Consider the following 115,343-nt stretch of genomic DNA (forward strand, 5'->3'; position numbering starts at 1 on the left):
AGGTTACCCACGTGTTACTCACCCGTCCGCCGCTAACTTCATAAGAGCAAGCTCTTAATCCATTCGCTCGACTTGCATGTATTAGGCACGCCGCCAGCGTTCATCCTGAGCCAGGATCAAACTCTCCAATAAAGTTAGTTTGTCTAGCATCTAAAATAAAAATTGACGTTTCACGTTGTTTGTTTCGTTTAGTTTTCAAAGTTCAACATCGCGTTTCAGCGACTTTTATAATATAACACAGTATATTGTTTTCGTCAACAAGTTTTTTCGATAACTTGTATCTCTCATTTGCTGACTCTGCCTATTATATAGACTTTCCCATCTCTGTGCAAGTATTATTCTAAAAAAAATAAGAGAGGGAAAATCCCCACTCTTATTCTTCAGAAGCCTCTTCGCTTCCATCTTCTTCTTCATCTTTTTGCGCTTTTGCTACTGTTGCTACTTCTTGTTCATTTTCCAAACGGATTAATCGTACACCTTGCGTATTACGACCCATTTGAGAAATTTGATCAACTGGCATACGTATAATAATACCCGCAGCTGTAATTAGCATAATATCTTCTTCGCCAGTTACAGACTTAACTGCTACTAATTTACCGTTTTTATCTGTGATATTACATGTTTTTAAACCTTTACCACCGCGACTTTGTAGACGATATTCATCAACCGGTGTACGTTTTCCGTAACCATTTTTGGTTACAATTAAAACGTTCATATCCTCTTCAACAATTTCCATACCTACAACTTGGTCTTCATCACCTAGTGTAATAGCTTTTACACCTGCCGCATTACGTCCCATAGAACGAACATCTTGCTCATTGAAACGGATTAACATACCATTACTTGTTCCAACAATAATATCCTTATCACCAGATGTTAAGCGTACAGAGATTACTTCGTCCTCTTCACGAAGGGAAATTGCAATTAAACCATTCGTACGTATATTGGCAAATGATGAAAGAGGCGTTCTCTTAGAAATACCTTGTTTTGTTGTGAAGAATAAGAATTGATCATCACCAAATTCACGGATTGGAATAATAGCGTTGACCCACTCACCTTTATCTACTTCTAACAAATTAACAATTGGTATACCTTTTGCCGTACGGCTATACTCTGGAATTTCATATCCTTTTGTACGGTATACTTTACCTTTGTTTGTGAAGAATAGAATATGATCATGTGTAGACGTTGTCAATAAATGCTCAACAAAGTCATCATCATTCGTACCCATTCCTTGTACACCACGTCCTCCACGGTTCTGTGTTTTGTACGTAGAAGCTGGTAACCTTTTGATATAACCATTATGAGTAAGTGTGATAGCGATATTTTGCTCTGGGATTAAATCCTCATCTTCAATTGATTCCATACCACCAATTGTAATTTCCGTTCTTCTTTTATCATTAAAGCGTTCTTTTACTTCTGTTAATTCTTCACGAATAATTTCAAGAACCTTTTCTTCATCTGCTAAGATGGCCTTTAATTCAGCAATTAACTTCATTAAGTCTTGATATTCTTGTTCAATTTTTTCACGTTCTAGTCCTGTTAAGCGTTGCAGACGCATATCTAAAATTGCTTGCGCTTGTTTTTCACTTAAACCGAAACGTTCCATCAATCCTTGTTTTGCAATATCAGCAGTCTTTGAACTACGAATTAAAGTAATTACTTCATCAAGGTGATCTAATGCAATTCGTAACCCCTCTAAAATATGAGCCCGAGCTTCCGCCTTCTCTAATTCATAAGCAGTACGTCTACGAATAACTACCTGTTGATGCTCTAAATAATAATATAAAGTTTGTTTTAAGTTTAATACTTGTGGCTCCCCATTCACGAGCGATAACATATTAATACCGAAGCTTGTTTGAAGCGCTGTATGTTTATATAAATTATTTAATAGTACGTTTGCATTTGCATCACGGCGTACTTCCATGACAATACGCATACCATTTCGATCTGACTCATCGCGTAAATCTGTAATACCTTCGATTTTTTTATCGCGAACTAACTCTGCAATTTTTTCAATTAATCGAGCTTTATTCACTTGATAAGGCAGCTCGGTTACAATAATTGCTTGTTTTCCATTTGCCTTTTCTTCAATTTCAACTTTAGCACGAAGTATAATAGAACCGCGACCTGTTTCATACGCTCTTCGAATTCCACTTCTCCCTAAGATTAGACCCGCCGTTGGGAAATCTGGTCCCGGAATAAATTCCATTAATTCCGCAATAGTAATGTCAGGATTATGACTCAATGCTAGCACGCCATCAATTACTTCTCCAAGTTGATGAGGCGGAATATTTGTTGCCATACCAACCGCGATACCTGTCGTACCGTTTACTAATAAGTTAGGAAAGCGCGCTGGTAATACAATTGGTTCTCTCTCAGAACCATCGTAATTGTCTTGGTAATCTATCGTGTTTTTCGTAATATCACGCAACAGCTCCATAGAAATCTTAGACATTCTTGCTTCTGTATAACGCATTGCTGCTGCTGAATCTCCATCAACAGAACCGAAGTTACCATGCCCATCAACAAGCATATAACGTTGACTAAAATCTTGTGCCATACGTACCATTGTTTCGTAAACGGCTGAATCACCATGCGGGTGATACTTACCAATTACTTCACCAACGATACGCGCTGATTTTTTATAAGCTTTATCAGCAGTAATCCCTAAATCATTCATTGCGTATAAAACCCTGCGATGCACAGGTTTTAACCCATCACGAACATCTGGTAGTGCACGAGATACGATAACACTCATTGCGTAATCTAAAAATGAGGTACGCATTTCATGACTAATATTAATTTCTCGAATTCGTGCTTGTTCTTGATTGTCTGACATCAACGAGCACCTCCTCTTACATTTCCGTTACATATACATTGATTTATATGTAGAAGACAGGAATGCTTAGATTCCTGTCATTACTTACTTAAATATCAAGGTTTTTCACGTATTTTGCATTTTCTTGGATAAAGTTACGACGTGGCTCTACTTTATCACCCATTAAAATTTCAAACGTTTCATCTGCTTCAATTGCATCTTGCAGAGAAACTTGAAGTAATGAACGTACTTCTGGATCCATTGTCGTTTCCCATAATTGAGTCGGATTCATTTCCCCAAGACCTTTGTAACGCTGAATACCAGGTTTTGGGTGAGCTGGTAACTCTGCTAATATCTTTTCAAGCTCTTTATCGTTATAAGCATATTGAATCTTTTTCCCTTGTTGCACTTTAAACAATGGTGGTTGTGCAATATATATATAACCATGTTCAATGATTTGACGCATATAACGATAGAAGAACGTTAATAATAGAGTACGAATATGCGCGCCATCAACATCGGCATCGGTCATAATAATAACTTTATGATAGCGAGCTTTTTCAATATCAAAATCCCCACCGATATTTGTACCAATCGCTGTGATAATCGTACGTACTTCATCATTAGATAAAATCTTATCTAATCGTGCCTTTTCAACATTAATAATTTTACCCTTAAGCGGTAAAATCGCTTGAAAGTGGCGATCGCGTCCTTGTTTTGCAGAACCTCCTGCAGAATCTCCCTCTACGATGTAAATTTCACTAATCGAAGGATCTTTAGAAGAACAGTCTGCAAGCTTCCCTGGCAAACTAGATACTTCCAGCGCACTCTTTCGGCGTGTTAATTCACGTGCCTTCTTCGCTGCTACACGTGCACGTGCTGCCATTGTTCCTTTATCCACAATCTTACGCGCAACATTTGGATTCTCAAGTAAAAACTTTTCGAACGCTTCTGAGAAAACAGATTCTGTAATCGTTCTCGCTTCACTATTTCCAAGTTTTGTTTTCGTTTGTCCCTCAAACTGTGGATTCGGATGTTTGATGGAAACAATCGCTGTTAGTCCTTCACGTACATCTTCACCTGTTAGGTTACTATCAGCATCTTTTAAGATGTTATTTTTTCGTCCATAATCATTTATTACACGCGTTAGGGCAGTCTTGAAACCAACCTCATGTGTACCGCCTTCATACGTATGAATATTATTCGTAAATGAATAAATATTGTTTGTATAACCTTCGTTATATTGAAGAGAAACTTCAACTTGAATTCCATCTTTCGAACCCTCTACATATACAGGTTCTTCATGAATCGGTTGCTTCGAGCGGTTTAAATGCTCAACATAAGATTTAATTCCACCTTCATAATGGAACTCTTTCTTCTGCTTATTTTCGCGTTTATCTTCAATTATCAATTTAATATTACGATTTAAAAATGCTAGTTCACGCATACGTGTTGCTAATGTATCAAAATCGTATTCTGTAGTTTCTTTAAAAATTTCTGGATCTGGCTTGAAACGAGTTATTGTTCCTGTATGATCTGTTTCACCAATTACCTTTAAATCTGCAGCTGGGATACCTCGTTCATACTTTTGATAATGAATTTTACCTTCACGATGTACAAATACTTCTAACTCTGTTGATAGAGCATTTACAACAGATGCACCCACACCATGTAAACCACCGGAAACTTTATAACCGCCACCGCCAAATTTACCACCTGCGTGGAGTACAGTCATAATAACCTCTACAGCAGGACGTCCCATTTTTTCTTGTATACCAACTGGAATACCACGACCATTATCAGTCACACGAATACTATTATCTTCTTCGATGCTAACATTAATTTCATCACAGTATCCTGCTAATGCTTCATCAATACTATTATCTACAATTTCCCATACAAGGTGATGAAGACCCTTCCCACTTGTAGATCCAATATACATACCCGGGCGTTTTCGAACTGCTTCCAGTCCCTCAAGCACCTGTATTTGACTTTCATCATATGAATTTTCCTGCATTTGCTTTTGTTCCATTGACACAAAGATCACCTACTTTTCCATTTAAACAGAAATTATGTTCTGTCTATTTCACAATCTACCGTGCCGTTCGTTACATGAATTGTTTTCGCTTGCTTTAATGTTTCGTGTTCAATTCCGTCGACACTTGTCGTTGTCACAAATGTTTGCACTTTTCCTTGAATTGTGTTTAAAAGATGTGATTGACGATAATCATCTAACTCTGATAACACATCATCTAATAAGAGGATTGGATATTCTTTAACCTCTGAATAAATCAATTCAATTTCAGCTAACTTTAGGGAAAGTGCGGTTGTTCGTTGTTGCCCTTGTGAACCAAAGACTTGAACATTTTTATCATTAACGAAGAATTGTAAATCGTCACGATGAGGACCAATTAAAGTTGTACCACGGAAAATTTCACGTTGTTTCACAGATTGAAAACTTTCATAGTATACTTCTTTTATTTTCGACAAATCCATTGATTCTGATACATCTACGCTCGGTTTATAGACTATTTCTAGTTCCTCTAATCCCCTACTAATGCCACGATGGATTGGAGCAGCCCATTCTTGTAATAAATGCAGAAACTCAAAACGTTTTTGCAAAATTTTTGTACCATGTTCAATGAGTTGCAGTGTAAATACATCCAACATCATTTCCTCATTTTTACTATTCCCTTGCATTTTTTTAAGCAAGTGATTTCGCTGCGTGAGCACTTTTTGATATTGACTTAACTCATACAAATAGACAGGAGCTATTTGTCCAAGTTCCATATCTAAAAAGCGTCTTCGTACTTGAGGGCTTCCTTTTACAAGATTTAAATCTTCTGGGGCAAACATAACAACATTCATTTCACCAATATATTGGCTTAACCTTTGTTGTTCTAGCTGATTTAATTTTGCCTTTTTCCCTTTTTTAGAAATATTTAATTCTAAAGACAAGGAACTGTTTCGCTTTTGTAAGCTACCTTTTATTTTACCATAATCCTCATCCCACCGGATAAGTTCACGATCGTTTGAAGTTCGATGAGACTTGGCCATCGCTAATACATAAATAGCTTCCATCAAATTCGTTTTCCCTTGAGCATTTTCACCAATAATTACATTCACTTTATCCTCAAAGGAGAGATCCAGATATTCATAATTGCGATAATTTTTTAATTGTAATTCTTTAATATACAAAGGGCTCCCCCTTTATGCTTGAACTTGAAATGTTCCGTTTCCCGGAATTTCAACAATATCATTTGCATACAACTTTCGGCCTCTTCTATTTTCAAGCTCTTGATTGACATACACTTCGTATTCTTGTAAGAACCATTTAACAGCACCGCCTGTATCAATTACATCAGCTAACTTTAAAAATTGTCCCAGTGTAATATACTCAGTTGAAATCTTAATACGTTTCATAAAATCGCTCACTTTCTGAAAGTGTTCATTCTTTCATTGTACTAAATAAACCCGCATTAGGAAAGTAATACCCCGAAAATCAAATAAGGGCCACTAGCATATTCAAACTAGTAACCCTCACTCTCGCTTAGTAAGTACGAACTGGTAAAATTAATTGGATGATAGAATCATCATTTACTGTACGAATTAAGAATGGTCTCATCGCTCCAGTAAAACTAATTTTAATTTCTGTACTATCTAACGCTTTTAATGCATCCATCATATATTTTGCACTAAAGGAGATTTTTAATTCTTCCCCTTCTATTTTTTCACATTGAACTTCCTCTACTACTTTTCCGATTTCTGGTGAATTTGAAGAAAGTTCCAGCATTTGTTGTTCTAACGTCGATAATTTCACAACATTATTGCGACCATCTCTTGCTAGTAAAGAAGCACGATCAATTGCTTGTAAAAACTCTTTTGTATTTACAAATATGTCGGTTTTACTTTCTGCCGGAATTAAACGTGTTGTATCCGGGTAATTCCCTTCTAACAACCTTGAGAAGAATAATAAATGTTTAGTTCGGAATAATACTTGATACTCCGTAATGACAATATCCACCATTTCTTCAGACTCATCTAGAATTTTGCTCAATTCATTTAAACTCTTACCAGGGATAACAACATTCGCTTGAAATTCATCAGAAATTGTATGACCTTCAATCTTCGCTTTACGAAGTGCTAACCTGTGACTATCTGTTGCAATACAAGTCAGTTCACTGTTATACACTTTCCAGTTTACACCTGTCAAGATCGGACGAGTTTCAGAACTTGAAACCGCAAATACAGTTTGACGAATCATATGTTTTAGTAAATCTGTCGGGATTTTAAATACATGATGTTCTTCAATTTGTGGTAATAATGGATATTCAGCAGCATCTAAACCATTTAGATTAAACTCTGATTTTCCAGATTTTATTTTTGTCATAAAATGATTTTCCACAGAGATTTCTACTGTGTCTTTTGGTAATTTTTTTACGATCTCACTAAAATATTTTGCTTGTAAAACAATGCTCCCCGATTGTGCAATTTCAACAATTTCTTTTCCATTTTCTTCAACTGGAATAAAAGATTCAATCGAAATATCAGCATCGCTTCCTGTCAATGTAACACCTTCTTCAGTTACTACAACTTTAATTCCTGTAAGTATGGGAATAGTTGTACGAGAGGAAACGGCCTTCATTACATCTTGTACACTTCTTACAAGATAGTCTTTTTGAATTGTAAAACGCATAGCGAAACCCTCCGGCAAGTATAAGATTTTATTTATTTAATAAATATAAAAAAATAGTAGTAATAGTAATAGGGCTTGTGGATATGTGGATAACTCCATTTAGAGACGGAAAAACAGTCTATCTACATGTGGATAGACTGTGTGTAAAACAAGGGAAGTTATTCACACTATTCAGCTACTACTTTAAAATATGATTGATTTCCTCAACTTGTTTTTGTAGTTGTGTATCAGTTTTTAATAGTTTTGAAATTTTTTCGTGCGCATGGATGACTGTTGTGTGGTCACGTCCACCAAATTCTTCACCAATTTTAGGTAAAGATGAATCTGTTAACTCACGTGATAGATACATTGCAATTTGGCGAGGAAATGCGACTGATTTTGTGCGTTTTTTTGCTTTAAAGTCTTCTAGTTTAACTTGAAAAACATCTCCAACGGCTTTTTGAATATCATAAATAGAAATAATCTTTGGTTTAGAATTTGGAATAATATCTTTAAGTGCTTCGGCAGCTAAATCCGCATTAATATCTTTATTAATTAAAGATGAATAAGCAACAACTCGAATAAGTGCACCTTCTAGTTCACGAATGTTCGAGTCGATTTGATTTGCGATATAGAGCATGACTTCATTTGGGATGTCAAGGCCTTCCGCTTTCGCTTTTTTTCGTAAAATCGCAATTCTCGTCTCTAAATCTGGCGGTGTAATATCTGTAATAAGTCCCCACTCAAAACGGGAGCGAAGGCGATCTTCTAATGTCGGGATCTCTTTTGGCGGTCGATCGCTTGAGATTACAATTTGCTTGCTTTCTTCATGTAGCGCATTAAATGTATGGAAGAACTCTTCTTGTGTTTGTTCTTTTCCAGCAAGAAATTGAATATCATCTATAAGCAAGACATCGACATTACGGTATTTATTACGGAAATCGACAGCTTTATTATCACGAATAGAGTTAATAAATTCATTTGTAAATTTTTCTGATGATAAATAAACAACCTTAGCATTCGGATTATGTTCAATGACATAATGACCAATTGCATGCATTAGGTGTGTTTTTCCAAGCCCAACTCCCCCATAAATAAATAGCGGGTTATATGCTTTTGCTGGTGCTTCAGCAACTGCTAATGAAGCTGCATGAGCAAAACGGTTCCCAGAGCCAATAACAAATGTATCAAACGTGTATTTTGGATTTAACATGCTCTGTGGTAAGTGATTAGACTCATCATTTATTCTTTTCTTTTTAGCAGGAGGATAGTCAATCTCCTCTTCAGTTTGACTTTGGGGAATAATAAAGCGAATTTCTAGTTTTGCTCCTGTTAAATCATAAAGTGTTTCTGAAATTAGTTCTGAATAATGAGATTCTAGCCAGTCACGAGCAAATTCATTCGGAGCTGTAATCGTTAATATATCTTTTTTCAAAGCATGTGCTTTGGTTGATTTCAACCATGTCTCATAACTTGGTTTACTGACCTTTTTTTCGAGTTCTTTCAAAGCACTATTCCATAAATCAGAGATATTTTCCAAAGGTGTCCCTCCTTTACAAAGATGGTAAAAGAATAAGGTTGTGCAACAATTGTACAACCTCAAAATAACGAAATGTATATTTATACGAAACGTATTTTAAAACCTAAAAACGTCGTTTGTATACGAGATAGAGTTTTCGACAAAAAACACACATGTGGACAACTGTTTACCCACATGTGACTATAACTGTCCACATGTTATGCACAATTTGTGGATAAACTAAACTTGTGGAAAACTTGTTCAAGGTGAAAACACAACTATAATATCAAAAAAAGATAGCGATAGCAATGAATTTCAGAAAGTTATCCACAAAATCAATACCTTGTGGAATAAATTTGTCCACAATACGATATACTGTGTAAAAATGAAAAAATAATTTGTGGATACAAAAAATGAAAAAATATATTATCCACAAAGAAATAAAACAGCTGTGAAATAAATTGTGAATAGGTTCAAAATGAATATTTGATGAAAATTTAGAGAACCATTGACATTTTCCTAGTTGATTAACTATAATTTATAAGACTGTCTTTAACAGATATTCCTCAGGGAGGTGTCATATAATGAAAAGAACTTACCAACCAAATAAACGTAAGCGCAGCAAAGTACATGGTTTCCGCAGCCGTATGAGCACAGCGAACGGACGTAAAGTGCTAGCAGCTCGTCGTCGTAAAGGAAGAAAAGTATTATCTGCGTAGACCACTGATCGTTCAGTGGTCTTTTTTTCTAGTAATAATGAATTTCCGCTGATGAAATACAGGAGTGTCAATTGATATGAAGAAAAAAAATCGTATAAAGAAAAATGATGAATTTCAGGCTGTTTTTCAAAATGGAAAATCAAATGCAAATCGTCAGTTTGTGGTCTATCAGCTTGAAAAAGCGGAGCAATCATACTTTCGCATTGGTCTTTCCGTTAGCAAAAAGTTAGGAAATGCAGTAGTACGTAATCGAATTAAGCGTATGATTCGCCAATCGATTGCAGAATTAAAAGATGAGATAGATTCTGGAAAAGATTTTGTTATAATAGCAAGGAAGCCTTGTGCAGATATGACATACGAACAATTGAAGAAAAGCTTAATTCATGCTTTTAAGCGTTCTGGTATTAAAATAACAAACAAGTAGCGTAGGAAAAGGAAAATGAATTACACTATATACATACCGAAACAAGGAGGAGCAGGCTGTGAAAAAAAAGATAGGCTTACTAGTCATGGTTATTGCTTTAATGGCAATTGCTACTGGCTGTAATGAAACGAATCAGCCGATTACACCGAAAAGTACAGGGATCTGGAATGAATATTTCGTATACCCGCTTTCTCAGTTAATCACGTATTTTGCAAACTTATTTGGTAGTAATTATGGTTTAGCGATTGTTGTCACAACTCTTATCATTCGTTTTGCATTGTTACCATTAATGATTAAGCAGACGAAGAGTACGAAGGCAATGCAAGCATTGCAACCAGAAATGGCGAAGTTAAAAGAGAAATATAGTTCTAAAGACCAAGCGACGCAGCAAAAGTTACAACAAGAAATGATGCAGTTGTATAAAACACACGGTGTAAATCCATTAGCGGGTTGTTTACCAATTTTTATTCAAATGCCAATTTTATTCGCATTTTACCATGCAATTATGAGGACGGCAGAGATTAAGCAACATAGCTTCTTATGGTTTGATTTAGGACATGCGGATCCGTACTATATCCTTCCAATTGTTGCGGCAATCACAACATTTATTCAGCAAAAACTTGCAATGGCAGGTACTGCTGGACAAAATCCACAAATGGCAATGATGATTTGGCTTATGCCAATCATGATTTTAGTCTTTGCAATTAACTTCCCAGCAGCATTATCACTATATTGGGTAGTTGGTAACATCTTTGGTATCGCTCAAATGTATATGATCAAAGGGCCTGAAATTAAGGCTAGTAAGGCAGGAGGATCAAGCAAGTGAGTATAATTACTGCTAAAGGACAAACAGTCGAGCTGGCAGTACAAGATGCTTTAAGACAATTAAAAGTTTCAAGGGATCAAGTAGACGTGAATGTGATTGATGAGGGAAAGAGAGGATTTCTAGGTTTTATAGGGAATCGTCCAGCTATCGTGGAAGTTGTAATGAAGAAAGATCCCATTCAAGAAGCTGAGCAATACTTACAAAGTGTTGTTCAGGAAATGGGTGTGGATGTGATGATTACGAAAAATGTAAAGGGTCGAGAAATTGAGTTTACACTTTTTGGGAAAGATGTAGGGGTATTGATCGGAAAAAGAGGACATACATTAAATTCTTTACAATATTTAACAAAACTTGTTGCGAATCGCAGTACAAAGCAATATATTGGTATCACAATTGATGCTGAAAACTATCGTAGTAAGAGAAAAGATACGTTAGAATCGCTTTCTTATCGATTAGCAAAGCAGGTCACGGTAACTAAAAAAAATGTTGTGTTAGAACCAATGCCTTCTTTTGAGAGAAAAATTATTCATCAAGCATTGTCCAATCATCCAAATGTAATTACAACTTCCGAAGGGAAAGAACCACATCGACATGTTGTAATATCTTCCAAATAACCGGTTACTCATTCGAGTACCGGTTTTTTTCTTGTTAATTTATGAAAAACAGATTGTGGATAACTAAAAACGCTAAACTTATCCACTGTGAATAAGTTTAGCGTTTTTTACATGAGGACATAATAAAATGAGTTATTATTCTTTTGTAGATAGGTTCGTTATGGTATCCTAATAGTTTAGTGAAAGAAAAAATCATGTTGAAATAGAGAGAAATAAGCAAGTGAGGTGAAAGGACATGGATTTTGATACAATTGCTGCAATTTCCACGGCACTTGGAGAAGGGGCAATTGCCATTGTTCGAGTAAGTGGAGAGGATGCGATTGAAAAGGTCAATCGTATTTTTAAAGGGAAAGATTTAACGGCAGTTTCTTCTCATACGATTCACTACGGTCATATTGTTGATTTAGATACAGATCAAGTTATCGAAGAGGTAATGGTATCGATTATGCGAGCGCCAAGGACATTTACGCGTGAAAATATTGTAGAGATCAATTGTCACGGTGGTCTTGTTTCTGTAAATAAAGTATTACAACTTATTTTGGCTCAAGGAGTGCGTTTGGCAGAACCGGGTGAATTTACAAAGCGTGCATTTTTAAATGGGCGTATTGACTTATCGCAAGCAGAAGCTGTAATGGATTTGATTCGTGCGAAAACAGATCGAGCGATGAACGTAGCAATGAATCAAATGGAAGGGCGATTATCTAAATTAATAGGTCGCCTTCGTCAGGAAATTTTAGAAACATTAGCTCATGTAGAAGTAAATATAGATTATCCAGAATACGATGATGTCGAAGAAATGACGCACAATATTTTAATTGAAAAAGCCACACATGTTCGCGGTGAAATTAAAAAAATATTGGAGACATCTAAGCAAGGGAAAATTTTACGAGAAGGAATTGCAACAGCAATTATCGGAAGACCGAACGTTGGGAAATCCTCGTTATTAAATAGTCTCGTGCAAGAGAAAAAGGCGATTGTGACAGATATAGCAGGAACAACGCGCGATGTAATTGAAGAGTATGTCAATGTGCGTGGTGTGCCACTTAAACTTATTGATACGGCGGGAATCCGTGAAACTGAAGATATTGTTGAACGAATCGGTGTAGAACGATCAAAAGAAATGATGGGACAGGCTGATTTAGTTCTAATTGTAGTAAACTATAGTGAAGCATTAACAAATGAAGATGAAGACTTATTCCGTGCAGTGCGAGGAAAAGACTTTATTGTCATTGTAAATAAAACGGATTTACCAAAGCAAATTGATATGAAACGTGTTACAGAATTAGCAGGTAAAAATCGTATGATCACAACGTCGCTAATTGAAGAAAAAGGTGTGGATGAGCTAGAAAAAGCGATAGCAGATCTATTCTTTGAAGGAACAATTGAGTCAGCAGATATGACGTATGTTTCTAATGCGAGACATATCGGTTTATTAACACAAGCGGAAAAGACAATTGGGGATGCTATTGAGGCAATAGAGAACGGTGTGCCAATTGATATGGTTCAAATCGATCTAACAAGAACGTGGGAAATCCTTGGTGAAATTACTGGTGATACTGTTCATGAAAGCTTAATCGACCAATTATTTTCTCAATTTTGTTTAGGAAAATAACATATAGCTGTTTTAGAAGGATAGATAATTTTAGGAGGAATAATAATGGGATACAATGCCGGTTCTTACGATGTCATAGTAATCGGTGCAGGTCATGCAGGATGTGAAGCTGGGCTTGCAGCAGCACGAATGGGCTCAAAAACATTAATGTTAACAATTAATTTAGATATGGTTGCTTTTATGCCATGTAACCCTTCTGTTGGTGGACCAGCGAAAGGGATTGTTGTACGTGAGATTGATGCATTAGGCGGTGAGATGGGACGAAACATTGATAAAACTCACATCCAAATGCGTATGTTAAACACGGGAAAAGGTCCAGCTGTACGCGCTCTTCGTGCACAAGCGGATAAATTTTCATATCAACACGAATTAAAGAAAACAATTGAAGAAACGCCAAATTTAACATTACGTCAAGGAATGGTAGAGCGTCTAATTGTTGAGGATGATGTATGTAAAGGTGTAATTACACAATCAGGTGCTGAATATACAGCGGAAACAGTTGTAATTACAACGGGTACATTCCTACGTGGTGAGATTATCATGGGCGATTTAAAATACTCAAGTGGTCCAAATAATCAGCAACCATCTATCACATTATCTGAGCATCTAGAGGAACTTGGCTTTGATCTTGTCAGATTTAAAACAGGTACGCCTCCTCGTGTGAATAGCAATACAATTGATTATAGTAAAACGGAAATTCAACCGGGTGATGAAAAACCACGTGCATTTTCTTTTGAAACTACAAAATTTATTATGGATCAAATTCCATGTTGGTTAACATATACAAGTGAAGAGACACATCGTTTAATTGATCGAAACTTGCATCGTTCAGCTATGTATTCTGGTATGATTAAAGGAACAGGTCCACGTTACTGTCCTTCAATTGAAGATAAAGTGGTGCGATTTAACGATAAACCGCGTCATCAAATTTTCTTAGAGCCGGAAGGTCGTAATACACAGGAAGTATATGTACAAGGTTTGTCAACAAGTTTACCGGAAGATGTCCAGCGTGAAATGCTTAAAACGATTCCTGGTTTAGAGAATGTTGAGATGATGCGTACAGGTTATGCGATCGAATATGATGCAATTGTACCAACTCAGTTGTGGCCGACACTGGAGACGAAAAAAATTAAAAATTTATATACAGCAGGTCAAATTAACGGTACGTCTGGTTACGAAGAAGCAGCAGGACAAGGAATTATGGCCGGAATTAACGCAGCATGTCGCTCTCTAGGGAAGAAAGAGGTTATTTTAGGTCGTTCAGATGCTTATATTGGTGTTTTAATTGATGATCTTGTGACAAAAGGGACAAACGAACCATATCGTCTTTTAACATCCCGTGCTGAATACCGTCTATTATTGCGTCATGATAATGCCGATCTTCGTTTAACAGAAATTGGCCAAGAAATTGGCTTAATTCCAGAAGAGCGTTACGGGCGTTTTACTGTGAAAAAGGAACAGATTGAACAAGAAAAATTACGTTTAGAAAGCATTATTATTAAACCACGTCCTGAAGTGCAAGAATTAATTCGCAGTGTTGGTGGAAGTGAATTAAAGGATGGAATACGTGCAAGTGACTTACTACGTCGTCCGGAAATGACGTATGAACATATTCGTATTCTTGCGCCAAGTGAAGTGGAAATACACGATGAAATTGCAGAGCAGGTAGAAATTCAAATTAAGTATGAAGGATATATTGAAAAATCCTTACAACAAGTAGAACGTATGAAGAAAATGGAAAGCAAAAAGATTCCTGTTGATATTGATTATGATGCGATTTCTGGAATCGCTTCTGAAGCAAGACAAAAATTAAAAGATGTTCGTCCTCTTTCTATGGGGCAAGCATCCCGTATTTCCGGAGTAAATCCAGCTGATATTTCCATTTTACTTGTGTATATTGAACAAGGAAAAATTGCGCGAGTATCGAACCAATAAATAATAAGGAGATATGGCAAGATGAACATAGAACAATTTCAATCTATGCTAGGAGAAAGAGGAATTAACCTTTCTCCTAGGCAATTAGAGCAATTTGAAATCTACTTTGAAACATTAGTAGAATGGAATGAGAAAATGAATTTAACAGCTATTACAGAGAAAGAAGAAGTGTATTTAAAACACTTTTTTGACTCGATTACAGCTGCTTTTTATAATGATTTTTCAAAGCCATTTTCTATTTGTGATGTCGGTGCAGGAGCAGGATTTCCAAGTATTCCATTGAAAATTTGTTTCCCGCATTTAAAAGTAACGATTGTAGATTCATTGCAAAAACGTATCAATTTTTTAAATCATTTAGCCCAAAAATTAGAGCTAAGTGATGTTGCGTTTTGTCATGATCGTGCTGAAACATTTGGGAAAAAAGAAGGTGTACGTGAATCATTTGATATCGTGATGGCGCGTGCGGTAGCACGTCTTTCTGTATTGAGTGAGTTATGTTTACCTCTTGTAAAAGTAGGTGGGACATTTATCGCTATGAAAGGTGCAGCTGCCAATGAAGAGATTGAAAATGGTAAGTATGCTTTAGAAATACTTGGCGGTGAACTAAAAGAGATTTCTACTTTCCAATTACCATTTGAAGAAAGTGAACGTAATATTTTAGCAATCGTGAAAAAGCGCAAAACACCAAAGAAATATCCGCGTAAGCCAGGGACACCCAATAAATTACCTATTGAAAAATAAATCTTATTAGACGTAAGATTAAATTATATAAATGAAAACGTAAATGTTTCATAGGAAACATTTCTGTGTAGGACATTCAATAGGCCCAAAGGTGGTGGAATATGTATGAAAAATACGTTTTCTCGTTTATTTGGCTTTGGAGATAAAGAGAGCGAATTCGAATTACAAAACGAAAGCCATGAAGAAATAGATAAAAAGATACATGAAGAAATACAAGAAATTCCGATAGCAAATATCATTCCCAATCGCTATCAACCACGTACAGTTTTTGATGCCGCGCGTATTGACGAACTTGCGTTAACCATTCGTACACATGGACTCATTCAACCAATTGTTATCAGGAAATATGAAGAAGATAAGTATGAAATTATTGCCGGGGAAAGACGTTTTCGTGCTGCAACGAAATTAGGGTGGGAAAAAGTTCCAGCTATTATTAAAAACTTAAATGATACGGAAACAGCTTCTGTTGCTCTCATTGAGAACTTGCAACGTGAGGAATTAACAGCAATTGAAGAGGCTGTTGCTTATCAAAAGCTAATTGAGTTACATAATTTAACACAAGAGGCATTAGCGCAGAGGCTCGGAAAAGGACAATCAACAATCGCAAATAAGTTGCGATTATTAAAGTTGCCTGAAGAAATTAAACGAGCATTGCTAGAAAAGAGTATTACAGAACGTCATGCCCGTGCCCTTATTCCTTTAAAAAATGAAGAATTACAGTTGAAAGTTTTACAAGAAATTGTAGAAAAACAATTGAATGTAAAACAGACTGAGGAACGCATTGCTAAGCTATTGGAAGAAGTAAAACCAAAGCGAAAGGCAAAACAGAAAGCGGTAAGTCGTGATATGCGAATTGCAATGAATACAATTAGACAATCGCTACAAATGGTTACAAATAGTGGACTGAAAGTAAACTCTGAAGAAGAAGAATTTGATGAGTACTATCAGATCACAATTAAGATTCCTAAAAAAAAATAATTTATATTTGAAAGAGATCTCATCCTTTGGAGAGATCTCTTTTCCTATATTTTTCTTCTTAAATGAAGAAGGAGTTTTGGAATAAATTTTGAAGTTTAATAAGGATGCAAAAGAAAAATTTTCATTTCATGTTACAATAAACATAATTATTTTCAGAATAAGACAGAAAGGTTGAAAGTAGGTGACATCATGGGAAAAATCATTGCTATTGCTAATCAAAAAGGCGGTGTAGGGAAAACAACAACGTCTGTTAACCTAGGAGCTGGATTGGCACAGGTAGGAAAAAAAGTATTGCTTATTGACATTGATGCTCAGGGGAACGCAACGACAGGTGTAGGAATTGAAAAGTCGGAATTAGATCAATGTATTTATAATGTTCTTGTGGAAGATGCTGATGTTCAAGGGGTTATACAAAAAACCGCAACTGAAAATTTAGATGTTCTACCTGCTACAATTCAATTGGCAGGTGCTGAAATTGAACTGGTACCGACCATTTCCCGGGAAGTTCGTTTACAAAGGGCTTTGCAGCCAATCCGTAATGAATATGATTATATTATTATTGATTGTCCCCCATCTTTAGGCTTATTAACAATTAATGCACTAACGGCAGCAGATTCTGTTATTATTCCAGTTCAGTGTGAATACTACGCATTGGAAGGATTGAGTCAATTACTGAATACAGTTCGACTTGTACAAAAGCATTTAAATAAAAATTTAGCAATTCAAGGTGTACTATTAACGATGCTAGATGCACGTACAAATTTAGGTATTCAAGTTATAGATGAAGTGAAGAAATATTTTCGAGATAAAGTATATCGTTCTATTATTCCGCGCAATGTTCGTTTGAGTGAAGCACCAAGTCATGGAAAACCAATTATGCAGTATGATGCTAAATCAAGAGGTGCAGAAGTGTATATAGATTTAGCAGAGGAAGTGATTGCTGGTGGCTAAAGGATTAGGAAGAGGGATTAATGCTTTTTTTCCAGATTTAGATGTGAGAGAGGAAGAAAAAATTCAGGAAATTGTACTAACTGAATTAAGGCCAAACCCCTACCAACCGCGTAAAAACTTTCAAAAAGAAGCTATTCAAGAACTGGCAGCATCTATTAAAGAACATGGTATTTTACAGCCTTTAATCGTAAGGAAAAGTATTAAAGGATATGAAATCGTTGCTGGTGAACGTAGATACCGTGCTGCAAAAGAAGCATGCCTTGAAAAGGTGCCAGCTGTCGTTCGAGAATTAAATGAACAGCAAATGATGGAGTTTGCTTTGTTAGAAAATCTACAACGTGAAGATTTAAATCCAATGGAAGAAGCTTTGGCATATCAAATGCTAATGGATGAGTTGAATGTAACTCAAGAGCAATTAGCAAAGCGCCTTGGAAAAAGTAGGCCATATATTGCTAATTATGTTCGGTTGCTTACACTTCCTTTATTTGTTCAAGAAATGATTGCGAATGGAAGTCTATCCATGGCACATGGACGGACATTACTTACAATAAAAGATGAAGAACAGCTAAAGTCTTTATTAAAGCGTATTGAAAAAGAAGGATTGAATGTTAGACAGCTAGAGCAAATTGTTCAACAGATTCATCAACGCGTTTCACGTGAAACAAAGACAGTGAAGCGAGAGCGGAATATATTTTTCGAAGAGCGCGAAACATTGTTAAGAGAAAAGTTTGGAACAGGTGTAAAAATTAAAGAAACAAAGAAAGAAAAAGGGAAAATTGAAATAGAATTTTTCGATAAGGAAGATTTAAATCGCATTTTAGAATTATTATCTGGGGAAAACTGAAAAGCAAACCATCTTTTTATTTATAGATGGTTTGCTTTTTTTAATACGGATAATTTCTGATCTGTTTCCTTTATACTTTGGGCAATAACGTCCGCCATTTTCATAACGAGGCTTAATCTTGTATTTTGCAAGACAAAAAATTCCATGAAACCATTTAAATTTACGATACCATGTATGTGTAGCTCGCCAATTGCAGGTAACTTTTTGTTCATTGCTGCACCAGGTTTACTAGGTCCTTCACCAACAGTTATGGAACCGATACTTTGTGATTTTCCAAGACAAGCATCAATGGCAATAATAAAAGAATCAGGAATTAAAGTTTGTATATTCTGAATTTCATCTTCGAGATTTAACGCATGGATTGGTTCATCAAGTGTGCCGAATACGTGGAAATTTTGAATGTTCATTTGTTCTAGTTTAGATCCGACTAGTGGGCCAAGGGCGTCACCGGTTGAACGATCTGTTCCTATGCAAATTAGGCTGAGGGGGGTATTTTGACTAATAGGTATATGTGAGAGAAGAAAATCACTAATTGTTGTACAAGCCTCTAAATCGTGATGCATAATATTTTGTGATTCTTTTTCAAAAAAAGGTAAGCGGAAATTCCCTATATTCATGAATCATCCATCCTTCTGATAAATTTTATGATTCACTGTAAAGTTTTATTGAAAAAAATGTAATATGGAAAATTATAAGTTCTTTATTTTTGCAAGCCGTTTATAAAACAGGAAATAATAGTACTAGTATATATATATTCATTACATTTTATACCTGAATCAAAGTGAACAAATGCAAATACAGCAATAAATTTTTTTTCAGAAATGGAGAAAACTTCTGATACAATAAAGAATGAATGAAAAAGAAATTTTTATCGGAGAGGTAGAAGTATATGGATGTATTAACACAAGGATTCGAAGCTACCAAGAGATATTTATTAGATTCAGATCGTTGGGCTTATGTCGGAATGGCAACATTAAAAATATTGATAATTTTAGTACTTGGTGCAGTAGTAGTACGTATTGCTAGAGCAATTGTAAGAAATGCATTCCGTATGGGAAGTCGTTCACCAATTCAAATCTCAGAGCGTCGTACAGTTACAGTAGCGAAATTGCTTGAAAACATTGTGGCATACGTTGTTATGTTCATAATGTTAATAGCGATTTTAGGCGTATTTAACATTAATGCATCAGGTTTACTAGCTGGGGCTGGGGTAATCGGTTTAGCAGTCGGTTTTGGTGCTCAAAGCTTAGTAAAAGATGTTATTACAGGATTGTTTATTTTATTAGAAGATCAGTTTTCGGTAGGTGACCATGTTCGTATCGGTCAATTTGAAGGTGTAGTTTTAGAAATTGGATTACGTACAACAAAGATAAAAAGCTGGACAGGGGAAATTCATATTTTGCCAAATGGTGGTATTACGCAAGTAACGAACTTTTCCATTAGTAATAGTGTAGCTTTTGTTGATATATCAATTTCCTATGAAGGTGATATAGCACGAGCAGAACAGGTAATTGAAGATTTATTAGAGGAATTACCTGAAAGATATGAAGAAATGGTAGCAAAACCAGAATTATTAGGAATTCAAACACTTGCTGCATCTGAAGTTGTACTACGTGTTGTCTCTGAAGTAGAACCAATGAAACATATGGCTATTGCTAGAGCCCTTCGTAAAGAGATTAAAAATCGTCTTGATTTACATGGCATTGAAATTCCATATCCACGTATGGTCTTATATAATCGTGAAGAAATGGTTAGTGAGAAAGCAAATTAGTTGTGAGAGGGGTTTAGAGAGTGGAGCAAAAGCAATATAACTTGTACGATGTTGTGGAAATGAAGAAGGCCCATCCATGTGGTGCAAATCGTTGGAAAATTATTCGTATGGGAATGGATATCCGCGTTAAGTGCGAGGGATGTGGCCATTCGGTAATGATTCCTCGAAGAGAGTTTGATCGCAAGGTGAAAAAAATTCTTGTAAAGCATGAAGAATAGAGAAGAAGTAACAGCTGCTCCAGGCAGCTGTTACTTTTTTGAACTTTTAGGGAACTTGTCATTTTATTCGTTACTATCTATAATGATGGAAGATTGAGACATAGGAGTGAAAAATATGGGATTAACGGCTGGGATTGTTGGTTTACCTAACGTAGGGAAATCAACATTATTTAATGCAATTACACAAGCGGGAGCAGAATCTGCAAACTATCCATTCTGTACAATTGATCCGAACGTAGGGATTGTAGAAGTACCAGATGAACGCTTAAATAAATTAACGGAACTAGTAGAACCGAAAAAAACTGTTCCAACTGTATTTGAATTTACTGATATCGCAGGTATCGTAAAAGGTGCAAGTAAAGGTGAAGGATTAGGAAACAAATTCTTATCTCATATTCGCCAAGTAGACGCAATTTGCCAAGTTGTTCGTTGTTTTGAGGATGAAAATATTACACACGTTTCAGGAAAAGTAGATCCAATTGATGATATTGAAACAATCAATTTAGAGCTAATTTTAGCAGATTTAGAATCTGTTGATAAACGTATTGAACGTGTAGCGAAATTAGCAAGACAAAAGGATAAAGAAGCAGTATATGAGCACGAAATTTTAGTTCGCTTAAAAGAAGCATTTGAAGCGGGAAAACCAGCTCGTACTGTTGAGTTTACAGAAGAACAAATGAAAATTGTTAAAGGTCTTCATTTGCTTACGACGAAAGAGATGCTTTATGTAGCAAACGTAAGTGAAGATGATATCATGGATCCATCTGAAAATGAATATGTGCAGATGGTAAAAGAATTTGCGGCAAATGAAAATTCACAAGTAATTGTTGTTTGTGCAAAAATTGAATCAGAAATTGCTGAGTTAGATGAGGAAGAGAAAAAAGTATTCCTTGAAGAGTTAGGCATTGAAGAATCAGGTTTAGATCAGCTGATTCGTGCTGCATACGATTTATTAGGCTTAGCTACTTATTTCACAGCTGGTGTACAAGAAGTACGTGCATGGACGTTTAAGAAAGGTATGAAGGCACCACAATGTGCTGGTGTTATTCATACAGACTTTGAACGTGGATTTATTCGTGCTGAAACAGTTTCATATGATGATTTAATGGAGAACGGTTCTATGACAGCAGCTAAAGAAGCTGGAAAAGTACGTTTAGAAGGAAAAGAGTATATCGTAAAAGATGGAGATGTTATGCACTTCCGCTTTAACGTGTAATTTTATATTTCCTAGGAAAAATAGGGATATAAACTTGGCAAATATATCATATGTTTGCCAAGTTTTTTATTTATTGGTTAGTTGATTCATCTAACTTACTATGATATAATCTAAACTCGTGAGTAATTACTATATAATTAATTGCTCCTTGCCCATTATGGGCCGTTTAGACCAAAAGGAGGTGAAAGTGTAATGAAAAAGTACGAAATCATGTACATCATCCGTCCAAACATGGAGGAAGAAGCTCAAAAAGCTTTAGTTGAGCGCTTCGCAGGCGTTTTAACTAACAATGGTGCAGAAATCATTAACACAAAAGAGTGGGGTAAGCGTCGTTTAGCTTACGAAATCAACGACTTACGTGACGGTTTCTACATGATCTTAAACGTAAATTCTGATGCAGAAGCTGTTAAAGAATTCGATCGTTTAGCTAAGATCAACGAAGATATCCTTCGTCACATCGTTGTTAAAGAAGAAGAAAAATAATTAAGATATATAGGGAGAGTGGTTCGATTGATGAATCGTGTTATCCTCGTTGGTCGTTTAACTAAGGACCCTGACTTACGTTACACGCCCAATGGTGTTGCGGTAGCTACTTTCACGTTAGCTGTAAATCGCGCATTTGCAAATCAACAAGGTGAGCGTGAAGCTGACTTTATTAATTGTGTAATATGGCGTAAACAAGCAGAAAACGTGGCGAATTATTTGAAAAAAGGTAGCTTAGCAGGCGTAGATGGACGTCTTCAAACTCGTAATTATGAGGGACAAGATGGTAAACGTGTATATGTAACAGAGGTTCTTGCGGAGAGCGTACAATTTTTAGAGCCGCGTAATGGCGGTGGGGAGCAACGTGGTTCATTCAATCAGCAACCATCAGGAGCTGGTTACGGTAACCAAGGCTCTAACCCATTTGGTCAATCAGGTAATTCAGGTAACTCAGGTAACTCAGGTAACTCAGGATTTACGAAGAATGACGATCCATTTTCAAATGTAGGTCAACCGATTGATATTTCGGACGACGATTTACCATTCTAATGGTATAGATCGGTTATTTTTAACAAAGAATGGAGGGAAATAGACATGGCAGGACGCAAAGGTGGACGTGCGAAACGTCGTAAGGTGTGTTTCTTCACATCTAACGGCATCACTCGCATTGACTATAAAGATGTTGATTTATTAAAACGTTTCGTTTCTGAGCGTGGTAAAATTTTACCTCGTCGTGTAACAGGAACAAGCGCAAAATACCAACGCAAACTTACAGTTGCAATTAAACGTGCTCGTCAAATGGCACTTTTACCATATGTTGGTGAATAATAGCGTATGAAATGCACAGTAGAGTCCGACTCTACTGTGCATTTTGCTATGCTTTTCTTTTTAGAAATAGGAGGTAAAAGATGAAACGTACAAGGCTTATTACAGAAGGGGCAGTTTTGTTAGCTGTATATGCAGTTTTACTTTTAACGTTCTTGTATGTACCTGTTATAAGTATGGTTGCAATATTTGCACTTCCATTGCCTTTTCTATTGTTTATGGTAAGGTATCCGTTTTCTAGTACATGTATGCTGTTTGGAGCATCGATTCTTGTTACTATCATTATTAGTTCGCCACTTAGTCTTGTGAATACATTCATGTCAGGCATAATAGGCATCTCTTTAGGATATATGTATAAGAAGAAAAAAGGACCAGCAGAAATATTATTGGTAGGAACGCTTGTATATTTGCTTAATTTTGTACTAGTTTATGTAGCGAGTATACAATTTTTTAACATAGATTTTCTTAAGGAAATGCAAGATATGTTCAAACAAGGAATGGAACAAAGTGAAAAAATAATGAAGGCGGCAGGTGCGCCAATTAACCAAGAGCAAAAAGATTTATTAGGGCAATTTAGTGATATGCTTCGAATTCTTCTGCCAAGTTTGCTTGTAATGGTTTCTTTAATATATTCTTGGATTACAGTATTAATAGCGGGGAATGTTTTAAAGAGATTAAAGTATGCGATAGAGCCATGGCCTAAGTTTAGGGATATGCGATTGCCAAAAAGCATTGTCTGGTATTATGTAGTATTTATTTTACTTTCAACATTTATGAAGGTGGAATCAGATTCATATGTGTATATGGCATTTTCTAATCTATATGCCATCTTTTCATTGCTGCTCCTATTCCAAGGTTTTTCATTTATAGCCTTCTTTGCGCATGTAAAAGGTTATGCAAAAGCGATCCCTATTCTCAGTTTTATCGTATGTATGATTATTCCAATGTTGTTTCCACTAGTAACAATCTTAGGTATAATTGATTTAGGCTTTTCGTTACGTTCTAAAATACAACCAAAATAAGCAAAGACGAGAGAAGGGTATATGAGCTTATTATATGACGTAAGCTTTTAATGGAAGTTTAACTTTGGGGCGTTTAATCTGTTCAACTGACCATTGATGGAAATTGAATGATTTCCTATTTGTGTTAGTTTTACTTTATAGGAGTTGGGTACATGCCTGAATTTTATAAGAGACAGCGGTTTTTATATCCTGTTTATGTATTAGCTTTTTTTATGCTTGTGCTTATTACCATTCTCGGTTATTTGCACTGGATAATGGGAATGGCCGCTTTTTTTATTTTTTGTATTGTTCTCTTTTTTGTAATTCGATTTGAGCTAGCCTTTCAGAGGAATTTTGAAAAGTATACAACGGATATGATTACAAGAGTAAAGAAAGTAAGTAATGAAGCGTTTAATCAAATGCCAATTGGTATTTTGTTATACAATAAGGATTATGGAATTGATTGGGCAAATCCTTATTTGTCCTCTTGTTTGGGGCAACACTCTTTAGCAGGATGGCATTTGTATGATGTATCAGAAACATTACTCCTCTTTATTAAAGGAGAAACTGCGGATGATATTGTATCTTTAAATAATCGTAAGTTTCGTGTGTTTGTAAGGAAAGAAGAAAAGTTAATTTATTTCTTCGATGTAACAGAGCAAACAGAAATTGAAAAAATGTATGAGGATCAGCGTACAGTTCTCGCGATTATTTATTTGGACAACTATGATGAAGTTACACAAGGTTTGGATGACCAATTGCGTACGAACATCACGAGTCTTGTGACATCACGTCTAAATGAGTGGGCTATCAAATACGGTGCATATTTAAAACGAGCTTCTTCAGAGAGATTCTTTGTTGTGTTAAATGAAAGTATTCTGGCACAAATGGAGAAAGGAAAGTTTGATATTTTAGATCAAGTGCGTGAAGAAACATCAAAACGAAATATTCCACTTACATTAAGTATTGGTGTAGGATCAGGCGACTTATCTTTATCAGAGCTTGGTGCGATGGCACAATCGGGTTTAGATCTTGCTTTAGGGCGAGGTGGAGATCAAGTTGCGATTAAACAAGCGACAGGTAAAGTGAAATTTTATGGTGGCAAGACAAATCCAGTGGAAAAACGCACGCGTGTACGTGCACGGGTTATCTCTCATGCATTGAAAGATTTAGTATTAGAGAGCAGTAATGTTATTATAATGGGTCATAGAGCTCCTGATATGGATGCGATTGGGGCGGCCATTGGAATTTTAAAAGTAGCACAGTTGAATGAGCGTGAAGGGTACATTGTACTAGACGAGAATGACTCTGATAAAGGTATTAAACGTTTAATGGATAAGGTAAAGCAAAATGAGGATTTATGGTCTCGTTTTATTACACCACAGCAGGCTATGGAATTTGCAACAGACGATTCATTGCTTGTCGTTGTTGATACACACAAACCATCAATGGTGATGGAGGAAAAGCTTTTGCATAAGATTGAAAATGTAGTTGTGATTGACCATCATCGCCGTGGTGAGGAATTTATTGAGGATCCTCTTCTTGTGTACATGGAGCCATATGCGTCTTCGACAGCTGAACTTGTAACGGAACTTCTTGAATATCAGCCGAAACGTTTGAAAATGACAATGTTAGAAGCTACAGCATTACTTGCAGGGATTATAGTGGATACGAAAAGCTTTACATTCCGGACAGGTGCCCGCACATTTGATGCAGCTTCTTATCTACGCTCGCATGGAGCGGATACAGTACTTGTACAAGAATTGTTAAAAGAAGATATGGAGCAGTATTTACGAGTTGCAAAAACAATTCAAAATGCTTACATTTATAAAAATGGAATTGCAATTGCGAAAGTAGACGGCGATGAATATTATGATCAAGTATTAATCGCACAATCAGCTGATACGTTGCTGACAATGACAGGAGTAATCGCTTCTTTTGTCATTGCAAAACGTGGGGAAAGCTTCATTGGAATTAGTGGGCGTTCTTTAGGCGAAGTAAACGTGCAACTAATTATGGAAAATCTAGGTGGTGGCGGACATTTAACGAATGCAGCTACACAAATGAAAAATGTAACAGTAGATGAAGCTCAAGATAAACTTCAATTTGTTATTGATGACTATTTACAGGGAGGCACACAATCATGAAGGTAATTTTTCTAAAAGACGTAAAAGGTAAAGGGAAAAAAGGAGAAATAAAGAACGTACCAGATGGTTATGCAAATAACTTCTTACTAAAACAAGGATTAGCTGCGGAAGCAACAAATAGCAGCATGAAAACGTTAGAAGCACAAAAACGTAAAGAAGAAAAAGATGCAGCGGCTGAACTTGAGAATGCGAAAGAGTTAAAAGAAACTCTAGAGAAATTAACTGTAGAATTAAAAGCAAAGTCTGGTGAAGGTGGCCGTTTATTTGGTTCTATTACAAGTAAACAAATTGTAGATGCGATGCAAAAAGCACATAATATTAAGCTTGATAAACGTAAGTTTGAAATGGACGATGCAATTCGTGCATTAGGATATACAAACGTAACTGTGAAATTACATCCACAAGTAACAGCGACAGTAAAAGTTCATGTTAGTGAACAATAAAAATAAGTTAGGCAAGGAGGATTGCGCATGAGTGACGTATTTGCTGATCGTACCCCTCCGCATAATATAGAGGCTGAGCAAGCGGTTTTAGGTGCGATATTTCTTGATCAAGATGCATTAACTTCAGCTTCAGAACTGCTAATGCCGGAATCTTTCTATCGAACAGCACACCAAAAGATTTTTGAAGTTATGCTTAAACTATCTGATAAAGGAGAACCTATTGATTTAGTTACCGCAACAGCAGCGCTTGCTGATCAAGGGTTGTTAGAAGAAGTTGGTGGTGTTTCTTATTTAGCTGAATTAGCGGAGGCTGTTCCGACAGCGGCCAACGTAGAATATTATGCACGCATTATTGCTGAAAAATCACTGTTACGCCGTTTGATTCGAACGGCAACTCATATTGTTTCAGATGGATATGAGAGAGAAGATGATGTGGAAGGTCTTTTAAATGAGGCGGAGAAAAAAATATTAGAAGTATCACATCAGACAAATGCAAAGGCATTCCAAAATATTAAGGATGTTCTTGTAGATGCTTATGATAAAATTGAACTTTTGCATAATCAAAAAGGTGAAGTTACAGGAATACCAACTGGATTTACTGAATTAGATAAGATGACAGCGGGATTTCAACGTAACGATTTAATCATTGTGGCAGCTCGTCCTTCAGTGGGAAAAACGGCATTTTCACTGAATATCGCGCAGAATGTGGCAACTAAAACGGATGAAAATGTGGCAATTTTTAGTTTAGAGATGGGTGCTGATCAGCTTGTTATGCGTATGCTTTGTGCAGAAGGAAATATTGATGCACAAAGGCTTCGTACTGGCTCGTTAACTTCAGATGATTGGGCAAAGCTGACAATGGCAATGGGAAGTCTTTCGAATGCTGGAATATATATTGATGATACGCCAGGAATTCGAGTTAGTGAAATTCGTGCGAAATGCCGCAGATTAAAGCAAGAACAGGGACTTGGAATGATTTTAATCGATTACTTACAGCTTATTCAAGGTAGTGGGAAATCTGGTGAAAACCGTCAGCAGGAAGTATCTGAAATTTCCCGTACATTAAAAGGAATTGCGCGTGAGCTACAAGTTCCTGTTATTGCCTTATCTCAGCTCTCTCGTGGTGTTGAATCTCGTCAAGATAAACGTCCGATGATGTCTGATATTCGTGAATCAGGAAGTATTGAGCAGGATGCCGATATTGTGGCATTCTTGTATCGTGAAGATTACTATGATCGCGAAACGGAAAATAAAAACACGATTGAAATTATTATTGCCAAGCAACGTAATGGTCCAGTAGGTTCTGTAGAGCTCGCATTCGTGAAGGAATTTAACAAATTCGTAAACTTAGAGCGACGCTTTGACGATGGACATGCGCCACCGGCATAGTAGAAGTATAAAAAAGAAACACATTTCTTATAATAAGATGTGTTTCTTTTTTTTATGAATAAAAAATAGGGCTTTCATCGTGTGAATAAAGAATTCTTACGAACGAAATTGATAAAAGATAAAAAAATGTTCGTTTTTAAATTGACTTCTCTTTTCATTTTGGTACAATTATATTGTTTGAAAAGTTCGTTTGAAAATTGCGGAGGTGCTTGAATAATGTCTTCAGTAGTAGTTGTAGGAACACAGTGGGGCGATGAAGGAAAAGGTAAAATTACTGATTTCCTTTCTGAACATGCGGAAGTAGTTGCAAGATATCAAGGTGGAAACAACGCAGGACATACAATTGTTTTCGGCGGTGTTAAGTATAAACTACACTTAATTCCATCTGGTATTTTCTATAAAGAAAAAATTTGTGTTATCGGAAACGGTATGGTAGTAGATCCAAAAGCATTACTTGTAGAATTAAAATACTTACACGATCGTGGTGTAAGCACTGATAATTTACGTATTAGTAACCGCGCGCACGTTATTTTACCTTATCACCTAAAACAAGATGAGTTAGAAGAAGAGCGTAAAGGTGATAACAAAATCGGTACAACGAAAAAAGGTATCGGTCCAGCATACATGGATAAAGCTGCTCGCGTTGGTATTCGTATGGCTGATCTTTTAGATCGTGAAGCATTTAAAGAAAAGCTTGAACGTAATTTAGCAGAAAAAAATCGTCTATTTGAAAAAATGTATGATGCAGAAGGCTTTAATGCAGATGAAATCTTTGAAGAGTACTTTGAGTATGGACAACAAATCGCACAATACGTATGCGATACATCCGTTGTATTAAATGATGCATTAGATGAAGGACGTCGCGTACTATTTGAAGGTGCACAAGGCGTAATGCTTGATATTGACCAAGGTACGTACCCATTCGTTACATCTTCTAATCCAGTTGCTGGTGGTGTAACAATCGGTTCTGGAGTTGGTCCTTCTAAAATCAATCGTGTAGTAGGTGTATGTAAAGCCTATACAAGCCGTGTTGGTGACGGTCCATTCCCTACTGAACTGCATGATGAAATTGGTCATCAAATTCGTGAAGTTGGTCGTGAATATGGTACAACAACAGGTCGTCCACGTCGCGTAGGTTGGTTTGACAGCGTTGTTGTAAGACATGCACGCCGTGTGAGTGGTTTAACAGATTTATCTTTAAACTCTATCGACGTATTAACAGGTATTCCAACTGTGAAAATCTGTATTGCATATAAGTATAATGGAGAAGTTCTGGATGAAGTTCCAGCAAACTTAAACATTTTAGCAAAATGTGAGCCTGTATATGAAGAGCTTCCAGGTTGGACAGAAGATATTACTGGTGTAAAATCATTAGAGGAGCTTCCTGAGAATGCAAGACATTATGTAGAGCGTGTGTCTCAATTAACAGGTATCCAACTATCTATGTTCTCTGTTGGTCCAGATCGTAATCAAACAAACATCGTTCGTAACGTATACGGTGTTTAATTGATATAAAATTGGTTTATTTAAGAAAAAACTCATGTTTACATGAGTTTTTTCTTATCTTGTATAAAAAAATATAAAAAAGGTATTGCAAAAACAAAAGTTATTATGTTATGATAACCCTTGTCGTCACGAAAATATGACGTTGGTGAGTATGAGCCATTAGCTCAGTTGGTAGAGCATCTGACTTTTAATCAGAGGGTCGAAGGTTCGAGTCCTTCATGGCTCACCATTTTATTTTTCGTGGCCCGTTGGTCAAGTGGTTAAGACACCGCCCTTTCACGGCGGTAACACGGGTTCGAATCCCGTACGGGTCATATCTTTTATATATGTTTTGTGGTCCCGTGGTGTAGTGGTTAACATGCCTGCCTGTCACGCAGGAGATCGCCGGTTCGACCCCGGTCGGGACCGCCACTTTTGTTTATACCACCATTAGTGGTTTTATATATATATGTTTTGGCTCGGTAGCTCAGTCGGTAGAGCAGAGGACTGAAAATCCTCGTGTCGGCGGTTCGATTCCGTCCCGAGCCACTCTCAGGATATTAAGTGGGCCCACTTAATATCCTTTTTATATTCTTCAATTTTACAAATGAGAGTAGTTATTTTACAATAGAATGAGGAGCCTCTAGCAGTTGAAGCTAGGGGTTTTTCTGTAGATTGTATAGTGTTCCACTTTTATGTGGATCATACGTGATTCTATGAGAATAGAGGAGAAAATACTCAAACAAAGGCTACGAATGTTTGATTATACGCTATACAGATAGCTGTGCATGTTTGAGGATGATTGACCATATTTTTATTAGGAGGAAACAAACAATGATGGGAAAGAAAATCTTAGTCGTTGATGATGAGAAACCGATTGCAGATATTTTAAAATTTAACTTAGAAAAAGAGGGCTTTGAAATTGTGATGGCGCACGATGGTGACGAAGCTATTGAAAAGGCAAATGAGGAACAACCAGATATGGTTTTATTGGATATTATGTTACCAGGGAAAGATGGGTTAGAGGTTTGTCGTGAAATACGAAAAAGCTCTGAAATGCCAATTATTATGCTAACTGCAAAAGATTCTGAAATCGATAAAGTATTGGGATTAGAGCTTGGAGCAGATGATTATGTAACAAAACCATTTAGTACGCGTGAATTATTAGCACGTGTAAAAGCAAACTTGCGTCGTCATCAACAAGTTGGCTCAGCTGAAAAAGAAGAAAATACAGAAATGGTTATTGGACCAATTGTGATTAATCCAAATGCGTACAGTGTAACGAAAAGAGAAGAAAGCATTGAACTTACACATCGTGAATTTGAATTGCTTCATTATTTGGCGAAGCATTTAGGACAAGTTATGACGCGTGAGCATTTATTACAAACGGTTTGGGGCTACGATTATTTTGGAGATGTACGTACAGTAGATGTAACAGTACGCCGTTTACGTGAAAAAATTGAAGATAACCCAAGTCACCCAACTTTAATTGTAACAAGACGTGGGGTAGGGTATTACTTGCGTGATCCAGAGCAGGAATAGTATATGAAGAAAGTTGGTTTTTTTCAATCGATTCATTTAAAGTTTGTGCTCATCTATATGCTATTAATTTTGATAGCAATGCAGGTTATTGGTGTATATTTTGTTCGTGAACTGGAGAAAAGTCTCGTACAAAGTTTTAAGGATTCATTAACACAACAAACGAATTTACTGTCTTATAATTTGAAGCAAGAGTTTGCAAAAGAGCGTGAAAAAACAGATCCCCCTTTAGAAAATGCGATTAAAACATCAATTACTGACTTTGCATCAGACCGGAAAAAGGATATTCAAGAAGTACGTGTGATTGATCCAAACAGGCGTCTATTAGCAATATCTAATTCATCTAAGCAAGGTATGGTAGGGAAAACAATAACAGACATAACAGTGCAAAGGGCTATTGTACAAAAAAAGGCTGAAGGAAAGATTGAGAAAGATGGAAAAACCGGTCACCGTGTTCAAGTTATGGCTACCCCAATTGAAGGAGAGAAGGGGAAAATAATTGGTGTCATTCACATCGTTGCTTCGATGGAAGATGTTTATAAGCAGATGAAGGATATCAATCAAATTTTTGCAACGGGGACAGTGATTGCTTTATTAGTAACAGCAGTTCTAGGGATTTTATTAGCTCAAACAATTACAAGACCAATTTCAGATATGCGAAGGCAAGCAATTGAAATGGCGAAGGGAAATTACTCCCGTAAGGTAAAAGTACACAGTCATGATGAAATCGGTCAATTAGCACTAGCGTTTAATAATTTATCAAAAAAATTACAACAAGCACGTTCTTCGACTGAAAGTGAAAGACGTAAGCTTTCGTCTGTTTTATCTCATATGACAGATGGTGTAATTGCTACTGATCGAAAAGGGGACATTATTTTATTAAATGATCCGGCAGAAAAGATGTTAAACGTTTCACGTGAAACGGCATTAAATCAGTCTGTTTTAGAAGTGCTAGGCATTCAAGAGGAATTTACACTCGATCATCTATATGAAGAACCAGATTCTGTTTTATTAGATTTCAGTACGCGAAATGAACCGTATATCTTGAGAGCTAGTTTTTCTGTTATTCAAAAGGAAACAGGTAAAGCAAATGGTTTAATCGCTGTGTTGTATGATGTAACAGAACAAGAGCGAATTGACCGTGAGCGCCGTGAGTTTGTGGCAAATGTATCACATGAACTACGGACGCCGTTAACAACGATGCGTAGTTATTTAGAGGCACTTAGTGATGGTGCATGGCAAGATCCGAATATTGCACCGCAATTTTTAACAGTTACACAAGAAGAAACGGAAAGAATGATTCGACTTGTGAATGCCTTGTTACAATTATCTAAATTAGATAGTACAGAACATCGTTTAATGAAAGAATGGGTAGATTTTACGGATTTCTTTAACAATGTTATCGATCGTTTTGAAATGTCGAAGGAACAAAATGTAATTTTCAAGCGTTCATTCTCTAAGAAATCTCGATTCATTGATATGGATGCTGATAAAATTACACAGGTTTTATACAATATCATTTCAAATGCGTTAAAGTACTCTCCTGAAGGTGGAACAGTAACATATCGCCTGCGCGATCGAGAGGATATGTTAGAAATTAGTGTGAGTGACCAGGGAATGGGTATTCCAAAAGAAAATGTAGAGAAGATTTTCGAACGTTTTTATCGTGTAGATAAGGCGCGTTCAAGACAGATGGGTGGAACAGGCTTAGGTTTAGCCATTGCTAAGGAAATGATTGAGGCGCATGGTGGATCTATTTGGGCAAAAAGTGAGGAAGGAAAAGGGACAACCATTTATTTCACCCTTCCAATGGCGAAGGAAGAAGAGGACGATTGGGAATGAATATGGAAAACTTTAAAACCATTGTCCTTATTAACTTAGTTGTCATTAGTCTGTTTCTTACTTTTAATTTATGGACTTATGTACCTGATTCTAATTCATTGCAGAGCACAAAATTTGTTCCAGATAACGCAACAGCACCGAAACAAGATGTTTCAAATGTAATTGTCCCATCTTCTATGATTGTTCATAAGGATAACAATCATTTTGTAAGTGAAAAGAAAAGTAATATTAATTTATTATATACTTTTATTCAAAAAGGGGAATTGCACGATTTTAAGGATATTACAAGCTCTATATCTAAAGGTGATTTCCTCTCTTATGTGCACGGGGAAGGCAAGATTGAAATTGTCTTTCCGACAGAGGTTCCGTTTGATGCGATTAGGAGCGTATTAACAATTAAAGATAAGAAATTGGATATGTTGAGTTTTGATCGTATTGTTGTTGATCCTTCTAAAAGTCGTGATCAAAATATTGATGTGAATTTCGTTTCTTATAGTACTCGTAAAGTGTATAAAATGACATTAACAGGTGTGAATCTAAGGGACATTATAAATGCACAAAATCAATTTTTAGCTTTAGCAAGACCGTATTTTGCGTATGAAATAAATGATACGAAAAATATATTTTTACCAGATGGTTCAACAGAAATGCAGAATTTAATATATTTTGCGCGAGTCATGGAAGTGGAATCATTTAAAAATGCACTATTTAGTGATCCGCGTTATGTGCAACCTTTTTCTAACGAAATAGAGGATACATATACAGATGGCATTCGTCTTATGCGAATAAACAAACAGAATCGAATGTTAGAGTATACAAATTCATCTGTATCTGGTGGTGCACCTATGAATGGTACCTCTCTTATGCAGCGGAGTTTTGAATTTGTTAATAGTCATAGTGGATTAACTGATGCTTATCGATTTGACTATATAAATTCTAAAGGGACTAAAGGGACAACCAAATTCCGTTTGTATGAAGAAGATTTGCCAGTATTTAACCGAGAAGGAATGACCGAATTAAGGCAAGTATGGGGATCAGAAGAATTAATTAGTTATAGACGCCCATTATTTAAATGGTTGTCAATTGATAAAGATGGAGAAACAACGCTTCCAACTGGTCGGACGGTTATCCAATCCCTAGAAAAAAATTCGAAGATAGCTAAAAATTTGATTCAAAACATTGGAATAGGTTATAAATTAGTACCGGAAGTTGAGCAAAACGGACAAATTACAAATATAAAGTTAAAGCCAATTTGGTACGTAATTTATGGTGAAGATCATCACGCATATGAGTGGAGTGAAGAGAAGGAGGGAGAGCTAATTGGATTGGAATCGGATTAAAACAATATTTATTGTTACCTTTTTTATTTTAGACCTCTTTCTCGTTTTTCAATTCATTCAAAAACAAGATAGTAACCAATTAGAGCTCATGGCAGAAACAAAGGTGGATCAGCAGTTAAAAGATGATAAAATTACCATTGGTGATTTACCAAAAGAACCAAAGAAAGATTCCTTTATTACAGCGAAAAATAAGGAATTTAAAGAAGAAGATATACGTTCTTTAAAAAATCAAACAGTTACTTTACGAGATTTAAACACAATTGAAAGTAAATTAAAGGAACCATTGTTAAATGCAAAAACACTTTCTAAAGATAAATATAGTGAGTTCTTGAAAAACTATGTGCTAGATGGTCAGAAATATGAGTTTGGTAAAGCAGAAGCAACGAAAATCTATTTCTTTCAAAAGTATAAAGATAAACCTATCTTTTATAATGATCATGGGATGATTGTTGTGGATGTAAATGAGAAAGGTGAATTTATTTCGTATACACAAACAATGTTAACCGATTTAAAAGAGATGGGTGAGAATGAAAAAGCAAAAGAGCAAGAGATTATTACCGCTCAAACAGCTTTAGAAAATTTATACTTTAAGACTGAAATAAAAATAAAACAAAATACACATTTTAAAGAAGCACAGATTGGATATGCAACTCTTGTAGCATCTTCTGCTTCTAATATACAAGTGCTTGCTCCGACATGGAATTTAAAAACAGATCGAAAAGTAGATTATTTTGTGAATGCCATTGAGGGACAAGTTATTAAGTTAGGGAAAGAAAAGGAAAATGAAAAAGAAAAAATAATGGAGTGAGCAGAAATGAGTTTGCATTTTAGTGTACTTGCAAGCGGCAGTACAGGAAATGCGCTATATGTAGGGACCGAGAAACAAAAATTGCTCATTGATGCAGGCTTGAGTGGAAAAGCGACAGAAGCCCTATTTCAGCAAGCTGAATTGGATATCCAAGATATATCAGGTATTCTTGTCACACATGAGCATAGTGATCATATTAAAGGTCTCGGCGTTTTAGCACGTAAATATCAGTTACCTGTGTATGCAAATGAAAAAACGTGGAGCGCTATGGAACATTTAATTGGTAACATCCCAACTGATCAAAAATTTGTTTTCTCAATTGGCGATGTGAAAACATTTGGAGATATTGAAGTGGAATCATTTGGCGTTTCTCATGATGCGGCAGAGCCAATGTTTTATGCATTTCATCATAATGGTAGAAAATTGGCCCTTATTACAGATACAGGTTATGTAAGTGATCGTATGAAAGGTATCATTAAAGGAGCAAACGCATTTGTGTTTGAAAGTAATCACGATGTTGAAATGCTTCGTATGGGACGTTATCCATGGAGTATAAAACGACGCATTTTAAGCGATGTGGGTCATGTTTCTAATGAAGATGCAGCACTTGCAATGGCTGATGTTATTACAGATGAGACGAAACACATTTATTTAGCGCATTTGAGCTTAGATAATAATATGAAAGAACTAGCACATATGTCTGTTGCACAGGTGCTAGAGGAAAAAGGTTTTGCAGTTGGGGAAGCGTTTGAGGTACATGATACGGATCCAAAGGCACCAACGAAAATTCAATACGTATAATTCTTGATTTTAGTAAACAATAAAGGGGAATATAGTTGTTTTCGGGAGGATTGGTGAACAAGTATGTCCTTTATTGATGAAGAGAAATTTCGTATGAAACGAACAGGTAAAAAGAAGCACAAAGGTATCGTTATTTCTAGCATAGCAGGAACAATCGTAGGGGCTTCATTGTTTGCATTTGGAGCTCCTTTATTTTCTCAATCTGAAACTGGCCCCTTGCAGCAAGCTGAGGCAAGTGAAGAGAATATGGTAGTAAAGCAATCACAAACAGCGAATCATTCTGGTTTTGTAGATGCTGTTGATCGTGCATCGGAAGCCGTTGTTGGTGTAATAAACATCCAACGTGATAATTTTTCAGAAGCAGATTCAGAAGCTGGAACAGGATCAGGCGTCATTTATAAGAAAACAAATGGTCATGCTTATATCGTAACAAACCATCATGTTGTTTCAGGAGCGAATCGTATTGAGGTGAGCTTAAGTGATGGAAAAAAGGTTCCTGGTAAAATATTAGGTAGCGATGTAGTTACAGATTTAGCTGTTCTAGAAATAGATGCAAAGCCAGTTAAGAAAGTAATTGAAATTGGTGATTCTAATACAGTGCGTCGAGGCGAAGCAGTCATTGCAATTGGGAACCCACTTGGATTACAATTTTCAGGAACTGTTACACAAGGAATTATTTCTGCAAATGAGAGAATTGTTCCTGTAGACTTAGATCAAGATGGGCATTATGATTGGCAAGTAGAAGTACTGCAAACAGATGCAGCTATTAACCCAGGGAATAGTGGCGGTGCACTTGTAAATGTAGCAGGACAACTTGTTGGAATTAATTCGATGAAAATTGCAGCGAAAGAAGTAGAAGGAATTGGGCTTGCCATCCCTGTTTCGAGAGCAGTTCCTGTTATGAATGAACTTGAAAAGTATGGGAAAGTAAAACGTCCTTATGTTGGAATTGAACTGAGATCTCTAAATGAAATTCCGAATTATTACTGGTCTAAAACGCTGCATTTGCCAGGAAATATAACAGATGGTGTCTGCGTTTTAGATGTGAAAAGCCCATCGCCTGGTGCAGATGCAGGACTTAGGGAACATGATGTAATTATAGCTGTTGATGGAAAATCAATACATGATATTATTGGATTCCGAACGGTATTATATAATAAAAAAATTGACGATAAAATGACTCTGACATTTTATCGTGGTACAAAACGAGCAACAACAACGGTGAAATTAGGCAGTCAAAATTATTAAGAAAACAGGAGGACAGCCCTCCTGTTTTCTATTGTGAAAAAGTGAGGTGAAAGATATGAAGTTACCTTGTTGTTTAGAACATGTAGAATTAGCGTTGGATATCATTGTGGATGAGTGTGAAGTAGCGCCAGTTATCAACAGTGTGGATAACTCAGAAAAAGAACAAAAAACATGTGAATTTTGTCAAAACAAGGCGACATATGTTGTATCGAACACAGATTCTCACACAATATGTGGATGATGATTGTGGATATGTGGATAAGTTTTGTGGATAACGTGTTTGTAAGGTGGGGAATAGGTGTGAATATCTCGATTATTTCAATCGGAAAATTAAAAGAAAAATATTTAAAACAAGGTATTGCAGAATACTTAAAACGATTATCTGCGTATGCAAAAGTAGAAGTTATTGAATTGCCGGATGAAAAAGCACCGGAAAATTTAAGTGAGGCAGAAATGCTAATTGTAAAAGAAAAAGAAGGAATACGAATACTAGATAAAATTTCAGATGATACACATGTTATTGCATTAGCAATCGAAGGAAAACAAAAGTCATCAGAAGAATTTGCAGCGAATCTTGATCGTCTTGCTACATACGGAAAAAGTAAAGTGGCATTTATCATTGGGGGATCACTCGGGCTTAGCTCGGAAGTGATGAAGCGCTCTAACGAATCACTTTCATTCTCGAAAATGACATTGCCGCATCAGCTGATGAGATTGGTACTTTTAGAACAAGTGTATCGGGCTTTTCGGATTAATCGTGGTGAACCGTATCACAAGTAAAAAGGAGCCAGCTGTAGATGTGGTGTAACGATTAGGATAATTCGATATATGGCAGAATACTTTTTATTAAAATTTCTACAATATGATAGTTATCCATTAGATCATTACTATTAAGAAGACCATCGGAGAAAAATCCCCTGATGGTCTTTTTAACGCTTCATAATAATTGGACGAATTACGGTTTAGATTGTAGTGAGATAAGTAAAATACAATCATATGCTTCCAAACAGAGAAAATGGTAAAATTAGTTTCCTTGAATAAGTATGTTTCTATTTATAAAAAATTATGCTGTAATATTGATAGAACAATATTTCATTTTGTTCTAAGTAGTTAAAGAAGTGGGGAATTGAGGTTGAAAAAGTTTAAGAAGTTTTATTTAGAGATTACTAGTGTATGTAATCTTGCATGTAGCTTTTGTCCGCCAACAGAACGACAGAAGCAATTTCTTTCTGTGGAGGATTTTTCTAAGAGATTAGACCAAATTAAACCTCACACGGACTACATTTATTTACATGTAAAAGGTGAGCCGTTGCTCCATCCTAAAATAGATCAATTGTTAGACTTAAGTCATGAAAAAGGGTTTAAGGTTAATATTACAACCAACGGAACGTTAATTAATAAAAAGAGGCATAAATTATTAAATAAACCTGCACTAAGACAGATGAATTTTTCACTTCATAGTTTTGATGGTCATCCAGGATCTGAAGATAAAGAAGGGTATGTAAGAAGCATACTTTCCTTTATTAAAGAAGCAACGAGTCAATCGGAATTAATTGTTTCGCTGAGACTATGGAATCTTACGCAAGACAATAAGACAAATCTTGAAATACAGCGAAACAGAAATTTATTAGAAATTATTGAGAAAGAATTTGATTTACCATATAAAATTGAAGAGAAGATTACACCGGGAAGTGGCGTGAAGATTGCGGATCGCATCTTTATTAACCAAGATTACGAATTTCAGTGGCCGGCATTGCATGAAGAAGAGGACGATGGGAAAGGCTTCTGTCATGGTCTTCGAAATCAAGCAGGTATTTTAGCAAACGGGACTGTTATCCCTTGTTGTTTAGATGGTGAGGGAATTATCAACCTTGGGAATATTAATGATGCTTCATTTTCTGATATTATCGAAAGGGATAGAGCCCAAAATCTTGTAGATGGATTTTCACGAAGAGTGGCAGTAGAGGAACTATGTAGAAAATGTGGATATCGTAAGAGGTTTGGAAAATAGAGAGATAATAAAAAAATGAGCAAGTACGAAATAAAGTACCTTGCTCATTTTTTATATAATAATCAATACTTATTACATTTAAAGAGTAAATAAAGCTTAATATACTTTATCACCATTAAAGATTGAGTTTTTCACGACAACATAATCTACAGTACGAATTGCATCTAATTTCGTTCCACCAGCATAAGAAATAGAGGACTGAAGATCTTGTTCCATTTCGATCAATGTATCTTCTAAAGATCCTTTGTGCTCGACAAACATCTTTTTGCCTTCTACGTTTTTCTTTTCACCTTTTTGGAATTCTGAAGCTGAACCAAAGTATTCTTTGTAGAGTTTCCCATCTTTTTCAATTGTTTCCCCTGGAGATTCTTCATGTCCGGCAAACAATGAACCAATCATAACCATAGTTGCGCCAAATTTAATGGATTTAGCTACATCACCGTGAGTACGAATACCGCCGTCAGCAATAATTGGTTTACTTGCAGCTTTTGCACACCAACGAAGTGCAGCTAATTGCCAGCCGCCAGTTCCAAAGCCTGTTTTAATTTTTGTGATACATACTTTACCAGGTCCGATACCTACTTTTGTTGCATCAGCACCAGCATTTTCTAACTCTCTTACTGCTTCTGGAGTTCCTACATTTCCTGCGATAACAAAGCTCTCAGGTAAATGTGTTTTAATGTGTTGAATCATTTTTATCACCGCATTGGAATGCCCATGTGCGATATCTATCGTAATATATTCAGGAGAAAGCTGTTCAGCAGCTAATTGTTGTACAAATTCATATTCTTCTTCTTTCACACCAACACTAATAGATGCGATTAAGCCACGAGAGTGCATATCTTTAATGAAAGAGATACGCTTTTCTGGCTCAAAACGATGCATTATATAGAAATATTTATTTTCCGCTAAATATACAGCAATTTTTTCATCTATAATTGTTTGCATATTTGCAGGTACGACAGGTAATTTAAATGTATGTTTTCCTAAAGTTACACTTGTATCACATTCAGAACGGCTATTTACTATACATTTTGCCGGAATTAATTGAATATCTTCATAGTCGAATACTTTTTCCATGAATTACACCCCTAAATACGAATATTTTATTTTCAATTTAAAAAAATGTTCGTCCAAAAGATAATGTACATCATTTTTTTCGTTAAGTCAAAGCTTTTAGTTGATATTTAGAAAATATAGGGATGGAATTCAAAGGAATAATGAGTAATACCGAATTAAATAGTTTGTATATATCTATATTGTTCGGTTTTTTTTGAAAAGTATATTGTAAAAATTTAATCGATAATAGTGAAATAATATTTCGGAATATCATAGTAAAATAACAGAGAAGCAGGGTGCTAAAATACCCTGCTTCTTTGTTATTTATTGTCTTCAAGAAATTGATACTTCTTTTTCAATTCTTTTAAATCATTTACCAATTGCTCTCCAATTGTAGGAGCAAGATCTTCGTATATAGGAGATAATGCTTTCTCCCACTCTTTTTTTTGTGAAGCGGTCAATTCGTGAATTTGAATCGGTGAACTTTGTTTAATAAGCTCAAGTTGTTCTTCATTCATTCGGATGGACTGACGATTGTTCCATTCAGTCGTTTCTTTCATTGCTTCAAGTAATATTTGCTTCGTTTTTTCCGTTTGTTGATTCCATGTTTTTTGATCCATCATTACAGCATAGCCTAAATACCCATGATTACTAATTGTCAAATAGTTTTGAACGTTATAAAATTTTTTAGAGTATATATTTGAAATAGTATTTTCTTCACCATCAACTTTCCCTGTTTCAATTAATTTATATGTGGAATTAAATGAATCTTGATGTGCATGAACTTTTAATAAATCAAATTGAGATTGAATAACATCACTTTGCATAATGCGAAAGGATTGTCCTTTTATATCTGCAGGTGTATAAATAGGCCCCTTATTTGAAGTGATTTGCTTAAAGCCATTTGACCAATGGACAAGCCCTTTAATGTTGTCTTTTTGTAAGGACTGAAGTAATTGTTCTCCAATTTTTCCGTTCAAGCCTTCTTGAATAGCTTCATAATTTGGAAAAGCAAATGGAAGGTCTAATACACCCCATTCGTGAGATAGCATTCCGAGCTTTGAGGTAGAGGGAGCAATAAAATGAACTTGCCCAGCTTTTAAAGCACGGATTTCTTCTATATCAGAATAGAGGCTCCCGTTTGGAAAAATTTCTATTTTTATAGTTCCGTTTGATTTCTCATTAACAAGCTCAGCAAATTTACTAGCAGCAAGCCCTTTAGGTGTATTTTCTGCTACAACATGACTAAATTTGAAAACAATTTGTTTTTTCAAGCCTGCTTGGTCATCGTCATAAGCAAGCTCACCTTGAGAAAAAAGACTTTGAAAACCTATAAATAAAGCACTAGTAATTAAAACAATAAAAAGGAGTATAAAAGCAACTATTTTTTTCATTTTAAACCTCCTCTTGGGTTGTTAATGTAAGCATACCGAGAAGATTTTTATTCGTAAAGATGCTTTTAGGGGAAAGGGGAACAAACAGTGAAACAATTGCCCATCCGCTGGAAAATTACGATTTTATCCTATGCGGTAGTTATTTTTTCATTACTGATAGGTGGAATTGTTATCATTGCAAATATTCAACAAAAAGAAGAAAAAGAAGTAAGAATTAGATCTATGAATACAGCTCGGACGGTAGCAGAACTGTCAGATGTAAAGAAATCACTTCAAGAAAAAACGGGATGGTTTACATTGAATCCTGTTATTGAAAATATTCGGGTGATTAATGAAACAGACTATATTGTAGTAATGAATATGGAGCGAATTCGATATTCTCACCCTGTGAAAGAAATGATTGGAAGGCCGTCAAAAGGGACGGATGAAGAACCGGCATTTGCGGAACATATTTACTTTTCAAAAGCAAAAGGAGAGATAGGTACTGTAATTCGTGCCTTTATGCCTATTAAAGATCAAAACTTAAATCAAATTGGTGTTGTTGTTGTTGGAAATAAAGTCCCGAATTTTTGGGAGATTATGCTGGGGCTAGCAGAAGAGATTTCTTTTATTGTTATATTAACTTTAATATTCGGATTAATAGGTTCATTAATGCTTGCCAACCATATTAAAAAACAGATGTTTCAGTTAGAGCCATATGAAATTAAAAGGATGTTAGAAGAAAGGACAGCAACCTTTCATTCGATTAATGAGGGTGTGATTGCAATTGATAACCAAGAAGTTATTACAATTTTTAATGAGAAAGCAAAGCAGGTTTTTCATGTAGAAGGAAATGTTGTAGGAAAGCCTATTCGTACAGTATTAAAGGATACAAGACTTCCAGAAATCGTGGAGAGGAATCAGCCAGTATACAATGAAGAGATAAAAGTAAGTGGAAAGGTAATTTTAAGTAATCGTATACCAATCAAGAAAGATAATGAATTAATTGGAGCTGTGGCAATCTTTCAAGATCGTACAGAGGTTACAAAGCTCGCAGAGGAATTAACAGGAGTGAAAACATTTGTAGAGGCACTTCGAGTACAAAGCCACGAGCATATGAACAAACTTCATACAATAGCAGGTTTAATTCAATTAGGTAAAGCTGATAAAGCATTACAACTTGCTTTCCATACTTCAGAAGAGCAGGGGAGTGTAACAAACTTTTTAAATGAGACGATTAAAAATGATGCTATTGCAGGTCTCCTCTTGAGCAAAGTAAGCCGGGGCAAGGAATTAGGGATACAAGTTATAATTGACCAAAATAGTTATTTAGAAGCATTTCCTTATCAACTGGATCAACATGATTTCGTTGTATTACTAGGTAACTTAATCGAAAATGCGTTTGGATCATTTGAGCAAACTGAGGTAGAGAATAAAAGAATTGATATTAGTATTGAGCAGTCAGAAGATGTATGTGCAATATTGATTGAGGATAATGGATGCGGCATAAAAGAGGAGCATTTACCAAGAGTGTATGAGAAAGGATTTACTGTGAATAAAATGAGTGGGACAGGTTATGGACTTTTTCTAGTAAAGCAAATTGTTGAAAAGGGGAGAGGGAAAATTAGTGTTTCATCTTTTCAAGGTGAAGGAACTTCTTTTATCATTACTTTTCCAATGGAGATGGAGGCGGAATTGTATGAAATATAAAGAGGAAATCAAAGTACTATTGGTTGAGGACGATCCGATGGTTCAAGAAGTAAATAAAGAGTTCATTAGAAGTGTAAAGGGATTTCAAGTAGTAGCCGTCGCTAACAATGGCGAGGAGGGGATTAACCTTGTCCAAAAAATGAATCCAGATCTCGTTATTTTAGATATTTTTATGCCGAAAAAGGACGGTATTAAGGTATTACAGGAATTTAGAAAACAAGAGTTAGAAGCAGATGTAATCGTTGTTTCTGCTGCAAAAGATAGGGAAACAATTAAACTCATGCTTCAAAACGGAGTGATGGATTATATTATTAAGCCATTTAAGTTATACCGAATTCAGCAAGCTTTAGAAAAATATCGACAATATAGAATGAGTCTGAAGGAATCCGGAGCGATTTCACAGGAACAGCTTGATTTATTATTATATTCTGGGCGTTCTAAAAAAACAGCAAACAATTTGCCAAAGGGATTAAATGAATTTACATTGAATGAAATTGAAGAGTATGTAAAAAAACAAGATGAACCTCGTTCTGCAGAAGAGGTAGCCAGTGCAATTGGGATAGCCAGAGTTACCGCGCGGCGATACTTAGATTATTTAGAAAAAAAGGGGTTGATTCATTTAGCAGTTCAATATGGAGGGGTTGGAAGACCAATTAATCGCTATGTGTATCGTGAAGTAAAAAAGTAAGACCAAAATGACCAAAATATTCGTTATGACCATAAACTTCTCACTTTCAATTGAAAACGCTATCATTATGTGAAACATAGGGGTAGTAAAGTTTTCAAAGATGAAACAGTGGGAGGAGAAGTGAAGGTGAAACGACTGTTCAAAAATTTAACTTTTCAAGTATTAACGGCTATTGTACTCGGTGTATTAGTTGGGCTTATGTGGCCAAATGTTGGGAAGGAAATGAAGCCGATAGGCGATACGTTTATTAATGCTGTAAAAATGGTAATTGCACCAATTATTTTCTTAACAATTGTACTTGGTATTGCCAAAATGGGAGATATGAAGAAGGTTGGTAAGGTCGGCGGAAAGGCTTTTATTTATTTTGAGGTTGTGACAACATTTGCACTTATTGTTGGATTGATCGTTGTAAATGTTATGAAGCCGGGTTCAGGTCTTAACTTTAATGAACTTGCAAAAGGAGACGTATCTAAATATACACAAGGCGGAGGACAGGGTATTAATTGGATTGATTTTGTTACTCATATTGTTCCTTCTAATATGGTTGATGCGTTTGCAAAGGGTGATATTTTACAAGTATTATTCTTTTCTATTTTATTTGGGGTTGGGCTAGCTGCTCTTGGAGAAAAAGGAGACTCGGTGATTGATTTCTTAGACAAACTTTCACACGTATTCTTTAAAATTATTGGTTATGTAATGAAGGCAGCGCCGCTTGGGGCATTTGGTGCTATGGCATATACAATCGGTCATTTTGGGCTTGCTTCACTTATACCACTTGGAAAATTGATGATGTCAGTATATATAACGATGTTCCTATTCGTATTTGTTGTCTTAAATATTATTTGTAAGATATATGGGTTTAGCTTATGGAATTATTTGAAGTTTATTCGAGATGAAATACTAATCGTATTAGGAACAAGTTCTTCGGAATCCGTACTTCCGAGAATGATGAATAAGATGGAGCGATATGGCTGTTCAAAATCTGTTGTTGGCCTTGTTATTCCGACGGGCTATTCTTTTAACCTTGATGGTACATCCATTTATTTATCCATGGCAGTTGTCTTTTTAGCACAAGTATTTGGTGTCGATTTAACAATCGGACAGCAAATTACTATTATTTTAGTACTTATGTTAACGTCTAAAGGAGCTGCTGGTGTAACAGGAAGCGGATTTATCGTGTTAGCTTCTACATTAGCGGCACTAAAGGTTATTCCTTTAGAAGGATTAGCATTACTTCTTGGTGTCGATCGTTTTATGAGTGAGGGAAGAGCAATTGTAAACTTAATTGGAAATGGAATTGCTACAATCGTTGTTGCAAAGAGTGAAAATGAATTTGATGAAATGAGGCATGCAGAGGCAATCTCTAATATGAAAGTATTAAATGAGAGAACAGAAGCCGTATAAAGTGAAATTTTAATCAGTGGGGGTTTCTTCATCCCCCACTGATTATTAGTTGAACCAATCGGGCTTTTTCGGGCAGTAAGAAATAGAAAAGCAGACTTTATCCTAAGTCTGCTTTTTCAATTTGTGGGAACCCCTTTTTCACAGGTTATTTTTACTAGGAAATAATAGAATATGTTATAATTTAGTAGGATTTTTTAGAATTACAAGAAGATTAGTGTTTATTTTATTAAGTGAATAATGTTAGAGTTGAACAGATTAGGGAGAAGGTTGTGACTTTTCGGGATAACCTTCATTTTTGGTTTGAATCATTATAAGGTAATGGAGGTTATAAATGTGAATCGTTTGGTTTATATGGATTGGTTACGAGTATTAGCAACAATTGCAGTTGTTACAATTCACGTTGCTGCTGGTTCCGTATCCACTTTGGATCCAAATAAGCTTTCCAATTGGATGGCTGGTAACTTTTACGAATCGTTATCACGTGCTAGCGTTCCTATTTTCGTTATGATTAGCGGTGCTTTATTATTACGAGGGAACAAGGAAAGTTCAATTTTCGAATTCTTACAGAAACGAGCAAGTAAGGTAATTATTCCATTTGTAGGTTGGAGTTCCTTATTTTATCTGTATGGTGCTTATATGGGGTATTTCCCTGCTTCTTTAAAACAAGGGATAAAGTACTTCTTAACAAATCAAATTGGTGGTCACTTATGGTTCCTATATATGATTGTGGGAATTTATTTAATCGCACCGTTATTAAAGGTATTTGTTAAAAACGCTAAAAAAAGTTATATACAATATTTTTTAATTTTATGGTTGTATGCGTCAGTTATTTTAAATTTGATGCAGTACTATTACCCTATTAATTTCAATATAGAGCTATATTTTGTCACAAATTATGTGGGTTATTTTCTACTTGGTTATTATTTATCTCATTACGAAATTACGAAGAAATGGAGAAATATCTCTTATATTGGAGGCTGTTTAGGGTTTATTGGTACATTCTTCATTACTTATTACTATACAGTACAAGCAAATGGACAGTTGGACCAGTTTTGGTATGGATATTTTGCGCCAAATGTTTTACTTATGGCAATTGGATTATTTGTATTCTTCCGATATGCTTTTCAAAATTCAGAAGGAAAGCTGCCATTTCTGTTACGTGGTATAAATCAAGCAAGTCTTGGGATTTATATTCTTCACTTTTTCCTATTAAATAATTTTTTATATAAAGTTTTCCCTAAAGTAAATGAACATGCACATGCAATATTAGCAATACCTATTAATGTAATGATTACGATTGGTCTTAGTATGTTAATAACGTTAGTATTACAACGAATTCCAGTGGTGAAAAAACTAGTTCCGTAATGATATCTCCTTTGTAAGCTTTATATGAGTATCGTTGCTAAATTAGCAGGCTTAATAGTAAGTCTGCTTTTTGTTTTTTTATCAAATGATGAACATAGACTTCGATTCGGGCAATGATTTCAATATAATGAAATGTAGGCAATGGCGCATAGGATTTATATTATGGATAAATATATAAATAAATTAAAATACATAACAAAATGAGGTTAGTATATGAGCGAAAAAAGTTTTAAAGAGTATGCATTGAGTAAGGAAATTGTAAGGGCACTTACTAGTTTAAAATATGAACAGCCAACAGAAGTACAAGGAAAAGTAATTCCAGTTGCACTAGAAAAGAAAGATCTTGTCGTGAAATCACAAACGGGAAGTGGGAAAACGGCTTCCTTTGGTATCCCGCTTTGCGAAATGGTCGAATGGGAAGAAAATAAGCCACAAGCCTTAATTCTTACGCCAACGAGGGAACTTGCTGTGCAGGTAAAAGAAGATATTACGAATATAGGAAGATTTAAACGGATTAAAGCGACTGCCGTTTACGGAAAATCACCATTTGCACGACAAAAATTAGAATTAAAGCAAAAGACACATATTGTAGTTGGAACCCCTGGGCGTGTGTTAGATCATATTGAAAAAGGAACTTTTTCTTTAGAGCGTCTGAAATATTTGGTGATTGATGAGGCAGATGAAATGTTAAATATGGGATTCATCGATCAAGTAGAAGCAATTATTGATGAATTACCTACAGATCGAATGACAATGCTATTTTCTGCGACACTACCAGAAGACGTTGAAAATTTATCTCATACATATATGAAATCACCGACCCATATCGAGATTAAAGCTTCTGGGATTACGACAGATAAAATTGAACATATCCTGTTAGAAGTGAGAGAAGAAGAGAAATTTTCACTTCTTCAAGATATAACAACTCTTGAAAATCCAGATAGCTGTATCATCTTCTGTCGCACACAAGAAAATGTAGACCATGTGTTCAGACAGTTAAAACGTTCTGGCTATCCTTGTGATAAAATTCATGGTGGTATGATACAAGAAGATCGTTTTGCAGTAATGAATGACTTTAAAAGAGGAAAATTTCGTTATTTAGTCGCTACAGATGTAGCAGCGCGAGGAATTGATATTGAAAATATTACCCATGTCATTAACTATGACATTCCATTAGAAAAAGAAAGTTATGTACACCGGACAGGAAGAACAGGGCGCGCTGGTAATAGCGGAAAAGCGATTACATTCGTAACGCCGTATGAAGAGAGATTCTTGGTAGAAATTGAAGAGTATATCGGTTTTGAAATTCAAAAAATAGAAGCTCCATCAAAAGAGGAGCTTGCAAAGGGAAAGGTAGCCTTTGAAGATAAAATAAATGCGAAACCAATTATGAAAAAAGAGAAAAGTGCAGGGTTAAATAAAGATATTATGAAGCTGTACTTTAACGGTGGGAAGAAAAAGAAGATTCGAGCGGTAGATTTCGTTGGTACAATTGCTAAAATCCCAGGTGTCACAGCGGATGATATAGGAATTATTACGATACAAGATAATGTTTCTTATGTTGATATATTAAACGGAAAAGGCCCGCTTGTTTTAAAAGTAATGAAAAACACAACGATAAAAGGTAAGCAGTTAAAGGTTCACGAGGCTATTAAGTAAAAGTAACTACCCACTCTCACAGGTGGGTAGTTTTTTTTATAAAAAATAAGGAAATTATGTAAGGATAAACTTGTTGTATTCGTATATATAAGTGAAGGGGGAGAAGATATGAATGATAGGGAATTAGTAGATGAAATAAAAAAACAAAATACGGAAGCATTGGATCAATTGATTCTTCAATATAGTAAATTGATTTATGGAGTAATCGGAAGTGTACTTGGAGAGAACCATGAAAGAGCAGAAATTGAAGAGTGCTATAACGATGTTCTTCTCATACTTTGGTATAAAATAGACAGTTTTCAAATAGAAAAAGGACAACTTAAAAACTGGATTATTTCTATTGCGAAGTTTAAGGCACTAGATTATAAAAGAAGGTTGAAGAGAAAAAGAATTGAACAAACAATAGAACAACTTATTTTACAAGATGATGAAGATGTAGAAAAAGGATTGCTCAAAGAAGAGGAAAAAGAATTCGTTTTGAAAGCAGTTCGTCAGTTAGATGGTGTAGATCATAGTATCTTTTATCGAAGGTATATTGTGGATGAAAGCATAGAGGATATTTCAAGGAGACTACATATGAGTACCGGTTCAGTTTATACCAGATTATCAAGGGGAAAGGAGAAATTAAAAAGGATAATGGAGGGATATTATGAATTGTGAAAGCTATAATATAGATCAAATTGTTTTCGAGCAGTGGGATGAACAAGAAATATCTCGATTTGAAGCAATAGGGGAGCGCCTTGTTGGAAGCTTGGAGAAGAAGAAAAAAGATATCAGAAAACGAATTGCTAGAGAAAATTTTCAGGAGATAGAAGTAAAGGCAAATAATGAGTTAAAAGAAAATGAATTTATTGAATTACAATTCCAAGCAAGAGCTACAGGTGGCTACTATTTGGGTGCAATTATGTGTTCAGCAGACTATGCCGTAATGCCATTAGCGCTTATGGATGTAGGAAATCGATTTGTGGTTTTTGGAACAAGACATAAAGTTATGATTTATGAAGTAAAGGAACTTTATCAAATTCAAAGAGCATACATTATAGAATACGATGATATTTTTAAATATTATTACAAAATAAAAAAGAACGATACGATATTATGTTTTAAAGCTAAGAAAGATAAGTATGGGCAGCTAAGAGAATGCTCAAACTGGATGTTATATGGGTATTTGCAAGGGAGAATTAACATGATTATTAATAGTTCAGATAGAGATATCATAGCTAAGTATCTTGATAGAGAGATTAATTCGAAAAGAGGTCATTAAAAAGGAAAAAGTACATTCTTTTGGTGTAAGATGTACTTTTTTGATCAATAGGGATATGAAAAAGTTATTTGGTATTTATTTTGAATTTTCCATTCGCATATCATATGAAGTTGCCCATCTTTTAATTTTGCTTGAAGTGAACCACCCATTTTCAGCATAAGTGTTTTTGCAATAGCTAATCCAAGCCCTGTTCCTTTACCGGATCGATGATGATTAGTTGTATAAAAGCGGTCAAACAGGAAAGGAATGTCCTTTTCACTTACATTTTTAGCATCGTTACTAATGATAAATAGTATAGATGCTTTTTGCTTTTGTAGAGTAATGGATATATTACCACTTGCATGATTAAGGGTGTTATGGATTAGATTTTCCATGACACGCTTAACGGCAGATTCATCAGCAATGATTTGAATGTCTTCGTTTTGTATATGAATACTTGGTTCCATTTTCTTTTCACTAAATTGATCATAAAAAATGACTAAGGTTTCCCATGCTAAGTGATTTATTTTTACCATATGAAGGTTTAATTGATAATCAACAGAATCAATAACGGACAGTTCAAAGAAGTCATTTACTAAGGTTTGTAAACGTGGTGATTTATTTTTAATAATCTTCAAATAGTGTTCTTTTTTATATGTTGTTAGTTCACTTGAATCTAATAACTGAATATATCCTATGATAGAGCATACTGGAGTGAACACCAATAGATTTAGCAATTGTTTTTCCACCTTCAGTCCCCTCTAAATATCGTCTCACCGCTCGTATTTTTTCTTTCGAAGAAAATTTAGCCATAAAAAGTGCACCTCCAATTGTTAGACTGTGTCTAACAATTGGGGTGCACTTCAGAAGTAGGTGGCTTTATTCATGGTTAAGATTCTTTCAAATCGTCAACTAATTTTTCTGCTAAACGTCTATACATATTGCTCATTGTTACAAATGAAGTTAGCAATAAGAGTTTTTCTAATTCTTTATCCTCAAATGAAGCAGCAGCTTTTACCTCAGCCACCCGATTATCTACATCCCTTTTAAAGTTCTCAACATTTGTTTCTGTAAGTTCAAGATAATCTTTGTAGAGGGTGTCCAGTTCGAAAGTATCCTCGTTTATGAGTCTTTCATTGAGAGTCGCTAAAGAACTTTTAATATCATTAATCGAGAGGGCACCCTTTAATTGATAAATTAAACTAATTAAAATCATATGCTCTTTTGAGTATTTTTTATTTTTTATGGGGATGAATAATTTTCCCTTTGCATAGTTATTGATCATCGTTTTTGTAAGTACTTTTTCATCTTCTGTTCTTGTTGTATCACCGTAGTTATTTTCAAATAGTTGAACAACTTGATCTACATATAAATCCACATTAGGGATATCTTCAAGCCTAATGTTTTTTTCTAAATGTAATGTTTCGAGTAAGTTCTTTATGTTTTCCATATAAACCCTCACCTTTGTAGGAATAATGTACACTTTATCTTTAAATATGGTATTACGAAACAAATAAATTGTAAATGTTGACCTCTATAGGGATTGTGTATATAATTACATGTAGTTATAAAAACTACATGTAATTATATAAGGGGTTGTTAATGTGAATACTTATGTGAGAGAACCGGTTAATGCGTTTACCCATCTAGGAGGCGCCATTTTATCATTTATTGCTTTGCTAGCTATGCTTGTGAAAGTTTCTGTGAAAATGCCATCTATTTCTACAATTTCAGCGGTTATTCTATTTGGAGTAGGGATGATGATTCTTTATGCAGCTTCGGCTGTGTATCACAGTGTTGTAGCAAGCGAACGTGTTATTTATTTCTTTAGAAAACTGGATCATTCTATGATTTTCATTTTAATTGCAGGTACATATGCACCTTTTTGCTTAATTACATTACAGGCTGCAAATGGTTTACTATTATTTGTGCTAGTTTATGCTACAGCTATATGTGGTATTGTTTTTAAAATGTTTTGGTTTAACTGTCCGAGATGGTTATCAACAGCAATCTACCTTATGATGGGATGGTTAATTGTTTTATTCTTTGCACCGCTATCAGAAAATCTAAGCATAGAGGGTATTTTGTTTTTAGTACTTGGTGGTGTTTTTTATACGATTGGTGGATTTATTTACGGAGCAAAACCAAAATGGCTAGAATTTAAATATATGGGGCATCATGAAGTTTTCCATATTTTTGTGTTGTTAGGTAGTCTGGCCCACTTTGTATGTGTATATTGTTATGTGATTTAATAAGTTCTATGTAAGGGTTACATATCACGAGGTATGTGGCCTTTTTAATGGGAATAATTTAAAGTGAAAATTTAATCTCACTATATTATAGATAGGAAGAGTGAGGGGGACGGCAAAATTAGAATCAACCTAAGATAGAGCGATTCTAATTTTGCCCAATTACGTGCATGTTCATTAAAGGATTTGATTAGGAATATATCCTTGATGAACTCGAACAAGTTGTTTATGATATACTTTATTACCTTCTTGTCCTGTAGATGAAGATGAGCTACGTCCGAAGCAATTTGTAATAATATTGGAATGATCGAAGTGAGTGATACGAATTTCATAAAGACTAATTTTGTCATCTAAGTTCGCATACAGAACTACTAATTTTTCACTATCAAGATAGTAGGGGAAATTTGCTTCTTCCTTTTCTCCAACTAGGATTGGTAGTTGTATAGGATTAGAATGGTTGGACCAATCCCATATCTCTACATTAATATAACGTGCATAATTTCTATCTAAGTTTACAATGTTTGCTACGACAGAAGCTGTTTGTGGTTCACGTGTTAATACACCTGTGGAGTGAACGACTTGTTTAGGCATATAATCTCACCTTTCATAAAACATAAATTTTAATTTACGATATTTTATGATAGAAGTGCTAGTTTGGTATATGGAAAATGCTTGCTTCTACTTGTTTCTAAAAGAAATGGGTAGGGAATAATATAGATTTTGAATTTTATTCCAGAATTTTCGGCGTTTATTTTTAGATATAATGCTGTTATGATGATGTTATCGTTTTCAGATTGTGTTATATGAGATTGACTTTATCTACTGTTGGAAAGAAATATACTATTTTGAAAACGCTTTAATGATATGGTACAGTGATTGCATTCTTTGGATTTCTTTTTGTTTTGAGGTAGGAAGTCTGACTTATTTTGAATAAAAAGTGCTAGTACGCATGAAATAATAATTGTTTCTTGTGTATGCAATTTGAAATGGGTAGGACAATATCACTAGTATAATTTTATGTTACGAGGAGGTTAAGGTGTGAAAAAATATGATTTTCACACGAACATATATGGGTTACGTTGGGTTATTGCTTTCAGGCGCAGCTTTGTTTTTAAACAGTCTTGTCATATTAGGAAAAGCAGAGGAAAAAAGCGCAGGTGTTTTTAATTTATTTGTAGGGGTGCTGCAAATTGTCATTCCGTTTTACCTTATTATGATTTCTGATCAAAGTAATTGGACTGTATATTCATATGCAGCCACTTTTTTATTTGGTTTAACGTATTTGTATGTGGGTATCACCTTTATTACGGGAGTGAGTGGCAATGGGCTAGGATGGTTTTGCCTCTGGGTGGCTCTTGTTGCACTATTTTATATGGTTGTGTCATTCGTTCAATTCCAAGATATTGTTAATGCACTGACTTGGTTTATGTGGGCGCTTCTTTGGTATTTATTCTTTGTGTTAAATGTACAAAAAAAGAATATAAACCAATACCTTGGTAGGATCGCATTTGTACAATCATGGGTAACGCTCACGTTGCCATCGCTTCTTTATTTTATGGGGATATGGGGAACACCAGTAGTTTATCAGGCATGGATTTATGTATCGGTAGTTTCTATTTTATATTTCTGTTATTGCATTTTAAAATATCGAGTACGTTAATAGTAGTAAGATGAGGGAAAGAGAATCTGGCTGGATTCTCTTTTTTATGTGGAAATAAATTCAAGTATAATGAAGTTACAAATACTTATTCAGTCATCATAGAACATTAAAGTAACTAAGGGAATGATACATATGACGAAAATATTAGTGTTAGGCGGAACAAGATTTTTCGGAAAACGATTAGTTGAAAGCCTCCTGCAAGCTGGGCACGATGTAACAATTGCAACGCGGGGACTTAAGACAGACTCGTTTGGTAGTGCTGTTAAAAGAGTCGTTGTAGATCGAGAAGATGAAGGGATGCTAAAGGAAATGTTAGCGGGTGCAAGTTATGACGTTGTGTATGATAACCTATGCTATAGTCCGAATGCAGCGAAGATTATATGCAAAGTACTTCATAGTAAGGTGAAGAAATATATTGTTACATCCTCAATGGCTGTATATGAGTCGGCACTATCTTTAAAAGAAGATGATTTCAATCTGTATCAGTATCCAATTGTTTATGGAGATAGGCAAGGTTTTTCTTATAGTGAAGGAAAAAGATTAGCAGAGGCCGTTTTGTTTAAACATGCAACATTTCCTGTAATTGCAGTGCGCTTTCCAGTTGTTATTGGTGAAAATGATTATACAAAGCGATTGCAGTTTTATGTTGAAAATATCGTGAAGAGAAAGCCTTTTGTAGTAGAAGATATAGAAGGCAAAATGTCTTTTATCCATGAAAAAGAAGCAGGTGGTTTTCTAGCATATCTTAGTACGATGAATATAGATGGTCCAATTAATGCATGTAGTAATGGTGTGATTTCTATGCGAGAAATTATTGATTTTATAGAAGAAAATACAGGCATAAAAGCTTGTATTGAAGCGGAAGGAAAAAATATAGCTCCGTATAATGGCATGACAAGTTGTACGATGAATAATACAAGAGCGAAAGAGTTAGGATTTCAGTTTAGAAAGTTAGAAACTGATGTGAATCATATATTGAAACACTATATTGAAGTAATATAATGATTATTCATAAATCCCCGGGTGGCAATGCGGGGGATTTTGGAGGATTTCAACGATACTAGTTTACATTATCAAATTTACCTTATACGCATGATTAATATTCTTGTGATTTAATCGCTTGTAAATATTTTACATTTACTTGATCCCAGTTAACAGTATGCCACTAATTTGTAATAAATTCTGGACGGTGGTTTTGATACTGCAAATAATAAGCATGTTCCCATACATCAATTACGAGCAATGGGATTTTTCCTTCTTGCAAGGGTGTATCTTGATTTGGTTTGTTACTACACTCTTTTTTGCTTATACTGTAAAGTAATAGTGTCTTGTTAAAGTAGAAGGAGATTGTTTATGGATAAAATGAAAGAATTAATAGATGAAGCAAGGAAGTTTATTACAATTTGTTATCAAGAGCTTGCTAGAGAGCAGCAAATAGAAGAGCGTCTCAGCCAAATTGTGTTGGAAATAGAGCGGACAGGAACATATGAACACACCTTTGAGGAACTTGTTCATGGTGCACGTATGGCTTGGAGAAATAGTAACCGATGTATTGGAAGATTATTTTGGAATAAAATGCATATATTAGATGCTCGTGAAGTGAATGATGAGGAAGGGGTATATAATGCACTTATTCATCATATTCGATATGCAACGAATAACGGAAAAATTAAACCGACAATTACAATTTTTAAGCAGTATAACGGTGAACAAAATAACATTCGAATTTATAACCATCAGTTGATTCGTTATGCGGGATTTGAAACAGAAATGGAAGTGATAGGTGATTCTCATTCGATTCCATTTACAGCGTTTTGTCAGAAACTTGGCTGGCCTGGAGAAGGTACGCATTTTGATGTATTGCCACTCGTATTTTCTGTTGATGGACGAGAACCTGTATATAGGGAAATTCCGAAAGAAGAGGTAAAAGAGGTTGAGATTGAGCACCCAGAATATCCATTTGTATCCTTAGGTGCAAAATGGTATGGGGTACCAATGATTTCAGATATGCGTCTAGAGATTGGTGGCATTTCTTATACAGCTGCTCCTTTTAATGGTTGGTATATGGAAACAGAAATTGGGGCTCGTAATTTGGCAGATCATGATCGTTATAATTTACTTCCAGCTGTTGCAGAAATAATGAATTTGGATACTTCGAGAAACAGTACATTATGGAAAGATAAGGCGTTAGTTGAATTAAATGTAGCTGTTTTGCATTCTTTCAAAAAGCAAGGAGTAAGTATTGTAGATCATCATACAGCAGCACAGCAGTTTGGACAATTTGAAAAGCAAGAGGCGGCTTGTGGCCGTGTCGTGACGGGAAATTGGGTATGGCTCATTCCACCATTATCGCCAGCTACTACCCACATCTATCATAAACCTTATCCGAATGATATTCTGACTCCAAATTTCTTTCATAAATAAAAACAAAAGCATTGAAATGTAGAATTTCAATGCTTTTTGATTAAGTTTAATCTAGTACTTTTCCTTTCGTTTCCGGTACACACACTAGCATTGTAATTAATCCAATTGGATAGATAATGAAAATAAGTGATAGAGCTCCGAATAAATTACCACCTGTAGCAAGTAAACCGATAATAACAGGGCCAAATTCTGCGAGATACATATCATTCTTCTTGACGATACCTTCACTATTTTTCGATAATAAAACTAATTAAACAAATAAAGGATGAATCACAGATGCTAGATTTAGTGCTTATGATGATTGAACGAGTTGGATTAATTGTTATATTAGGTTTTTTACTTTCGCATATTAAAACATTTAGGCGCCTTCTTCATAAACAAGATGGATATAAAGATAAGCTCATGCTTATTTGTATTTTTTCGTTATTTACAATTATAAGCAATTACACAGGAATTGAAATTGCAGGGAATACCATTATGAATGAAAATTGGCTGCAAGGTGTCTCTTCATCGAGTACGATTGCCAATACACGTATTATGGGAGTTGGAATTAGTGGTTTACTAGGTGGACCGATTGTCGGGATTGGCGTTGGATTTATTGCTGGCATTCATCGTTATATGCTTGGGGGAACAACAGCCCTTAGTTGTGCGATTTCATCTATTTTAGCAGGAATTATTACCGGTTATATTGGCCGTGTTTTTCAAAAGCATAACCGTGTGATTACACCTAAATTCTCAGCTGTTTTAAGTGTTTTTATTGTATCTTTGGAAATGATTATGATCTTATCTATTGTAGAAGATGGATTTGACGTTGTAAAAAAAATCGCAATACCGATGATTCTTGTGAATAGTTTCGGGAGTTTTATTTTATTGTCTATGGTACAAGCTATTTTACGCCAAGAAGAAAATGCCAAGGCTTTACAAACTCATAAAGTACTTCGGATTGCTGATAAGACATTACCTTATTTTCGCCAAGGCTTAACGGAGGAATCTTGTAAGCATGTGGCACAAATTATCCATCGTTTTACAGGGACAGATGCGGTATCTTTAACAGATACAGAAAAAATATTGGCGCACGTTGGATTAGCGTCTGATCACCATATTCCTTCTCATAGTTTAATTACAGGGTTATCAAAAGAAGTATTAAAAACAGGGAAAATAATGAAAGCGAAATCACGAGAGATTATTAATTGTCAACATGAAGAATGTCCTTTGCAGGCAGCAATCGTTATTCCGTTAACTTCGCATGGCAATACAATCGGAACATTAAAGCTTTATTTTAAAAATCCGAACCAATTAAGCCGTGTGGAAGAAGAATTAGCAGAAGGGTTAGCGAAGATTTTCTCAACACAGCTTGAGTTAGGAGAGGCAGAATTACAAAGTAAACTACTTCAAGATGCAGAGATAAAAGCATTACAAGCACAAATTAATCCGCACTTTTTATTCAATGCGATTAATACAGTATCAGCTTTATGCCGTACAGATGTAGAAAAGGCAAGAAAGCTCTTATTGCAACTTAGCGTGTATTTTCGTTGTAATTTACAGGGAGCACGCCAGTTACTTATTCCATTAGAGCAAGAACTGAATCATGTACATGCATATTTATCATTAGAACAAGCAAGGTTCCCAAATAAATATGAGGTGAAAACATATATTGAAGAAGGATTACAGACAATTTTACTCCCACCATTTGTATTGCAATTGTTAGTGGAAAATGCACTTCGTCATGCCTTTCCGAAAAAACAACCAATTTGTCAGGTGGAAATTTATGCACACGCGCAGGGAGATATGGTTCATTTTAAAGTGAAAGATAATGGTCAGGGAATTGAACAAGGGCGCTTAGAGCAATTAGGAAAGGCAGTCGTTCCATCGAAAAAAGGAACAGGAACGGCGCTATATAATATTAATCAACGGTTAATAGGACTGTTTGGGAAAGATACAACACTTCATATCGAGAGTGAATTAGAAAAAGGGACAGAAATTTTATTTATAATTCCGATTCAAAACATAGGGGAGGAAGAAAGTGGTGTTAAAGGTATTAGTAGTTGACGATGAGATGTTAGCACGGGATGAATTGAAATATTTATTGCAGCGTACGAAAGAAGTGGATGTAATTGAAGAAGCTGATTGCGTGGAAGATGCATTAGAAAAGCTAATGGGGAATAAGCCGGATCTTGTCTTTTTAGATATTCAGCTTTCAGATGATAATGGATTTGAGATTGCGAATATATTAAAGAAAATGAAGAACCCACCGTCCATTGTTTTTGCAACAGCTTACGATCAATATGCGCTGCAAGCATTTGAGGTGGATGCATTAGATTATATTTTAAAGCCGTTTGATGAAGAGCGAATTGCACAGACACTGAAAAAATATAAGAAACGAAAGCAAACTGAAACAGAGAAAAACCAAGATGTAAGAGCTAAAGATGTAGCTGCGGAGATGCATAAGCTTGCATTGCCAATAGAAGAATCCATTGTGCTCGTGAATATTGAAGATATTGTTTATGTGGGACTTGTGGACGGGAAAGTAACTGTAAAGACGATTCGGGAAACATACGTAACCCATGATACGCTTGTTATTTTAGAAAAGAAGCTGCCGCAAACGAGCTTTATGCGCGTTCACCGTAGTTTTCTTGCGAATATCAACCATATTTCGGAAATACAGCCCTGGTTTAACTCTACTTATAATTTAATTATGAAAGAGGGATCTAAGGTACCTGTAAGTCGTACATATGCAAAGGAACTTAAAAAGCTGCTTCGTATTTAAGAAGCAGCTTTTACATTTCATCCCGTTATTTTTGTAACTGATTCCGAATATTTGACGTTCCGATATGTAAACGCTTACTTAAGCGTTTACATCATATACAATGAAGGTACCAAATCGAAAGAGGTGGCCAAAATGAGTACAAAAAAAGTATACAGTTTCTTATCACAAGCATTTGTTTTTTCAGCTATCATGTTGGTTTCTCATATTATTGCAACGCACTTACCAATTCCAATGCCTTCATCAGTAATCGGATTAGTCATTTTGTTTAGTCTATTATGTTTAAAGGTTATTAAGTTGGAGCAGGTTGAATCACTTGGAACGGCGTTAACAGGTATTATTGGATTTCTTTTCGTACCATCTGGTATTTCCGTTATTAACTCTCTTGGGGTAATGGGGCAATACTTTGTACAGATCATAACTGTAATTGTTGTCGCAACAATTATTTTACTAGCAGTAACAGGTTTATTTGCACAATTTATTCTAGGTAAAGATGAAAAAGAAACAACTGATACAAAACAATTAGATGTTGTAAATAAAGGACGCAAACACGGAAAAGTTGCGTAATATATCAGACCATATATGGTTAGGAGGTAATGAACATGGCAAGCACAATGACTCCATACTTCGGAATCGTCGTTTCATTAATCGCATACGGGATCGGAACATTCTTATTTAAACATTCAAAAGGATTCTTCTTATTTACACCACTGTTTGTAGCAATGGTACTTGGTATTGTCTTTTTAAAGGTTGGAAATTTTACATTTGAAGAATATAATACTGGCGGTAAAATGATTAGTTTCTTCTTAGAGCCAGCAACAATTGCCTTTGCAATTCCGTTATACAAACAAGTTGATAAGCTAAAAAAATATTGGTGGCAAATTTTATCCGCTATCGTTGTTGGATCTGTTTGTTCGGTGATTGTCGTGTTCATTGTCGCAAAAGCAATTGGTTTAGATACATCTGTAATGAACTCTATGCTACCACAGGCAGCAACAACAGCAATTGCACTACCAATATCTGAAAGTATCGGTGGTATTCCAGCAATTACATCTTTTGCAGTTATCTTTAACGCAGTTATTGTATACGCACTTGGTGCTTTATTCTTAAAAACATTTAAAGTGAAAAATCCAATTGCGAAAGGATTAGCGCTAGGAACTGCGGGACATGCACTTGGCGTTGCGGTTGGGATTGAAATGGGCGAAGTAGAAGCAGCAATGGCAAGTATTGCAGTAACGGTCGTTGGGGTTGTAACGGTAGTTGTTATTCCGATGTTTATGCCATTTATTGGCTAACAGAATATGTTTTGTGAAAAATATAAAAGCAAGCTATTCGTAGGACAGATTTCTACTGATAGCTTGCTTTTTGTGTTACAGTAGTGGTAAGACCTATTTTATATAAAAATAAATGAGATTTTCCTTAAATCTTCATTAATACTTTGGATAATACGTTCTGAAAAGGACTATTGTATTGTAAAATAGAAAGTAGCTAATGTATCTTGTTCTTAAATCTAGCGAAAGCAAAGAAGATAGGTAGGAGAGTCCATAAGCACTCGATTTGTGGGGGAGATAAAGAAAATCCCACTTATTAAAGTCTCACTTTATAGGACAGGAGAGATCACTCGTCGATTATGCAAATGAAAAGCCTGTTTCAAAGCAAAGGATTCCAAAGATTACTTGTACTGCTCTTGTTGGCTCTTATATTATATGGGCTACAAAGTATGTTTAATTTAATTTTAATTACGTTCATTCTTACGTATTTAATGGATCGATTCCAAAAGTTTATTTCTCGAAAACTCGATCATTTTATGCCGATTAATCGAAAAATTATTATATCGTTATTATATGTGATGTTAGTTGGTGGAATCACTGTTACGTTAGTTAAGTATCTGCCAGTACTAACGGTGCAAATCTCACAATTAATCTACCAGTTTAATGTATTCTTTAAAAATCCACCAGATAATGAAATTATAAAGGCAGCAATTAATGCCATTAACCATATGGAGCTTTCCAAATATATTGGGCAAGGTGTGGACATTCTTTATAAATCCATCGCCAATGTTGGGAAATTTGGGCTGCAATTTTTCCTTTCTCTTATTTTAAGTTTATTCTTCTTACTTGAGAAGGCACGTATTGTCGCTTTTACCGCGAAATTTAAAGAGAGCAGACTTGCCGTTTTTTATAATGAAATTGAATATTTCGGAAAGAAATTCGCACGTTCTTTCGGAAAAGTAATTGAAGCGCAGTTTTTAATTGCTATTGTTAATTGCGTTTTATCTGTTATTGCGCTATGGATTTTAGGATTTCCACAATTGCTTGGTTTAGCGTTAATGATCTTTTTACTCGGCTTAATTCCAGTAGCTGGTGTAATCATTTCGCTCGTTCCGCTTTGTATGATTGCTTATAATATTGGTAGCATTACGTATGTAGTTTATATTTTAATAATTGTTGCTGTTATTCATGCACTTGAAAGTTATGTGTTAAATCCAAAATTCATGTCACAAAAAACGAATTTACCGATTTTTTATACATTTATGGTATTAACTTTCTCTGAACACTTTTTAGGTGTGTGGGGGCTTATTATTGGTATACCAATTTTTGTGTTCCTATTAGATGTGTTAGATGTGACGAGCGATGAGATAGAAAAAGATTCTGCTAAAAAATAGAGTAAAAAAAGCATCGGACGCCGGTGCTTTTTCTTTTATAACTTCTAACTTCTTATGCCATACTGTAAGAAGAATTAAATAATTGGGGTGAAATAAATGGCTATAAATGAAAAGGTAGAAATTGCAACGTTTGCAGGAGGGTGTTTCTGGTGTATGGTTTCACCATTTGAAGAGATGGAAGGTATTATACAGGTTATTTCAGGTTATACGGGTGGGTATAAAGAGAACCCGACTTATAAAGAAGTTTGTTCTGAAACAACAGGGCATTATGAAGCGGTACAAATTACATTCGATGCAAATAAAATGCCATATGAAAAATTATTAGACATTTATTGGAGGCAAATTGATCCAACAGATATTGGAGGTCAATTTCATGATCGTGGACAATCTTATGAAACTGTAATTTTTTATCATAGTGAAGAACAACTTGAACAAGCAGAAGCTTCAAAATTGGCACTTGCTGAGAGCGGTTGGTTTTCGAAACCAATTGCTACAAAAATACTCCCTGCTACTACATTTTATCCAGCTGAAGAGTATCATCAAGGATATCATAAGAAAAATGCATTTCGCTATGAATTATATCGCCAAGGATCAGGACGCGATGCGTTTATTAAAAAGCATTGGCCGAAAGATAATGCGCATTTAAAAGAGCGATTAACAGATATGCAATTTTATGTAACACAAGAAAATGGTACAGAGCCTCCGTTCCAAAACGAATATTGGAATCATAAAGAGGAAGGAATTTACGTAGACATTGTTTCCGGTGAACCACTATTTACTTCTTTAGATAAATTCGATAGTGGATGCGGTTGGCCGAGTTTTACAAAACCAGTGATGTCCGCTAGTGTAAAAGAGAAAATGGACGTTAGTCACAATATGACGCGTACGGAAGTAAGAAGTAAAGAAGGCGATTCTCACCTTGGGCATGTGTTCCCAGATGGGCCAGGTCCGAATGGTCTTCGTTACTGCATTAATTCAGCGGCGCTTCGGTTTATTCCGAAAGAGGAATTGGAGAAAGAAGGTTATGGAGATTTTTTAATCTTGTTCGGAAATAAAAAATAACCTCGCATATTGCGAGGTTATTTCTTTATTCTACTGTTTTCTTTTTAAACTTACTGAGTACCTCATAAACAATTGGAACGATAAGAAGTGTTAATAATGTTGAACTTGTTAACCCACCAATTACCGTTACTCCAAGACCTTTAGAAATTAATCCACTTCCTTCAAATCCTAGTGCAAGCGGGATAAGGGCACCAATTGTTGCGATTGCAGTCATTAGAATTGGGCGTAAGCGTGTTGCGCCAGCTTCTAACAATGCTTCGCGTGTTGATAGCCCCTCGCGCTCCTTATGAATAACACGGTCGATGAGAACAATTGCATTCGTTACAACGATACCGATTAACATAAGGGCACCAATCATTGCCGATACGCTTAACGTTTCACCAGAAATCAATAAGGCAACAAGGGCACCAATGATTGTAAATGGTAACGAGAATAAGATTGCGAGTGGTGCAAGTGCACCGCCGAATGTAACGACAAGAACGAAGTATACAATGGCAATCGCAGCTAACATTGCTAGGCCAAGTTGTTTAAATGATTCTTGAATATCTTTTGTAACACCACCCATAGAAACATCTACACTAGAAGGAAGATCCATTTTATCTACTTCTTTCTGGACAGCAGCAGATGCTTTAGAAACATCATCAGATGTTAATTTTGCACTTACTTCTGCATAAACGCGACCATCACGATGTGTTACTGTATTGGAAGTTTCACCTTCTTTTACAGTCATAACATCTTTAACAGCAACCTCGTTGCCAAGTGGTGTTGTAATTTTACGATTTGTTAAATCATCAATTGTTTGATAATCATGTTTTTCTGCTTCTACATATACGTTAACATCTTTACCGTCTTTTTTGATTGTAGTAAGGACAGGGCGATCATGTTGGTTAGAAAGTCCCATTCCAATTTGGGCAGCGGTTAGTCCCACCTTACTTAATTTTTCTTGATCAGCGACTAATGTGTATTCTGCGTATGTTTTTGCAATACTAGAGTCAACATCTTTTAAATCTTTATTCTTTTTCATGATGTCCTGAATATCTTTAACAACAGGTTTGATGTCTTCTGAGCTATCTCCGTATACGTACAGCTTGATTTCATTGCTACCGCCACTTGCTCCGAAGTCTTGGCTTTTCCATTCACCTTTTCCTGCCATCTTTTGTAAGTCTTTAATAACTTGTTCTTTCTCTTTGTCGAAGTTCTTTGTGTCATTATCATACTGAACGAAGAACATAGCTTGATTTGTTTTACCTGGACTCATTGGGTTTTCTCCACCTAATGAGAACTGAATTGTTTTTACATCTTTTTTATCTTGGAAGTGTTTTTCAGCTTTTGTTGTAATTTTTTCAACATCTTCTAAAGTTTGCCCTGGTGCAGGGTTATACGTTGCAATAATCATTTTCTCTTCTTCAGATGGTAAGAAACTTACACCGATAATTGGTACAAGTGCAAGGCTACCTACTAATAAAAGAACAGCAAGGCTAGATGTAATGATTTTATGGTTTAATGCCCATCCAAGCAGGCGTTTATAGCCATTTGCTAATTTACTTGGTTTTTCTTCATGATGTACTTGTTTTTCTCTTGTACTTTCCTTTTTAAATAAAGAGTGTGCTAACATTGGTACAATTGTAACTGCTACAAGTAATGAAGCTAACAAGGCAAATACAATTGTTAAAGCGAACGGTAAGAACATTTCACCAATCATACCTTTTACAAGTCCAAGAGGTAAAAAGACTGCAATTGTTACAATTGTTGAAGACATAATCGGAACAAACATCTCTTTTGTCGCTTCACGAATTAAGTCTCTACCTTTTAATTTTTCGTCTGATAAGGACATGCGTCGGTAAATATTTTCAATAACAACGATCGAATCATCGACAACGCGCCCAATGGCAACGGTCATCGCTCCAAGCGTCATCATATTAAGTGTAATATCCATCTGTTTTAATACTAAAACAGCAATTAATAAAGAAAGTGGTATAGAGACAACAGAAATCAATGTTGTTCGAATGTTTCGTAAGAACAACATAATAATAACAATAGCAAAGATGGCACCAAATATTGCTTTGCTAAGCATAGTATCAACTGATTTCTCAATCGGTGCACCTTGGTCAAATGTTGAGATGATTTCTAAGTCTTTATATTTTTTCTCAAAGTCCTTCACTTTGTCTTTGACCGCATTTACGACATCAACTGTATTTGCATCAGCAGCTTTTACGATTTGGATACCGATTGCTTCTTTTCCATTTGTACGCGAAATAGATTCGGCTTTTCCTACTTCTTTAATATCAGCAATTTCTTCTAATGTAACAGTGGGAATTCCGTTAGCTGCAGCTGGATTCATCTGTGGCGCTTGAGCTCCTGCTCCTGGTTTGCCTTGACCACTTGCTGCTGAAGGGACGGCAGGAATCTTCATTTCTTTTAAAGCTTTGATTGTTGTAATATTACCATCTACAACAACTGATTTCTCCGTATCTTTAAAAGTATAGAGACCAAGTGGTAAAGATACATCAGAACCTTTAATGATATTTTTAATAGTATCTTCACTTAAACCCAATTCTTGCATCTTATCTTTTTTAAAGACGAGTTGCACCTCATCTACTTGTTGTCCAGCAATTTGAACAGATGCAACGCCATCGAGCCCTTTTAGTCCTGGAACAATATTTTTTTCAACCTTTTCAGTTAAGGCAGCTAAAGATTCATCTTTACTTGCTACGCTTAATGAAATAACAGGAAAGGCATTAAAGTTTACTCGAGAAACTTTTGGATCTTTCACGCCTTCTGGTAATTTTACATTTGCAAGTGCTTCTTTAATTTCAGTTTCAGCTTTTTCCATATTCTTATCAAAGTCATATTCTACTTGAACAGACGAAGCATTTTGATAAGAGGAAGAACTTACAACGTTCACGCCATTTAAATTCTGCAGCTGTTCTTCCATCGGTTTCGATACCTTATCAGCTACTTCTGCTGGTGTAGCACCAGGATAAACCGTTGTTACCGTTACAACTGGCGTTGTAATGTCAGGAATTGTTTCTAGCTTCATATTAAGGCCGGAGTAAATCCCTGCAATGGTAACAATAATGGTTAGTAGCCAAACTGCGAACTTATTTTTTAAAGAAAAGTTAATGATTTTGTTCATGTTTGCGCTCCCTTTTTAACGTGTATTGACCAATCGGTCAGTCTAATACACAATATAACTGACTGATTGGTCAGTCGTCAATGAAAAGGAATGGTATAATAAAGGGAAACTTCCATCAGTGGGGAGGGTTCTTCATCCCTCATTGATAGTTAGTCCTTACCAATTGGGCTTTTACAGGCAGTTATCCTCCATCTATCTTCCTCGTGTCTCTCTGAACCTAGAGGTGGAGGGACTGCCTGTTAATGCGGGATAAAGTTAAGGTGAAATTTTATGATGCGAGATTGAATTAGGAGAGAAAATATGAAAGAAAAAGAACGTTTAATTATAGAAATGGCAATGAAGTTATTTGCAACTAAAGGTGTGAACGCAACGTCGGTACAAGAGATTGTAACAGCATGCGGTATATCAAAAGGAGCATTTTATCTATATTTTAAATCGAAAGATGAATTGTTATTAGCGACACTCCGATATTATTATGACAAAATCCATAAAAAGATGATGGCTATTGATGGAGAATCATTGCTGCCACGTGAAAAGTTTGAAAAACAACTACATTGTCAATTTAATGATGTACAAAAACATAAGGAATTCATTATTATGCACGCGAGAGAAAATGCAATTCCTTTTAATAAAGAAGTAGAAGCATTTATGATGAGAATGAAGCTCGAGTCACATGCATTTTATCGAAATAGTTTATTATCAATTTATGGTGGACAGGTTACTCCATATCTTTTAGATCTTGTTATTATGGTAGAAGGGATATGCAGGGGTTATTTAGAGTTAATTATTTTAAATGTAGCTGAAATAGATTTATTTCATGTTTCATCATTTATTTTAAAGAGGGTGGATGATCTTGTAGCAGGTCTTGTACAATCTAAGGATACGCCTGTTTTACATGAAGAAAAGCTGGGACAATTCTTTTGTAGTTCCGAGCTTATTAAAGAGCAGGCAAAAGAGCATTTTTTACAGGAAATTGTTATGTTCAAACGTACATTAGCAGATCAATTAGAAAATGATGAGTTGTTAGTTACTTTAGATGTTCTCGAAGCTGAAATGAGGTTGCTAAATCCGAGAGTTCCAGTTATTCAAGGGATGCTGGCTAATTTAAAAGCTTACGATGATTTGAAGGATTTTCGGTTGAGATTAGCTGGGTATTATCATATAAAAGTTATATAGGATGGATTTGTTCATCCATAATAAAAAGGGGATCATAATAGACCCCCTTTTTTATTAGTTATTAGATTGTGCCCATTCTTCTACGTTCCAAACTTTTGTAATCCAATCCTCATAGAAATCTGGTTCGTGACATACAAGAAGGATTGTTCCTTTATATGCTTTTAAAGCTTTTTTTAATTCTTCTTTAGCTGTAACATCAAGGTGATTTGTTGGCTCATCAAACAGGATCCAGTTGCTTTCTTCACCCATTAATTTACATAGACGGACTTTCGCTTGCTCTCCACCGCTTAATTGGCTTAATGGACGAGAAATATGCTCGTTTTTCAAACCACATCGTGCTAACATTGCCCGAACTTGGTGCTGATCTAGACTTGGGAATGTATTCCATACATCATCGATGGGCGTTAAATTCTCAGCTTTTACCTCTTGTTCGAAGTATGCAGGTTCTAAGAAATCACCAAGGCTTGTTTTCCCGCTTAATGGTTTAATTTTACCTAGGATTGTTTTTAATAATGTTGATTTACCAACACCATTACATCCAACAATCGCGATTTTTTCTCCACGCTCAATTGTCATCGTTAATTTTGGTAATAATGCATGTGTGTATCCAATTTCTACATCTTCACCTTCAAAGACAAAGCGACTGCTTGCGCGACATTCTTTGAAAGAGAATTCTGGTTTAATTGCTGTTTCTGGGCGATCAATACGCTCCATGCGATCTAGTTGTTTCTGACGACTCTTTGCACGACCTGTTGTAGAATAACGAGCTTTGTTTTTTGCGATAAAATCTTCTTGTTTTTTAATGAATTCTTGCTGCTTTTGATAAGCGTTTAAATGTTGATTTTTATTGATTTCAGCTAGCTCTAGGAATTTTTCATATGTCGCTGTGTAACGCGTCATTTTTGAGAATTCTAGATGGAAAATAACATCAACACATTTGTTCATAAATTCCGTATCATGGGAAATTAAAAGGAACGCATGTGGATATTCTTTTAGGTAATTTGTTAACCATTGAATATGTTCAACATCTAAATAGTTGGTCGGCTCATCAAGTAATAGTACTTCTGGTTGTTCAAGTAATAGCTTTGCAAGTAATACTTTTGTACGCTGCCCACCACTTAATGCAGAAACATCACGGTCTAATCCAATTGCATCAATTCCAAGACCACGTGCAGCTTCTTCAATTTTAATATCTAATAAATAGAAACCACCTGCTTCAAGTGCATCTTGAATCTCTGCCATTTGATCAAGAAGTTCTTCTAATTCTTCCGGCGTAGCTGTTCCCATTTTCTCAGTAACGATATTGAGTTCTTTTTCTTTCTCAAATAAAGGTAAGAACGCATCTGTTAATACGTCACGGATCGTTCTGCCCGGTGTTAATATTGTATGTTGGTCTAAATATCCGTAATGTGTACCAGGTGTCCATTCTACGCGTCCTTCATCATGGATAAGTTGTCCAGTAATAATATTCATAAATGTTGATTTACCAACGCCGTTTGCACCAACTAAACCAACATGTTCTCCTGCTAATAAGCGCATTGATACGTCTTTAAATAGTGTACGATCACCAAATGTATGACCTAAATTTTCAACTGTTAATAAGCTCATAATGTCCTCCGTCCATTTCAAAATAGTACCTTGAATCATGATACTAAATTCTCGGATATAATGCTATCCTTTCAAAATGTATATTTTTTCAAAAATAGGATTGCTTTTTTTTGGAAAAAGAATATAATGTAATTGAACGGTGGTTAATTAAATTGTGAGGTATGAGAAATGTCGCCAAGAAGAGCAGTTAAACAAGAATTAACGAGAGAAATGATTATGAATGCAGCAAGGGATTTATTTATAAAACAAGGGTATCAGCATACTTCAATGCGTAAAATCGCAGCAGAATTGGGATATAGTCATGGATCAATCTATTATCATTTTAAAAATAAAGCAGAGCTTTTTTATGCGATGGTTGAACAAGATTTTCAATTATTGGATCAAAGGCTAGATGAAACGATTGCTCAAAATTTACAGCGAGAAGAACAATTAAAAGCAGTGTTATTAGGTTTTATTGAATTTGGTCTACGAAATCAAAGTCATTATGAAATTATGTTTTTGATTAAAGATGAAGAATTAAAAGAATGTCTAGCAGATGAGCCAAATGCTAGTTATGATAAGTTCGCTAATGTTATATCTTCCTTATGTAATGGAAAGGTAAGCATAATGACTATATGGTCTGTTTTTTTATCATTACATGGGTTTGTATCGCATTATTGTAGAAATGTCCAAACGTTTGAAGATGTACAAGATTTAGCTAAAGCGCATGTGAATTTTATTGCAAAATCGCTTCGTATGTAAGTGATTTTCTTTTTACAATTAATTGAACGTCGGTTAATTAAAAGGGGGATTAAGATGAAAAAGGCGTTAGTATTGGGAGCATCTGGAGCAATGGGATATGCAATTACAAAGGAATTGTGCGGGAGAGGGATTGATGTAATTGCTTTTGCGAGAAATAAGGAGAAGCTAGAAAAGCTGTTTTACGATGAGGAAAGAATACAAATAATAGCGGGAAATGTATTTAAGCAAGCAGATATAATGGAAGCTGCTAAAGATGTAGATGTGATCTTTCATGCTGTAAATATTCCGTATACAGATTGGGAGATAAAACAGCCAGAGTTACTAAAAAATATATTAGAAACGACGAAACATCACGGTGCTAAATTAGCGATGGTAGATAATATTTATGCGTATGGAAGACAAGGACGAGGGAAGGTAACGGAAGAGGTTGTAAAGAATCCACATACAAAGAAGGGAAAAATTCGTTTACAGCTTGAATTGATGGCGAAACAGGCTGGTGTACCGGTACTTACTGCTCATTTTCCAGATTTTTATGGGCCAAATGCAGAAAGTACGCTTGTTCATCATACGTTACAAGGTGTTCTTGCAAATAAAATATCTAGCTTTGTCGGGGATAAGAAGCTTGCTAGGGAATATATTTTTACGCCGGATGGAGCTAAGGCGATTGTTGAATTAGCATTACGTGATAGTGCATACGGGCAAAACTGGAACATACCAGGAGTGGGTGTAATTACAGGGGAAGAGATGATCGGGCATATAAGAGAATTAACTGGATATAAGAAGCCTATAATGACTGTAAAAAAACGTATGATTGGAATGCTTGGCCTATTTGATAAACAAATGAAGGAATTTTTAGAAATGTTGTATTTGACAGAAGAGCCAGTGGTGTTGAGTGGGGAAAAGTATGAGAGTTATATTGGTGAAGTACCAAAGACATCTTACCATGAGGGACTAAAGGAGACTATTTTGTTTTTGAAGGGGAGAAATTAGATAAAAAAGAAGAGCAAACTGTTCTAATATTGAACGATTGCTCTTCTTTTTTCTTCTATTTAAAATATCCTCGAACGATTCCTTTTAAACGATTTGCATGGAATTTGCGTTTATCATTCGAAATATTTTGCGTCATACGGAATGTAGCGGCTGCAACCGCACGTAAAAAGTATGGGAAGCCGTAATGTAAACGAATTACTCTTCCGAAACCACCGGCATAGGAAATGGCTCTTTTTAATGATTGCTCATTAATGACTTCTTCTTTTACTGGATGGTATACGAATATGTCTTTTTTAAATAGTCCTGTATATCCATTTTTCATACCGCGTAGTACGAAGTCAGTTTCTTCACCAGCTCCGTAAATTGTTCCTGATCCAACACCTAAGTCTTCATCAAATGTACCAACATCTTGCACAAATTGTTTCGTAAAGAATAGTGTGAAAGACGGTCCCATGAATCCATATTTATCATTTAAAATAATATCGGTTTCTGGTGCATGTACTAATGAGCCTGTTCCTTCAACGTTTGTAGTATTTGTTGATATAAATTGAATATCCTTATCCTTATTAAATGTTTCTAGGATGCTTTCCAACACGTTTGTTTCATAAATACAGTCATCATCCGGAAATGCGATAATATCACCATCAGCTACTTTTAATCCTGCATTACGGGCACGGGATAATCCTTTAATAGGCGTATAAATATAGTTGATGGAAAATTTTTCTTTATAATCTTCAAAGAGATCAGAAATTGGTGTATCGTTTTGGTCAACTACAATGAGCTCAAAGTTTTTATAAGTTTGTTTTTCTAATGAGTTTAGTAAATCAAGAATGTCATCACGTCTGCCGCAAGTAGCCATGATTAAAGAAAATTTCAATTGTAACAGCTCCTTCAAGAGGGTTCATTTGTTCATATACAGAAAATAGTTTGTATTTCTTACGTTATTTTACATTAAGCTCTTTTAAATCTTGCTTTTATTTTGTCTAATAGCATAAAGAGAATTTCATCTTTCGCTATGAATAGGATAAGTGCATAAGCCAATCCACATGCTAACATTGTGACGATAACTTGTAGAACTTGTCCGGAAATTATCGTATTCACTAAGAATGCTATTGGTAAAAATGTTAGTGAATAAAACAGGTATTTTAGCTTTTGCATATCGAATAATGTGTAATTTACTTTTAATTTCTTTTTTATATAAATATATTCCAATACAATCAATGTACAGTTAGCAATCGTTGTTGTAATAATTGCTGTTGTTGGTGTAAGTACATGGAAGAATACAAGCGCAAAATTTAATACAAGGTTTGTAAAACCACAAATGAATAAAAAGCGAACTAAAATACTTTCTTTCTTTTTCACATAAATAATTTGGTTGGATAAAATAGATTCAATTCCTACCGAAATCATATAAAATGCGAAAACCATTAATGTGTCACCAGCTCCGGCATATTGCTTTCCGCCATAAATAATAACGGCTCCGTGAGCGATAAGCATTAAACCAATAGCAGCTGGGAACAACGTAATGAAATATACTTTTGAGATTTTGTTTAGTAATGATTCATATTCTCCTTCAGTTGAGTTTCCTGATAAATAAGAAAGCCTTGGAATTGTAACTTGGACAACACTTAGCATAAGTGTATTAATAATGGTCATAATTTGAAAGGGCATTACATAGAAAGCGACCGTAGCTTCTCCTTTATTTTCTAATAAGAAGAGGCGATCTAATTGTGTATATAACATATTGGCGTTTGAAAAGATAACGACTAATACTAAAGGTTTTAAATGTGGAACAATTGTTAAATTAGAAAAATCAAATTTGACTTGACGCTTCACATATATAAAGCTAATGATATGGTTTAAAAATGTTGATAAGGCTAATAAGCCAGCGAATTTTTTATAGTCATCCACTCCGTGAATTAGAGCGAAAAGAAGCACGACATAAGTAAGTCGGACGATAACTGTTTTCTTCGTAATGAAATCATAATTTTCATGTGCCTCGTTAAACCATTCTACGTAAAACAAATTTGAAATAAAATTGAATCCGAAAATGAGCAGTACAGGAAATAAATTCTTGTCGCCGTATCCAAGGTAGCTAAAGAGTACGAATGTTACTAGAGCCAGGATACTGGTTGTAAAGTTAATCACATATAGACTTGTGAACAATTGTGAAACTTTTTTCTTATCATTTTTTACTAAGCTGATTTCACGTAATCCATATTGATATACACCAAATACAGCAAAAATGAAAAAATAATTAAAAATGGTTTCAGCGGAGCTAACAGTTCCTATTGAAGTGGCCCCGAGTGTTCGGTATGCGTAAGGGCCTACTAAAATTGGAAGAATGATATTAAAGGTATTGAGCAATATTTTATAGAAAATATTTGATACAAGTGACTTTTGCATAATTTCACCTTTCCATACAAATGAAAGTCAAATAAAGTACCTTTCATGTGAATCATATTAGTTATTGGAATAGATTCCTTAATGAATCAATTACTACCCGTAGTTAATAACCACGGGTATAAGTTTACCTCACATAAACTTTGTAAAGCAACCATTGGTTGATTCGGAAGAGATATAAATAATGCCCCAAATAAAATTGGGGCATTTGCTTTATCTATATTTTAAATTAGAAAGTGCCTGTATGATACGTACAATACCATAGGAGGCAATTAGACATATCAGTGGCATTATGAAATATCCGTAGCGGTCTATAGCAAGGAATATATTTGTAGATGCTACGTATACGATAACACTGCTTACTAACATCATAAATCGTTTGTGCTTAAAGGAATTTAGCATAAAGCAGAAAGAACTTAGAGCAGTAAAAGCGATTAACAGTTGATGATATTTTTTCAAAAATGGATAGAAGGGATAACTTCCTACCCAAGATGGTCGTATAAATAATTCAATTGTTTTCCCAACAGTAAACCAGGAGAACCAATAAGTAAAGTCTGTGGTAAAACCTTGTTTAATGAGATCTTTAGCATAAACAGTAGAGTCTGTATATCCTGCAGCAATCATATCTTTCCCTATATCTGCCGATCTGGAAAATGGGTTTGCGCCAGCTAGTAATGGATTACCGCCTTGGGTCGAAAATAGAATGAACTCATTTAAAGAAATCCAGTTTCTTAATACCCATGCACCTATAATAAAGAAGGGACCGATGCACCATAGGAGACCAATTTTAATTGACTTCCAAACTCCATAAGTATAAATAACAACAAGTATTGGAATAAGGAGCATAGGGGCTGGGTTTGGACGGAACATCAATAGAATAGAAACTACAACCCCAAACCAAATATGGTATTTTACTTTGTTATATTTCCAACATAATATAAAAACATACAGGGATAAACATAGCAAAAACATGGAAGGTGGTTCCGTTAAAAGCATGCGGAAATATTGATAAATACTAAAGTAACAGGCATATAGTCCAGCCGCTATAATTCCATATGCTTTTCTCTCAAATAATTCTTTCCCGATAAGGTAGAGAACTAGTATAGTGAGTAAATCAAATATTAAGTTAAACCCAGTAGCTACATAATAATAGGGTATATGTGTTACCTTTGATATAATCATGGCTCCAGCAAGCATTAAAGGTTGAGCCGGTGTAACATAGGCATTTTTCGATGGTGGATCGCTTGGTTCGAGATAAATAAATCCAAAAATACCATGTTCTAATAGCTGTTTAGCAGTTAAAGTATAATTATAAGCATCGACTGCACCAAAATTTTGTTTAATTATCTTTTCATCTACACCAGGTTGCTTTACTAGGCAAAAAATATGTAGTAGCAGTGAAAACGCTAAAATTATATATAATGATTTGGGTAGCTCACTTAAATATCGTCGCAATATAATTCACTTTCCTTTCTCTAAAGTATCACTCAAAATTCCATTATAGATTATTTCCACAAATGTGACCAGTTTTATGAAAATATAGAAAAACAAGGAATTGATAAAGGCAGATTATATTTAAATTTATTTATAGTTGTATGGACACAAATTGTTTGTACACTTACAATGGACCTTGAGAAATTGTAAGGATGGCTCGCTCAAGATACTCTCTATTCCACATAATTTGGTTTAAAAAGAGGATAAAATATAATGCAAGGAAGTTAATGTAGTACATTTTAAGTTTTAAATGGTAAAATATAGAAGGATTTAGAAAATAAGAAGAGGATAAGGAACTACATAAAGTGAAATTTCCTTTGTTAGGACTTTGAATGATTTAATTTTATTATGTGTATATTTTAAATTGAAGGAGTAGAATTCATTTGTTCAAGAAATATATTGAAAAACCGTATTTTCTACCATTATTAGTTGTTCTTTTTTTAGGTTTTTTATTAAGATGGACTGTTTTGGTTAAATATGGTGTGGATTTAAATATTGTTAGTGATGATTTAGGATATCAAACTAGTGCGAAAAATTTGTTAGAAAGTGGAATGCTTACATACCATAATGCAGATCAACCAACTATCCATATTATGCCAGGGCAATCATTTCTGCTAGCTGCAATTTTTGGGATATTTGGTAAGGCTAAATTAGGTTTATTTGTAGCAAAAATGACGATGATTTCTTTTGGGGTTCTTAGTATTTATATGACTTTTCGTATTGGAAAGTATATATTTAATCCTACAGTTGGATTGATAGGAGCATTTTTATTAGCGATATATCCTCCAGAAATAGTAATAGATAACTTAACATTGACTGAGAGCCCATTCTTATTTTTATCATTAGCTCTTCTTTATTGGAGTTTAAAACTAGCAGATAGTCATTCAATGAAAGATTTTCTTTTGCTTTTATTGTTTTACTTTTTAGCATTATTTTTCCGTGTTCAAATTGCAATCTATCCAATCTTCCTATTCGGTTATTTACTAATAAAGAGATATCCGTTTAAAATTATGATGAAGCAACTCCTTGTCAGTATAGTGGCATTATTTTTAGTGCTTGGTCCTTGGTGGGTGCGAAACTATATCCAATTTGATAAATTTATACCTCTAACAGCTGGTTCTGGAAACCCATTATTATTAGGGACGTATCAAGGTGAAGGGTATCCAGGCGGGAAGAGTATAGAAGAGATTGAAAAAGAGATATTTAGTGAGTATCCAGATATTCAAGCACATCAATGGATGGAGATGGAGCAAAAAATAGCAGTCGAACGAATGAAAACGTGGTGGGAAACAGATAAAACCTCGATGTTAAAAAGTTATTTGCTTTTAAAACCGCAGATTTTTTGGGATACACCATATTATTACCCGTATCACCAAATTTCTATTTTTGGTATTGATGGAAAAGACATGAGAGTTATTTATGATTATATCAAGGTCATATTCTTAGTTTGTACGATTATCACATTTTTATTGGCCCCTTCGAAGTGGAGAGAGTGCACATTCTTATTAGCGTTAATTGTTCTTCAAACATACTTTAATACTTTATATTTTGCCTATAATCGGTACGCGTTGCCTCTTATGCCGTTTTTATTCATTATGATAGGAATGGGTATCACAACGTCATTCATGGCTATAAGAAATATAGGAAAGAATGTATTATCTAAGTGAAATTGAAATCTGAAGTAAAAGTTATTTAGTTTTATATAGGTATAATTCATCACCTATCAAAGGGATTTTAAAAAGTGACATGAAAGCTTTATTATTTAAAAGGTGGCCGCGCTATGCAAGGGTCATCTTTTTTTGATTTGAATCAACCTAGGATGTAACTAAAGGATATAGATGAAAATAGATAAAACCCCAAACAATGAATTTTGTTTAAAATTCATTGTTTGGGGTTCTCTGGTAAAATAAAATTCACTTTTAATATATTTTATTTTGCCTGTTCTCTGTCTTTTGCTAGCTTTTGTTTTAATAATGCATATTCTTGTGTTAATGTCACAAGCTGGTGATGTTGTTTAGATAATTTTCGAGTCAAATCAAAAATTAAGATAAAGCAAAATAACAAGCCGAACAAGAATAAAATAGATGGTGGATATTCTACTTTCAGTAGTTTCCCAATCCAATTTATAATTCTATCAGTAGAACTTAAGATAGCCATGGATATACAAACGAAAATCCATAGAATTGAGTATTTTGTTTCTAGGGCTCCTTTACGAATGGAGTTAATAATAATTAAAAACAGTAAGATAATGAAGATAAACGAAAAGGTAATTATTGGCATTTATGATCAACCCTTCACGATTTTTTGCATTAATATAGCGAGACTTACTTTAATCATGTAATATGCAGATTTTAAAGGAGTAATAGATGATTGTCCTCCTTGTCTTTCTTGCATATTTACAGAAATTTCATTGATACGTAAACCTTTTTTCTTTAAGTGGATTAGGACCTCTGGTTCTGGATAATCCTTTGGATAGTTATAAGAAAAGATTTCAATTACTTTTCGGTTAATTGCACGGTAACCAGATGTTGGATCCATAAATGTTTGTCTTGTTAATAATTTTAATAAGGCTGTAAAGTAAAAAATACCAATTCTGCGTGAGAGGCTACCTTTATAAGCTGTTTTCTCAGTAAAACGTGAACCTAGTACCATATCGCACTTATTTTCAGCGATAGGTTGAATGATTTTGTATAAGTCCTCAGGATTATGTTGACCATCTGCATCAAATTGAATTGCAATGTCATATCCGTTTATATCAGCATATTTATAGCCAGTTTGTACAGCAGAGCCAATTCCTAAATTGTATGGTAAATTTACAATATTAACTGGGAATTCTTTTACAATTTCTGATGTTCGATCGCGTGAACCATCATTAATAACACAAATATCTAATTGCGTGAAATGTTGTTTAAGCTCTAATAGTCTTGTTAATGTATCTCCGATTGCTTCTTCTTCATTGTAGGCAGGAATAATAATCAATGTTTTAGGTATTGAAATTGGTACTTCAACAGACATTTTTGCACCATCCTCTATATAAAAAATATGTAATGACATTAAATTAAATGAGCTAATTTAAGCATACTTTACATAATATATCATTAAAATTATAACAAAATAAAGGATAAAGTATGTAATTTTTGTAAAATGAAAAGTCTGACTATGCATTTTTTTGATAAAAAATAGCGAATATAGTAAGACTATATTCGCTAAAAGGTTTTCACTTATACACTCCAAGGTTTGCTCAGTGTTAATACATCAGCCATTTCTTTACTTTTTGAACGGTTTTCTTTTTTGCTTTGTGCACGTTCTTTTCCGGTTTTGTATAACCAATGTTCTTCTTCTGTTTCTGGTAACACTTGAGGTACAGAAGACGGCTTGCCATCTTTTAATGCTACAAATGTAATGAAGCAAGTAGCAGCAATGCGGCGTTCCCCTTCTAATAAATTTTCTGCAACGACTTTCACAAATACTTCCATAGATGATTTTCCCGTATAGCAAACGAATGCCTCATAGCAAACGGAATCCGTTTGATGGATTGGAGTTAAAAAGTCAACGGAATCAATGGAGGCCGTTACGCAATGTTTCCTACTATGTCTTGCTGCTGCAATAGATGCGATGCTGTCAATTTCCGCTAATAGTTTTCCGCCAAATAATGTTTGATGATTGTTTAAATCATTTGGGAAAACACGCGTTGTTTTAATTGCTTTTGATTCTCTCATAAATTTCTTATCCATATAATCTACTCCTATTTCTGTTTCCTATATAAAAAAGATGGGTATTTTCTATCGAATATTATTTGTTATTTAGACGATTGAGATCCGATAAAAAGTTTACTTCATTAAAATAGAATAATATTGTATTTCTATGCGTGTAACTGAAAGAAAATTTAATTTGTATAGATTGTAGTGTAAAAGAGGTTTCGCTTACATTGCAAGCGAAAAAGTGAATGTTATATTTTTCTATATAAAGTGAAACTTTAATCAGTAGTTTTTTTCATCCCTCACTGATTATTAGCACTAATCAATCAGTACTTTTACAGGCAGTTCATCTCCTGGTTAATTCCGCTCCTTCTGTTTGAATTTCGTGGTGAGAGTATTACTTGCTCGCAAATAGCGGGATAAATTTTCTAACTGTCATGTGCCCATTCATGATAGAATCGTTGTGTTATGAATGGAAATAGAGGTGCAATATACATATGAATAACATACAAACAGGGTTTTCATCTTTTTTTAGTAAAATAATTATTGGAACTATGCTTGCCTTTTTTGTTTATTCTTGCTGGAACGCCTTCGAGGGAAGTAAGCAATCTTTGGGAGGAAGCGCCACAAGTTTAACGATTGTGCTATCAATTTTCGTGATACTCCTTTTACTTCTTGCTTCTATTTTGCAATATCGATTTACGGATAAACAGTTTCTCATTTTTCTAATGAGTATGACAGTGCTGGTTAGGCTTGGAGCAGTTCTCTTTTTTGATGCTCCAGTCATAGGTAATATGAGAGCTATGTATGAGACTGCAAAACAAGTTGCGCTAGGAAGCAGTAATGTAACTGTTGTTAGTCAATTACCTTTCATTATATATGAGTCAGTATTGATTCGTGTGTTTGGAGATGCTACATTTGTTTTGCAATTTTTTAATGTTTTGTATTGCGCAGGAACAGCGTTTTTCATTTATCGAATTGCTGCAAGTTTATTTCAAGAAGAATGTGGCCGAATTGCTGCAGTGTTTTACTCGCTATATTTGCCAAATATTCTTTCATGTTCATTATTAACAGGGGAATTATTCTCTATATTTTTATTTTACTTTGCGAGTTATATATTACTACATAAAGGATTGAGTCATTCTTACATGTGGGCATGTGCTGCGATACTATTTGCTCTTAGTAATATGATGTATCCAGTAGGCATATTTATACTTATTTTAGTAATTGTGTATGTCTTGCTAGTGGAAGTATTCCAAAGTGCAGATAAACAAAATGTATTGTTAAAATTAATAGGGATTTTAGTCGTATTTTATGTTACTCATTTTGCTGTGAATTATGGGATTCAAGCAATGGGAATAAAACAGTATGCCATTTCTAACGATGCGTATGTGCAATCGGTTTTAATCGGGGAAGAGCGTAATAAACAAGAAACCGTTCAAGCGCAAAGTATGAAAGAGCGCTTGAGTCAAAAGTTAAAAGAGTTAGAAACAGAGCGGTTAGCTGTGGTTAAGCCAAGTATAGATCAGGTATCATCAGAGGGAATGAATGGAATATTGCTAAAAGGTGAAAAACTCACCTTTATAGCTGTAACTTTATTTATGTCAATTGCGCTTTTACATTTCCTTATTCAGAAACAAAAGAGCGAAGGCTATATGTTGTTACTGTTACTTATAACAGGATATATTGGAATGAAGCTTTTTAATGCAGATATTGTGTACGATGGTTTAACGATACCAAGTCTTTTTATCTTACAAAGTTTAGGTGTATATATGTTGTCATCCTATTGTCAAAAGCTATTTTTCAAAAAATAAAGTGAAGCCTTGCGTAGCAGGAAGGTTTGATCCTATATTTTTAGGGAAATCTTGAAGCGTGTGATAAAAGAAAACTCACCGTTTTTTAAAATGGTGAGTTTTTTCTTATATTTAGGCAATAAGGAGTAACTATTATAAATAAAGAGAATTCGATTTGAATTCTCTTAATGACTTTTATTAGCTTTTGCATGAGCCTTAAAGAAGACTGGAAAATGCACATTATATATAACAGTGACTACACGTATGATGAACGTTACTAGTAAACAGATATAAAAGGCTAATACGTGTGCACCCATTTCATACGTAATTAGGAAACTAATTGCACCTAGAATAGAAGCAATTGCATAGATCTCTTTACGGAATACATAGGGAATATCTTGAGCGCAAATATCGCGCATAATCCCTCCACCAATACCTGTAATAACACCCATCGAAACAACTAAAAATGAAGCATCAACGTGATGCGACATTGCAGCGTTTGCGCCAATAGCAGTAAAAACGCCTAAACCGACAGCATCTGAAAGCATGATTACAACTTGAAGTTTATTAATACGTTCAAAAAACATACAAGTAAAGAGGGCTGCTAGTACACTGATAAAAAAGTAAATCGGTTGTACAAATGCAACGGGAGGTAGGTTACCAATCATAATATCACGAATAATTCCGCCACCGAGTGCAGTAGCTACAGCTAAACAAAGGACACCAAATAAATCTAGATCTTTCTTTAAACCAACTAATGTACCAGAAATGGCAGCGGCGACAATGCCAAGAAACGTAAATATTTCGATTAATAACATAGCTCTAATCCCTTCCTCTTAAAGATGTTCCAGAGCAAAATATACACTAAAGTTTTAGAAATAACAATTACTTTTCGTTACATGTAGAAAAAAAGAAAAAATGGGGAAAGAAAGCGTTTGAAGATACGAGATATGTGACATACGAGAAGGGGATTTATTATCTTTTATCTGCATAAATAGGAAGTGGTTAACTAAAAAATTATGGTATAATAAATATTTGAGACGAGTTAGAGGTTTATTGTAAATTGTATAAAGTGAGATAAGGTAATGATAGTTATGGGGGTTCGAGATGTTAGGAAATAATAATTTAAGTAATAAATTCGGGAATTTTTTATTGATTTTCATTATGTTACAGCCGGTTTTAGACTTACTCACGTCATTTTGCATCATGGTTTTAAAGATTGATACGACAATTGGAATTATTACGCGTCTATTTGTAATGGTTCTTGGTGGAATCTATATTTTATTTCAGGCAAGAGAAAAAGAAAATCGTAAATATATCATATATTTAATAGTAGTTGGAATTGTTCTTGCTGCAGGTTTAGTAAATAATAAATTGGTTAAAAGCCCTATCATGTTGGGAGAAGAAATTAAATTTATAGCAAAAGCATTATATCCATTTATTATGCTTACTTGTTACATTTTTGTGTTTAAATCATTACGTGAAAAAGCAAATGCATATTCAAAAATGCGTAACTATATTGTGTATTCAGCATTAATTATAAATAGTATCATGGTTATTTCAATTGCGACAGGAACTGATTATAATAGCTACGAGTGGGTGAAACTTGGTTCACGTGGGTGGTTCTATGCAGGAAATGAACTAGGATCTATTTTAGCAGTTATATGCCCAATTGTTGTTCTATATTCAATTGAAAAAACAACAAGCATAGCGAAAAGTTATTTTTGGATTCCTTCTATTTTAATTATCTTCTCATTATTTGCTGTTGGTACGAAGGTGGGAGTTGGAGCCATTTTTGGCACAATGGTTGTTGCTGTTTTCATGTGCTTTGTTCAGGCATTTTTACAGCGTAAAGATAGAAATAAGAAGTCATATTTACTGAATGGCATCCTTGCAACTGTTGTTTTTGCTGGAGCACTAGCATATACACCGTTTTCGCCATTCTTAAAAAATATGGGATTTCACGTCCAAGGTCTTAATGAGAAAAAAGAAGTGAAAAAGGCGGAAGAAAAGAAGGAAGAAAAAACGCATCATAAACCGCCTGTAACACAAGAGGAAAAAGCAAAAGCAAAAGAAATAGAGAAAAAAGAGGAAACACAAGCAATAATCTTCAGTGGACGTGAGATATTTGAGAAAATGTATGAAGATTACTATGCAGAAGCTCCAACATCTCAAAAATTATTCGGTATGGGATATGCTGGGAATTTCAAAGAGAAACCGAAGCTAATTGAAAGGGACTTTCATGATTGGTTCTATACATTTGGGATTGTCGGTTTCATCCTACTTTTAATCCCATTTTTATACTTCGGTGTGAAAATTCTTCTCGTACTAGTAACTAGGTTTAAAGAGGTATTTACAGTAAGATACGGGTTATTAGCAACCGCATTAGGATTAGGTATGGGTATTGCATTTATAGCGGGACATGTATTTACAGCGCCTGGAGTAAGTATTTATTTCGCTGTGATTTTTGCATATTTAATCGTTGATTTAGAAATTGAATGATAGAAAAATAAAAGCTAGCGTCACGTTAGCTTTTATTTTTTGTTATAGTAAACTATAAGAGAACATAAAGATGGAGGAAGAAAGAGATGAAAGTGTTGCATATGAATGCTGGAGCAGAAGAAGGTGGCGGAAAAACCCACATTATTTCACTTTTGTCGCAATTTCCAAAAGCTGAAGTTGAACTAGTTGTGTTTGAAGAAGGTGCAATTGCTAGAGAAGCAAGAGAGCTCGGAATTAAAGTGCACGTTTTTTCTCAATCATCTCGTTATGACATATCGATTCTTTCTAAAATACGTACGTTTATTAACGAAGGACACTTTGATATTGTGCATACACATGGTGCGCGCGCGAACTTTTATCTTTCTCTTCTAAAAAGGAAGATACGTGCAAAATGGGTAACAACAGTTCATAGTGATCCAACTCTTGATTTTATGAAACGTGGTTTGAAAGGTTGGATCTTTACAAAGTTAAATTTACATTCATATAAGAAAGTTGATTTATTTTTTGCAATTACAGAACGTTTTAAGCAAAATACTGTAGCACTCGGTGTGCCAGCAGATAAAATTTGTACCATTTATAACGGGATTGAGTATGATGACATTCCAGCGAAACCTTATAACTTAAAAGATGAATTAGGTATACAAGAAGGAGTATTTACAGCGATTCAAGTAGCCCGCCTTCACCCTGTAAAGGGGCATAATATTTTATTCGATGCCTTGCAAAAAATAACAATTCCTAATATGAAAGTATTGTTAGTTGGTGATGGCCCGATTAAAGAAGAGTTGAAAGAAGCAGTAAGGCAGAAAGGGTTAGAAGATAAAGTATTATTTTTAGGTCATCGTTCGGATGTAAAAGAATTATATGCATCCGCCGATATTAATTTATTAACTTCTTATAGTGAAAGCTTTCCGCTTGTGTTATTAGAGGCTGCAAATCAACGTTTAACGTCTATTGCAACGAATGTTGGTGATATGGAACAGTTGATTGTCGATCCGACATACGGATGGATTGTGCCAATTGGTGATGCACATGCATTAGCAAGTGCATTAGAGGAAGGATATAAGAAGTGGGAGAATGGCGAATTAGCGGCGATGGGTGAACGTTTGTATGAGCATGCTTTTTCTCATTTCTCATTACGAAATCTATATGAAGATACTCATAAAGCATATAAAAAACTTTTATTGAAATAGAGAGGATTATAATTATGGCAGTACAAACAGTTGATATTTTAGGTGTCCCTTTTTCTACGATGACAATGGAAGAGACAATTCAATATATCATGAAGCAGCTAGAATCAGAACAAACTCATACATTTCAAGTTGTAACAGCGAATCCAGAAATCGTAATGTGTGCCAAAAAAGACCCAAGTTTTCATCAAACCCTTTTAGAAACAGATTTGATTACACCGGATGGTATTGGTGTTGTAAAGGCAAGTGGTATGCTAGGGACACCATTAAAAGAGCGCGTAGCAGGTTTTGATTTAATGAGTGATTTATTTGGAGCGTTATCGAAAGAGAATAAATCTGTATCTGTTTTTTTACTGGGAGCGAAACCACATGTTGTGAAGGGTGCTGCTAATCATTTAACAAAAACTTATTCAGCTGTATCTATTGTTGGTACGCAGGATGGGTATTTTAAACAAGAAGAGGAAGAGGGCATCATTGCTCGCATTCAAGAAGTAAAACCGGATATTTTACTTGTAGCTCTTGGATTCCCAAGACAAGAAAACTTTATTCAAAATAATAAGAATCGCTTACAAACAAAAGTAGCTGTTGGTGTAGGTGGCAGTCTGGACGTTTGGGCAGGAGAAGTAAAACGTGCACCAAAATGGATTCAAGCAATTCATCTAGAATGGTTTTACCGTCTATGTAGCAATCCGACGCGTTGGCGTCGTCAGCTTGTATTAGCTGAATTTCTAAAAGAAGTGATGCGTTCGAAAAAGTAGCGATATTTCGCTACTTTTTTTATTTGTGAAAGCTAAAAATGTAGTATTCTCCACTAATGGAAGCTCTATTTTATGGGAAGATTAAAAGGAAACTTTTAAGTGAAAATAGGGATAAAAGTATTTTACTTATACAATATACACATGTAAAATGAAGTGTAAAGACACCTGTGTGAGGAGGACTTCTAGTGGGGGATATAAAAGAAATTTCAAAGCGCAAGCTTCTTGGAATAGCGGGGCTTGGTTGGTTATTTGATGCAATGGATGTTGGCATGCTTTCATTTGTCATCGTTGCGCTGCAAAAAGAATGGGGAATAAGTAGTCAGGAGATGGGATGGATCGGAAGTATCAATTCTATTGGTATGGCGGTGGGAGCACTTTTATTTGGCATATTAGCAGATAAGTTGGGGCGCAAGTCTGTTTTTATTATGACATTATTATTATTTTCTATCGGTAGTGGGTTAACGGCATTAACAACAACATTAGCTATGTTTCTTATATTGCGTTTTTTAATCGGTATGGGGCTTGGTGGAGAATTACCAGTAGCTTCGACACTTGTATCTGAAAGTGTTGAGGCTCATGAACGCGGGAGAATTGTTGTATTACTAGAAAGCTTTTGGGCGGTTGGCTGGTTAATTGCAGCTCTAATTTCTTATTTTGTAATTCCAAAGTATGGCTGGCAAGTAGCTATGGTATTAAGTGCGATTCCAGCTCTTTATGCACTATATTTACGATGGAATCTACCAGATTCGCCGCAATTTGAAAAAGTTGAGAACAAACAATCTGTTATTACAAATATAAAGGCGGTTTGGTCTGGAGAATATCGAAAAGCGACGATTATGTTATGGATCTTATGGTTCTGTGTTGTCTTTTCTTATTATGGCATGTTTCTTTGGTTACCAAGTGTAATGGTACTAAAAGGATTTAGTCTAATAAAAAGTTTCCAGTACGTATTAATTATGACATTGGCACAGCTTCCCGGATATTTTACTGCTGCATGGTTTATTGAACGCCTCGGCCGTAAGTTTGTGTTAGTTACGTATTTAATTGGCACAGCATGCAGTGCGTACGTCTTTGGAGTAGCCGAATCGCTTACAACATTGGTGATAGCAGGAATGTTACTGTCCTTCTTTAATTTAGGAGCATGGGGTGCGTTATATGCATATACACCTGAGCAGTATCCGACAGTAATTCGCGGTACTGGAGCAGGTATGGCTGCAGCATTTGGCCGTATTGGTGGTATTCTCGGTCCATTGCTAGTAGGTTATCTTGTTGCTTCACAAGCGTCTCTTTCATTGATCTTTACAATTTTTTGCGGTTCCATTTTAATTGGAGTGCTTGCAGTAGTTATGCTAGGGCAAGAAACGAAGCAGCAAGAGTTGGTATAACGAAAGAAGGGAGTCCAAGAGGCTTCCTTTTTTGTTGTTTTTAAGGAAAGTGATGGTATAGTAAATAGAAAATAAGGCTAGAAAAAGGGATTGTTTCTTACTAAGGCGAATGTATACAACAAGACATATGGACAAAAGAATTAGGTGGTTGGGCAGATGAAAATTTTACTTATCATGGAAGATGCAGAACATCGAAATCGATTCATTGAGATATTTACAGAAAATATGCGAAATGTAGAGTGCTTTGAAGCAGGAACAGGAATGGAATCTTTACAAGTAGCTAAAAAGCATATTCCTGATTTCGTTTTTTTAGATACAGAATTAAAAGATGGTACAGGGTTTGAATTCTCTAGTTTATTACAACAATTAAATTGCGATACAAAGTTTATTTTTATCGGTGAGGATATAGGAGAGGCGATAACAGCTTTTCGCTTCCAAGCGTTTTATTATTTACTACGACCATTTCGTGAAGAAGATTTACAATTTCTCGTATATAGAATGGAACAAGACAAAGGAAAGAAAATAAAAAGCCATTTGCGAAAACTTCCGATTGAAAGTCACGAAGGGATTACGTATATTTTTCCAGAGGATATTGTATATGTAAGTAAGAATAAGGAGAATAAAACGGTTTCAATTTATACAGCGAATAATCAGTATATTTCAACGTATACACTTCAAGAATTGGAAAATAAATTAACAGCATATGATTTTTTACGTGTTCATAAAAGTTATTTAATAAATGTTATGCATGTTCAGGCATTAAAGCCTTATTATAATGGAACGTATAACCTTTATTTAGATAGGTATGATGAGAAACCGATTCCTGTTAGTCGAAACTATGTAAAACGACTTCGAAATAAAATTGAACTATAACAAGTTGTAAGTGAATTTCAACATGTTAACATAAGAATCCTTCATGATAAGGAGGATTCAAATTAAATATTCAGAAAATTTAGTACAATCTCCACTAAGAAGTAGTATAGGGGGGATTGTATGTGAAGGCGTTTAAGTCAATTTTACTTTGGGGTATCATCGCAGCATTAGGAGCAACCGGATTTGGTGTAATTGCCCTATCACAAGGTGAAACAATTAATGCTGTATGGCTATTAGTAGCAGCTGTTTCTGTATATGCAGTTGCTTATCGTTTTTATAGTAGATTTATTGCACAAAAAGTATTTGAGCTAGATAATAATCGGCAAACACCTGCTGAGACGCTAAATGATGGAAAGGATTATGTTCCAACAAATAAATGGGTATTATTTGGACATCACTTTGCGGCAATTGCAGGAGCGGGTCCATTAGTAGGGCCGATTTTAGCAGCGCAAATGGGATATTTACCAGGAACAATTTGGATTATTGTTGGAGTTGTAATTGCAGGAGCGGTACAAGATTTTGTTATTTTATTTGCTTCCATGAGACGTGATGGAAAATCATTAGGCGAAATGATTAAAGATGAGATTGGTCCTGTAACAGGATTAATTGCGATGATTGGTATTTTAGGTATTATGATCATTTTATTAGCAGTATTAGCTTTAGTAGTTGTGAAAGCACTTGTCGGTAGCCCTTGGGGAATGTTTACGATCGCAGCGACAATTCCAATCGCTATTTTAATGGGTGTTTATATGCGTTATATTCGCCCAGGGCGTGTTGGAGAAGGATCAGTTATCGGTATTATTTTACTTCTTTTATCTCTTGTTGGAGGACAGTATGTAGCTGAGAATCCTACGCTTGCAAGCATGTTTACTTTTAGCGGTGAAACAATTGCAATTATGCTTATTGTATACGGTTTTATTGCGTCTGCATTACCGGTGTGGATGCTCCTTGCTCCACGTGATTATTTAAGTACATTTTTAAAGATCGGAACGATTGTTGGGCTAGCAATTGGAATTCTAATTGTAGCACCAAACTTACAAATGCCGGCTGTATCCAAGTTCATTGACGGAACAGGTCCAGTGTTTTCCGGAAATCTATTTCCGTTTCTATTTATTACAATTGCTTGCGGGGCTGTATCAGGATTCCATGCTTTAGTTTCCTCTGGTACTACGCCGAAGATGATTGAAAGAGAAGGGCACGCACAACCAATTGGTTACGGGGCAATGTTAATGGAATCGTTCGTTGCGGCGATGGCCATGATCGCAGCTTGTGTATTAACACCAGGAACATATTTTGCAATTAATAGTCCGGCAGCTCTTATCGGAACGGATGTATCACAAGCAGCTCAAGTTATTTCTTCTTGGGGATTTGCAATTACACCAAATGAATTAAAGGATCTTGCTGTAAATGTTGGTGAACAAACGATACTATCTCGTACAGGAGGAGCGCCAACATTAGCAATTGGGATGGCCTACATCTTTTCACAAGTAATCGGTGGAACTGCGATGATGGCATTCTGGTATCATTTTGCTATTTTATTTGAAGCACTATTTATTTTAACGACAATTGATGCTGGTACACGTGTAGGACGATTTATGATTCAAGATATTTTAGGGCATGTATATAAACCATTTGCGAAAACAGATTCTACACTGGCTAATGTGATTGCAACAACGTTATGTGTGTTAGGATGGGGGTATTTCTTATACCAAGGTGTAGTTGATCCGCTCGGTGGAATTAATACATTATGGCCACTCTTTGGAATTGCTAACCAGATGTTAGCGGGTATTGCGTTATTGCTCGGAACAACGATATTGTTTAAAATGGGGAAAAAGGCGTACGTTTGGGTTACGCTTATCCCAACGGTAGGTTTGCTGATTGTGACGATGACAGCAGGCTACCAAAAATTATTCCATGAGAATCCGAAAATTGGATTTTTATCGCATGCAAAAGTATTCCAGAGCGCCTTAGATGAAGGGAAAATACTGGCACCGGCCAAAAATGTGGCACAAATGAAGCAAATTATCTTCAATGATTATATCGATGCTACGCTTTGTGGAATTTTCATGTTAGTTGTAATAGCAGTTCTTATTTCTGCTATTCGTATATGGATTAAAGCATTGCAAAATAAATCTATACCATTAAAAGAAGCACCATATATTCCAAGAGATGAAAGTGAGTCGAGAAATTATGCTTAAAAAATTGGAGAAGGTGTGGAGAACACGAAAGCAATTTATTAGTTTGCTTGTTGGAGTACCAAGTTATGAAACGTACGTTACCCATATGAAAGAGTACCACCCAGAAGCACCGATTTTATGTCGAAAACAGTTTTTTGCTGAGGCGCAAGAAGCTAGGTTCAATGCGAAAGGTGGAAAAATATCAAGGTGTTGTTGAAGAGAAAGAGCGATTCGTCGCTCTTTTTTTACTTTTTTGTTGTTTCACGTGAAACAGCAAGAAAGTAAAAAGTTTTGGAATTGATAGAAGTAAAATAAGTTTAGCATCATAAAAAACAAGCTATCTATAGATAGCTTGTTTTTTATGATGCTATTTGCGGGCAGTAATACTCCCACCTCAAAGTTCAGCGAAAGCAAAGAAATTACGTGGGAGATAAACTACCCGTAAAAGTCCGATTGGTGAGGGCTGATTAAAGTTTCACTTTATTCCTTATACAAGTTCTTTTCCAGCAGCAAATTTACGATATGCACCGTGATGTGTTGGTCCTACATATTCGTTAATCTTGAATGAGTGACGAATTGCTGCTGTGATGAATTCTTTTGCAGTTTTTACCGCTTCTTTTACAGATTTACCTTTTGCAAGTTCTGCTGTAATTGCTGCAGAGTATGTACAACCTGCGCCGTGTGTATTTGTTGTATCAATTTTCTCTGATTCTAAAAGATCAAATGTTTCTCCATCGTACAATACATCGATTGCAGTTTCTGTACCTAGCTTGCTACCGCCTTTAATTAGTACATATTTTGCACCTAAACCATGGATTTTTTTAGCAGCTTCTTTCATGTCTTCAAGAGAATTAATTTTCACACCGCTTAGTTGATATGCTTCAAATAGGTTTGGTGTAACAACTAATGCTCTTGGAACAAGTACATCGCGTAAGCAGTCATTTGTTTCAGGATGCAATGCTTCATCTGCACCTTTACAAACCATAACTGGGTCTACTACTACATTTTGTAGATCATGCTTTTCAATTGTTTCAGCAACCATTTCAATGATTTCAACAGATCCAAGCATACCCGTTTTTAAAGCATCAACACCAACACCTTCAATTGTTGTTTCTAATTGTGGTTTGAGTGTAGAAGCGGGAATCGGGAATACGTTATGTGCCCAGCCGTTATGTGGATCCATTGTTACGATTGTTGTAAGAGACGTCATTCCGTATACACCAAGTTCTTGAAACGTTTTTAAATCTGCTTGTATACCAGCGCCACCGCTTGTGTCAGAACCAGCGATTGTAAGTGCTTTGTTTAATGTCATTGTGAAGGCCCCCTCAGGTGATATAATGAAAACTACATTTTTAACCATTATATCAACCTTATGAATAAGTACAAAATGAAAAAGTTACTTGTTTGTTTGAGAATACATTGAATTTGGTACAATGAGAAAAGAAAATATTGTATGTAGGAGACAATTTATGTTTCAAGAGAACCGTATAAGCGAATTAGCGATATTAAAAGAGATTGCAGAAACATTAAATACATCCAATGATACATATCATGTGCTACAAGCGGTATTAGAAAAATTGCTGCATGTAACAGGATTAACAACAGGATGGATTTTTCTTGCTGATGAAAATGGTAGGTATACAAAATTAATTGATTATCATTTACCAGCAGCGCTTACCTTTCAAGATAAAAAGCCAATGTGCGAAGGAGAATGCTGGTGTTTGCGCCGTTTTGTGGAGGGGAAATTAGAACGAGCAGTTAATATTATTGAATGTAAACGAATTAACAATGCGGTTGAAAATAATTGGGGTGATACAGAAGGAATTCTTCATCATGCAACCGTTCCATTAAAAGCTGGCGGAGAAGAGTTTGGAGTCTTAAATGTCGCTAGTCCAGGGAAAACACATTTTTCTGAAGAAGAACTGATGCTATTACAATCGGTTGCCCTGCAAATTGGAACAGCTTTAAAACGAACGAAACTATATGAAAATGAAAAGAAGCGGGCTCATTATTATGTGAAACTAGAGCGTTTTATTCAGGAACTAAGAAAAATTCATAAGTTAAATACATTACCAGAAGAAGTTGTAAAACAAGTGGGAGATGTATTTCTATGGGAGCAAGTTGCATTTTTTATACAAGAAGAAAAAAAGATATCCATGCGAGCTTGTTATAAGAAGCGTACATTACAAAAGGATTCGGGTTTAGAGAGAGCGGCAAAGGAAGCAATAGAAAAGAACAGACTTGTTTTAATGAAAAGACAAGTTGGAAATGGTGTTCATCCTAAAGGCTCTATTATTGCCGCTCCAATACATATTCGAAATCATGTGTTTGGTGTTTTATGTGTGAATTCAAATCAAGGTGAGTTTGATACAAATACCGTAGACATACTTCAAGCGTTAACGAATCATATTTCATTAATGATTGAGAATTTACGATTAAATGAACAGCGTCGCGAACTGGTCCGAATGGAAGAACGTAACCGTTTAGCAAGGGATCTGCACGATTCAGTTTCACAAAAGCTATTTTCATTAATCTTCATGACGAAGGGAGCGGAAGCTGTTTTGAAGGGACAAAATGAAAGGGTAGATCAATCTCTTCATGAGATGAGAGAGTTAGCGCAAGGTGCTTTAAAAGAAATGCGGACACTTATTTGGCAGCTTCGTCCAGAAGGATTAGAAAAGGGATTGCTTTCAGCTTTAAAGCAATATGGTGAAAACTTAGGTTTGAAAATTCGTGAGCAGGTTACAGGTGTGCGTGACTTACCGCGTGTAGTAGAAGAAACATTATGGCGTATTGGACAAGAGGCATTAAATAATGTAAGTAAGCATGCAGGTGTCATGGAGGCTACGATTTACTTCAAAGTAACAGAGAAAGATGTATCTTTAGAGGTAGTTGATCATGGTATTGGTTTTATAGAAACGAATGCAAGAGAGAAGAAATCACTTGGTATGACTACGATGCGAGAACGAGCAGAGTTAATCGGTGGATGTATTACAATTGTAAGTGAAAAGAACCGAACAAGTATAAAGGTTATCGTACCATTATGATGTGAAAATGAGGGGAACTTGTGAAAATAAAAGTATTATTAGTTGATGATCATACAGTTGTTTTAAAAGGATTAGCATTTTTCTTAAGCACGCAAGAAGATTTGGAGCTAGTTGGAGAAGCAAATAACGGAAAAGAAGCGTTAAAGAAAGTAGGAGAGGCACAGCCAGATATTGTTTTAATGGATTTATATATGCCAGAGATGGATGGGATTGAGGCAACCTCGTGTATTAAAAAAGAATATCCAAATGTGAAAGTGCTCGTATTGACTAGCTTTTCTGATCAAGCGCATGTTTTACCAGCTTTAAAGGCCGGAGCGAGCGGATATATTCTAAAAGATGTTGAACCAGATCAACTTGTGGAAGCTATCCGTAGTGCATATAAAGGAAATATTCAGCTTCATCCTGATATAGCAAGTGCGCTTCTTTCCCAAACTTTGCCGCAAGAAGAGAAACAGGAGTCATCAAATATTCATGTAGATGTACTAACGGCAAGGGAGAATGAAGTGTTGCAGCTCTTGGCAAAAGGGATGAGTAATAAGGAAATTGCATCCGTGTTAGTGATTACAGAAAAAACAGTAAAAGCTCATGTAAGTAGTATTTTAGGAAAATTAAATTTATCGGATCGTACACAAGCAGCTTTATATGCAGTGAAAAATGGGGTCGTATAAGACAAAAGTCGTAGGACTTAGTTAGTCTTTAGGAGGCGGACTTTTTTTATGAAAAGATACGTCTATGTGAGGAAGAAATTGTTAGGATGAGAGGATAAAATGTATTTGTAAACAACAATAATTACAAGGGATTGTCCCTTTTTAGTGAGTAGATAATAAACAACGTAAGAGTAAGTAATAGGAGGAAAAAAGGCATGACAACAGTTTTATTTGTAAAAGCTAACAACCGCCCAGCGGACCAAGCAGTTAGTGTGAAATTATATGAAGCGTTTTTAGTAAGTTATAAAGAAGCACATCCCAATGATACAGTGGTAGAACTTGATTTATACAATGAAGAATTACCATATGTAGGAGTAGATATGATTAACGGCACATTTAAAGCAAGTAGAGGATTTGATTTAACAGCAGAAGAAGCAAAAGCAGTAGCTGTTGCTGATAAATATTTAGATCAATTCCTTGCAGCTGATAAAGTAGTATTTGGTTTCCCGTTATGGAACTTAACAATTCCAGCTGTACTGCACACATATATCGATTACTTAAACCGCGCTGGTAAAACATTTAAATATACACCAGAAGGCCCAGTAGGTCTTATTGGAGATAAGAAAATTGCGTTATTAAACGCACGCGGTGGTGTATATTCTGAAGGACCAGCAGCAGAAGTAGAAATGGCTGTTAAATATGTAGCAAGCATGATGGGCTTCTTCGGTGTAACAAATATGGAAACTGTTATCATTGAAGGTCATAATCAATTCCCAGATAAAGCAGAAAAGATTATTGCAGAAGGTCTTGAGAAAGCAGTTAAAGTAGCAAGCATATTCTAATGAACAAAATAATCGTTACTCAATAAGCAGTATCAATGTCTTTATGGCATTGGTACTGCTTTTTTTATTGTCGTTTGAGTTCATCTGCTAACTGTTGTAATTGCTTTCTGTCTTGTATCAAATACATTCTTCCTTCTTTTTTTAACCAATTTTGCTGACAAAATTGCTTTAATACGTATAAGAGATGACGATAGCTAACGTTTAAGTATTCAGAGGCCTCTGTATGTTTTTCAAGGTAACAATTGCTTTGCTCTGTTAACAAAATGAACGCCGCTAATCGATTTTCTAAAGGGTAGTTATAGCTTTTGGCATATTGTTCAGTTCGAGTAATTGTTTTTTCTCCAATGAATTTGCACAATTGCTGTAAGAAATGGGCGTCTTGTAATAAGAGATGGCGACAATCTTTCAAGGGAAGAGCTAAACAGATACATGCTTCCATAGCTTCAATCCCTTTTGTTAATGTCTCTACTCCAATTAATCCTAATTCTCCAATGATTGATGGTGCTTTTATAAAATTAATTAAGGAAATCCTGCCATTCTGATGGCTCATATATATTTTTGCTTTTCCTGAAATTAAGTAATAGATGTAGGGGAATTCCTCTCCTTCGTTACAAATGGTTTCTTTTTTTTGAAACGAATGAACTTCTATATATGGCAAAATGTCAAACGAAAAGAACGTTTGAAAGTTGAAGCATTTTACATAACTATGAATCTTATCTGAATCTTTTTCGGTTTTCATTTTTTCACCTCGCATTTAGTATGAGATATCTCCTATTCTTTTTGCAAGCAGGAGTGATACGATTTGTTTGATGACAAAAGAAAAAGCGTATTTTGATAGAAGAAAGGGAGAGAAGCAACATGAAGAAATATCAAACATTACTATTTGATGTGGATGATACATTATTAGATTTTAAAGCAGCGGAAAGAACAGCGTTACATTTGCTTTTTGAGGAACAAAAAATTCCTTTAACTGATGAAATTGCAGCACATTACAAAAAAATAAACCAAAATCTGTGGAAATCCTTTGAAGAAGGAAAAATAGAGCGTGATGAGGTAGTGAATACTCGATTTTCAATTTTATTTAAGAAGTATGGTCAAGAGGTGGATGGCCTTTTGCTTGAAAAAAAATATCGTAGTTATTTAGAAGAAGGAAATCAGCTTATTCATGGAGTGTTTGAATTCATACAAAATATTCAAACCCAATATGATTTATATATTGTGACAAATGGTGTTTCTAAAACGCAAGATAAACGTCTGCATAATTCAGGATTACATTCATTCTTTAAGGGCATTTTTGTTTCAGAAGGCACTGGTTATCAAAAACCAATGAAGGAATACTTCGATTATGTCTTTGCACGAATTTCTAATTTTTCTGTGGAGAAAGGATTAATTATCGGGGATTCTTTAAGTGCAGATATTAAAGGTGGGCAGCTAGCCGGGCTAGATACTTGCTGGTTTAATCCTGAAAAGAAGTTAAACGATAGCGGGATAGTTCCGACTTATGAAATTCAAACTTTTGATGAGCTGTATGAAATTTTAAAATGTTAGTTCTTTTGAGGTTTTAAGGAAAATTTTATCATTTTAACCGAGAAGACCCCCTCCTCTAAACGAAGTGAAGGTGGGGGTAGTTCAATTTACTATTCGATATTTGCGCTAGTCGCTTGTTTATTCTCACTATTGTTAGGAAGTGGAAATAAATTTCCAATCATTGCAGCTCCAAGCATCGGTAATAATAAATTAATTGGGAAAAACATAAGTAATAGCACTGTAATAGCGATTGGTTTTCGTAATGCATAGCTTGAAATGGCTGTCGTCACGATAGCTACAGAAGCAATTGGATCTAGCGGTATGACAGTGGCCATAGCATATCCAATACTTGCTCCAGCAAATATAATCGGAAAAATGTGTCCTCCACGCCAACCTGTATTTAAACAAACTGCCGTTATACATAATTTTAAAACACCTGAAAGAAACAGCACCCCAAATGATAATTCTGTCCACTCATTCACTAATTCTTTTAATTGGTGTTCTCCTGAAAACATAGTATATGGGAGGAAAGTTCCGGCAATCCCTAAAATAATGCCACCTATAATCCCTAATGTTAGTTTATATTCTTGAAAAGGATGTACTACTTTTTCCAATGTATGTTCTACCTTGAAGTAAAAATAGCCTATACTAGCACCTATACAAGCAAGAGGTAGAAAGGCAACCCATTCATGAAGCGCAAAAGATCCTTCTCCAAAATTAACAATAAAAGATCCTCGATTATCAAATTTACTAAGCAATAAATAAACAGAAAAACCAGCCAAAGTAGTAGCGACATATACGATAGCTTTTTTCCCTTTGGAAACTTCAGCAAGTCGTTCATTCTCATTTTCACTTGGAGCTAAGTAACCGAATAACGGTGCATTAAAAATAACACTTAAAGTAGCGCCAATTCCAATTTCTGTTAGTCCCTGCATTCCTTTTACAGCAAAATGAAAGCGATCGCCAACCCATGTACAAAGCCCGCCTATAATCCCGACAAGTGCTGCTTCGGGCCCTAAGCTTGCTCCAAATACTAAAACAATAATAGCTGTTAATGTAGCTTGATGTACAAAACGGTATTCAATCCTACCTGTTTTCTTATATTCAGCCATTACCTCTGGCATTAAACGTGGGTATGTACCAAAGTACTTTTGTGATAGTCCAATAAGAAAACCACCGATTATTGTTACACAAATTGTGTAATAAGATGGTAATGCAAATTCTTTGGGTAAATATTCCCAAATGAAATGAATTCCAGCATTGGTGACAACTAAAAATAACCAGACTGTGGCACCAACGATAGAACCTAGAAATATACCGTACATGATGAGTAAATAGTGCATATTTCTCCTAATAGTCAATTTTTATGCCTCCTCTATTTATACGTTATTATGAAAAATTAGAGATTCTAATATAAAAATAATGAATTGAATATGCATATTATCTTTTTAAAGAATTACTTATTCAACATATATTATAAACATTATTAGTATTATTTCTTTTAAAGAAGCAAAATACAAGTGATGTTTAAAGCTTTTGATTTCATCGAAATGATACTGCTCATGTCATGTACGGAAATAAATATAAATTGTCTAAAATGCTATTGTAATCCCTACGAGAATTGTATACTAGTATAAGTTAAAATACGTATTAGATTTAGGAGGTTTCTTGTTTGATTCGTGATTTGAAAGAACAAGCGCTTGATGAGCTTGATGAAAGATGGGGATTAGCAGTAGGAGTTACTACATTGTTCTTTATATTCCCTTTCGTATGGTCTTGGAGCTGGAGTAAAGTAATAGAATCGTTTATGATGGATATTATTGTCATGCTAATGGTTGGGCCCTTAACTTTAGGTGCTTACTATCTTGCCTTAAATACAGTTCGTGACAAGACAGTTGGGATTGGGCAATTATTTAAATGGTGTAAAGGGTTAAATAAGCTTATTAAATCAATTTTAATATATTTACTAATGGATATCTATATTACTTTATGGACATTGCTATTTATCATTCCAGGGATTGTTAAAATTTTCTCTTACACTATGACATTTTTTATTTTAAATGATCATCCGGAATTTTCAATGAACCAAGCTATTACGGAAAGTCGTCGTATGATGAACGGACATAAGATGGATTATTTCTTAATATGTTTAAGTTTTATTGGCTGGTTTATACTAAGTATCCTTACTTTAGGAATCGGTTTCTTATGGTTGATTCCATATTTTTATACTACAAAAGCAGCGTTTTATGAGAAAGTTTCAACAGACTATTATAAAAGAAAATCTTATGTTTAAAAACAACAAAGCATAAATGTTAATGGTTCATGCTTGCTGTTCTTTATAAGCATTTTATAAATTGTTATACCATTGAACGACTTGTGACCTCTTACTTTAACGATTGTGTTATGGTATATGATCTATATATCACTTACAGTAGATGCTTTACACGCAAAATAAGCAAATATTTCATAAATACGAAAATGGCCAAGGGTTCTTTCAAAAAATCCTTGGCCCTTAATTTTTTTAGAATATCACGTGCATGATATCAAGCAGTAGGCTTACCAAATTACCACTATAGAATCTTACAAAACTGTCATGTTGTTGTAAGGTCTAGCGATAGTAAAACAATAGATTTCCCTACATAATAAAGGTATAACAACAAACACAATTTCATGAGGTGATACATATGAATGGAAATAAAGTTTTATCTTCTTTTTCGTACTGGAGTGTTCTTTTTGCCCCTGTCTTATTCCCGCTAATTGTTTGGATTCTCGGAGATCATGAAACAAAAGGTCATGCGAAACGAGCTCTATGGACACATCTTATTCCGGGAATTACTACTTTTATAGGAATGGTAGTATTGGGAATTATGGATGTCGGTTTTAAGCAACCAGGTACAACAATGGCTATTGGCGCAATGATTATGGTATGTATTTGCGGCCTAATTAGTCTATACTTTTTTATTTGGAATATTGTAAAAGGGATTCGAGTAATTAGAGCATAACCTCTAGGGTATCTACTATTCTTCGTATTCATCATTGTAATTCTTATTTAAGCTTACCTTGAGGACAAGGGGATATTTCACTTGTTTCTTTAAATTCGAATTTTGATAATAAACAGTCAATAAAATATTTTATAAATATTCAGAAAAATAATTGACATTAGGAAATTATTGCTATAAAATCAACGGTAATTGCATAGTCTTATCAAGAAAAGGTGGAGGGACAGGCCCTATGAAACCTTGGCAACAGCCGTGTAACGGAATTGTGCCAAATCCTGCAGGTAATAACCCTGAGAGATAAGAAAGAGACTTTAGAGCGTGTTTTCAAACTGCTTCTTTCTTGTTAGGGAAAGAAGCAGTTTTTTTATTTTCTATAAAAGAAAGGAGAATAAGGAATGGGAGAATCATGGGGAAAAGGAACCATTTGTGTGCAAGGTGGTTATACACCGAAGAATGGTGAACCACGTGTTTTACCACTTTATCAAAGTACGACGTATAAATACGATACGTCCGATGATTTAGCAGCGCTCTTTAATTTAGAGGCAGAGGGCTATATTTATACGCGTATTGGGAATCCGACACTAGCAGCATTTGAACAAAAATTAACAGAGTTAGAAGGCGGAGCCGGAGCTGTTGCGACAGCCTCTGGTCAAGCGGCTATTATGCTTGCTGTTTTAAATATTTGTGGCAGTGGTGATCATTTGCTTTGTTCTTCAACCGTTTATGGGGGAACCTTTAACCTGTTTGGAGTAAGTTTGCGCAAGCTTGGTATTGATGTAACATTCTTTAATCCGAACTTAACTGCTGATGAGATTGTGGCACTTGCAACTGAAAAAACAAAGCTGATTTATGCAGAGTCCCTTGGAAATCCAGCGATGAATGTTTTAAATTTTAAAGAGTTTTCAAACGCGGCAAAAGAACTGGAAGTACCGTTTATCGTGGATAATACTTTGGCGACACCATATTTATGCCAAGCGTTTGAGCATGGCGCAAATATTGTTGTTCATTCTACAACGAAATATATTGATGGCCATGCGAGTTCATTAGGTGGAATTGTCATTGATGGAGGAAATTTTGATTGGACAAATGGAAAATATCCTGAGCTTGTCGAACCAGATCCAAGTTATCATGGCGTAAGTTATGTGCAGAATTTTGGCCAGGCGGCATATATTGTGAAAGCTCGTGTTCAACTATTAAGAGACTATGGAAACTGTATGAGCCCATTCAATGCGTATATTAGCAACATCGGTTTAGAAACATTACATTTACGAATGGAGCGTCATAGTGAAAATGCTCTTGCAGTTGCGAAGTGGCTTGCTAACCATGATCGTATTGAATGGGTGAATTATCCGGGATTAGAAAGTAATGAAAATTATCCGTTAGCGCAAAAGTACTTAGCAAAAGGTGCAAGTGGTGTTTTAACATTTGGTATTAAAGGAGGACTAGAATCTGCGAAAGAGTTCATTGCAAATGTGAAGCTGGCAACTCTTGTGACACACGTTGCAGATGCAAGAACATGTGTGATTCATCCCGCTAGTACAACGCACAGACAGTTAAATGAAGAAGAGCAACGTTTAGCAGGTGTTACATCTGATTTAATTCGCTTATCAGTCGGTATCGAAGATGTTTCTGATATTATTGCGGACCTAGAGGAAGCATTAGTTGGAGGCAAAGCGCATGCCGATCATTGTTGATAAGGATTTACCAGCCCGTAAAATATTGCAAAAAGAAAATATTTTTGTGATGACAAAAGAGCGAGCTGAAACACAAGATATACGTGCTCTAAAAATTGCAATTTTGAACTTAATGCCAACAAAACAAGAAACAGAAGCGCAATTGCTCAGGTTACTCGGTAATACACCACTTCAACTGGATGTGCATTTGCTTCATATGGAGTCTCATATATCCCGTAATGTAGCGCAAGACCATTTAACAAGTTTTTATAAAACATTTCGCGATATTGAGGGAGACAAATTTGATGGTCTCATTATTACAGGGGCCCCAATTGAAACACTTCCTTTTGAAGATGTAGATTATTGGGAAGAACTTGGACGCATAATGGACTATTCAAAAACGAATGTAACATCTACATTGCATATTTGTTGGGGAGCACAAGCGGGTCTGTATTATCACTATGGAATTCCGAAATACTCGCTTGAAGAAAAGATGTTTGGTGTATTCGAGCATGAAGTGCATGAGCAGCATGTGAAATTGTTACAAGGATTCGATGAGCTCTTTTTTGCACCACATTCACGCCATACGGAAGTACGCGCAGCTGATATTGAAAAAGTACGAGAGTTGACATTACTAGCAACATCAGAAGAAGCAGGTGTCCACCTTGTTATGGGGCAAGATGGAAAGCATATTTTTGTTCTTGGTCATAGCGAATATAGCTGCGATACGTTAAAACAAGAATATGAACGCGATAAACAAAGAGGGCTAGATATTAAGGTTCCCAAAAACTATTTTAAACATAATAATCCAGCTGAAAATCCACTCATAAGATGGCGGAGTCATGGAAACTTATTATTTTCAAATTGGTTAAATTATTATGTGTATCAAGAAACCCCTTATATTTTGTAAGCTGATCATTATATAACATGTAGCAACGTTTTCTTTACACGGATTACTTTATATTTTTCCGAATGTTCAAAATATATTGTTTTTCAGAATCTTAACTTATATAATGGCATCTAAATACAATTCTTTAGAGGGGTGGACAGTATCATGAATGAAATTCAAGTGGGCTTATTAGGCCTTGGAACGGTTGGCAGCGGTGTGGTTCGTATTATTACGAATCATCAAGATCGTCTTATGCACCAAGTTGGTTGCCCAGTGAAAGTAACAAAAGTATTAGTGCAAAATATTGAAAAAGAGAGAGAGGTCCAAGTACCCTCTACCTTATTAACGAAAAATGCAAATGAAATTATAGATAATCCTGATATTGATGTTGTCATTGAAGTGATGGGTGGCATAGAGGAAGCGAAAGCATATATTTTACAAGCTTTGAAAAATGGTAAACATGTTGTTACTGCTAATAAAGATTTAATGGCATTGCACGGAGCAGAATTACTGACGGTGGCAAAGGAAAATCAAGCTGACTTATTTTACGAGGCGAGCGTAGCTGGAGGGATTCCAATTCTGCGCAGCATTGTAGAAGGACTTTCTTCGGATCTTATTACGAAAGTGATGGGAATCGTGAACGGAACAACAAACTTTATTCTGACAAAAATGTCTGACGAAGGGAGAGCATATGACGACGTGTTAAAAGAAGCGCAGCAGCTTGGATTTGCGGAAGCAGATCCAACATCAGACGTTGAAGGTTTAGATGCAGCAAGGAAAATGACGATTTTAGCTACTCTAGGTTTTTCTACAAATGTAGAGCTTGGAGATGTGAAGGTGAAAGGGATTACTTCCATTACTGAGGAAGATATCGCATATAGTAAAAGCTTAGGATATACAATTAAATTAATTGGACTGGCGAAGCGTGATGGTGAAAAGTTAGAGGTAACAGTTGAGCCAACATTACTTCCGAATACACACCCTCTTGCAGCTGTTCAAAATGAATATAACGCCGTATATGTATATGGTGAAGCGGTAGGAGAAACAATGTTTTATGGACCTGGTGCAGGAAGTTTACCGACAGCGACAGCGGTTGTTTCTGATTTAGTTGCGGTAATGCAAAATGTGCGCCTTGGTGTAACCGGGAATAGCGCAGTTTCTCCGCAGTATGAAAAGGTATTAAAAGAGCCAGATGAAATTTTTGTGAAGAAGTTTTTACGCCTACATGTAAAAGATGAAATTGGTGTGTTTGCAAAAATTACATCTTTATTCTCTGAACGCGGTGTTAGCTTTGAAAAAATTATTCAAATGCCACTCGGGGAGAAAGGAAAGGCTGAGATTGTTATCGTAACACATCGTGCATCACTTGCAGACTATGAATATATTTTACATACATTGGGGACATACGAAGAAATAGATTGTGTGAAAGCAAACTATCGAATCGAAGGAGATGCTAGGTAATGTGGAAAGGTTTGCTTGCTGAGTATAAGGAGTTTTTACCTATTACGGAAAAGACACCTCCCTTAACGTTGCATGAAGGTAATACACCACTTATTTTACTAGAAAACCTTTCAAAGCGGTGGGGCGTAACAATTTACGGGAAAATAGAGGGGGCAAATCCAAGCGGATCGTTTAAGGACCGCGGTATGGTAATGGCGGTAGCAAAAGCAAAAGAAGCAGGGAGCGGAGCGATTATCTGTGCATCTACAGGTAATACGTCTGCATCTGCAGCGGCTTATGCAGCTAGGGCAGGACTGTCGTGCATCGTTATTATTCCAAATGGGAAGATTGCATACGGTAAATTAGCGCAAGCTGTCATGTATGGTGCTGAGATTATAAGTATTGATGGGAATTTCGATCATGCTTTGCAAATTGTACGTAAGCTTAGCGAATCATCACCAATTACACTTGTAAATTCTGTTAATCCATACCGAATTGAAGGGCAAAAAACAGCTGCATTTGAGATTTGTGATGCGCTTGGGAAGGCGCCGGATATTTTAGCAATTCCAGTTGGTAATGCAGGCAATATTACAGCGTATTGGAAAGGTTTCAAAGAGTATCACGAAAGACTTGGTACGGGTTTACCAGAGATGCGCGGCTTTGAGGCGGAAGGAGCAGCGGCGATTGTGCACGGACATAAAATTGAAGAGCCAGAAACAATCGCAACAGCAATTCGAATTGGAAATCCCGCAAGTTGGGAGCAAGCCGCCCTAGCTGCAGAACAATCTCGAGGTAAAATTGACGAAGTAACAGATCGTGAAATTCTTGAAGCGTATGAATGGCTAGCCAAGTATGAAGGAATCTTTGCAGAACCGGCTTCATGTGCTTCTCTTGCAGGTGTTTATAAACAATTGCAAAGCGGGGAAATTACAAAAGGAAGCCAAATTGTAGCGGTATTAACAGGTAACGGTTTGAAGGATCCAAATATCGCCATTGATACGAAGGGAATTCAACCAGTCGTGTTACAAAATGATGAGAAGGTTGTCTTTGATTATATTCAGGGAGCTGTCTTTCGGTAAAATAGATGAAAAAAGCCTATTGTAGCGTTATTCGCTCAATAGGCTTTTTTCATGTGGAGGATTTTTGTACCAATCTGAATAAATGCTTGAATGATCCAGCCTGTTGTAAAGGAAAGGATAATTGTTCCGAAGTAAATAGGCCCATCTAATAAGAAACTGAGTGTCAAAAATAGCAAAGCTAATGAAATTTCTGTTCTGCGAAACGTCCATTTTTTCTTTTCAGACATTGTTAAGACAAAGGCCTCTTGTGGTGCTGCACATAATTGTGTGGAGACATAAATTCCAATTCCAGCGCCAACAAATAGATTTCCGCACACAAGTGTTATATATTTTGGAAGAGAGCGGATTGAATCCATAATGATAGTAATAGAACCAATCCAATCAACAAAAACAGAAATAAGAACCATAGTAACAATTGTTCCGATTGTAATATGCTTCTTATTCAAAAATAGCACAATAAGTGTAAAGGCGAAGTTAATCATAAAAATCCAAAAGCCAATACTTACTCCAAAGTTTTGATATAGCGCAATAAAAAACGAATCATAAGGACTAAGGCCAAAGGAAGTAATAGTTGTCATCATGTTAATTCCAAGAGATAGGATGAGTAGTCCGCTAATAAAAAATATATAGTCTAGTTTTAGACGTATCATATGTTTCAAATCCTTTCTGAATGTATTTGCTAGAAAAGGATATATTGTGGAAAGCTTACCAGGTCAAGAAAGAATTTTTTGATGAGGTTTATTTAAATGATGGGAAGGGGAGGAAATAAGATGACAAATATAAAAAAGATTGCGGAAATTGCCGGTGTATCAGTGTCAACGGTTTCACGTGTATTAAATAATCATCCGTATGTAAGTGATAAAAAGAGGCAGGAAATTTTAGCAATCATTGAAGAGCTAAATTACACCCAAAATGTGAATGCGATTCATTTAGTAAGAGGAAAGACGAATGTGATAGGTGTTATTTTGCCGCATGTAAATGATCAATATTACAGTGCAATTATTGAGGGGATTTCTAAAGAAACGGCCAAAAAAAATTATAATATGATGCTCTGTCAGACGAACTATAGTGCCGAAAAAGAACTTGAAATTTTGCATATGTTAAAAATGAAGAAGCTTGATGGTGTAATTATATGCTCGAGAATGAATGGCTGCAAAACAATAGAAGAATATACAAAGTTTGGTCCGATTGTAACATGTGAAGAAATAGAATCTAAGTGTATTTCTAGCGTACATATTGATCACTATAAGGTGTTTTCGCAGGGGATGAAATACGTAATAGAAAACGGACACGCTCACATTGGATATTGTATTGGCAGAAGTCATAGCGTAAATAGTCAAAAACGAAAACAAGCTTATGAGGAAGCGCTTCAGGAGATTTCTATAGAATCTCGAGAAGAATGGAAGTTTACAGAGCATTTTACAGTAGAGGATGGTCGTGAAGTGATAAGAGCGTGGATTAACATGTCTGTGAAACCAACAGCATTTCTCGTTTCTTGTAATCCAATCGCAGCAGGTATGGTAACGGAAGCAAAAAAACAAGGAATTCGTATTCCTGAAGATCTTGCAATTATTGGATGCGATGACCAAGAGGTGGCTGATGTGTTAGGAATTACAACAATTGCTCATTCTAGTAAAGTAGTTGGTGCGAAAGCATTTGAAATATTATATGAGAAGATAGAGGATGAAAAAATAGATGTGAAGAACATTGAACTTTTACCACAGTTGACCCTTCGTGAAACTACATAATGCATAAAGTATGAAAATCGCTTTTCGAAAAGGCGTTTGGTATAATTAGGGACAATCTATGAGGCTAAAAGGGGTTTTGACATGAGATCCAAATTAGTAAAAGGAATTTTACTCATTACAATTGCATCTTTTTGTTTATTTGCATATGGTTTTATTTCGGGGATTAATGATGTATTAAATCCGAAAGCTTCAAATTTAACTATGAAGACAGCACAAAAACAAGTAAAGGGGAAACAGCACCCTGGAACATTACAAGTTGTCAGTTTAGGCGATTCTTTAACGCGTGGCGTTGGAGATAAAGAAGGAATTGGCTATGTGGGACGAGTGAAAGAAAGTTTGCAGAAGGATTACAAACAAAAGGTAGCATTAACGAATTTAGCTGTTAGTGGTGCGAAAATGCCGGATTTGTTGAAACAAATAGCAAGTAGTGGTGCACAGTACTCAATTAAGCAAGCGGATCTTATCATTTTAACAATTGGAGGAAATGACTTATTTCCAGGATGGGAATCACTTGGAAAGATAGATCTAGAAACATATCGCCCTAATACAGAAACATTTCAAAATCAGGCAAAACAAATTTTAACAGAAATTCGAAAGCTAAATCCAGATAGCCCGATTTTCTGGCTCGGTTTATACAATCCTTTTGAGGATGTTGAAGATTTAAAAGGTTCTTCATCCATTGTTGTAGATTGGAATGCATCTTTAGAGAAGTTAGCAATAGATAATAAAAATGTATATATAACGCCAACGTTTGATCTGTTTCAAAACCGAGGGAAAGAATTATTATACTCAGATCATTTTCATCCGAATGAAATTGGCTACTCATATATGGCGGATCGCTTATTACAAGGCGTTGTAAGTAAGCTGAAGCTAAATGAAGGAGGGGCGAAATGACGACGGTACTTTCAGTACGAAATGTGAAAAAGGTCATTGGGAAAAAGACGCTTGTTGAAAACATTTCATTTGATGTGAACCAAGGAGAAGTGTTTGGATTTTTAGGACCAAATGGAGCAGGGAAAACAACAACGATTCGGATGCTAGTTGGTCTTATTAAAGCGACTGAAGGTACGATTTCTATTGGTGGTTATAATATTAAAGAGAACTTTCGAGAAGCGATGCGGCAAATTGGTAGCATCGTGGAAAATCCAGAGCTCTATACATATTTAACAGGGTGGGAAAATTTAAAGCAATTTGCACGTATGCTTGGCGGTATATCAGATGAACGTATTTTAGAAATTGCGAAAATGGTTCATTTAGACGAGCGTATTCACGATAAAGTGAAAACGTATTCTCTGGGTATGAAACAACGCCTTGGAATCGCGCAGGCTCTTCTTGGAAATCCGAAACTCCTTATACTAGATGAACCAACAAATGGCCTAGATCCAGCTGGTATAAGAGAGATGAGGGAGTTTATACATAAGCTTGTGAAAGAAGAAAACATGAGTGTCTTTATTTCGAGCCACTTACTAAGTGAAGTACAAATGATATGTGATCGTGTCGCTATTATTCATAAGGGAAAAATGATTACAGTTGCACCTATTGAAGAGTTGATTAAAACTGCGAGCGATCGTGTTGAATGGATTGTTACACCGATTTCCCGAGCATTAGAACTTTTAAAAACTTCAAAAGAAGTTAGGGAAATTAGCATAGATGATGAACGTTTATTGTGCCGAATGGATATTACTACAATTAGTGCTTGGAATAAACGCTTTGTAGAAAACGGAATAGATGTACATAGCGTGAAGGAGCTTGTATTTACACTAGAAGATTTATTTATTGAACTCACAGGGAGTGAGAAACATGCGTGAATTTGCGAATCTTGTTTTAAATGAATCAGAAAAAATCTATCGAAAGAAACGTATTGTTGTCGTCATGCTCATATTGGCAATCTTAATTCCTTTGTTTGTTTATGCACAGTATCGTGAAGTGCAGACAACGCAAAAACGCCTTGGTACGAGCGATTGGAAGGTAGCACTTCAGCAGCAAATTGTTGATTCGCAAAATCGTTTAAATAATTCTAGGTTGCCAGAAGAATGGCGGGATTGGCTGAAAGTACGAGTGGAGCAGCAACAATATTATTTAGATCATGATATTAATCCAACAGCACCAGGAGCACCAACGTTTGTACGAGCATTCATTGAACAAGGAATTACATTGTTTATTCCGCTACTTGTAATGATTGTTGCAATTGACATTGTATCGGGAGAACGAAGTGATGGAACGATGAAAATGCTTCTAACGCGGCCGATTCGACGCTTTAAAATTCTTCTCAGTAAATATGTGACGATGTTGTTATTTATCTCACTTATATTGCTCTTGGTGGGGATTTTCTCCTATGTATTATCGGGCGTTGTTTTCGGATATGCCGGGTGGAATTTACCGGTACTGACGGGTTTTGGAATTGATAAAGAAATATTGAATACAAATTTTGTCCACCTCATTCCGCAGTGGCAATATATTTTAATGGCATATGGATTAGCTTGGTTTGTTGCGATTGTTGTGGGAACCATATCCTTTATGGTTTCTGTGTTAATTCGTAATACACCAGCTGGTATGGGAGTCATGCTAGCGGCGTTAATTGCAGGTGGTATCTTAAGTTCCTTCGCAACGTCTTGGGAAGGGGCAAAATATATTTTTAGCGTAAATTTATCGCTCACAGATTATTTATCAGGGAAGTTACCGGCATTGCAAGGTCTATCGATGAGCTTTTCATTGATGAATTTAACAGCTTGGGCTGTAGTTTCTCTTATCATTTCATTTGTCGTATTTACGAAGCAAGACATGGTCAATTAAATGAATAGGAAGTGAAGAGATGGAACATATTTTAAAGAATGATTGGGAGCCGTTACTTGCACCAGAATTCGAGAAACCATATTATCAAAAACTAAGACAGTTTTTAAAAGAAGAATATAGTACCCATGTCATATATCCGAAAGCCAATGATATTTTTAATGCACTACATTATACAAGTTATAAGGATACAAAGGTTGTTATTTTAGGACAAGATCCATATCATGGACCAGATCAAGCGCATGGGTTAAGTTTTTCTGTGCAACCTGGCGTGAAAACACCACCATCACTGCAAAATATGTACAAAGAATTGCATGCAGATCTTGGTTGTGAAATTCCGAATAACGGTTATTTAGTGAAATGGGCAGAGCAAGGCGTATTATTACTTAATGCGGTGTTAACTGTGAGACAAGGAGAAGCAAATTCTCATAAGGGAAAAGGATGGGAGCATTTCACAGATCATGTTATTGAACTGTTAAATGAACGTGAAAAACCTTTAATTTTCATATTGTGGGGGCGCCATGCACAAGCAAAGAAAAAACTGATTACAAACTCGAATCATCATATTATTGAATCTGTACATCCAAGTCCTTTATCAGCAAGACGAGGTTTCTTTGGCAGCAAGCCGTTTTCAAAAGTAAATGACCTCTTATCTAGTATGGATGAGAAAAAAATTGATTGGCAAATTCCAAATCTATAAAAAAGGTAGCTAACAGTCATTCTGTTAGCTACCTTTTTTAATCACTGCGGTTCATTTTTTAATTTTGCATCTAGTACAAATGTACCAAATGGGATAACGGAAGCAATCAACGCACCTAAAGCCCATAAGATAGACTTACGATGTACGATTGTTACTTGAATCACGGCAAAGATGAATAATATAAATAGAACGCCATGAGCCATACCTGTAATTTTAACTGCTGTTGCAAACCCCGCAAAGTATTTTAACGGCATCGCTACAAATAATAGTAGTAGAAAGGAAATCCCTTCGACTAATCCAATTGCTCTTAATCTTCCGATTGGTGTAGATAACATAAAAGTGCCTCCTTAAACATGCGCTTGTATATAGTAAATTTGTATTCTTATTCCAAATAAAATAGTATGTTTTGTTTCATTATATACAAAAACAAAGTTTACACTACGAGAATGTTGTAAAGTTCAAAATATCTTCACAAAGCTACGTACATTTAAATAAAAACCCATTTGAAGTATTTGACTTCAAATGGGTTTTGTGAATGCATCTATATAAGTACAAAAAACCTTTCCTTTTAGATGGGAGAGAGCATCCGTCCATGCATAGAAGCGGTTAGGTCCTTTTTTAGCCCCATGCCCCAAGTTAAAAAAAGGGGGAAAATGAGTGCAGGTCACCTTTTGTTTTCAAAGCAGTAACTTGTATGTTGAAAAATTTATATATTAAACAAGAACTTCGGTTTTTAGCACAAATTTCTCTACAACTTTAGCAACGCCATCATTCATATTCGTGTCTGTTACGTAGTTTGCAATTTCTTTAATGTCATCTGGAGCATTGCCCATCGCAACACCAAGGCCAGCGAACTCGATCATTGTTTGATCGTTGTAGCTATCGCCCATTGCGATTACTTCCTCACGCTTAATACCAAGTTTTTGAATCAATTGATTTAAGCTTGTTCCTTTTGTTACACCAGCTTCTGTGAACTCTAAGAAGTATGGTTTTGAACGCATTACACTTAGTTTGCCTTCTAGCTGTTTTTGAAGTTTTTTCTCTACTTCTACAAGGCGTTCAGCTTCTTTATTCATTAATACTTTTACAACAGGTTCTTGTACAGCAGTGATAAAGCTGTCTACTTCAATAATTGACATGCCTGTAAGAGTTCCTTCAATTTCTGTATATGGATTATTTTCTTCCGTTATAATATCATCGCCCATATACGTATGAATCCAAACATCTTCTTCTTTACTAATTTCATATAGATTGTGAACGATTTCAGGAGATAGTGTACTGCTGAATAATTCTTCATCCGTTTTACAATTAATAATTTTTGCACCATTAAACGATAAGATGAAGCTTCCATATTCTTCTAGACGAAGCTCCTTTGCAATATGACGCATACCAAATGTTGGGCGGCCAGAAGCAAGCACAACTTTTACACCTTGTTCTTGAGCAGTCATTAAGGCCTGTTTTGTACGTTCTGAAATCGTATGGTCATCACGTAGTAAAGTATCATCTAAATCTAAAACAATCATTTTATAAGACATATAGAAAGTTCCTTTCTTTGTTGAAAGTTGATATTGTTAGAAATTCGTTCTAGCAAAACGATGAGGATTAAATAGTAAGACATCGAACCTCTTTAAAGGTACATAAATTGAAAAAAAGATAGAAACCCTTCCTTTTTAGATGGAAGAGAGCATCCGCCCATGCATAGAAGCGGTCAGATCCTTTTCCTGCCACCACGCCAGGTTAAAACAAAGGGAGAAAATGAGTGCAGGTCATCTTTTGTTTTTAAAGCAGTAATGTATATGTGAAAAATCAAAAACCTGATTGGTGATGGAAGTTTCATTTTATATAGTGAGCCTGATTACTGTATTGTTAGTATATATTATCATGGGCATATTGCCCATGATAATTCTATCGTAACAACTCTGAAAGTAGAGTGCAATAATGGAAGTTTTCCAATTTACGATGGTTGTTTTTCCTTTGAACGGGAAAATAAAACTTCAAGCAAAATAGCCATGACAGAACCAAGTACAAGGCCATTGCTTAAAAATGATGCTAAAAATGGTGGCAGGGTCGAAAATGCCTGCGGCGGGACAAACATAACCCCGATTCCTGTGAAAAGAGACAGACCAGCGACGCGGAATAAACGCTCTTTATTTTCTACGGTGTCATATTCACGGAAGGCAAGACCAATCATACTTGCAAATACAGGATAAATAGCAGCATATCCAACGGCGACAGGAATAGCGGCGAAGAATGATGTAATCTTTGGAAATATACTAATTACAATAATAAAACTTGACCCTAATAGGAAAGGAAGGCGTTTATAAATATTTGTTGTTGCAATAAATCCAGCTGAACCTGAAATAGCTACTGGTCCAATTGCTGAGAAAAGACCACCTAAAAGCTGATTTATGCCCGTTATAATTCCGGCATGTTTGAATCGATTTTGAACTGCACCTTCTTCATATTTAGAAACAACCTTTTGCACAACACGGATGCTTGCCAACATGTTCGTTAAGAGCAACAGTGTGACAAAGACAACGGTAATTGCCATGTTCCATTCGATACGAGGCAATCCAAACACGAATAGAGACGGTAGACGGATGATATCTGTTACCGGTGTAACCGGATTAGATAATCCGAAGCATGCAAATAGGATCCATCCAAAGACAATGCTGAACAGAACAGAGTATTGTCCAATAATAGGTAGCTTCATAATAAAAAAAGATAGTAAAATAACAATGAGTGAAAGAATAAAGACGTTTGCTTGTACTTCAGTATGTTGTCCATCAAGGCCGAACATTCCTTTTAGAAAAGAACCGCTGAGCTGGGCAACGAGAAGGAATAAATATGTTCCAATTACTGTTGGTGTAAAATAACGGACAAGTTTATCAATAAGTCCAAAAATACTAAGGATAATACAGATGATGCCGCTTAACAGAAATGCGTATTGTAAGACGCGGAGTGTTTCATTATTTGATCCAAATAATACGACACCTAAACTCGCGTATAGTGAGAAGATTCCCCACCAAAGACCAGCTGGCCCTTCTTGAATCGGTAGCCTATGACCAAATATAGCTTGCAGAAGGCCAGCAAAGCCAAGAACAAATAACGTTCGTTGTACAAATGCAATTGCTTCAGCACTTTCAAGGCCATAACTAGCAGCAACACTAATTGGTACAATGAGGCTACCGGCCAAAATAAATAATGCCCATTGCAAGGCAGAAAGAAATGTTTTCATTATATCAACCTCTTTCGTAGATTCCGCTTCTAGTATATACGTATTTCATTTCCTCTGGCAAAGATTGTAGTAGAGAAAAGAGTTGAAGAATGAGATGAATGCACGCAGGCAATTATGGATTGCAGTTATATGTATGTGTTTTGTTGTAGTTCTTGGAACAATCGGATTTATGATGATAGAAGAGATTAGTTTGTTTCAAGCCTTTTGGATGACAATGATTACAGTATTAACGGTTGGGTATGGAGATGCAGTTCCATTAACACAAGCTGGGAAGATTTTTGCGCTTCTTATTATTCCTGTTGGTGTAGGAATTGTTACATATGCAATCGGGGTAGTAGCAGCAATGATTATTGAGGGGAATTTATTTCATGCAGTGCGGAGGAAGAAAATGGACAAACAAATAGCGCAAATACAAGATCATATTATTGTATGTGGTTGTGGTAGAGTAGGACTTCAAGTTGTACACGAATTACAGGAAAAGAATATTCCATTTGTTGTTGTTGATAAAGAAGAAGCAGTACTAGAGAAAGAGAAGCTTTTATATGTACATGGTGACGCCACGGAAGATCAGGTGTTACGTAAGGCGGGGATTACAAGGGCTGCTGGCTTAGTAGCAATTGTTGCGAATGATGCTGAAAATGTATTTATTACATTAACAGCGCGAGGATTAAATAGTACAATTAAAATTGTGGCTAGAGCTGAAAAGCCAGAAACGGAAGGGAAATTACGCCGTGCTGGTGCCAATAAAGTTATTAATCCATCCAGTATGGCTGGAATTCATATTGCAAAAGGAATCGCAAATCCGTTAACGGTTCATTATATTGATACGGTACTTTATGGAACAGATCAGGCTTTTGCAATAGAGGAAGTTCAAATTGGCGAAAGGTCTTTTTTAATTGGAAAAACATTGATAGAAAGCAATGTGAGAAATCAATTTGATGTTACAATTTTAGCGATTTTACGAGATAGAAATATTATTCATAATCCAACAGGGCAGGAAAAATTACAAGAACATGATATGATAATAGTATTTGGTCCAGTAGAGAAGCTGGGGCAATTTGAGAAAGAACTACAAAGTACGAGGTGATTAGGAATGCAAATATCGAGCGATAAAATTTTAAATAAAATGGCAAATGAAGTTGCGAAAGCAAAAAATAGTGAAGGACGAAAGGCAAAAGAACATCTTTTAGTGGTTCGTGCTTTATGTGATTTATTATTAGATGAACAGGTTGAAACTTCTGCATATGTAGAGCCAAGGCTACAATCACAAGTTATAACACCACATCCGACGATGACGGTTCAACCGATTGCGGCGGTTTCTGGAGAACCTGTCTATATAAAAGAAGATGGTGCAAATGGTAATTCGTTATTTGATTTCTAAAAGCTAAATTGGTTGGCTAATATGTAAAAATTTCTTATTATAAAGATAAAAAAGGGGAATTCCAATGAAAATTTTCTTCTTATTGGGCTGTATTACAGCCGGGTTATCTGTCGCGTTAGGTGCTTTTGGTGCACACGGTTTAGAAAATAAGGTTTCTGCAAAAATGTTAGAAGTTTGGAAAACAGGTGTTACATATCAAATGTTTCATGCTGGAGGATTATTTGTTGTTGCGTTATTAATGGATAAGATTCAATCTTCTCTTGTAAGCACAGCAGGCTGGTTTATGGTAGCGGGAATTATTATGTTCTCTGGAAGTCTATATGCATTAAGTACGACGGGGATTAAGTTTTTCGGACCGATTACACCACTTGGTGGTGTAGCGTTTATTGTAGGCTGGATTTTACTAGGAACTGCAGTTGTAAAAGGATTATAAAGACAAAAACAAAAGCTGGCAAATGCCAGCTTTTTTTATGGTCTTGGAGCATAGGTTGCTGGTTGGCTAGGTAAATACGTGATTTCTCCAGGGAATTCTACATAATCTAAGTAAATCATAAGTAGTAAGAATCTTTTTCCGGATTTTGGTTCGCTGATGACGATGTGATCGCGTCCAGCTGCTTCAATAATTCCTGTATAGGATTGTGTGCCAAGTGAACTACCGCGCTCATATGTCATAACAATAGTTGCTGGTTTTCCTTTGTTTAAGCGAAGGATGTTTTCAATATATGATTGCTCTAGTGGGAGCATACCTTGAGATACTGCAAGTTGTGCTTGAGCAGTTTGTTGCTGCATAGCTTGCTGTTGCATAGCTTGTTGCTGCTGCGGCGTCATTTGTTGTTGTGGTTGCATATATCCCCCTGAAGGTTGATAAAAACCTGTTCCATAGTATGGATTTTGTTGCTGTGCCATTACAAGTCCCTCCTCGTTTTCATTCCTCAATATACTGCTGGACAATCCCCGGCGGATGGTTGAAAGAAGCAGTGTTTTTTAAAACGGCCTGAATTTTGTTGATTATACCAAGTTGGTGGACAAGCACCTTCGGGCCTAAAAAACCATAAGGCAAAATTGGCAGGCCAAAAACGTTGCCCTTCAATTGTACGCCTTGCAAGGGCAATGTCCTGTTCACGGGCTCGTTGATAAAAGTATCCTTTCTGCGTTGCTTCAAAACCACCTGGATTTTGATAAACCATTTGGCGTAAATTCCGTATTTGTTTAAAATCTAAGCAATTTCCTCGAACGCGATTTACACCGACATTTCCAACCATCAACATGCCTTGTTGACCTTCACCTTCAGCTTCTGCACGCATCAGTCTAGCTAATAATTTTACGTCTTCTTCTGTATAGTTGATAACGCCCATTATGTTTCACCTCTCTTTATGGATTGCACTAGAGAAAGAGGTTTATTTCTAGATGAATTGTGGAACAATTACTAGTTCATACGTATGAGGAAAAGGACTCAGATATGACAACCAAACAAAGTTTTAGCATGATATGAGTATTGAATGCACTTGAACATAATAAAAAAGCTAGCAATATGCCAGCTCTTTTATTATCCAAATATTTTTGACCATATATTTGAGAAGAAATCACCGATTGATCGCATTGTTAATACGAACCAATTTGCCTTTTCTACTTCTTCTGTTGTTTTTGCAGCGATTTTCATCTTCTTACTTCCATCTAAGAAACCGTATTGATCAGTTGATTCTAAAACGAGTGAGCCTACTTTTGCATCTTTTTTGATTGGTGCAACTACTTTTCCATCTTGGGAAAGTGATTTATCTGCCTCAGTAGAAATTGTATAAGGTGGTTTACTTCCTTTTTTTGTGATTACCGTTATCTCTTTTTCTGGTTTCACAGTTACAGTATCTTCTGTTCCTTTTACAACAGAAATTGTATTATTTTTATCTATTTTTAATTTCTGTTTTTCAAAGTTATTAAATCCGTAATCAATTAATTCACGTGATTCTGTGAAGCGCTCATCCATTGATTTTGTTTTAATAATAACGGAGATAAGACGTAAGTCACCGCGTTTTGCAGAAATTGTAAATCCATACCCAGCTGTATCTGAACTTCCCGTTTTTAAACCATCTGTTCCTTCATAAGCAAAAGCAGCACCTGGTAACATCCAGTTCCAGTTTTCCATGCGAATTGGTTTTGGATGGTTATCTGGAAAGTTTCTAAATCTTTGTTTTGTATCCTCTAATATTTCTGGATACTTTGTAATAATTGTTTTTGATAGAATACCCATATCGCGAGCTGATAAAGAGTTTTCACCATTCGGATCTGTTCCTTCCGGATGTTTTCCTTTTAAATCAGCATTATTTAATCCGGTAGCATTTACAAATTTATATTTTTTTAACCCTAGTTTTTTTGCGTGTTCATTTGCAAGGTTTAAGAAGTTTTTTTCACTTCCCGCAAGAAGTTCAGCAAGCGCAATGCTGGATCCATTTGCAGAGAAGATAATAATAGAATGATATAATTCTTTAACTGTATATTGTCGTCCTTTTTCGAAAGGAACGTTAGAGAATTCATTATTACGGGAAATTTCATAAGCGTAATCAGAGATGTTTACTTTTGTATCCCATGTTATTTTTCCTTCTTTAATTGCTTCCAAAACGGAGTAAACAACAATAAGTTTTGACATGCTGGCAATAGCTAGTAATTCATCTGGATTTTGCTCATGCAGTATTTTTCCTGTATCTGCATCAAACAGAATGGCCGCCGCCGCTTCTATATGTATTTTTTCTTCTGCATGGGAAGTTGTTACTCCTAAGGAATAAAATGACAATAGAAACGCTAGTAAAATAGATAAAATTTTCCTCATATACATTATCACCTTCGCATCGTTATTAGCATATAGCTCGTACCATTTTA

Annotated in this window: 108 protein-coding genes, 4 tRNA genes, 1 rRNA gene, 3 pseudogenes and 1 riboswitch; of the genes and pseudogenes, 82 read left to right on the forward strand and 34 right to left on the reverse strand. The window is 35.5% G+C overall.

Annotated elements, in window-relative coordinates:
• The 7 genes from C564_RS0106845 to dnaA form a co-directional block, all read right to left on the reverse strand.
• Window positions 1–132 (reverse strand): 16S ribosomal RNA (locus tag C564_RS0106845); the annotation flags it as partial.
• A gap of 241 nt (window positions 133–373) precedes the next feature.
• Complete coding sequence (gyrA, locus tag C564_RS0106850) at window positions 374–2,842, reverse strand: DNA gyrase subunit A (RefSeq protein WP_006096803.1); 2,469 nt, start codon at window positions 2,840–2,842, stop codon at window positions 374–376.
• 88 nt (window positions 2,843–2,930) lie between these two features.
• Window positions 2,931–4,853 carry a DNA topoisomerase (ATP-hydrolyzing) subunit B gene (gene gyrB / locus C564_RS0106855; protein ID WP_006096802.1) on the reverse strand — a complete coding sequence of 641 codons (1,923 nt, stop codon included), beginning with the start codon at window positions 4,851–4,853 and terminating at the stop codon, window positions 2,931–2,933.
• A gap of 38 nt (window positions 4,854–4,891) precedes the next feature.
• Window positions 4,892–6,019 (reverse strand): DNA replication/repair protein RecF, encoded by a 1,128-nt coding sequence (gene recF / locus C564_RS0106860; RefSeq protein ID WP_018764821.1) that lies wholly within the window; start codon window positions 6,017–6,019, stop codon window positions 4,892–4,894.
• A 12-nt stretch (window positions 6,020–6,031) separates the two neighbouring features.
• Window positions 6,032–6,244, reverse strand: a complete 213-nt coding sequence (gene yaaA / locus C564_RS0106865) for a S4 domain-containing protein YaaA (RefSeq protein WP_003194149.1) — start codon at window positions 6,242–6,244, stop codon at window positions 6,032–6,034.
• 127 nt (window positions 6,245–6,371) lie between these two features.
• Complete coding sequence (gene dnaN / locus C564_RS0106870) at window positions 6,372–7,517, reverse strand: DNA polymerase III subunit beta (protein WP_003194151.1); 1,146 nt, start codon at window positions 7,515–7,517, stop codon at window positions 6,372–6,374.
• 178 nt (window positions 7,518–7,695) lie between these two features.
• Window positions 7,696–9,036 carry a chromosomal replication initiator protein DnaA gene (gene dnaA / locus C564_RS0106875; protein WP_003194153.1) on the reverse strand — a complete coding sequence of 447 codons (1,341 nt, stop codon included), beginning with the start codon at window positions 9,034–9,036 and terminating at the stop codon, window positions 7,696–7,698.
• A 563-nt stretch (window positions 9,037–9,599) separates the two neighbouring features.
• Here dnaA and rpmH point away from each other — a divergent pair.
• From rpmH to C564_RS0106925, 10 genes are all read left to right on the forward strand, one after another.
• Window positions 9,600–9,734 carry a 50S ribosomal protein L34 gene (rpmH, locus tag C564_RS0106880; protein ID WP_000831901.1) on the forward strand — a complete coding sequence of 45 codons (135 nt, stop codon included), beginning with the start codon at window positions 9,600–9,602 and terminating at the stop codon, window positions 9,732–9,734.
• A gap of 76 nt (window positions 9,735–9,810) precedes the next feature.
• Window positions 9,811–10,158, forward strand: a complete 348-nt coding sequence (gene rnpA / locus C564_RS0106885) for a ribonuclease P protein component (RefSeq protein ID WP_016112830.1) — start codon at window positions 9,811–9,813, stop codon at window positions 10,156–10,158.
• A 58-nt stretch (window positions 10,159–10,216) separates the two neighbouring features.
• Window positions 10,217–10,984 carry a YidC family membrane integrase SpoIIIJ gene (gene spoIIIJ, locus C564_RS0106890; RefSeq protein WP_018764822.1) on the forward strand — a complete coding sequence of 256 codons (768 nt, stop codon included), beginning with the start codon at window positions 10,217–10,219 and terminating at the stop codon, window positions 10,982–10,984.
• A complete protein-coding gene (jag, locus tag C564_RS0106895; protein WP_018764823.1) occupies window positions 10,981–11,598 on the forward strand; it encodes an RNA-binding cell elongation regulator Jag/EloR in 618 nt (205 codons plus the stop codon). The genes spoIIIJ and jag overlap by 4 nt, the downstream gene beginning before the upstream one ends.
• A gap of 235 nt (window positions 11,599–11,833) precedes the next feature.
• On the forward strand, window positions 11,834–13,210 hold the full coding sequence (gene mnmE, locus C564_RS0106900; RefSeq protein WP_003202594.1) for a tRNA uridine-5-carboxymethylaminomethyl(34) synthesis GTPase MnmE: 1,377 nt from the start codon (window positions 11,834–11,836) through the stop codon (window positions 13,208–13,210).
• Window positions 13,211–13,255: 45 nt separating this feature from the next.
• Window positions 13,256–15,145 (forward strand): tRNA uridine-5-carboxymethylaminomethyl(34) synthesis enzyme MnmG, encoded by a 1,890-nt coding sequence (mnmG, locus tag C564_RS0106905; protein WP_003209342.1) that lies wholly within the window; start codon window positions 13,256–13,258, stop codon window positions 15,143–15,145.
• A gap of 21 nt (window positions 15,146–15,166) precedes the next feature.
• Window positions 15,167–15,886: a 16S rRNA (guanine(527)-N(7))-methyltransferase RsmG gene (gene rsmG / locus C564_RS0106910; RefSeq protein ID WP_003202571.1), complete on the forward strand. Its 720-nt coding sequence runs from the start codon at window positions 15,167–15,169 to the stop codon at window positions 15,884–15,886.
• Window positions 15,887–15,991: 105 nt separating this feature from the next.
• Window positions 15,992–16,864 (forward strand): nucleoid occlusion protein, encoded by an 873-nt coding sequence (noc, locus tag C564_RS0106915; protein WP_003209340.1) that lies wholly within the window; start codon window positions 15,992–15,994, stop codon window positions 16,862–16,864.
• 189 nt (window positions 16,865–17,053) lie between these two features.
• Complete coding sequence (soj, locus tag C564_RS0106920) at window positions 17,054–17,815, forward strand: sporulation initiation inhibitor protein Soj (RefSeq protein ID WP_003202576.1); 762 nt, start codon at window positions 17,054–17,056, stop codon at window positions 17,813–17,815.
• On the forward strand, window positions 17,808–18,659 hold the full coding sequence (locus tag C564_RS0106925; protein ID WP_018764824.1) for a ParB/RepB/Spo0J family partition protein: 852 nt from the start codon (window positions 17,808–17,810) through the stop codon (window positions 18,657–18,659). The genes soj and C564_RS0106925 overlap by 8 nt, the downstream gene beginning before the upstream one ends.
• A gap of 20 nt (window positions 18,660–18,679) precedes the next feature.
• On the opposite strand, the gene yyaC is transcribed toward C564_RS0106925, so the two are convergent.
• Window positions 18,680–19,276, reverse strand: a complete 597-nt coding sequence (yyaC, locus tag C564_RS0106930) for a spore protease YyaC (RefSeq protein WP_018764825.1) — start codon at window positions 19,274–19,276, stop codon at window positions 18,680–18,682.
• Window positions 19,277–19,548: 272 nt separating this feature from the next.
• Here yyaC and C564_RS0106935 point away from each other — a divergent pair, with 272 nt between their 5' ends.
• The 24 genes from C564_RS0106935 to C564_RS0107050 all read left to right on the forward strand — a co-directional run bounded on the left by C564_RS0106935 (window position 19,549) and on the right by C564_RS0107050 (window position 39,226).
• Complete coding sequence (locus tag C564_RS0106935; protein ID WP_003202583.1) at window positions 19,549–20,430, forward strand: mechanosensitive ion channel family protein; 882 nt, start codon at window positions 19,549–19,551, stop codon at window positions 20,428–20,430.
• A 20-nt stretch (window positions 20,431–20,450) separates the two neighbouring features.
• On the forward strand, window positions 20,451–20,648 hold the full coding sequence (locus C564_RS0106940) for a DUF951 domain-containing protein (RefSeq protein WP_003202584.1): 198 nt from the start codon (window positions 20,451–20,453) through the stop codon (window positions 20,646–20,648).
• 115 nt (window positions 20,649–20,763) lie between these two features.
• Window positions 20,764–21,864, forward strand: coding sequence for a redox-regulated ATPase YchF (ychF, locus tag C564_RS0106945; RefSeq protein WP_006096782.1), 1,101 nt, complete (start codon window positions 20,764–20,766; stop codon window positions 21,862–21,864).
• Window positions 21,865–22,056: 192 nt separating this feature from the next.
• Entirely contained in the window at window positions 22,057–22,347 is a 291-nt protein-coding gene (rpsF, locus tag C564_RS0106950) for a 30S ribosomal protein S6 (RefSeq protein ID WP_003209337.1), read from the forward strand.
• 27 nt (window positions 22,348–22,374) lie between these two features.
• Window positions 22,375–22,896: a single-stranded DNA-binding protein gene (ssb, locus tag C564_RS0106955; RefSeq protein ID WP_016132486.1), complete on the forward strand. Its 522-nt coding sequence runs from the start codon at window positions 22,375–22,377 to the stop codon at window positions 22,894–22,896.
• A 45-nt stretch (window positions 22,897–22,941) separates the two neighbouring features.
• The gene (rpsR, locus tag C564_RS0106960) at window positions 22,942–23,175 is read left to right on the forward strand and encodes a 30S ribosomal protein S18 (protein ID WP_000918874.1); all 234 of its coding nucleotides are present in this window, start codon (window positions 22,942–22,944) and stop codon (window positions 23,173–23,175) included.
• Between the two features lie 80 nt (window positions 23,176–23,255).
• Window positions 23,256–24,194 (forward strand): YybS family protein, encoded by a 939-nt coding sequence (locus C564_RS0106965; RefSeq protein ID WP_003202592.1) that lies wholly within the window; start codon window positions 23,256–23,258, stop codon window positions 24,192–24,194.
• A 152-nt stretch (window positions 24,195–24,346) separates the two neighbouring features.
• Window positions 24,347–26,320, forward strand: coding sequence for a DHH family phosphoesterase (locus C564_RS0106970; RefSeq protein ID WP_018764826.1), 1,974 nt, complete (start codon window positions 24,347–24,349; stop codon window positions 26,318–26,320).
• A complete protein-coding gene (gene rplI / locus C564_RS0106975) occupies window positions 26,317–26,763 on the forward strand; it encodes a 50S ribosomal protein L9 (protein ID WP_018764827.1) in 447 nt (148 codons plus the stop codon). The genes C564_RS0106970 and rplI overlap by 4 nt, the downstream gene beginning before the upstream one ends.
• Before the next feature lie 27 nt (window positions 26,764–26,790).
• Complete coding sequence (gene dnaB, locus C564_RS0106980) at window positions 26,791–28,152, forward strand: replicative DNA helicase (protein ID WP_003202566.1); 1,362 nt, start codon at window positions 26,791–26,793, stop codon at window positions 28,150–28,152.
• Window positions 28,153–28,368: 216 nt separating this feature from the next.
• Window positions 28,369–29,658, forward strand: a complete 1,290-nt coding sequence (locus C564_RS0106985; RefSeq protein WP_018764828.1) for an adenylosuccinate synthase — start codon at window positions 28,369–28,371, stop codon at window positions 29,656–29,658.
• A gap of 153 nt (window positions 29,659–29,811) precedes the next feature.
• A tRNA-Lys gene (locus C564_RS0106990) sits at window positions 29,812–29,887 on the forward strand.
• A 13-nt stretch (window positions 29,888–29,900) separates the two neighbouring features.
• Window positions 29,901–29,972: transfer RNA gene (locus C564_RS0106995), tRNA-Glu, on the forward strand.
• Between the two features lie 21 nt (window positions 29,973–29,993).
• A tRNA-Asp gene (locus tag C564_RS0107000) sits at window positions 29,994–30,069 on the forward strand.
• A gap of 44 nt (window positions 30,070–30,113) precedes the next feature.
• A tRNA-Phe gene (locus C564_RS0107005) sits at window positions 30,114–30,186 on the forward strand.
• A 285-nt stretch (window positions 30,187–30,471) separates the two neighbouring features.
• Complete coding sequence (gene walR / locus C564_RS0107010) at window positions 30,472–31,179, forward strand: cell wall metabolism DNA-binding response regulator WalR (RefSeq protein WP_018764829.1); 708 nt, start codon at window positions 30,472–30,474, stop codon at window positions 31,177–31,179.
• A 3-nt stretch (window positions 31,180–31,182) separates the two neighbouring features.
• Window positions 31,183–33,018 (forward strand): cell wall metabolism sensor histidine kinase WalK, encoded by a 1,836-nt coding sequence (gene walK, locus C564_RS0107015; RefSeq protein WP_018764830.1) that lies wholly within the window; start codon window positions 31,183–31,185, stop codon window positions 33,016–33,018.
• Complete coding sequence (locus C564_RS0107020; protein ID WP_018764831.1) at window positions 33,015–34,358, forward strand: YycH family regulatory protein; 1,344 nt, start codon at window positions 33,015–33,017, stop codon at window positions 34,356–34,358. The genes walK and C564_RS0107020 overlap by 4 nt, the downstream gene beginning before the upstream one ends.
• Window positions 34,339–35,166 (forward strand): two-component system regulatory protein YycI, encoded by an 828-nt coding sequence (locus C564_RS0107025; protein ID WP_018764832.1) that lies wholly within the window; start codon window positions 34,339–34,341, stop codon window positions 35,164–35,166. Before C564_RS0107020 ends, C564_RS0107025 begins: the two co-directional genes overlap by 20 nt.
• A gap of 6 nt (window positions 35,167–35,172) precedes the next feature.
• Window positions 35,173–35,967, forward strand: a complete 795-nt coding sequence (locus tag C564_RS0107030; protein WP_003202558.1) for an MBL fold metallo-hydrolase — start codon at window positions 35,173–35,175, stop codon at window positions 35,965–35,967.
• Between the two features lie 63 nt (window positions 35,968–36,030).
• Window positions 36,031–37,215, forward strand: a complete 1,185-nt coding sequence (locus tag C564_RS0107035) for a S1C family serine protease (protein ID WP_003209322.1) — start codon at window positions 36,031–36,033, stop codon at window positions 37,213–37,215.
• 55 nt (window positions 37,216–37,270) lie between these two features.
• A complete protein-coding gene (locus C564_RS0107040; protein ID WP_026008486.1) occupies window positions 37,271–37,456 on the forward strand; it encodes a CxxH/CxxC protein in 186 nt (61 codons plus the stop codon).
• A 59-nt stretch (window positions 37,457–37,515) separates the two neighbouring features.
• Window positions 37,516–37,995, forward strand: coding sequence for a 23S rRNA (pseudouridine(1915)-N(3))-methyltransferase RlmH (gene rlmH, locus C564_RS0107045; protein ID WP_003209320.1), 480 nt, complete (start codon window positions 37,516–37,518; stop codon window positions 37,993–37,995).
• Between the two features lie 352 nt (window positions 37,996–38,347).
• Window positions 38,348–39,226 carry a radical SAM/SPASM domain-containing protein gene (locus C564_RS0107050; RefSeq protein WP_003202549.1) on the forward strand — a complete coding sequence of 293 codons (879 nt, stop codon included), beginning with the start codon at window positions 38,348–38,350 and terminating at the stop codon, window positions 39,224–39,226.
• Window positions 39,227–39,322: 96 nt separating this feature from the next.
• On the opposite strand, the gene guaC is transcribed toward C564_RS0107050, so the two are convergent.
• Both guaC and C564_RS0107060 read right to left on the reverse strand, forming a co-directional pair.
• The gene (guaC, locus tag C564_RS0107055; protein ID WP_003202530.1) at window positions 39,323–40,306 is read right to left on the reverse strand and encodes a GMP reductase; all 984 of its coding nucleotides are present in this window, start codon (window positions 40,304–40,306) and stop codon (window positions 39,323–39,325) included.
• A gap of 299 nt (window positions 40,307–40,605) precedes the next feature.
• A complete protein-coding gene (locus C564_RS0107060) occupies window positions 40,606–41,679 on the reverse strand; it encodes a DctP family TRAP transporter solute-binding subunit (protein ID WP_018764833.1) in 1,074 nt (357 codons plus the stop codon).
• An 87-nt stretch (window positions 41,680–41,766) separates the two neighbouring features.
• Here C564_RS0107060 and C564_RS0107065 point away from each other — a divergent pair, with 87 nt between their 5' ends.
• The 7 genes from C564_RS0107065 to C564_RS0107095 all read left to right on the forward strand — a co-directional run bounded on the left by C564_RS0107065 (window position 41,767) and on the right by C564_RS0107095 (window position 49,748).
• Window positions 41,767–43,368: an ATP-binding protein gene (locus C564_RS0107065; protein WP_018764834.1), complete on the forward strand. Its 1,602-nt coding sequence runs from the start codon at window positions 41,767–41,769 to the stop codon at window positions 43,366–43,368.
• On the forward strand, window positions 43,358–44,056 hold the full coding sequence (locus C564_RS0107070) for a response regulator (RefSeq protein ID WP_018764835.1): 699 nt from the start codon (window positions 43,358–43,360) through the stop codon (window positions 44,054–44,056). The genes C564_RS0107065 and C564_RS0107070 overlap by 11 nt, the downstream gene beginning before the upstream one ends.
• A gap of 126 nt (window positions 44,057–44,182) precedes the next feature.
• Entirely contained in the window at window positions 44,183–45,460 is a 1,278-nt protein-coding gene (gene dctP / locus C564_RS0107075; RefSeq protein WP_018764836.1) for a C4-dicarboxylate transporter DctP, read from the forward strand.
• 333 nt (window positions 45,461–45,793) lie between these two features.
• On the forward strand, window positions 45,794–46,825 hold the full coding sequence (locus C564_RS0107080) for an acyltransferase (RefSeq protein ID WP_018764837.1): 1,032 nt from the start codon (window positions 45,794–45,796) through the stop codon (window positions 46,823–46,825).
• A gap of 213 nt (window positions 46,826–47,038) precedes the next feature.
• On the forward strand, window positions 47,039–48,484 hold the full coding sequence (locus C564_RS0107085) for a DEAD/DEAH box helicase (RefSeq protein WP_018764838.1): 1,446 nt from the start codon (window positions 47,039–47,041) through the stop codon (window positions 48,482–48,484).
• Between the two features lie 108 nt (window positions 48,485–48,592).
• On the forward strand, window positions 48,593–49,144 hold the full coding sequence (locus C564_RS0107090) for a sigma-70 family RNA polymerase sigma factor (RefSeq protein ID WP_018764839.1): 552 nt from the start codon (window positions 48,593–48,595) through the stop codon (window positions 49,142–49,144).
• On the forward strand, window positions 49,134–49,748 hold the full coding sequence (locus C564_RS0107095; protein WP_018764840.1) for a hypothetical protein: 615 nt from the start codon (window positions 49,134–49,136) through the stop codon (window positions 49,746–49,748). The genes C564_RS0107090 and C564_RS0107095 overlap by 11 nt, the downstream gene beginning before the upstream one ends.
• Before the next feature lie 44 nt (window positions 49,749–49,792).
• Here the strand turns inward: C564_RS0107095 and C564_RS0107100 are convergent, their stop codons facing one another.
• Both C564_RS0107100 and C564_RS0107105 read right to left on the reverse strand, forming a co-directional pair.
• Complete coding sequence (locus C564_RS0107100; RefSeq protein WP_018764841.1) at window positions 49,793–50,476, reverse strand: sensor histidine kinase; 684 nt, start codon at window positions 50,474–50,476, stop codon at window positions 49,793–49,795.
• A 140-nt stretch (window positions 50,477–50,616) separates the two neighbouring features.
• Entirely contained in the window at window positions 50,617–51,177 is a 561-nt protein-coding gene (locus C564_RS0107105; protein ID WP_003202465.1) for a DUF1836 domain-containing protein, read from the reverse strand.
• 154 nt (window positions 51,178–51,331) lie between these two features.
• Between C564_RS0107105 and trhA the strand changes: the two genes are divergently transcribed.
• Window positions 51,332–51,979: a PAQR family membrane homeostasis protein TrhA gene (gene trhA / locus C564_RS0107110; RefSeq protein ID WP_018764842.1), complete on the forward strand. Its 648-nt coding sequence runs from the start codon at window positions 51,332–51,334 to the stop codon at window positions 51,977–51,979.
• Between the two features lie 174 nt (window positions 51,980–52,153).
• On the opposite strand, the gene C564_RS0107115 is transcribed toward trhA, so the two are convergent.
• Complete coding sequence (locus C564_RS0107115) at window positions 52,154–52,567, reverse strand: hypothetical protein (RefSeq protein ID WP_018764843.1); 414 nt, start codon at window positions 52,565–52,567, stop codon at window positions 52,154–52,156.
• Between the two features lie 478 nt (window positions 52,568–53,045).
• On the opposite strand from C564_RS0107115, the gene C564_RS0107120 reads away from it, so the two are divergent.
• Together C564_RS0107120 and C564_RS0107125 are read left to right on the forward strand one after the other, a co-directional pair.
• Window positions 53,046–53,636: an AmiS/UreI family transporter gene (locus C564_RS0107120; protein WP_006096751.1), complete on the forward strand. Its 591-nt coding sequence runs from the start codon at window positions 53,046–53,048 to the stop codon at window positions 53,634–53,636.
• 132 nt (window positions 53,637–53,768) lie between these two features.
• On the forward strand, window positions 53,769–54,638 hold the full coding sequence (locus C564_RS0107125; protein WP_018764845.1) for an NAD-dependent epimerase/dehydratase family protein: 870 nt from the start codon (window positions 53,769–53,771) through the stop codon (window positions 54,636–54,638).
• A 94-nt stretch (window positions 54,639–54,732) separates the two neighbouring features.
• Here C564_RS0107125 and sodA read toward each other — a convergent pair.
• Window positions 54,733–54,918 (reverse strand): annotated as a pseudogene (sodA, locus tag C564_RS34470) (superoxide dismutase [Mn]); the annotation flags it as partial.
• A 71-nt stretch (window positions 54,919–54,989) separates the two neighbouring features.
• Here sodA and C564_RS0107130 point away from each other — a divergent pair.
• Window positions 54,990–56,060 carry a nitric oxide synthase oxygenase gene (locus C564_RS0107130; protein WP_018764846.1) on the forward strand — a complete coding sequence of 357 codons (1,071 nt, stop codon included), beginning with the start codon at window positions 54,990–54,992 and terminating at the stop codon, window positions 56,058–56,060.
• A gap of 46 nt (window positions 56,061–56,106) precedes the next feature.
• Here C564_RS0107130 and C564_RS0107135 read toward each other — a convergent pair.
• A pseudogene (locus C564_RS0107135) lies at window positions 56,107–56,256 on the reverse strand (MFS transporter); the annotation flags it as partial.
• A gap of 80 nt (window positions 56,257–56,336) precedes the next feature.
• Here C564_RS0107135 and C564_RS0107140 point away from each other — a divergent pair.
• The 7 genes and pseudogenes from C564_RS0107140 to msrB all read left to right on the forward strand — a co-directional run bounded on the left by C564_RS0107140 (window position 56,337) and on the right by msrB (window position 62,551).
• On the forward strand, window positions 56,337–58,109 hold the full coding sequence (locus C564_RS0107140) for a sensor histidine kinase (RefSeq protein WP_018764848.1): 1,773 nt from the start codon (window positions 56,337–56,339) through the stop codon (window positions 58,107–58,109).
• On the forward strand, window positions 58,087–58,827 hold the full coding sequence (locus C564_RS0107145; RefSeq protein ID WP_018764849.1) for a LytR/AlgR family response regulator transcription factor: 741 nt from the start codon (window positions 58,087–58,089) through the stop codon (window positions 58,825–58,827). Before C564_RS0107140 ends, C564_RS0107145 begins: the two co-directional genes overlap by 23 nt.
• A 132-nt stretch (window positions 58,828–58,959) precedes the next feature.
• Window positions 58,960–59,391 (forward strand): antiholin-like murein hydrolase modulator LrgA, encoded by a 432-nt coding sequence (gene lrgA, locus C564_RS0107150; protein ID WP_016112789.1) that lies wholly within the window; start codon window positions 58,960–58,962, stop codon window positions 59,389–59,391.
• A 35-nt stretch (window positions 59,392–59,426) separates the two neighbouring features.
• Entirely contained in the window at window positions 59,427–60,119 is a 693-nt protein-coding gene (lrgB, locus tag C564_RS0107155) for an antiholin-like protein LrgB (RefSeq protein WP_003202485.1), read from the forward strand.
• A 335-nt stretch (window positions 60,120–60,454) separates the two neighbouring features.
• A complete protein-coding gene (locus C564_RS0107160; RefSeq protein WP_003202488.1) occupies window positions 60,455–61,489 on the forward strand; it encodes an AI-2E family transporter in 1,035 nt (344 codons plus the stop codon).
• A 96-nt stretch (window positions 61,490–61,585) separates the two neighbouring features.
• Window positions 61,586–62,053, forward strand: a pseudogene (gene msrA / locus C564_RS38390) (peptide-methionine (S)-S-oxide reductase MsrA); the annotation flags it as partial.
• Between the two features lie 45 nt (window positions 62,054–62,098).
• Window positions 62,099–62,551 (forward strand): peptide-methionine (R)-S-oxide reductase MsrB, encoded by a 453-nt coding sequence (gene msrB / locus C564_RS38395; protein ID WP_371388579.1) that lies wholly within the window; start codon window positions 62,099–62,101, stop codon window positions 62,549–62,551.
• Window positions 62,552–62,576: 25 nt separating this feature from the next.
• On the opposite strand, the gene C564_RS0107170 is transcribed toward msrB, so the two are convergent.
• Window positions 62,577–65,687, reverse strand: coding sequence for an efflux RND transporter permease subunit (locus tag C564_RS0107170; protein WP_018764850.1), 3,111 nt, complete (start codon window positions 65,685–65,687; stop codon window positions 62,577–62,579).
• A gap of 300 nt (window positions 65,688–65,987) precedes the next feature.
• On the opposite strand from C564_RS0107170, the gene C564_RS0107175 reads away from it, so the two are divergent.
• Window positions 65,988–66,863, forward strand: coding sequence for a TetR/AcrR family transcriptional regulator (locus C564_RS0107175; RefSeq protein WP_018764851.1), 876 nt, complete (start codon window positions 65,988–65,990; stop codon window positions 66,861–66,863).
• A gap of 54 nt (window positions 66,864–66,917) precedes the next feature.
• On the opposite strand, the gene C564_RS0107180 is transcribed toward C564_RS0107175, so the two are convergent.
• Window positions 66,918–68,510 carry an ABC-F family ATP-binding cassette domain-containing protein gene (locus tag C564_RS0107180; protein ID WP_003202496.1) on the reverse strand — a complete coding sequence of 531 codons (1,593 nt, stop codon included), beginning with the start codon at window positions 68,508–68,510 and terminating at the stop codon, window positions 66,918–66,920.
• 129 nt (window positions 68,511–68,639) lie between these two features.
• Between C564_RS0107180 and C564_RS0107185 the strand changes: the two genes are divergently transcribed.
• Both C564_RS0107185 and C564_RS0107190 read left to right on the forward strand, forming a co-directional pair.
• Window positions 68,640–69,212, forward strand: coding sequence for a TetR/AcrR family transcriptional regulator (locus tag C564_RS0107185; protein ID WP_018764853.1), 573 nt, complete (start codon window positions 68,640–68,642; stop codon window positions 69,210–69,212).
• Window positions 69,213–69,266: 54 nt separating this feature from the next.
• The gene (locus tag C564_RS0107190) at window positions 69,267–70,202 is read left to right on the forward strand and encodes an SDR family NAD(P)-dependent oxidoreductase (protein ID WP_018764854.1); all 936 of its coding nucleotides are present in this window, start codon (window positions 69,267–69,269) and stop codon (window positions 70,200–70,202) included.
• 55 nt (window positions 70,203–70,257) lie between these two features.
• On the opposite strand, the gene C564_RS0107195 is transcribed toward C564_RS0107190, so the two are convergent.
• From C564_RS0107195 to C564_RS0107205, 3 genes are all read right to left on the reverse strand, one after another.
• A complete protein-coding gene (locus tag C564_RS0107195; RefSeq protein ID WP_018764855.1) occupies window positions 70,258–71,079 on the reverse strand; it encodes a glycosyltransferase family 2 protein in 822 nt (273 codons plus the stop codon).
• Between the two features lie 74 nt (window positions 71,080–71,153).
• Window positions 71,154–72,608, reverse strand: coding sequence for an oligosaccharide flippase family protein (locus tag C564_RS0107200; protein WP_003202503.1), 1,455 nt, complete (start codon window positions 72,606–72,608; stop codon window positions 71,154–71,156).
• A gap of 210 nt (window positions 72,609–72,818) precedes the next feature.
• The gene (locus C564_RS0107205) at window positions 72,819–74,060 is read right to left on the reverse strand and encodes an ArnT family glycosyltransferase (RefSeq protein ID WP_018764856.1); all 1,242 of its coding nucleotides are present in this window, start codon (window positions 74,058–74,060) and stop codon (window positions 72,819–72,821) included.
• Window positions 74,061–74,482: 422 nt separating this feature from the next.
• Between C564_RS0107205 and C564_RS0107210 the strand changes: the two genes are divergently transcribed.
• Window positions 74,483–75,766, forward strand: coding sequence for an ArnT family glycosyltransferase (locus C564_RS0107210; protein WP_018764857.1), 1,284 nt, complete (start codon window positions 74,483–74,485; stop codon window positions 75,764–75,766).
• Window positions 75,767–76,028: 262 nt separating this feature from the next.
• Here C564_RS0107210 and C564_RS0107215 read toward each other — a convergent pair whose 3' ends face one another.
• From C564_RS0107215 to C564_RS0107225, 3 genes are all read right to left on the reverse strand, one after another.
• Entirely contained in the window at window positions 76,029–76,379 is a 351-nt protein-coding gene (locus tag C564_RS0107215) for a DUF2304 domain-containing protein (protein ID WP_018764858.1), read from the reverse strand.
• A 6-nt stretch (window positions 76,380–76,385) separates the two neighbouring features.
• Window positions 76,386–77,114, reverse strand: a complete 729-nt coding sequence (locus C564_RS0107220; protein WP_006096734.1) for a glycosyltransferase family 2 protein — start codon at window positions 77,112–77,114, stop codon at window positions 76,386–76,388.
• Between the two features lie 206 nt (window positions 77,115–77,320).
• On the reverse strand, window positions 77,321–77,833 hold the full coding sequence (locus C564_RS0107225) for an acyl-CoA thioesterase (RefSeq protein ID WP_003209287.1): 513 nt from the start codon (window positions 77,831–77,833) through the stop codon (window positions 77,321–77,323).
• Window positions 77,834–78,294: 461 nt separating this feature from the next.
• Between C564_RS0107225 and C564_RS0107230 the strand changes: the two genes are divergently transcribed.
• A complete protein-coding gene (locus C564_RS0107230) occupies window positions 78,295–79,611 on the forward strand; it encodes a glycosyltransferase family 39 protein (protein WP_018764859.1) in 1,317 nt (438 codons plus the stop codon).
• A 164-nt stretch (window positions 79,612–79,775) separates the two neighbouring features.
• Here C564_RS0107230 and C564_RS0107235 read toward each other — a convergent pair whose 3' ends face one another.
• Window positions 79,776–80,408: a trimeric intracellular cation channel family protein gene (locus C564_RS0107235; RefSeq protein ID WP_018764860.1), complete on the reverse strand. Its 633-nt coding sequence runs from the start codon at window positions 80,406–80,408 to the stop codon at window positions 79,776–79,778.
• 289 nt (window positions 80,409–80,697) lie between these two features.
• Between C564_RS0107235 and C564_RS0107240 the strand changes: the two genes are divergently transcribed.
• From C564_RS0107240 to C564_RS0107270, 7 genes are all read left to right on the forward strand, one after another.
• Window positions 80,698–82,092 carry an O-antigen ligase family protein gene (locus tag C564_RS0107240; protein WP_018764861.1) on the forward strand — a complete coding sequence of 465 codons (1,395 nt, stop codon included), beginning with the start codon at window positions 80,698–80,700 and terminating at the stop codon, window positions 82,090–82,092.
• A gap of 86 nt (window positions 82,093–82,178) precedes the next feature.
• Window positions 82,179–83,282 carry a glycosyltransferase gene (locus C564_RS0107245; protein WP_018764862.1) on the forward strand — a complete coding sequence of 368 codons (1,104 nt, stop codon included), beginning with the start codon at window positions 82,179–82,181 and terminating at the stop codon, window positions 83,280–83,282.
• A 14-nt stretch (window positions 83,283–83,296) separates the two neighbouring features.
• Window positions 83,297–84,037: a WecB/TagA/CpsF family glycosyltransferase gene (locus tag C564_RS0107250; protein ID WP_018764863.1), complete on the forward strand. Its 741-nt coding sequence runs from the start codon at window positions 83,297–83,299 to the stop codon at window positions 84,035–84,037.
• 185 nt (window positions 84,038–84,222) lie between these two features.
• Window positions 84,223–85,422, forward strand: coding sequence for an MFS transporter (locus C564_RS0107255; RefSeq protein WP_003202523.1), 1,200 nt, complete (start codon window positions 84,223–84,225; stop codon window positions 85,420–85,422).
• Between the two features lie 156 nt (window positions 85,423–85,578).
• Window positions 85,579–86,295, forward strand: coding sequence for a LytR/AlgR family response regulator transcription factor (locus C564_RS0107260; protein WP_018764864.1), 717 nt, complete (start codon window positions 85,579–85,581; stop codon window positions 86,293–86,295).
• A 122-nt stretch (window positions 86,296–86,417) separates the two neighbouring features.
• Complete coding sequence (gene cstA / locus C564_RS0107265) at window positions 86,418–88,493, forward strand: carbon starvation protein CstA (protein WP_018764865.1); 2,076 nt, start codon at window positions 86,418–86,420, stop codon at window positions 88,491–88,493.
• Window positions 88,486–88,689, forward strand: coding sequence for a YbdD/YjiX family protein (locus tag C564_RS0107270; RefSeq protein ID WP_026008488.1), 204 nt, complete (start codon window positions 88,486–88,488; stop codon window positions 88,687–88,689). The genes cstA and C564_RS0107270 overlap by 8 nt, the downstream gene beginning before the upstream one ends.
• 270 nt (window positions 88,690–88,959) lie before the next feature.
• Here C564_RS0107270 and pdxK read toward each other — a convergent pair whose 3' ends face one another.
• Window positions 88,960–89,784, reverse strand: a complete 825-nt coding sequence (gene pdxK, locus C564_RS0107275; protein WP_018764867.1) for a pyridoxine/pyridoxal/pyridoxamine kinase — start codon at window positions 89,782–89,784, stop codon at window positions 88,960–88,962.
• A 157-nt stretch (window positions 89,785–89,941) separates the two neighbouring features.
• Between pdxK and C564_RS0107280 the strand changes: the two genes are divergently transcribed.
• The 3 genes from C564_RS0107280 (at window position 89,942) to C564_RS0107290 (ending at window position 93,008) form a co-directional block, all read left to right on the forward strand.
• The gene (locus C564_RS0107280) at window positions 89,942–91,519 is read left to right on the forward strand and encodes a GAF domain-containing sensor histidine kinase (protein WP_018764868.1); all 1,578 of its coding nucleotides are present in this window, start codon (window positions 89,942–89,944) and stop codon (window positions 91,517–91,519) included.
• 20 nt (window positions 91,520–91,539) lie between these two features.
• A complete protein-coding gene (locus C564_RS0107285) occupies window positions 91,540–92,187 on the forward strand; it encodes a response regulator (RefSeq protein WP_018764869.1) in 648 nt (215 codons plus the stop codon).
• Window positions 92,188–92,381: 194 nt separating this feature from the next.
• On the forward strand, window positions 92,382–93,008 hold the full coding sequence (locus C564_RS0107290; RefSeq protein ID WP_018764870.1) for an FMN-dependent NADH-azoreductase: 627 nt from the start codon (window positions 92,382–92,384) through the stop codon (window positions 93,006–93,008).
• A 64-nt stretch (window positions 93,009–93,072) separates the two neighbouring features.
• Here C564_RS0107290 and yeiL read toward each other — a convergent pair whose 3' ends face one another.
• Window positions 93,073–93,747, reverse strand: a complete 675-nt coding sequence (yeiL, locus tag C564_RS0107295) for a transcriptional regulator YeiL (RefSeq protein ID WP_026008489.1) — start codon at window positions 93,745–93,747, stop codon at window positions 93,073–93,075.
• 119 nt (window positions 93,748–93,866) lie between these two features.
• Between yeiL and C564_RS0107300 the strand changes: the two genes are divergently transcribed.
• Window positions 93,867–94,556: a YjjG family noncanonical pyrimidine nucleotidase gene (locus C564_RS0107300; protein ID WP_018764872.1), complete on the forward strand. Its 690-nt coding sequence runs from the start codon at window positions 93,867–93,869 to the stop codon at window positions 94,554–94,556.
• Window positions 94,557–94,645: 89 nt separating this feature from the next.
• Here C564_RS0107300 and C564_RS0107305 read toward each other — a convergent pair whose 3' ends face one another.
• Window positions 94,646–95,878, reverse strand: a complete 1,233-nt coding sequence (locus C564_RS0107305) for a chloride channel protein (protein ID WP_018764873.1) — start codon at window positions 95,876–95,878, stop codon at window positions 94,646–94,648.
• 329 nt (window positions 95,879–96,207) lie between these two features.
• Here C564_RS0107305 and C564_RS0107310 point away from each other — a divergent pair, with 329 nt between their 5' ends.
• The 6 genes from C564_RS0107310 (at window position 96,208) to thrC (ending at window position 102,615) form a co-directional block, all read left to right on the forward strand.
• Window positions 96,208–96,828 carry a DUF975 family protein gene (locus C564_RS0107310; RefSeq protein WP_003202364.1) on the forward strand — a complete coding sequence of 207 codons (621 nt, stop codon included), beginning with the start codon at window positions 96,208–96,210 and terminating at the stop codon, window positions 96,826–96,828.
• A gap of 391 nt (window positions 96,829–97,219) precedes the next feature.
• On the forward strand, window positions 97,220–97,537 hold the full coding sequence (locus tag C564_RS0107315) for a DUF4870 domain-containing protein (protein ID WP_018764874.1): 318 nt from the start codon (window positions 97,220–97,222) through the stop codon (window positions 97,535–97,537).
• A 196-nt stretch (window positions 97,538–97,733) separates the two neighbouring features.
• Window positions 97,734–97,838, forward strand: a riboswitch (SAM riboswitch).
• Between the two features lie 91 nt (window positions 97,839–97,929).
• Window positions 97,930–99,228, forward strand: coding sequence for a bifunctional O-acetylhomoserine aminocarboxypropyltransferase/cysteine synthase (locus C564_RS0107320; protein ID WP_018764875.1), 1,299 nt, complete (start codon window positions 97,930–97,932; stop codon window positions 99,226–99,228).
• Window positions 99,212–100,117 (forward strand): homoserine O-acetyltransferase MetA, encoded by a 906-nt coding sequence (gene metA, locus C564_RS0107325; protein WP_018764876.1) that lies wholly within the window; start codon window positions 99,212–99,214, stop codon window positions 100,115–100,117. The genes C564_RS0107320 and metA overlap by 17 nt, the downstream gene beginning before the upstream one ends.
• A gap of 144 nt (window positions 100,118–100,261) precedes the next feature.
• Window positions 100,262–101,557, forward strand: a complete 1,296-nt coding sequence (locus tag C564_RS0107330) for a homoserine dehydrogenase (RefSeq protein WP_003202371.1) — start codon at window positions 100,262–100,264, stop codon at window positions 101,555–101,557.
• Window positions 101,557–102,615 (forward strand): threonine synthase, encoded by a 1,059-nt coding sequence (thrC, locus tag C564_RS0107335; RefSeq protein ID WP_003209265.1) that lies wholly within the window; start codon window positions 101,557–101,559, stop codon window positions 102,613–102,615. The genes C564_RS0107330 and thrC overlap by 1 nt, the downstream gene beginning before the upstream one ends.
• A 35-nt stretch (window positions 102,616–102,650) precedes the next feature.
• On the opposite strand, the gene C564_RS0107340 is transcribed toward thrC, so the two are convergent.
• The gene (locus C564_RS0107340) at window positions 102,651–103,265 is read right to left on the reverse strand and encodes a YczE/YyaS/YitT family protein (RefSeq protein WP_026008491.1); all 615 of its coding nucleotides are present in this window, start codon (window positions 103,263–103,265) and stop codon (window positions 102,651–102,653) included.
• 120 nt (window positions 103,266–103,385) lie between these two features.
• Here C564_RS0107340 and C564_RS0107345 point away from each other — a divergent pair, with 120 nt between their 5' ends.
• The 5 genes from C564_RS0107345 to C564_RS0107365 all read left to right on the forward strand — a co-directional run bounded on the left by C564_RS0107345 (window position 103,386) and on the right by C564_RS0107365 (window position 107,853).
• The gene (locus tag C564_RS0107345; RefSeq protein ID WP_018764878.1) at window positions 103,386–104,363 is read left to right on the forward strand and encodes a LacI family DNA-binding transcriptional regulator; all 978 of its coding nucleotides are present in this window, start codon (window positions 103,386–103,388) and stop codon (window positions 104,361–104,363) included.
• An 81-nt stretch (window positions 104,364–104,444) separates the two neighbouring features.
• The gene (locus C564_RS0107350; RefSeq protein WP_003202379.1) at window positions 104,445–105,257 is read left to right on the forward strand and encodes an SGNH/GDSL hydrolase family protein; all 813 of its coding nucleotides are present in this window, start codon (window positions 104,445–104,447) and stop codon (window positions 105,255–105,257) included.
• Window positions 105,254–106,171, forward strand: coding sequence for an ABC transporter ATP-binding protein (locus tag C564_RS0107355; protein ID WP_018764879.1), 918 nt, complete (start codon window positions 105,254–105,256; stop codon window positions 106,169–106,171). The genes C564_RS0107350 and C564_RS0107355 overlap by 4 nt, the downstream gene beginning before the upstream one ends.
• Complete coding sequence (locus tag C564_RS0107360; RefSeq protein ID WP_018764880.1) at window positions 106,164–107,156, forward strand: ABC transporter permease; 993 nt, start codon at window positions 106,164–106,166, stop codon at window positions 107,154–107,156. The genes C564_RS0107355 and C564_RS0107360 overlap by 8 nt, the downstream gene beginning before the upstream one ends.
• Before the next feature lie 19 nt (window positions 107,157–107,175).
• Window positions 107,176–107,853 carry a uracil-DNA glycosylase gene (locus C564_RS0107365; protein ID WP_018764881.1) on the forward strand — a complete coding sequence of 226 codons (678 nt, stop codon included), beginning with the start codon at window positions 107,176–107,178 and terminating at the stop codon, window positions 107,851–107,853.
• Between the two features lie 41 nt (window positions 107,854–107,894).
• Here C564_RS0107365 and C564_RS0107370 read toward each other — a convergent pair whose 3' ends face one another.
• The 3 genes from C564_RS0107370 to C564_RS0107380 all read right to left on the reverse strand — a co-directional run bounded on the left by C564_RS0107370 (window position 107,895) and on the right by C564_RS0107380 (window position 111,091).
• The gene (locus C564_RS0107370) at window positions 107,895–108,188 is read right to left on the reverse strand and encodes a DUF3817 domain-containing protein (RefSeq protein WP_003202389.1); all 294 of its coding nucleotides are present in this window, start codon (window positions 108,186–108,188) and stop codon (window positions 107,895–107,897) included.
• A 378-nt stretch (window positions 108,189–108,566) separates the two neighbouring features.
• Entirely contained in the window at window positions 108,567–109,388 is an 822-nt protein-coding gene (locus C564_RS0107375) for a Cof-type HAD-IIB family hydrolase (RefSeq protein WP_003209257.1), read from the reverse strand.
• Window positions 109,389–109,807: 419 nt separating this feature from the next.
• On the reverse strand, window positions 109,808–111,091 hold the full coding sequence (locus C564_RS0107380; RefSeq protein WP_018764882.1) for a purine/pyrimidine permease: 1,284 nt from the start codon (window positions 111,089–111,091) through the stop codon (window positions 109,808–109,810).
• Between the two features lie 94 nt (window positions 111,092–111,185).
• Here C564_RS0107380 and C564_RS0107385 point away from each other — a divergent pair, with 94 nt between their 5' ends.
• The 3 genes from C564_RS0107385 (at window position 111,186) to C564_RS0107395 (ending at window position 112,905) form a co-directional block, all read left to right on the forward strand.
• A complete protein-coding gene (locus C564_RS0107385) occupies window positions 111,186–112,178 on the forward strand; it encodes a potassium channel family protein (protein WP_018764883.1) in 993 nt (330 codons plus the stop codon).
• Window positions 112,179–112,184: 6 nt separating this feature from the next.
• Window positions 112,185–112,472 (forward strand): YwdI family protein, encoded by a 288-nt coding sequence (locus C564_RS0107390; protein WP_018764884.1) that lies wholly within the window; start codon window positions 112,185–112,187, stop codon window positions 112,470–112,472.
• 64 nt (window positions 112,473–112,536) lie between these two features.
• On the forward strand, window positions 112,537–112,905 hold the full coding sequence (locus C564_RS0107395; RefSeq protein ID WP_003202398.1) for a DUF423 domain-containing protein: 369 nt from the start codon (window positions 112,537–112,539) through the stop codon (window positions 112,903–112,905).
• A 35-nt stretch (window positions 112,906–112,940) separates the two neighbouring features.
• Here C564_RS0107395 and gerQ read toward each other — a convergent pair whose 3' ends face one another.
• The 3 genes from gerQ to C564_RS0107410 all read right to left on the reverse strand — a co-directional run bounded on the left by gerQ (window position 112,941) and on the right by C564_RS0107410 (window position 115,299).
• Entirely contained in the window at window positions 112,941–113,378 is a 438-nt protein-coding gene (gene gerQ, locus C564_RS0107400; protein ID WP_003202400.1) for a spore coat protein GerQ, read from the reverse strand.
• Between the two features lie 26 nt (window positions 113,379–113,404).
• On the reverse strand, window positions 113,405–113,827 hold the full coding sequence (locus C564_RS0107405; RefSeq protein WP_003202402.1) for a cell wall hydrolase: 423 nt from the start codon (window positions 113,825–113,827) through the stop codon (window positions 113,405–113,407).
• A gap of 191 nt (window positions 113,828–114,018) precedes the next feature.
• Window positions 114,019–115,299, reverse strand: coding sequence for a serine hydrolase (locus tag C564_RS0107410; RefSeq protein WP_026008492.1), 1,281 nt, complete (start codon window positions 115,297–115,299; stop codon window positions 114,019–114,021).
• Window positions 115,300–115,343 lie beyond the last annotated feature (44 nt).

The organism is Bacillus sp. 105MF (genome assembly GCF_000374885.1).
Taxonomy (GTDB): domain Bacteria; phylum Bacillota; class Bacilli; order Bacillales; family Bacillaceae_G; genus Bacillus_A; species Bacillus_A pseudomycoides.

Bases quoted from the DNA above. Each gene is read 5' to 3' on its own strand.
- gyrA (WP_006096803.1), bottom strand. From the start codon at position 2,842: ATGTCAGACAATCAAGAACAAGCACGAATTCGAGAAATTAATATTAGT.
- gyrB (WP_006096802.1), bottom strand. From the start codon at position 4,853: ATGGAACAAAAGCAAATGCAGGAAAATTCATATGATGAAAGTCAAATA.
- yaaA (WP_003194149.1), bottom strand. From the start codon at position 6,244: ATGAAACGTATTAAGATTTCAACTGAGTATATTACACTGGGACAATTT.
- dnaN (WP_003194151.1), bottom strand. From the start codon at position 7,517: ATGCGTTTTACAATTCAAAAAGACTATCTTGTAAGAAGTGTACAAGAT.
- rpmH (WP_000831901.1), top strand. From the start codon at position 9,600: ATGAAAAGAACTTACCAACCAAATAAACGTAAGCGCAGCAAAGTACAT.
- rnpA (WP_016112830.1), top strand. From the start codon at position 9,811: ATGAAGAAAAAAAATCGTATAAAGAAAAATGATGAATTTCAGGCTGTT.
- mnmE (WP_003202594.1), top strand. From the start codon at position 11,834: ATGGATTTTGATACAATTGCTGCAATTTCCACGGCACTTGGAGAAGGG.
- mnmG (WP_003209342.1), top strand. From the start codon at position 13,256: ATGGGATACAATGCCGGTTCTTACGATGTCATAGTAATCGGTGCAGGT.
- rsmG (WP_003202571.1), top strand. From the start codon at position 15,167: ATGAACATAGAACAATTTCAATCTATGCTAGGAGAAAGAGGAATTAAC.
- noc (WP_003209340.1), top strand. From the start codon at position 15,992: ATGAAAAATACGTTTTCTCGTTTATTTGGCTTTGGAGATAAAGAGAGC.
- soj (WP_003202576.1), top strand. From the start codon at position 17,054: ATGGGAAAAATCATTGCTATTGCTAATCAAAAAGGCGGTGTAGGGAAA.
- yyaC (WP_018764825.1), bottom strand. From the start codon at position 19,276: ATGAATATAGGGAATTTCCGCTTACCTTTTTTTGAAAAAGAATCACAA.
- C564_RS0106935 (WP_003202583.1), top strand. From the start codon at position 19,549: ATGGATGTATTAACACAAGGATTCGAAGCTACCAAGAGATATTTATTA.
- ychF (WP_006096782.1), top strand. From the start codon at position 20,764: ATGGGATTAACGGCTGGGATTGTTGGTTTACCTAACGTAGGGAAATCA.
- rpsF (WP_003209337.1), top strand. From the start codon at position 22,057: ATGAAAAAGTACGAAATCATGTACATCATCCGTCCAAACATGGAGGAA.
- rpsR (WP_000918874.1), top strand. From the start codon at position 22,942: ATGGCAGGACGCAAAGGTGGACGTGCGAAACGTCGTAAGGTGTGTTTC.
- C564_RS0106965 (WP_003202592.1), top strand. From the start codon at position 23,256: ATGAAACGTACAAGGCTTATTACAGAAGGGGCAGTTTTGTTAGCTGTA.
- C564_RS0106970 (WP_018764826.1), top strand. From the start codon at position 24,347: ATGCCTGAATTTTATAAGAGACAGCGGTTTTTATATCCTGTTTATGTA.
- rplI (WP_018764827.1), top strand. From the start codon at position 26,317: ATGAAGGTAATTTTTCTAAAAGACGTAAAAGGTAAAGGGAAAAAAGGA.
- dnaB (WP_003202566.1), top strand. From the start codon at position 26,791: ATGAGTGACGTATTTGCTGATCGTACCCCTCCGCATAATATAGAGGCT.
- C564_RS0106985 (WP_018764828.1), top strand. From the start codon at position 28,369: ATGTCTTCAGTAGTAGTTGTAGGAACACAGTGGGGCGATGAAGGAAAA.
- walR (WP_018764829.1), top strand. From the start codon at position 30,472: ATGATGGGAAAGAAAATCTTAGTCGTTGATGATGAGAAACCGATTGCA.
- walK (WP_018764830.1), top strand. From the start codon at position 31,183: ATGAAGAAAGTTGGTTTTTTTCAATCGATTCATTTAAAGTTTGTGCTC.
- C564_RS0107020 (WP_018764831.1), top strand. From the start codon at position 33,015: ATGAATATGGAAAACTTTAAAACCATTGTCCTTATTAACTTAGTTGTC.
- C564_RS0107030 (WP_003202558.1), top strand. From the start codon at position 35,173: ATGAGTTTGCATTTTAGTGTACTTGCAAGCGGCAGTACAGGAAATGCG.
- C564_RS0107035 (WP_003209322.1), top strand. From the start codon at position 36,031: ATGTCCTTTATTGATGAAGAGAAATTTCGTATGAAACGAACAGGTAAA.
- C564_RS0107040 (WP_026008486.1), top strand. From the start codon at position 37,271: ATGAAGTTACCTTGTTGTTTAGAACATGTAGAATTAGCGTTGGATATC.
- guaC (WP_003202530.1), bottom strand. From the start codon at position 40,306: ATGGAAAAAGTATTCGACTATGAAGATATTCAATTAATTCCGGCAAAA.
- C564_RS0107060 (WP_018764833.1), bottom strand. From the start codon at position 41,679: ATGAAAAAAATAGTTGCTTTTATACTCCTTTTTATTGTTTTAATTACT.
- C564_RS0107070 (WP_018764835.1), top strand. From the start codon at position 43,358: ATGAAATATAAAGAGGAAATCAAAGTACTATTGGTTGAGGACGATCCG.
- C564_RS0107085 (WP_018764838.1), top strand. From the start codon at position 47,039: ATGAGCGAAAAAAGTTTTAAAGAGTATGCATTGAGTAAGGAAATTGTA.
- C564_RS0107090 (WP_018764839.1), top strand. From the start codon at position 48,593: ATGAATGATAGGGAATTAGTAGATGAAATAAAAAAACAAAATACGGAA.
- C564_RS0107095 (WP_018764840.1), top strand. From the start codon at position 49,134: ATGAATTGTGAAAGCTATAATATAGATCAAATTGTTTTCGAGCAGTGG.
- C564_RS0107105 (WP_003202465.1), bottom strand. From the start codon at position 51,177: ATGGAAAACATAAAGAACTTACTCGAAACATTACATTTAGAAAAAAAC.
- C564_RS0107115 (WP_018764843.1), bottom strand. From the start codon at position 52,567: ATGCCTAAACAAGTCGTTCACTCCACAGGTGTATTAACACGTGAACCA.
- C564_RS0107120 (WP_006096751.1), top strand. From the start codon at position 53,046: ATGGGTTACGTTGGGTTATTGCTTTCAGGCGCAGCTTTGTTTTTAAAC.
- C564_RS0107125 (WP_018764845.1), top strand. From the start codon at position 53,769: ATGACGAAAATATTAGTGTTAGGCGGAACAAGATTTTTCGGAAAACGA.
- C564_RS0107130 (WP_018764846.1), top strand. From the start codon at position 54,990: ATGGATAAAATGAAAGAATTAATAGATGAAGCAAGGAAGTTTATTACA.
- C564_RS0107140 (WP_018764848.1), top strand. From the start codon at position 56,337: ATGCTAGATTTAGTGCTTATGATGATTGAACGAGTTGGATTAATTGTT.
- lrgA (WP_016112789.1), top strand. From the start codon at position 58,960: ATGAGTACAAAAAAAGTATACAGTTTCTTATCACAAGCATTTGTTTTT.
- lrgB (WP_003202485.1), top strand. From the start codon at position 59,427: ATGGCAAGCACAATGACTCCATACTTCGGAATCGTCGTTTCATTAATC.
- C564_RS0107160 (WP_003202488.1), top strand. From the start codon at position 60,455: ATGCAAATGAAAAGCCTGTTTCAAAGCAAAGGATTCCAAAGATTACTT.
- C564_RS0107170 (WP_018764850.1), bottom strand. From the start codon at position 65,687: ATGAACAAAATCATTAACTTTTCTTTAAAAAATAAGTTCGCAGTTTGG.
- C564_RS0107175 (WP_018764851.1), top strand. From the start codon at position 65,988: ATGAAAGAAAAAGAACGTTTAATTATAGAAATGGCAATGAAGTTATTT.
- C564_RS0107180 (WP_003202496.1), bottom strand. From the start codon at position 68,510: ATGATTCAAGGTACTATTTTGAAATGGACGGAGGACATTATGAGCTTA.
- C564_RS0107185 (WP_018764853.1), top strand. From the start codon at position 68,640: ATGTCGCCAAGAAGAGCAGTTAAACAAGAATTAACGAGAGAAATGATT.
- C564_RS0107190 (WP_018764854.1), top strand. From the start codon at position 69,267: ATGAAAAAGGCGTTAGTATTGGGAGCATCTGGAGCAATGGGATATGCA.
- C564_RS0107200 (WP_003202503.1), bottom strand. From the start codon at position 72,608: ATGCAAAAGTCACTTGTATCAAATATTTTCTATAAAATATTGCTCAAT.
- C564_RS0107215 (WP_018764858.1), bottom strand. From the start codon at position 76,379: ATGCCAATAATTACCTTTTCGTTTATCTTCATTATCTTACTGTTTTTA.
- C564_RS0107220 (WP_006096734.1), bottom strand. From the start codon at position 77,114: ATGTCTGTTGAAGTACCAATTTCAATACCTAAAACATTGATTATTATT.
- C564_RS0107225 (WP_003209287.1), bottom strand. From the start codon at position 77,833: ATGGATAAGAAATTTATGAGAGAATCAAAAGCAATTAAAACAACGCGT.
- C564_RS0107230 (WP_018764859.1), top strand. From the start codon at position 78,295: ATGAATAACATACAAACAGGGTTTTCATCTTTTTTTAGTAAAATAATT.
- C564_RS0107235 (WP_018764860.1), bottom strand. From the start codon at position 80,408: ATGTTATTAATCGAAATATTTACGTTTCTTGGCATTGTCGCCGCTGCC.
- C564_RS0107240 (WP_018764861.1), top strand. From the start codon at position 80,698: ATGTTAGGAAATAATAATTTAAGTAATAAATTCGGGAATTTTTTATTG.
- C564_RS0107245 (WP_018764862.1), top strand. From the start codon at position 82,179: ATGAAAGTGTTGCATATGAATGCTGGAGCAGAAGAAGGTGGCGGAAAA.
- C564_RS0107250 (WP_018764863.1), top strand. From the start codon at position 83,297: ATGGCAGTACAAACAGTTGATATTTTAGGTGTCCCTTTTTCTACGATG.
- C564_RS0107260 (WP_018764864.1), top strand. From the start codon at position 85,579: ATGAAAATTTTACTTATCATGGAAGATGCAGAACATCGAAATCGATTC.
- C564_RS0107270 (WP_026008488.1), top strand. From the start codon at position 88,486: ATGCTTAAAAAATTGGAGAAGGTGTGGAGAACACGAAAGCAATTTATT.
- pdxK (WP_018764867.1), bottom strand. From the start codon at position 89,784: ATGACATTAAACAAAGCACTTACAATCGCTGGTTCTGACACAAGCGGT.
- C564_RS0107280 (WP_018764868.1), top strand. From the start codon at position 89,942: ATGTTTCAAGAGAACCGTATAAGCGAATTAGCGATATTAAAAGAGATT.
- C564_RS0107290 (WP_018764870.1), top strand. From the start codon at position 92,382: ATGACAACAGTTTTATTTGTAAAAGCTAACAACCGCCCAGCGGACCAA.
- yeiL (WP_026008489.1), bottom strand. From the start codon at position 93,747: ATGAAAACCGAAAAAGATTCAGATAAGATTCATAGTTATGTAAAATGC.
- C564_RS0107300 (WP_018764872.1), top strand. From the start codon at position 93,867: ATGAAGAAATATCAAACATTACTATTTGATGTGGATGATACATTATTA.
- C564_RS0107305 (WP_018764873.1), bottom strand. From the start codon at position 95,878: ATGCACTATTTACTCATCATGTACGGTATATTTCTAGGTTCTATCGTT.
- C564_RS0107315 (WP_018764874.1), top strand. From the start codon at position 97,220: ATGAATGGAAATAAAGTTTTATCTTCTTTTTCGTACTGGAGTGTTCTT.
- C564_RS0107320 (WP_018764875.1), top strand. From the start codon at position 97,930: ATGGGAGAATCATGGGGAAAAGGAACCATTTGTGTGCAAGGTGGTTAT.
- metA (WP_018764876.1), top strand. From the start codon at position 99,212: ATGCCGATCATTGTTGATAAGGATTTACCAGCCCGTAAAATATTGCAA.
- C564_RS0107330 (WP_003202371.1), top strand. From the start codon at position 100,262: ATGAATGAAATTCAAGTGGGCTTATTAGGCCTTGGAACGGTTGGCAGC.
- thrC (WP_003209265.1), top strand. From the start codon at position 101,557: ATGTGGAAAGGTTTGCTTGCTGAGTATAAGGAGTTTTTACCTATTACG.
- C564_RS0107340 (WP_026008491.1), bottom strand. From the start codon at position 103,265: ATGATACGTCTAAAACTAGACTATATATTTTTTATTAGCGGACTACTC.
- C564_RS0107345 (WP_018764878.1), top strand. From the start codon at position 103,386: ATGACAAATATAAAAAAGATTGCGGAAATTGCCGGTGTATCAGTGTCA.
- C564_RS0107350 (WP_003202379.1), top strand. From the start codon at position 104,445: ATGAGATCCAAATTAGTAAAAGGAATTTTACTCATTACAATTGCATCT.
- C564_RS0107355 (WP_018764879.1), top strand. From the start codon at position 105,254: ATGACGACGGTACTTTCAGTACGAAATGTGAAAAAGGTCATTGGGAAA.
- C564_RS0107360 (WP_018764880.1), top strand. From the start codon at position 106,164: ATGCGTGAATTTGCGAATCTTGTTTTAAATGAATCAGAAAAAATCTAT.
- C564_RS0107365 (WP_018764881.1), top strand. From the start codon at position 107,176: ATGGAACATATTTTAAAGAATGATTGGGAGCCGTTACTTGCACCAGAA.
- C564_RS0107370 (WP_003202389.1), bottom strand. From the start codon at position 108,188: ATGTTATCTACACCAATCGGAAGATTAAGAGCAATTGGATTAGTCGAA.
- C564_RS0107375 (WP_003209257.1), bottom strand. From the start codon at position 109,388: ATGTCTTATAAAATGATTGTTTTAGATTTAGATGATACTTTACTACGT.
- C564_RS0107380 (WP_018764882.1), bottom strand. From the start codon at position 111,091: ATGAAAACATTTCTTTCTGCCTTGCAATGGGCATTATTTATTTTGGCC.
- C564_RS0107385 (WP_018764883.1), top strand. From the start codon at position 111,186: ATGAATGCACGCAGGCAATTATGGATTGCAGTTATATGTATGTGTTTT.
- C564_RS0107390 (WP_018764884.1), top strand. From the start codon at position 112,185: ATGCAAATATCGAGCGATAAAATTTTAAATAAAATGGCAAATGAAGTT.
- C564_RS0107395 (WP_003202398.1), top strand. From the start codon at position 112,537: ATGAAAATTTTCTTCTTATTGGGCTGTATTACAGCCGGGTTATCTGTC.
- gerQ (WP_003202400.1), bottom strand. From the start codon at position 113,378: ATGGCACAGCAACAAAATCCATACTATGGAACAGGTTTTTATCAACCT.
- C564_RS0107405 (WP_003202402.1), bottom strand. From the start codon at position 113,827: ATGGGCGTTATCAACTATACAGAAGAAGACGTAAAATTATTAGCTAGA.
- C564_RS0107410 (WP_026008492.1), bottom strand. From the start codon at position 115,299: ATGTATATGAGGAAAATTTTATCTATTTTACTAGCGTTTCTATTGTCA.